The following is a 114442-nucleotide window of genomic DNA, read 5'->3' on the forward strand; positions in this document are numbered from 1 at the left end:
GCGAGTGGTCACGACACGCGGGTGCGCGGCGTCGGGGGCCGGCGTGTCGTGACCTTTCGTCGGGGCTCGTGGACCGGGGTCGGCGAGATGGCGTTCCGAGCGTCTGCTCGGGCGTGGGAGCGCAGGCGAGCCCTGCGATCTCAGCGGGGACTGTCGTCCGGGTAGGGCGGTGACGCGCACGCGTGGGTACGTGAGCGCACCCGGCTTCGGCCGATCTCGGACGTGCGCGCCCGCGCGGGTGTGATCGCGTGGCGAGTGGTCACGACACGCGGGTCCGCGGCGCAGCGGGCCAGCGTGTCGTGACCTCTCGTCGAAGCCCGACGACCCTGGGGCGCCGAGATGGCATCCTGCGCGTCTGCCCGGGTGTCGGCGCGCAGGCGAGCCCTGCGATCTCAGCGGGGACTGTCGTCCGGGTAGGGCGGTGACGCGCACGCGTGGGTACGTGAGCGCACCCGGCTTCGGCCGATCTCGGACGTGCGCGCCCGCGCGGGTGTGATCGCGTGGCGAGTGGTCACGACACGCGGGTGCGCGGCCTCGCGGGCCGGCATGTCGTGACCTCTCGTCGATGCCCGGGCCCTGGGGGGCCGAGATGGCAGTCCGGGTGTACGCAGGGATGCCGCGCCGGGGAAGCTCCGCCATCCCCGGGGGGCCGAGCAGTGCCGTGCGCGGGTGGGCGTGCAGGGGGTGGGGAAACACAAAGAGCCACCCCTTGCGGGGTGGCTCTTCGCGAAATGGTGTCCGGCGGCGTCCTACTCTCCCACACCCTGGCGAGTGCAGTACCATCGGCGCTGAAGGGCTTAGCTTCCGGGTTCGGAATGGGACCGGGCGTTTCCCCTTCGCTATGACCGCCGTAACTCGGTCGAACTAGCTGAGCAACGGGCGTCACCACACGGGTGTGGTGACGGTGCTCGCGGTTCGGGAACCGCACAGTGGACGCGTAGCAACAATGATGTTGTGGTGAAGTTATCGGCTTATTAGTACCGGTCAGCTGCGAGGGTCGTTAGTCCCCTCTTCCACATCCGGCCTATCTACCCGGTGGTCTAGCCGGGAGCCTCTCACCCCTCGAGGGGGCATGGAAACCTCATCTTGAAGCAGGCTTCCCGCTTAGATGCTTTCAGCGGTTATCCCTTCCGAACGTAGCCAACCAGCCGTGCTCCTGGCGGAACAACTGGCACACCAGAGGTTCGTCCGTCCCGGTCCTCTCGTACTAGGGACAGCCCTTCTCAAGTTTCCTGCGCGCGCAGCGGATAGGGACCGAACTGTCTCACGACGTTCTAAACCCAGCTCGCGTACCGCTTTAATGGGCGAACAGCCCAACCCTTGGGACCTACTCCAGCCCCAGGATGCGACGAGCCGACATCGAGGTGCCAAACCATGCCGTCGATATGGACTCTTGGGCAAGATCAGCCTGTTATCCCCGGGGTACCTTTTATCCGTTGAGCGACGGCGCTTCCACAAGCCACCGCCGGATCACTAGTTCCGACTTTCGTCCCTGCTCGACCTGTCAGTCTCACAGTCAAGCTCCCTTGTGCACTTGCACTCGCCACCTGATTGCCAACCAGGCTGAGGGAACCTTTGAGCGCCTCCGTTACATTTTAGGAGGCAACCGCCCCAGTTAAACTACCCACCAGGCACTGTCCCTGATCCGGATTACGGACCGAGGTTAGATATCCAGAGCGACCAGAGTGGTATTTCAACGTTGACTCCACCGACACTGGCGTGCCGGCTTCACAGTCTCCCACCTATCCTACACAAGCCGCACCGAACACCAATACCAAGCTATAGTAAAGGTCCCGGGGTCTTTCCGTCCTGCTGCGCGTAACGAGCATCTTTACTCGTAGTGCAATTTCGCCGAGTTCGCGGTTGAGACAGCGGGGAAGTCGTTACGCCATTCGTGCAGGTCGGAACTTACCCGACAAGGAATTTCGCTACCTTAGGATGGTTATAGTTACCACCGCCGTTTACTGGGGCTTAAATTCTGAGCTTCGCCTTGCGGCTGACCCGTCCTCTTAACCTTCCAGCACCGGGCAGGCGTCAGTCCGTATACATCGTCTTGCGACTTCGCACGGACCTGTGTTTTTAGTAAACAGTCGCTTCCCCCTGGTCTCTGCGGCCCTCCACGCTTCCCGGGCGAACCGGTACACGCTTCAGGCCCCCCTTCTCCCGAAGTTACGGGGGCATTTTGCCGAGTTCCTTAACCACGATTCTCTCGATCGCCTTAGTATTCTCTACCTGAACACCTGAGTCGGTTTGGGGTACGGGCGGCTAGAACCTCGCGTCGAAGCTTTTCTCGGCAGCATAGGATCACCCAATCATCCAGCATACGCTGTCACCATCGGTTCTCAGGCTTGATGAGTGGCGGATTTGCCTACCACTCGCCCTACGGCCTTGGACGTGGACAACCATCGCCACGCTGGGCTACCTTCCTGCGTCACTCCTGTTAATACGCTTACCTACTACCGGATCGGGTCGCGCGCTCCTCGTAGCGGTGACTCCCGAAGGAATCGGTGCTACGACTCGGGCGCTGAGCATCACCGGGCTCGGTATGGGCGGTTCTTCGCCGGTACGGGAATATCAACCCGTTGTCCATCGACTACGCCTGTCGGCCTCGCCTTAGGTCCCGACTTACCCAGGGCGGATTAGCCTGGCCCTGGAACCCTTGTTCATTCGGCGGACGGGTTTCTCACCCGTCTTTCGCTACTCATGCCTGCATTCTCACTCGTGTAGCGTCCACCACTGGGTTACCCCGCAGCTTCACCCGCCACACGACGCTCCCCTACCCATCCACACGCCTGGACCACGAAGGCCTAGCGCAAGTGTGAATGCCACAGCTTCGGCGGTATACTTGAGCCCCGCTACATTGTCGGCGCGGAATCACTTGACCAGTGAGCTATTACGCACTCTTTCAAGGGTGGCTGCTTCTAAGCCAACCTCCTGGTTGTCTGTGCAACTCCACATCCTTTCCCACTTAGCATACGCTTAGGGGCCTTAGCTGGTGGTCTGGGCTGTTTCCCTCTCGACTACGGAGCTTATCCCCCGCAGTCTCACTGCCACGCTCTCACTTACCGGCATTCGGAGTTTGGCTAACGTCAGTAACCTGGTGGGGCCCATCGGCTATCCAGTAGCTCTACCTCCGGCAAGAAACACGTGACGCTGCACCTAAATGCATTTCGGGGAGAACCAGCTATCACGAAGTTTGATTGGCCTTTCACCCCTAACCACAGGTCATCCCCCCGGTTTTCAACCCAGGTGGGTTCGGTCCTCCACGCGGTCTTACCCGCGCTTCAACCTGCCCATGGCTAGATCACTTCGCTTCGGGTCTAGAGCACGCGACTGTGTCGCCCTATTCGGACTCGCTTTCGCTACGGCTTCCCCACACGGGTTAACCTCGCCACGTACCACTAACTCGCAGGCTCATTCTTCAAAAGGCACGCCGTCACCCCTGCTAGGGAGGCTCCGACGGATTGTAGGCACACGGTTTCAGGTACTATTTCACTCCCCTCCCGGGGTACTTTTCACCTTTCCCTCACGGTACTTGTCCGCTATCGGTCACTAGGTAGTATTTAGGCTTAGCAAGTGGTCTTGCCAGATTCACACGGGATTTCTCGGGCCCCGTGCTACTTGGGATCCCCTTCGGGAGGCCACATGATTTCGTCTACGGGGGTACCACCCTCTGTGCCGGGCCTTTCAATGCCCTTCGACTATCACGCGACTTTCTGACTCCCTGACGACTCGGCAGAATCATCTGAAAGGTCCCACAACCCCGTACACGCAACGCCTGCCGGCTTGACACGCATACGGTTTGGCCTGATCCGCTTTCGCTCGCCACTACTCACGGAATATCTCTTCCTGCCGGTACTGAGATGTTTCACTTCCCGGCGTTCCCTCCACACACCCTATATATTCAGGTGCGGGTCACACGACATGACTCGTGCGGGGTTTCCCCATTCGGACATCCTCGGATCACGGTTCGTTTGCCAACTCCCCGAGGCTTATCGCAGGCTACAACGTCCTTCTTCGGCTCCTAGTGCCAAGGCATCCACCCTGTGCCCTTAAAAACTTGACCACAAAGACATACAATAAAAGATGCTCGCGTCCACTGTGCAGTTCTCAAACAACGAACGATCCCCGACCTCACGTCAGCGCCTACCACCCCCCAGCGCCCCGAAAGACACCCGACAGCAGCGGTTCGACCGACCGACCGGACCCGTCATGAAGCAACACCCCCAAAGCGGGCTGTTCCCTCAGGACCCAACAGCGTGCCTCAGCGACCCACACCCTGCCAGCACACGAGGTTCCACCCGCTCCCGAAGGAGACGAGGTACTGACGCGCACCAGCTGCATGAGCCGCCGTAGTTGATGTTCCACCCGTGAGCACCACCCCGGACGCGTTCGGTCCAGGCCTGGCCTCTGCACCCACCACGCTAAGCGGTGAGCATCAGATGCTCCTTAGAAAGGAGGTGATCCAGCCGCACCTTCCGGTACGGCTACCTTGTTACGACTTAGTCCCAATCGCCAGTCCCACCTTCGACGGCTCCCCCCACAAGGGTTGGGCCACCGGCTTCGGGTGTTACCGACTTTCGTGACTTGACGGGCGGTGTGTACAAGGCCCGGGAACGTATTCACCGCAGCGTTGCTGATCTGCGATTACTAGCGACTCCGACTTCATGGGGTCGAGTTGCAGACCCCAATCCGAACTGAGACCGGCTTTTTGGGATTCGCTCCACCTCGCGGTATCGCAGCCCTTTGTACCGGCCATTGTAGCATGCGTGAAGCCCAAGACATAAGGGGCATGATGATTTGACGTCATCCCCACCTTCCTCCGAGTTGACCCCGGCAGTCTCCTATGAGTCCCCGGCATGACCCGCTGGCAACATAGGACGAGGGTTGCGCTCGTTGCGGGACTTAACCCAACATCTCACGACACGAGCTGACGACAACCATGCACCACCTGTACACCGACCTTGCGGGGCAACCATCTCTGGAAGTTTCCGGTGTATGTCAAGCCTTGGTAAGGTTCTTCGCGTTGCATCGAATTAATCCGCATGCTCCGCCGCTTGTGCGGGCCCCCGTCAATTTCTTTGAGTTTTAGCCTTGCGGCCGTACTCCCCAGGCGGGGCACTTAATGCGTTTGCTGCGGCACGGAACTCGTGGAATGAGCCCCACACCTAGTGCCCAACGTTTACGGCATGGACTACCAGGGTATCTAATCCTGTTCGCTCCCCATGCTTTCGCTCCTCAGCGTCAGTTGCGGCCCAGAGACCTGCCTTCGCCATCGGTGTTCCTCCTGATATCTGCGCATTCCACCGCTACACCAGGAATTCCAGTCTCCCCTACCGCACTCTAGTCTGCCCGTACCCACTGCAAGCCCGAGGTTGAGCCTCGAGTTTTCACAGCAGACGCGACAAACCGCCTACGAGCTCTTTACGCCCAATAATTCCGGACAACGCTTGCGCCCTACGTATTACCGCGGCTGCTGGCACGTAGTTAGCCGGCGCTTCTTCTGCAGGTACCGTCACTTGCGCTTCTTCCCTGCTGAAAGAGGTTTACAACCCGAAGGCCTTCATCCCTCACGCGGCGTCGCTGCATCAGGCTTGCGCCCATTGTGCAATATTCCCCACTGCTGCCTCCCGTAGGAGTCTGGGCCGTGTCTCAGTCCCAGTGTGGCCGGTCGCCCTCTCAGGCCGGCTACCCGTCGTCGCCTTGGTGGGCCACTACCCCACCAACAAGCTGATAGGCCGCGAGTCCATCCCTGACCGATAAATCTTTCCAGACACTTCGGATGCCCGAGCGTCTCGTATCCGGTATTAGACCTCGTTTCCAAGGCTTATCCCAGAGTCAGGGGCAGGTTACTCACGTGTTACTCACCCGTTCGCCACTGATCCACCCAGCAAGCTGGGCTTCACCGTTCGACTTGCATGTGTTAAGCACGCCGCCAGCGTTCGTCCTGAGCCAGAATCAAACTCTCCGTAGATGTCTACATGGCAACCACCACCCGAAAGCAGCAGTCCACCGACACACGAACGACACCCCACTCGCTGGCGAGCAAGGCATCAGTTAAATTTGGCTTTGTGGTCCGACCCAGACGGAGCAGGGCCGATCCCACGTCAACCAAGACTCACCGATCTCACGCAACCACCCCGAACGAGGCGACCACCCGAGCCGATGAACCATCTTGGCATCAACTACTAGGCACACTGTTGAGTTCTCAAAGAACAGACGCGCATCCCTCACTCACCCTTGCGGGCTCCTGACCGGAGGCAACCGTTCAAACTTATCCGACCCGCTCCGGCCCGTCAAGTCCGTGCGGACCATCTGACCAGGCAGATCGATGCTCGGCGCGACGAGATCCGGGAACCGAAGTACCCGTACCGGTCGAGCTGAGGGGGTTGTCGTCCGCGGGACCAGCCACCGGATGCTCTCCGGTGTCCGTTCCTCCCTGCCGGGCGACGTCGTAGAACATTACGCAGGCCGGACCGGAGCGTCAACTTCGCAGGACGTGATCGCGGTCACCCGCGTGTTCACGCAGATCGGGGTGGCTCCGGAGCCCGGAGCCACCCCGACGGGAGGTGCGGTCAGCGACCGGGGGTGCGGTCAGTACAGCGCGCTGGCGAGCGCGCGACGAGCGGCGGCGACGCGCGGGTCGTCGTTGCCGACGACCTCGAACAGCTCCACGAGCCGCACCCGCACCCGCTCCCGCTCGGGGCCGGCGGTCACGCGCACCGTGTCGACGAGCCGGGCGAACGCGTCCTCGACCTGACCGCCCAGGACGTCCACGTCCGCGACGGCCAGCTGGGCGTCGACGTCGTGCGGCGCGTCGGCTGCCGCCTTGCGCACCTGGGCCAGGTCGGCATCGCGCGTCCGGGTGAGCAGACCCACCTGGGCGAGACCGGCCCGGGCCATGTCGTCGCGGGGGTTCTCCCGCAGGGCCTGCTCGTAGGCGGCGGCCGCAGCCGGGAGGTCGTCGGCCTCGATCGCGTCGTACGCCGCCTGGTGCAGCGGGGGCAGGGGCGGCTCCTCCGGCTCGGCCACCGCCTCGGGCGCGACGTCCCGCGGGGCGACCGTGCCGGTCACCCCGTTCGCGGCCGCCGCCTCCAGCACCTGGTCGAGCACGCCGCGGACCTGGTCCAGCTGCGGCGCACCCTGGAACAGGGGCAGCGGCTGACCGGCGAGCACCGCCAGCACCGCGGGGACGGACTGCGACTGGAACGCCTGCGCGATCTGCGGGTTGGCCTCCGAGTCGATCCGCGCGAGCAGCAGGCGCCCGGCGTACTCGTCCGCGAGGGTCCCGAGGTCACGGGCGAGGTTGATGCTCGTCTCGCTCCACGAGGCCCACAGCAGGACGATGACCGGGTGCTCGGTCGAGGACTGGACCATCGCGGCGAAGCCCTCGGTGTCGACGTCCACCACGTACGGGCCCGGCGTCGGCAGCCCGCCCGGGGTCCCGGGCGGCGGGGTGGCCGGACGGCCGAGCGCGGAGAGGTCCACCGCGCCGCGCGCGTCGAGGCGCGGCTGCGGTCCCGGGTTCTGGCTCATGCTCGTGTCGCTCCTGATCTCGCGTGGACTGTCGTGGTCACTCGCCGGACACCGCGGTGCGGGCGTGCTCCGCGGCCAGGACCTGCACCTGCGTCGCGGCGCCCGCCGGCGGGACGTACAGCGCCACGACGTCGGTCCAGGTGCGCACCAGGTTGCTGGTGACGCTCCCCTTGCCGGCGAGCGCGGCGTCGAACGGGTCGTTCAGGGTGATGCTGCCCTGGCTGAGGGTCACGGTCGTGACGGTGTTCAGCTGGCCCACCACGATCGCTCCCCCGTCCGCCGTGCGCAGCGCGGTCACCGCCCCCTCGACCGGGGCGACCGTCTCGGCGACCGTCGCGACCGCCTGGAGACTCGCCGCCGTCTGGTTCCGGGCCTCGCCGAGCGCGGTGCGGAAGAAGTCCGGCGGGAACGTGGCGGCGGCGGCCGAGGCGTCGCCGTTCGTCAGGACGTCGGCGTACTGCCCGAGCGCCTCCGCCGGGGTCAGCAGGAGCGTGTCGTCGTCCGCGGCGACGGGCTCGCTGCCGACCGAGAGGTCCGCCGTCGCCGGCATCTGGACCGACGGGCCCAGCCGCGCCCAGCTCCACAGCCGGTAGGGCTCGCGCGGTCCGTCCTGCTGCAGCACGAGCAGCAGCGGGGCCTGGAGGTCGGCGGGCTGCTCGGTCACGACCATCTGGGTGCGCGGCCACGTGTCCGTGTCGGGGACGATCGTCGTCTGCGCCGTCATGGGCAGCGTCACCGGGGGGCGCTCGCCGTTGGTGGCGACGGCGCGCACGTACTCGGCGCTCCGGATCGCCAGGGCCGGGCCGCTCAGGCGCGCCTCGAGCCCGGCCGGGTCCAGTGCGGCGTCGCGCTCGGCCAGCACCGCACCGACCTGGTCGAGCACCCGGGTCGACCGGGCGACGTCCATGACCGGCGGGGGGACCGCCGGGGCCGCGTCGGGGACGGGCTCCGGCACGGGGTTCGCGCAGGCGGCGAGCCCGAGCAGCGCGACGAGCGCGACGGCGGCACCGGCGGTGCGGCGACGAGGGGTGCGACCCCCGTGGATGCGTGCGGTCACCGGTCCTCCTCCGTCCCCTGCTGCGTGCTCGCGTCCTCGGCCTGCGGCTCTCCGTCCGCCGGGAAGCCCCACATGCGACGCCAGGCGTCGGCGCGCTGGGCGCGCGAGGCCTCCTCGTCGCCGGCGGCTCCCGGTCCGCCCGGGGCCGGCGCGGCGGCCGTGGCTCCCGGTGCCGCCGAGGGTGCCTCCGAGGGGGCGGGTCGACCGCCCGGGCGGGCGGGGGCGGCGCCCCCGGGCGCGGACTGGTCCGGCTGGGGGGTGGGGCGCCAGGACCCCGGCGAGGTCGCGGGTGCCGCACCGGGTGCGGGGGCCCACGCCCCTGCTGCCGACGCCGTGCCGGTGGCCGGAGCCGTCGGGGCGGGGGGCTCGCCGGGGGTGCCGGGCTGGTCCGGTCCGCGCGTGGCCGACCGGGGGGTGCGGCTCCACGGCATCCGGGCACCGAGTCCCCGGCGCCGTCCGGCGTCCGGGGTCTCGTCGGCCGGCACGGGCTGGTCCGTCGCCGACGGCGCACCGGGAGCGGCGACGGGGGCGACCGCCGGCACGACGCCGGTGGGGCGGTCGGCCGCCGACGTGGTCGGGCCGGGACCACCCTCGCGCGGGGCGGCGGGCGGGCGCTCGGCGGAGCCGCCGTCTGGCGTCGGCGTCGAACCAGGCACCGGCGTGGGACCGGGCACCGGCGTCGCACCGGTCACCACCGGCGTCGCACCGGTGAGGACCGGGGTCGCACCGGTCACCACCGGGATCGCACCGGTGCCGGGCCGACGGCCCTTGCGCTGCGCCGCCGCCGCGGCCTCGGCCTCGCGGATCTGACGCCGGGTGAGCGGGCCGGTGGTCGGCGTCACGGTGCCCAGCGGCACCGCACCCGACGCGCCCGTGCCCGCGCCCTCCCCACCCGCTGCACCGGCGCTCGACGGGGCCGTCGCGGCGTGGCCGCCGTCCGCGGTGCCGGGCGCCCCGGGACGCGCGGCCGCGGCCATGCTCCCCGGCGGCGCGGTGACGGTCGCGAAGGTCCCGGTGGCGACGGAGTGCCACTCGGCCTCGTCGCCGTCGTGGCGGTGCCGCACGATACGCACCAGGAGGATCGCCGCGACCGCGAGCAGGAGGACGCCGAGTGCCACGCCCGGCCAGAGCCAGGGCGTGGTGACGGTCTGGGGCCAGGAGAGGTCGAGCGTCGGGGCGGTGTCGCCGAGGCTGACCGCGATCAGCGACCAGCGGCCGTCCTGCGCGGGCCACTCGAGCGACGCCGAACCGTCGCCGGACGTCTCGACGACCCACATGTCCGAGCCGGTCGGGTCGGCGGCCGTCGCCGCGGAACCGTCGGCGGCCGGCGCCGAGGCGCTGGGCTCCGGCACCGGGGTCGCGGCGGCGGCGGCGTCGGCGCTGGGGTCGGTGGACGGTGCGTCGGTCGCGGGCTCCCCCGCGGTCGTCGCCAGCGTGTGCCAGTCGGACAGCCCGGTGACACGGGTGTACGGGTCGGAGCCGACCCAGCCGGTCACGTCGGTGTCCCGTCCGATCGCGAGCACGACGGGCGAGCCCTCGGCGCGGACGGTGACGGTGACCGGGTCCCCGGCGAGCTCGAGCACCCCGGGGTCGGTCACCAGGGTGCGGACGTCGCCCCCGGGCGCGGCGGTGGCGATCAGGGGGTCGTCGGCGCGCCAGGCGGTGGCCGACGCGACGCCGAGTCCCACCGAGGCGACGCCGAGCAGCCCGAGCAGGGCGGCGATCAGTCGCTGGAGCACACGGATTCCTCTCGAACGTGACGGCCCAGGATAGGCGAGGTGCCTGGCACACCCGGCACCGGGGCGGTCCCGGCGCCCCCGGACGACCTCGCGCAGGACGGTGTCCCGTGCCGGGTTCGTCCCGATACCCTGGACGGCGGACGCGGGCCGACCGACGCCCTGAGCCTCCCGCCCGGAGGCCGTCCTCACAAGCGCTCGCGCGCCCGCAGGAGGAACTTCGTGGCAGAAGACCGTTCGACCTTCCCGGTGGTCAACTTCCGTGGCTACGACCGCGCCCCGGTCGACGCCCGCATGGACGAGCTCGACCGCGCGCTCCAGGATGCCCGTGGACAGGTCGCCTCGCTCGACGAGCGCGTGCTGCAGATCTCCGGCGAGCTGTCGGAGGCGCACCGGCAGCTGCGCGAGGCCGAGCGTCCGACGTACTCGGGGCTGGGTTCGCGCATCGAGATGCTGATGCGGTCCGCGGAGGAGCAGTCGTCGGACGTCGTGCAGCAGGCCAACGCGCAGGCGTCGGACGCGCTGGCGCGGGCGCGGCTCGCCGCGGGCCAGCTGCGCGCACGGGCCGAGAACGAGGTCGCGGAGATGCTGGCGACCGCGAAGCGCGAGGCGACGGAGGAGCGCACGACCGCGCACGCCGAGGCGGAGAGCGCCCTCACCGGCGCGCAGCGCCGCGCCGAGGAGCTGGTCGGCTCCGCGGAGCGCGAGGCCGCCCGCATCCAGACCGCCATCGCGACCGAGGAGAGCGAGCGCCGCTCGGGCCTGGAGCGCGAGCTCGGCACCCTGCGCGCGACGGTCGAGCGCGAGACCACCGAGCTGCGGATCAGCACCGAGCAGGCCGCCGCCGCGCTGCGGTCCTCGACCGAGGCCGAGACGACCGCGATGCGGGCGGACGCCGAGCGCTACGACCAGGACCTGCGCCAGCAGGCGGACGCCGACACCACGGCGCTGCGGCAGCGCGTGACGGCGGAGCTCGCCGAGCTGCGCACCGAGGCCGAGCGCTGGGCGGCGTTGCAGCGCTCGCTGGCCGCGACCGAGATCGCCGAGGCGCGGCAGGCGGTGGGCGACGAGGTCACCACGCTGCGGGCGGACGCCCAGGCGTACGCGGACGGCGTGCGGTCCGCCGCCGAGCGCGCCGCGGCCGAGCTCCAGCAGCGGGTCGCCGTGGAGACGACCGCGCTGCGGACGGAGGCCGAGCAGTACTCCGGCTTCGTCCGCGCGACCGCCGACCGCGAGACCGGCGAGCTGCGGGCCGCGGTGGCCGACGAGGTCGCCGCCGCGCGGCAGGAGGCCGAGCAGGCGCTGACCGCCCTGCGGGCCGAGGCCGAGCAGTACGCGTCCGAGCTGCGCGCCGGCGCCGAGCGCGAGTCCGCCGAGCTGCGCGACCGCGCCCGGCACGAGACCACGACGCTGCGGGCCCTCGCCGAGCGCGAGACGACCGAGCTGCGCTCCACGACGGAGCGGGAGACGACCGAGCTGCGCGAGCGCACGGACCGCGAGGTGGCCGAGCTGCGCGAGGCGACCCGCCTGGACGTCGAGCGGCAGGTGACCGACGCGTCGCGGACCGCGGACGACCTGCGGGCCCGGGCCCGCACGGAGGCCGACGCACTGGTGGCGCAGGCGCGCCAGCAGCTGGCGGACGCGGAGCTCGCGATCGCCGCGCAGCGGGAGGCCGCCGAGCGCGCCGACGCCGAGCGGTACGCGACGGCCCGCGCCGAGACCGAGAAGCTGGTCCAGGACGCCGAGGCGCACGCCGCGGACGCGGAGCAGCGGGTCGCGAAGGCGCTGGAGCAGGCGGAGAAGATCCGCGTCGACTCCCAGGAGCAGAGCAAGTCGCTGCTGTCGAACGCCCGGCAGAACGCCGACCGCGTGGTGGCCGAGGCCCGCGAGCACGCCGAGAAGACGCTCTCGGAGGCGATGGCCGAGTCCGAGCGGGAGCGCACGACCGCCACGCGCCAGGTCGAGGACCTGAACCGGCAGCGCGAGTCGATCACCTCGTACCTGGACGAGCTCCGCAACCTCCTGGGCCACGACCCGGTCCCGAACAAGCAGACGCTGGAGCGGGCGGACGCGGCGCAGGCGCAGTTCGAGAAGCAGGCGGCCCGGCCGGCCGCTCGGCCGGCGAAGGGCGGCAAGGGCCGGCCCGCGCCGGTGTCCGCCGCGACGCCCGCGGTGGCCCAGCCGGCCGCCCCGGAGCCGGCGGCCGCGTCCGAGCCGAAGGCCGCGGAGCCGAAGGCCGCCGAGCCGAAGGCGGCGCAGCCGACAGCCGACGCCGCGCCCTCGGCCGACGCGGGCGACGGCGCCACGTCGCCCGCCCCGACGCCCGAGCGCGGCACCCCGGCCGCCCAGCAGCGCGCCGGTGCCGTCGGCCAGACCCCCACGGCCTCGGCCGCGAGCGGTCAGGGCGACGCCGGCGAGGGCGACGCGCCCGCCGACGAGGTGGCCGCGGCGTCGGCCGACAAGTGACGGACCACGAGTCCGTGGGCGCGGCGGACGACGCCGCGCCCTCGGACCCGGCCGCTGCGCCCACGGACCCGGCGGGCGACTGGCGCTCCCGGCGCCGCGAGGCGGCCGACGCGCACGAGGCGGCGCTGCGCGCCCGGCGGCAGGCGGAGTCCGCACGGGCCCGCGAGCTGATCGCGCGGTTCGTCGCGGACGCCGGGGCGCGGGGGGTCGCGCCCGAGCCGCTGCACGCGCAGGGCTACGGCGGGCGCGGTCGGTACCGCACGCCGCTGACCGGCTGGTACCTGCGCCGGGACCGCACCGTGGCGGTCGGCACCGACGGCGGCTTCTACGTGCTGACGGTGCCGCCGTCGCTCGCCGGCCGGCTGCGCGGCGTGCGTCCGGAGCCGCAGGACCCGCCGCTCGTGATCGGGGCGGGCGGCAAGGACGGCGAGTCGCTCGACCTCCCCGTCGCCCTGGCGCGCGCGCTCGGCGACGCGCCCGCCGCGGGCTGACACCGCCGGTCCAGCGCGGGCCGACGCCGCCGGTCAGGCCTGCGCGACCAGCACGCCCAGCGCCTCGGCGACCGCGGCCGGGTCCTCGACGGCCGTGAGGTGCCCGGCCCCGGGGACGACCACCGGTTCGACGCCGAGCGCGTCGGCGGTGCGGCGGGCCTCGGCCACCGGCGTCGGGCGGTCCTCCTCCCCCACGAGCACCAGCGCGGGCCGGCCGCGGAACGCCTCGAGCACCGCGAGCCGGTCCGGCCGGGCCGCCATCGCCCGCTGCGACCACGCGACCCCGGCGGGCGGCTGCGCGGCGATCCAGCCCTCGACGCGGGCGACGACGCCGACGCGGGTCCGTGCAGCCGCGCCGAGCAGGTCCGCGGCCATCGGCAGCACGGCGTCGACGGTGCCCGCGGCCTCCACGGCGTCGGCGACGCGCAACCGGTTGGCCCGCGCCTCGTCGGCGTCGGCCACGGCCTTGGTGTCGAGCAGCCCGAGGCCGACCACCAGGTCGGGGTGCCGCTCGGCGAGCGCGAGGGCGACGTAGCCGCCCATCGACAGCCCGGCGACGACCGCGCGCCGGTGCCCGGCCCGGGTCAGGGCCTCGGCGACGGCGTCGGCGGCCGCCTCGAGCGACGGCTCCGGCAGCGGGTGCGCGGCCGCGGCGCCGAGCCCGGGCAGGTCCACGGCGAGGACGGGCTCGTCGCCGGGCAGCAGCGCCACGACGTCCGCCCACATCCGGGCGTCGAGCGGGAACGCGTGCAGCAGCACCAGCGGCGTGCCGGTGCCGTCGCCGGGGCCGGTGCCGGGGCGCAGCTCGTGCAGGACGGCTGTGGCCGTCGGGGCGTGCGTCACGCGTCCTCCTCCGCCGAGCCGGCGAACCCGGTGTCCTCGGCCGACCGCGGCACGGCGGGCGGGTCGGCCTGCTCGCTGGGCCCGTCCCAGGTGGTCGGCAGCGGTGTCTCGACGTCGGGCCGGACGTGCCGGACGATCTCGTCGAGCACCCGCCGGACGTACGGCTCGCCGACCCACAGGTGCTTGGCGCCGTCGACCCCGATGACCTCGGCCTGGTGGACGCGCGCGAACCGCTCCCGCGCGGCGTCGGGCCGCAGGTAGTCGTCGTGCTCCGGGACGAGGACGACCAGCGGCTTGCCGTCGGCGTCCCACGCGTCGAGGTCCGCGTCGGTGGCGCGGTGCAGCGGCGGGGACAGCAGCACGGCGCCCTCGACGACCGGGTCGAGGCCGTGCATCAGCGCGAGCTCGGTGCCGAACGACCAGCCCACGAGCCACGGGTGCGGCAGGTCGCGGAACTCGGCGAGCTCGATGGCGGCGTGCACGTCGAGCTTCTCGGAGCGCCCCTCGTCGAACGCGCCGTCGCTGGTGCCGCGCGGGCTGCTGGTGCCCCGGGTGTTGAACCGGAGCACCGCGACGTCGGCCAGGGCGGGGAGCCGCCACGCGGCCTTGCGCAGCACGTGCGAGTCCATGTAGCCGCCGTGCGTGGGCAGCGGGTGCAGCGTGACCAGCGTCGCCGCGGGCGTCTTCGGCGTGCCGTCCGGGTGCACCGGGAGCGCGAGCTCGCCGACGAGCGTCAGGCCGTCGGCGGTGTGCAGCTCGACGTCCTCGCGGTGCGCGGGCAGGACGGTGAGGGAGCGGATGGGGGTGGCCGAGGTCGGCGCGGCGTCGGTGGTCATCGCCGTCGAGGGTAGTCCCGCGTCCCGCGGGACGGGTGGTCAGCGGCGGGTGGGTCCCCGCCGCGACCGGGCCGACCAGCACGCGCCGTGCCAGTGCCGCCGGTCGGCGAGCGCGGCGTCGGCGCCGAACAGCCCGTCGGCGGCCCAGGCGACGACGTGGGGCGTGCCGGGCAGGATCTCCTGGTCGCAGCCCGGGCAGCGGTAGGTGCGCTCGGAGCCGCCGACGCGCTGCACGGTCCAGCTGCCGTCCGGGCCCTCCTCGGAGGTCCGGCCGCCGCGGACCCGCTCGACGTCGAGGGGCACGTGCCCCGCGGCGTACGGGCGCTTGCTGGAGCGACGGGAGGACGGCACGCCCCCGATTCTCCCCCGGCCGGGTGGGTGCGGCAGGACCGGGACGCGCCGGAGGGCGGCCACCGGCGTGCGGCGGCCGCCCTCCGGCGGTGACGGGGAGTCAGGACAGCGTGGCCGCCGACTCCGCGGGCGCGATGGTGCGGGTGGCGATGAGCTCCCGGTACCAGAGCGCCGAGTCCTTCGGCGTGCGCTCCAGGGTGTCGTAGTCGACGCGGACGACGCCGAACCGGCGGTCGTAGCCGTAGGCCCACTCGAAGTTGTCCATCAGCGACCAGACGAAGTACCCGCGCACGTCGGCGCCGGCGTCCATCGCCGCACCCACCGCGTCGATGTGGTCGTGCAGGTACTCGACGCGGGGCACGTCGTGCACGCGGCCGTCGGCGGACACCTCGTCGTCGAACGCGGCACCGTTCTCGGTGACGGCGAGCGGCAGCGTCGGGTAGCGCTCGTGCAGCTCGACCAGGAAGCTCGGTGAGGCCGGCGGGCTCGATGTTCCAGCCCATCGCGGTGTGCGGGCCGGGCTGGGGCAGCCACTCGACGTCGTCGCAGCCGACCCAGGGGCTGACCTCGGACGACTTGTGGCCGTCGACGCCGGGGCTGCCGTCACCGACGACGGGCTCGCCGTGCAGGCGCTGCACCCGCCCGGTGGAGTAGTAGTTGACGCCGAGCAGGTCGATGGGGACCCGGATCAGCTCGAGGTCGCCGTCCTGGACGAACGACCAGTCCGAGACCGCGGCGGTCTGCGCCGCGACCTCGGCGGGGTAGCGGCCCTCGAGCAGCGGCTGCAGGAACACCTCGTTGGCGACGACGTCGACCTGGCGCTTGGCGGCGACGTCCTCGGGGGCGTCGGACGCGGCGCGGGTGACGTGCAGGTTGAGGGTGATGGAGATCTGCGCGGCGTCGCCGAGGACGTCGCGGATGGCGCGGGCGGCGAGGCCGTGCGCGAGGTTGAGGTGGTGCACCGCCGCGAGCGACGCGGCGGGCTCGGTGCGGCCGGGCGCGTGCACGCCGGACGCGTAGCCGAGGTACGCCGAGCACCACGGCTCGTTGAGGGTGGTCCAGACGGTGACCTTGTCGCCGAGCTCCTCGGCGAGCTTGCGGGCGTAGTCGGCGAACCGGTAGGCGGTGTCGCGGTTCGCCCAGCCGCCGGCGTCCTCGAGCGGCTGCGGGAGGTCCCAGTGGTAGAGCGTGACGACGGGCTTGATGCCGGCGGCGGTGAGGCGGTCGACGAGGTCGGCGTAGAACGCGATGCCCTCGGCGTTCCACTCCCCCGAGCCGGTCGGCTGGACGCGCGGCCAGGCGATCGACAACCGGTAGGCCTGCAGGCCGAGGCTCTGCATCAGCGCGACGTCCTCGGGGACGCGGTGGTAGTGGTCGGCGGCGACGGCGCCGGTGTCGCCGCCCAGGACGGCGCCGGGCTTCGCGGAGAACGTGTCCCAGATGGACGGTCCGCGACCGCCCTCGGTGGCCGCGCCCTCGATCTGGTACGACGCGGTGGCCGACCCCCAGAGGAAGTCGGCGGGGAACTGGCGTCCGGAGGGACGAGAGGTGGTCATCAGGGTTCCTCGGGGTGCTCGGGTCGGTCTGACGGCGGTGTCGAATCGATACGATACAGGACCGTGGAAGCGCTCCCGCTCCTCCTGCCGCACGGACGGCGGGCGGAGCGGGAGCGCGACGCTCACACGGCGGGCAGCTCCAGCGTGTCGCCGTCGGCCGCGACCGGCGAGCCGAGCCCGTGGGCGGCGGACCACGCGGACGGCACGGCACCGGTCACGGCGACCCGCACGGTCCCGCCGGAGCGGGTCACCCGGAACGCGGCCTCGCCGTCCGGACGCGCGACCGTCGTCGTCGAGTCGTGCCCGTCGGCCAGGCCGAACAGCCGCAGGGTGACGCCCTCGGCGTGGTCGTAGTCCGGCCGGTCCGTGCGCGCGCCGACCGGCAGGACGGTGCCGGGCCGCACGAGCAGCGGCAGCGACCCGAACCCGTGCTGCTGGCGGTGCCACCGCGGGCCGGACACCGTCGAGCCGTCGAGCAACGACGTCCACTCGCCCTCGGGCACGTAGACGTCGACGTCCCCGTCGGCGGTGAACACCGGCGCGACCAGCAGCGACTCCCCGAGCATGTACTGGGTGTCGACGGACGCCGCACCGGGCTCGTCGGGGAACTCCACGACCATCGGCCGCATCACCGGCAGACCGTCGGTGTGCGCCTCGCGACCCACCGCCGACAGGTACGGCATCAGCGACAGCTTCGAGCTCGGTGAACTGCTGCGTCACCTTCACCGACTCGTCGTCGAACGCCCAGGGCACCCGGTAGAGCTGGACCCGTGCAGCCGCGAGTGCGACGACAGCAGGCCGAACGCCAGCCAGCGCTTGAACACCGCGGCGTCGGGCGTGCCCTCGAACCCGCCGATGTCGTGCGACCAGTAGCCGAACCCGGACGCCGCGAGCGACAGCCCGCCGCGCAGCGACTCCGCCATCGACACGAACGTCGACTCGCAGTCGCCGCCCCAGTGCACCGGGAACTGCTGGCCGCCCGCGGTCGCGGACCGGGCGAACAGCACGGCCTCGCCCTCGCCCTTGACGTCCTCGAGCAGCTCGAAGACGGCCTTGTTGTAGAGCTGCGTGTAGTAGTTGTGCATCCGCTCGGGGTCGGAGCCGTCGTGCCAGACGACGTCGGTCGGGATCCGCTCGCCGAAGTCGGTCTTGAAGGCGTCGACGCCCATGTCGAGCAGCGCCCGCAGCTTGCCCTGGTACCAGGCGGTCGCGTCGGGGTTGGTGAAGTCGACCAGCGCCATGCCGGACTGCCACAGGTCCCACTGCCACACCGAGCCGTCGGCGCGCTGCACCAGGTAGCCGAGCTCGCGACCCTCCTCGAACAGGTGCGAGCGCTGCGCGATGTACGGGTTGATCCACACGCAGACCTGCAGGTCCCGGTCGTGCAGCCGCTTCAGCAGGCCCTCCGGGTCGGGGAACGTCGCGGGGTCCCACACGAAGTCGCACCAGTGGAACTGGCGCATCCAGAAGCAGTCGAAGTGGAACACCGACAGCGGGAGCCCGCGCTCGGCCATGCCGTCGATGAACGACATCACCGTCTCCTCGTCGTACGAGGTGGTGAACGAGGTCGACAGCCACAGCCCGTACGACCAGTCCGGCACCTTCGCCGGGCGCCCCGTCAGGGCGGTGTAGCGGCGGAGCACGTCCTTCGGCGTCGGGCCGGCGACGACGTAGTAGCGCAGCCGCTGCCCCGGCACGCTGAACTGGGTCCGGGACACGACCTCCGAGCCGACCTCGAACGACACGTGGCCGGGGTGGTCGACCAGCACGCCGTAGCCCGCGTCCGTCAGGTAGAACGGCACGTTCTTGTAGGCCTGCTCGGACGAGGTGCCGCCGTCGGCGTTCCACACGTCGACGGTCTGCCCGTTCTTGACGAACGCGGTGAACCGCTCGCCGAGCCCGTAGACGTGGTCGGCGACGCCCAGAGCGAGCTGCTCGCGGACGAACGGCCGGCCCTGCGCGTCGGTGACCACGCCGACGCCGCGCGACGAGGACCCGGTCACGACCCGGCCGTCGACCTCGATCTCCAGCGCCCACTCCCCCGACGTCGCGACGCGGGCGGTGAGGTTGCCGGTGGTGAGCGACGCACGGCCGTCTCCCGCGGTCGGACCGGCCACGGTCACGTCCGGGCGGGTGTCGTGCAGCTCGAACGCGGGGCCGGCGGGCGCCGCGCCCTGGTGGTGCTCCACGGTGACGCCGAGCACGCCCTCGGCCGGGGAGTCCAGCGTGATCGTGATGAGCGGGTGGTTGAGCGTGTCGCCCCGCGTCTCGAGCCGCCCGGTGCCCGCGTACGCGGTCAGGGACCGCTCGCCGAGCACCACCTCGTCGACCGCGCGCGGGCGCAGGACGGTGACGCCGGGGAGGTTCTGCCAGTAGCCGTCGGTGAACTTCATGGGTGGGGCTCCTACTTGACCGCACCCGCGGTGATGCCGCGGGTCAGCGTGCGCTGGAAGATGAGGAAGAAGACGATCGCCGGGATCATCGAGACGAGCGCGCCCGCGTTGGTCGTCGGGGCGTCCATCATCCGGTCGCCCTGCAACGACGCGAGGGCGACGGGGATCGTCTGGGTGGCGTTGGTCGTGAGCATGACCAGCGGGATGAAGAACTCGTTCCAGGTCCAGATGAAGAAGAAGATCACCAGGACCGACAGGGTCGGCCGGACCACGGGGAACACGACGCCCCACAGGGTCCGCCACCGGCCGGCGCCGTCCAGCGACGCGGCCTCGAGCAGGGCCTTCGGGAACGTCCCGAGCACCGACGACAGCAGGTAGGTGCCGAACGCCGCCTGGATGACGGTGAAGATGATGATGACCGACCACTGGTTGTTCGACAGGCCGACCTGCTGCGCCATCTGGAACAGCGGGTAGACCAGCACCTCCTGCGGCAGCATGTTCGCGAGCAGGAACAGCGTGACGACCGACATCCGGCCCTTGACCTTGCCGACGCCCAGCGCGTACGCGCTGAACAGCGACAGCGTCACGCCGAAGACGGCCACGGCCCCGGAGATCCAGATGGAGTTGACCAGCTTCTCCGGGAAGTTCACGCGGTCCCAGAACGTGCGCAGCCCGTCGGTGTAGAACTCCGCGGGAAACGACAGCGGGCCGTTCTGCGAGTAGTCCGCGGGTGCCTTGAACGCGTTGAGCACCATGATGACGAACGGCACCATCATGACGACGGCCACCAGCACCGCGCCGGCGAGCACGAACCAGCGGGCGACGCCGCGGCGGTGCCGGGCGTCGACGGCGGCGGTCCGCGGGCGGCGGGGACGGCGCGGGGCCCGGGGCGGGACGCCCGCCCCGACGGTGCTGGACGCCGGCAGCGTCTCGATCGGGGTGGCCATCAGCGACCCTCCTCCTCACGGCGGGCGCTGCGGGCCTGCAGCACCATGATGACGACGGCGATGAGGATGATCAGGACCGTCAGGACGTTCGCGATGGCGGCGCCGTAGCCGACCTTCGACTTGTCGAAGAAGTTCAGGTACGAGTAGTAGCTCGGCACCAGGGTCGAGGACTCGGGGCCGCCGCGGGTCAGCACGTAGATCGGGCCGAACACCTTCAGCGCGGCGACCGTGCAGGTCAGGGTGATGACGAAGGTCTCCGGCTTGATCTGCGGGATCGTGATCGCGCGGAACCGGTGCCACCAGCCCGCGCCGTCCAGCTCGGCGGCCTCGTACAGCTCGGGGTCCACCCGCTGGAGCGCGGACATGAAGATCACCACGGGGTAGCCGATCTGGATCCAGATCAGCACGAGCATCACCGTGGGCAGCGCGGTGTCCGTCGAGCCGAGCCAGTTCGGCGGGTTCGCGACCCCGATCTCCCGCAGCACCACGTTCACGGCGCCGGTCTGGGAGTTGAGGATCCAGTTCCACAGCACGCCGGCGACGGCGACCGGCAGGATCTGCGGCAGGTAGTAGGTGGCACGCAGCACCGAGGCCACGCGCGGCCCGAACCGCTTGCCGAGCACGTCGAACAGCGTGGTCGCGAGCAGCAGGCCGACCAGGGTCGGCACCACCACCATCGCCAGGATCATCGCGATCGAGTTCCGGAACGACGTCCAGAACTGCTCGTCGGCGAGCAGGTCGGTGTAGTTGCCCAGCCCGTACCAGCGCAGCGGCGCGTTGCCGCCCTTCCACTTGTGCAGGCTGTACCAGATGTTCATCCCGAACGGGATCAGGATGACGACGGCGAAGGCGATCAGCCCGGGCAGCAGGTAGGGCAGGTACCCGACCCAGTCGCGCGAGCGACGGCTGCGGCGCCGGGTGGGCGGCGCGGCGCGGTCGACGGTGGTCATACGGCTCCTCGAGGTGCGGTGCGGGTGTCCGGGCCCGGCCGGCGGCGTGCGGTCGCCGGCCGGGCCCGTCGGGCGGTCAGCCCTCGAGCAGGTCCGTCTTGCCGTCCTCGTACGCGGAGGACAGGCCGTCGAGCACCTCGGACGGGGTCTTCGACTGGTTGATCAGCGACTGGAGCTCGCTGACGATCACGTCGTAGAAGCCCGGCACCGGCCAGTCGGGGTAGTACGCCAGACCGTCCTCGGCGAGGATCGACTCGAAGTTCTCGGTCATCTCCTTGGTCTTCTCGTCCGTGATGGCGGACGAGTCACCCGCGACGGGCAGGCCACCGGCCTGGCCGAGGATCTCCTGCACCTCGGGGCGCAGCGTGATGTCGATGAACTCGTAGGCGAGGTCCTTGGCGGTGGCGTTCTCCGGGACGACCCACAGGTTGCCGGACGAGCCCGGGTGCATGGTGTTCTCCGGGAACAGCGCCTGGCTCCACGTGAACGGGATCTCCTCGGTCAGGCGGCCGAACCACCAGGAGCCGGAGACCATGATCGGGTAGGTGCCGTTGATGAAGGAGACGCCCATGTCCTCGGCGGTCAGCGCCGCGGAGTCGGAGGCCACGTAGCCGGCCTTGATCCACTCGTCGAGCTTCTCGGTGGCCTGGGTGAACGCCTCGTCCTGGAAGTCGACGTCCTCGGTGAACAGCTGGTACGCGTCGACCAGGTCGCGGTCCGCGTAGTGCAGCACGAGCTCGTACCAGAGCTGGCCCATCGGGTACTCGGCGCCGGCCTCGGCCAGCGGCGTGATGCCCGCGGCCTTGAACGTGGCGAGGGCGGCCTCGAACTCGTCGAACGTCGTGGGCTGGGTCAGGCCCTGCGCGTCGAGCATGTCCTGGTTGTAGTAGACGCCGACGAACTCGCCGTAGTTCGGCACCCCGTACCAGTCGCCGGAGCCCATCAGGCCCTGCTCGTCGTACATCGCGGTGGTCTGGATCGACGCCGGGAGGGTGTCGGTCCAGCCGCGGGACTCGGCCTCGTCGGTCAGCGGGGTGATGAGGCCCTGCGACGCGAGCTGGCCGGCGGTGGCGTTGCCCTTGTTGTACTCCATGACGTCCGGGACGTCGTCGCCGGTGAGGAAGATCTTGGCGTTCTTCTGGATCTGCTCGAAGGTCTGGTTCTCGACGACGACGTCGACGTCCGGGTTCTCCTCCTCGAAGATCTCGACGGCGCGCGCCCAGGCCTGGCCCATCGCCGAGTCGTCGTTCTCGTAGTGCCAGATGGTCAGGGTGTCGGCGTCGCCGCCGTCCCCGCCACCGCCGCCGCTGTCGCCGCCGCACGCCGTCAGGGCGAGCACGCCGGCGAGCACGAACGCTCCGGCCGCAGCCACCTTCCGCTTCCGCTGAACTGCCATCACACGTCCTCCTCGTCGAGTTCCTGCTGTGCTGTCCGGTGGGCGGTGCGCCGGTGCGCGCCGCCCCGTGGGTCCCGCTAGGGGGTCTGGGGGTGCCGGCCGGTGCCGGCGGGGGGCGCCGCGGTGCTGCCGCAGTCGACGAACCGGCACCGCTCGAGCGCGGGCAGCGGTGCGCTGCCGGTCTCGATCAGGGCGAGCAGCGCGTCCACGCCCGCGCGACCGAGCCGCGCGCCGGGGGCGTGCAGCGTGGTCAGGGGCGGCACGGTCTGGCCGGTCACGGCGGGCGACGACACGACGGCGAGCACCGACACCGCGCCGGGCACGTCGACCCGCCGGGCGGCGAGCTCGGCGACGACGCCGAAGGTCGCGTCCTCGTTCATGGTCACCACGGCGGTGGGCGCCGGGCCGGGGCCGTCGAGCAGCCGCGCGGTGGCCGTCCGGCCGCCGGCCACCGACTCGTCGGCGAACACCTGCGTGGACACCAGGTCGTGCAGGGCGGCCGTCCGCTCGAACGCGGCGGCGGCGCGCACGGTCGGGCCGTGGCCCTCGGCGAGCCGGTGCTCCGCGTGGTTGACGAACGCGATCCGGTGGTGGCCGAGCGCGACCAGGTGCTCGACCGCCTCGACGAGCGTCGCGTCGAAGTCCACGTCCACGCTCGGCAGCGCCGCGTCGTCGGGCGCGTCGGTGCGGCCGATCAGCGCGACCGGCACGCCCGCCTCACGCAGCCGGCGCACCCGCACGTCGTCGCGGTGCACCTCCATCACCAGCACGCCGTCCGCGAGGCCCTGGCGGGCGACCTCGAGGACGCCGTCGGCGTCGTCCGCGGCGAACGGCCACAGCACCAGCTGGTAGCCCCGCGCCTGGGCGACGGCCGCCGCGCTCAGCAGGAACTCGGCCGAGGTGCGGCTGAGGCCCGCCGGGCCGACCGGGTGGGTCAGCGCGAGCACGTGGCTGCGCCGGGTCGCCAGCCCGCGGGCGAGGGCGTTGCGGCGGTAGCCGAGCTCGTCCATCGCGGCCTCGACGCGGGCGCGGGTCGCGGCCGAGACGGGGCGGGAGGTGGTGAGGGTGGCCGACACCGTGGAGAGGGCGACGCCGGCGCGACGTGCGACGTCCTGCATGGTCACCACCACGTGCCCTCCTCCTCGACGGCTTCCCGACCCTCCGCGATGAGGTGTCGAAGCGCTTCGCGCGCCGCCAACCTAGACCGGGTCGCGGGGCGCTGTCCAGGGCCGCAGGTATCGAAACGATCACGGCTTAGGTCGAAGCGATTCGACCGCCTCGGGAGGTCGAATGTCCCGCTTGGTCCCGATCACGACGCCAGTTCGCGCATCGCACACCCCGGAATGCGGCGTGGCCTGCGCACTCACTATCGAAGCGCTTGCACACTATCGCGTGCCCGCTGGAGCGTGCGCACCGCCGCCGCGGGGGCCCGGCGCTCGCGCACGTCGACCCGGACCGCGGACCTGCACCCACCAGGGCGATCGCCCCACTACCCTGGGCCGATGGCGACGATCGGCGACGTGGCCCGCGCGGCGGGCGTCTCGGTGTCGACCGTCAGCTACGTGCTGAGCGGCAAGCGCACCATCTCCGCCCCCACCCGCGAGCGGGTGCAGCGGGCGATCGCCGACCTCGGGTACCGGCCGCACGCCGGCGCCCGCGCGCTCGCGTCCAGCCGGAGCAACGTGATCGCCCTGATGGTCCCGTTCCGGCCGGGGATCAACGTGCAGATCATCATGCAGTTCGTCGCCGGCGTGGTGACCACCGCCCGCGAGCACGACCACGACGTCCTCGTCCTCACCCAGGACGACCCCGCCGGCATGACCCGGGTCGCCGCGAGCTCCACCGCGGACGCGCTGATCGTCATGGACATCGAGGCGGACGACGCCCGGCTGCCCGCCCTGCGCGCGCTCGCGCTGCCCAGCATCCTCATCGGTGTCCCCGACGACACCACCGGCCTCAGCTGCGTCGACCTCGACTTCGCCGGCGCCGGCCGGCTCGCCGTCCGGGAGCTCGCGGCCCACGGGCACGAGCACCTGGTGCTCGTCGGCGCCTCGCAGGACCGCCTCGACCACCGCGCGAACTACGCGGTCCGGATGCGGCACGGCGTCCAGGAGCAGGCCGCGACCAGCGGGGTGTCCGCCGCCGTCGTGCCCGCCGAGCCCACGTTCACCGGCGGCGCCCAGGCCCTCGACCGGGTGCTCGCCGACCACCCCGGCACCACCGGTCTGGTCGTGCACAACGAGGCCGCGCTCGGCGGGCTGATGGCCCGCGCGGCCGAGCGCGGGCTCCGGGTGCCGCAGGATCTGTCGATCGTCGCGATCAGCCCCGCGGACCTCGCGGCCGCACTCCCCGTGCCGGTCTCGATCATCGAGGTCCCCGGCGCGCGCATCGGCCGGATCGCCGTCGAGATGGTGATGGCCCGCCTGGCGGGCGAGGACCTCGCCGAGACCCGCCTCGTCGCCCCCGCGTTTACCGACCACGGGAGCGTCGCGCGCGTGTAGGTGGCGCGGCCGCGCGGACCACCCTCGCACGGCACCGTACGTTCGACGAGTGCCGACCACCCGACGGACGTCGAACTGCAGCCTCGGCGTGCCCGTGGACCTCTACTGGCACGCGTGCGTGGAGCCCGAGGACCACGTCACCGCGGCGACCGCGGCGGTGTTCCGCGCCCTTGGACGCCCGGGGCGGCGTTGGAACCCGTTCGCGGAACGCATGGTGCTCGCCGAGATCCGCGGGCGGCTCCGAGCCGCGGCCCGGGGCGAGCTGCGACCGGTGGACCAGGTGAAGCCCATCGGCGAGGGAGACGCCCTGTTCGAAATCCGGTGGCTCGACATCCCGGTCACGGAGGTCGCCCCGGACGGGAGCTTCCCGGCACTCCACGACCGGCGCGCGCCTCCTGCACGCGGAACCCCTGGCGCTGTCGGTGTGCGCAGTCGGGCTGCACGCGCACGAGAAGCCGCACGGACAGGACGACGCGACGGCCCGCGCCCGGCAGGACGCGGAGATCAGGGTCGCGCTCGACCGCTACCACGCGGGTGTCGGGTCGCTCTGGGGCCTGCGTCGCTCGTCGGGGTTGCCTCAACCCCGACGCGGAGAATAGATTTCGATCTATGATTCCCGACCTGGACACGCTCGACCGTCGCGCCGATGCACTCGTCGACGGCCACGCACGCCTGCTGCGGGACCTCGTCGCGATGCGGGCTGCGCACGGCCTGACGCAGGCGGAGGTGGCCGAGCGGATGGGTGTGAGCCAGCCGACGGTGGCCGCGTTCGAGCGCTACGACGCGAACCCGACCCTGTCGACGCTGCGCCGCTACGCCCTGGCCGTCGAGGCGCGGATGGAGACCGCGGTGATCGACGAGTGCGCCGACGACGCGCCGTCCGCCGCTCCGGGCTCGACTAAGGATCAGCCCGTGACGAGCCGTCCCGCGCGGTAGACCGCCACGCACCCCAGGTCCCCGTCGGTCACCACGACGTCCGCGCGCCGCCCGACCGCCAGCGCGCCGAGGTCCGGGCGACCGAGCACCTCCGCGGGCGTCGTCGCCGCCGACCGCACCGCGGCGACCAGCCCGATCCCCGCGCCGACGACCGTGCGGACCACGTCGAGCAGGTGGGCCGTGCCGCCGGCGATCGCGCCCGCGGTGCCGTCCGGCTCGACGATCCGGGCGACGCCGTCGCCCACGCGGACGGCCATCGGCCCGAGCCGGTAGTCCCCGTCGGCCATGCCCGCCGCGGCCATCGCGTCGGTGACCAGGGCGATCGAGCCGGGCCCGACCAGGTCGAACACCGCACGCACCGTCCCGTCGGCGAGGTGCGTGCCGTCCGCGATCAGCTCGACCACCAGGTCGCCGCGTGCCGCGGCCGCGAGGCACGCCGCGACCGGCCCCGGGTCCCGGTGGTGCAGGGGGCGCATGCCGTTGAACAGGTGCGTCGCCGTGGGGCGCGCGGAACGGCCGCGCCCCGGGCCCCCGCCGGCGGCCGCCGCGCGCCGGCCGCCGCCCAGGAGCGCCCGGGTGCGCTGCACCGCCGCGTCGACCTGCTCCGCCGCGGCGTCGGTGTGCCCGACCGACGGCACGGCGCCCGACCGGACGAGCGCCGCCAGGGCGTCGTCGCGCCCGTCGCCGCCGTCGGCGACCCCGGGCACCTCCGGGGCGACGGTCATCGTCACCAGGTGCCCACGCGCCGCCGCGGCCAGGTCGGCCACCAGCGCCGGATCGCCGGCGAGCATGTCGGCGGGGTTCTGCGCGCCGCACCGGTCGGCGGACAGGAACGGCCCCTCCGCGTGGATGCCCACCAGGTCGCCGGACTCCACCAGGTCGGCCAGCAGCGCGGCGCGGGCCAGCAGCACCTCGCGCGGCGCCGTGACCAGCGACGCGACGAGGCTCGTCGTCCCGTGCCGCAGGTGCTCCGTCGCGGCGACCAGCGCCTCCTCGCGCGTCGTCGCGTCGGGGAAGCTCGACCCGCCGCCGCCGTGGTCGTGCAGGTCCACCAGCCCCGGCAGCAGCGTGGTGCCCGGGGTCGGGTCGCCGGGCACCTCGTCGGCCCAGCGCGCCGGCACCTGCGCCGCCGGTCCCACCCACACGATGCGGCCCTCGGCGAGGACGACGGCCCCGTCGGTCAGCACCTCGGTCGGGGTCACCACCTCCCCGCGCAGGACGACGGGCAGCGGCAGCTCGGCAGGAGAGGTCACGCGGCCATTCTGGCAGGGAGAGGTGGTGCCGCGGGGCCCGGTGTGGATCCACCCTGCACGACACGCACGGCGTGGCGCACAGGGATCTTCCACCCGCGCGGGGTGGATCCACCCCGGGGGGTCAGAACAGCCGCGAGTCCACGTCGTCGACCCCGCGCATCGCGTCGTAGTCGAGCACCAAGCAGGCGATCCCGCGGTCGGTCGCCAGGACGCGCGCCTGCGGCTTGATCTCCTGCGCGGCGAACACGCCGCGCACGGGAGCCAGCAGCGGGTCGCGGTTGAGCAGCTCGAGGTAGCGGGTCAGCTGCTCGACACCGTCGATGTCCCCGCGACGCTTGATCTCCACCGCGACCGTCGCACCGGCGGCGTCCTTCGCGAGGATGTCGACCGGCCCGATCGCGGTCGGGAACTCGCGGCGGACCAGCGTGTGGCCGGAGCCGAGCACCTCGATCTGCGCGGCCATCAGCTCCTGGAGGTGCGCCTCGACGCCGTCCTTGACGAGCCCGGGGTCGACGCCGAGGTCGTGGGCGGAGTCGTGCAGGACCTCGTGCACCTCGATGACCAGGCGGTCGTCGGACTTGGTGTGCTGGACGGTCCACACCTGGGCGACGCCGCGCTCGACGGCCTCGCCGGTCGCGTCCTGCGTCTTGAGGGTGCAGGGGGGCTCATCCAGTTCAGCGGCTTGTACGAGCCGCCGTCGGAGTGCAGCAGCACCGAGCCGTCCGCCTTCACCACGACCAGGCGGGTGGCGAGCGGCAGGTGCGCGTTCAGCCGGCCGCTGTACCGCGCGGAGCAGCGCGCGACGAGCAGGCGCATCGGGGGTCCTCCGGGACGGTCAGATGACGGTGCGCGCCACGGGCGGCGCGGCTTCCAGCCACGAGGTGAGGCCGGCGTAGGCCTCAGGGGTCATGAGCAGCTCGACCTCCTCACCGGGGGCGACCCGGCAGGTGACGAGCAGCGGGCCGCCGGGGGCCGCGCCCTCGACGGCGGACCGGCGCTCCAGCACGGCGATCTGGCCGCGCGGCCAGACCTGCTCCGGGCGCGGGGCGAGCGAGCGCAGCCGCCACCAGTAGAGGCTGGCGGGCGCCGTAGTGCGCGATGCCGCGGACCCACCGGCCCCCGACCCGCCGCGAGCAGCGGAACGAGCCGACCCGGCTGGTGAGCGAGTGCCAGCGGGAGAACGCGAGGCCCGCGACGACGAGCAGGGCGACGACGAGCAGCAGCGCGATCAGCACGACCTGCCCGCTCATCGCCGCCGCCGCTCCCGTCAGTGCGCGGACGTGCCGGCGGTCGCCGCCTCGGCGGAGTCCACCACGACCGTGACCTGGTCGCCGTCGACGGACAGGAAGCCGCCCTCGACGGTCCACCGGTGCACGGTGCCACCGGCCTCGAGCACCCGGACCTCCCCGTGCCGGAGCACGGAGAGGACCGGGGAGTGCCCGACCAGGATGCCGATCTCCCCGTCGGAGGCGGGCGCGCTCACCTGGCGCGCCTCACCGGACCAGATGGTGCCGTCGGTGTCGACGAGGTCGACCTCGAGCTGGGCCATGGGACGGGTACCTCCTGCGGGGGGACGGATCGAGACGGGCGGAGCGGACGTCGTCAGACGCCGTACTCCTTCTGGATGCGGGCCCAGTTGCGCTCGAGGTCCTCGAGGCCGCCGATGTTGAAGAAGGCCTGCTCGGCGATGTGGTCGAACTCGCCGTCGGCGATCTTCTGGAACGCCTCGACCGTCTCGGACACCGGGACTGTCGAGCCCACGACGCCGGTGAACTTCTCGGCCATGTAGGTGTTCTGCGACAGGAACTGCTGGATGCGACGCGCACGGCCGACGACCGTCTTGTCCTCCTCCGACAGCTCGTCCACACCGAGGATCGCGATGATGTCCTGGAGCTCCTTGTTGCGCTGCAGGATCGACTTCACGCGGGTGGCGACGTCGTAGTGCTCCTGGCCCACGTACCGCGGGTCGAGGATGCGCGACGTCGACGCCAGGGGGTCCACCGCGGGGTACAGACCGCGCGACGCGATCTCGCGGGAGAAGCTCCGTGGTGGCGTCCAGGTGCGCGAACGTCGTGGCCGGGGCCGGGTCGGTGTAGTCGTCCGCGGGGACGTAGATCGCCTGCAGCGAGGTGATCGAGTGACCGCGGGTCGAGGTGATGCGCTCCTGCAGGAGGCCCATCTCGTCGGCCAGGTTGGGCTGGTAGCCCACGGCGGACGGCATGCGGCCGAGCAGGGTCGACACCTCGGAGCCGGCCTGGGTGAACCGGAAGATGTTGTCGATGAACAGCAGCACGTCCTGCTTCTGCACGTCGCGGAAGTACTCCGCCATCGTCAGGGCGGACAGGGCGACGCGCAGACGCGTGCCCGGCGGCTCGTCCATCTGGCCGAAGACGAGGGCGGTCTTGTCGAAGACGCCCGCCTCCTCCATCTCGACGATGAGGTCGTTGCCCTCACGGGTGCGCTCGCCGACACCGGCGAACACCGACACACCGCCGTGGTCCTGCGCGACGCGCTGGATCATCTCCTGGATGAGGACCGTCTTGCCGACGCCCGCACCGCCGAACAGGCCGATCTTCCCGCCGAGCACGTACGGCGTGAGCAGGTCGATGACCTTGATGCCGGTCTCGAACATCTGGGTCTTCGACTCCAGCTGGTCGAAGGCCGGGGGCTTGCGGTGGATCGGCCAGCGCTCGGTGACCTCGAACTTCTCGCCCTCGGCGAGGTTCAGCACCTCACCGGTCACGTTGAAGACGTGGCCCTTGGTGATGTCGCCGACGGGCACGCTGATCGGCGCGCCGGTGTCCTGCACCTGGGCGCCGCGGACGAGGCCGTCGGTGGGCTTGAGCGCGATGGCGCGCACGAGCGAGTCGCCGAGGTGCTGGGCGACCTCGAGCGTCATGGTGAAGCCGCCCTCGGTCTCGCCCTCGCCCTGACCGGACATGTCGATGTGCACGGTCAGCGCGTTGTAGATGTCGGGGATCTGGTCCGCGGGGAACTCGATGTCCACGACGGGCCCGATCACACGGGCGACGCGGCCCACGCCCGGCGTGGCGGTGGTGTCCTTCGCGTCGACGGTGGTCGCGGTCATGTCTGCCTGCCTTCGGTCGTCCGCCGGGGAGCCGGCGGGCTGGTTCGGGTCGTGCGTGCGGGTCAGGAGGCGAGCGCGTCGGCGCCCGACACGATCTCGCTGATCTCCTGGGTGATCTCGGCCTGGCGGGCCTGGTTCGCCAGTCGCGTGTACATGCGGATCAGGTCCTCGGCGTTCTCCGTGGCCGTGTGCATGGCGCGCTGGCGGGAGGCGAGCTCCGACGCGGCGGCCTGCAGCAGGCAGGAGAAGATGCGGCTGCGGACGTACCGCGGCAGCAGGGCGTCCAGGACCTCGGCGGCGTTCGGCTCGAAGTCGTACAGCGGCAGGGCCTCGTGGTCACCGGCCGGTGCCACCCCCTCCACGACCTCGAGCGGCAGCATCCGGATGACCTGGGGGCGCTGGCTGACCATGTTCACGAACTGCGTGTACACGATGTGCAGCTCCCCACGCCACCGTCCTCGGGCGCCGCGTCGAAGGCCGCGAGCAGCGTGTCCGCGACCTCCTCCGCCAGGTCCGAGGTCGGGGCGTCGGACTGGCCGGTCCAGGCGGCCGCGAGCTCGCGGTTCCGGAACCGGTAGTACGACTCGGCACGGCGGCCGCTCACGTAGAGCGCGACCTCCTTGCCCTCCTGCTCGAGCTTCTCGACGAGCCGCTCGGTCTCGCGGATGACCGACGCCGAGTAGGCGCCGGCCATGCCGCGGTCGGAGGCGATGAGCAGCACCGCGACGCGGTTCGTGTCGTGACGCTCCGCGAGCAGCGGGTGCCGCACGTCGGAGTGCGTCGCCACGGCCGACACCGCGCGGGTGATCGCCCGGGCGTACGGCGCCGCGGAGGCCATCCGGGCGCGCGCACGACCGATGCGCGAGGCGGCGATCAGCTCCTGGGCGCGGAACATCTTCTTCAGCGCCTGGGTCGACCTGATCCGCTGCCGGTAGACCCGCTGCTGTCCGGCCATGCTCAGGCCTTCTTCTGGCGGACGATCTGCTCCTGCTCGACCACGGTCTCCTCGTCGTCCGACTCCCCGCCGATGAGCGGCGAGCCGTCGTGCTTGAGGAAGTTCGACCGGAACGCGTCGACCGCGGCGGCCAGCTCGGCCTCGAGGTCGTCGCCGAGCTTGCCGGTCTCCGCGATGGTCGTCAGGACCGAGGTGTTGCGGCGCAGGTGGTCGAGCAGCTCGGACTCGAACCGGCGGACGTCCTCCACCGGCACGTCGTCGAGCTTGCCCTTGGTGCCCGTCCAGATGGAGGCGACCTGGTCCTCGACCGCGAACGGCGAGTACTGGGGCTGCTTGAGCAGCTCCATCAGGCGCGCACCACGGGTCAGCTGGGCGCGGGACGCGGCGTCCAGGTCGGACGCGAACATCGCGAACGCCTCGAGCGACCGGTACTGCGCGAGGTCCAGCTTCAGCGTGCCGGAGACCTGCTTCATCGCCTTGACCTGCGCGGCACCACCGACGCGGGACACCGAGATGCCCACGTCGACGGCCGGGCGCTGGTCCGCGTTGAACAGGTCCGACTGCAGGAAGATCTGCCCGTCGGTGATGGAGATGACGTTGGTCGGGATGTACGCCGAGACGTCGTTGGCCTTGGTCTCGATGAACGGCAGACCGGTCATCGAACCGCCACCGAGCTCGTCGGACAGCTTCGCGCAACGCTCCAGCAGGCGGGAGTGCAGGTAGAACACGTCGCCCGGGTACGCCTCGCGGCCCGGCGGGCGGCGCAGCAGCAGCGACACGGCGCGGTAGGCCTCGGCCTGCTTCGACAGGTCGTCGAACACGATGAGGACGTGCTTGCCGCCGTACATCCAGTGCTGGCCGATGGCCGAGCCGGTGTAGGGCGCGAGGTACTTGAAGCCGGCCGGGTCGGACGCGGGGGACGCGACGATCGTCGTGTACTCCAGGGCGCCGGCCTCCTCGAGCGCGCCGCGGACGGCGGCGATCGTGGAGCCCTTCTGGCCGATGGCGACGTAGATGCAGCGGACCTGCTTGTCCGGGTCGCCCGTCTCCCAGTTGGCCTTCTGGTTGAGGATCGTGTCGATCGCGATCGCGGTCTTGCCGGTCTGGCGGTCGCCGATGACGAGCTGCCGCTGGCCGCGGCCGATCGGGATCATCGAGTCGATGGCCTTGATGCCGGTCTGCAGCGGCTCGTGGACCGACTTGCGGGCCATGACGCCGGGGGCCTGCAGCTCGAGGGCGCGGCGACCCTCCGCGACGATCTCGCCGAGGCCGTCGATCGGCTGGCCGAGCGGGTCGACCACACGACCGAGGAACGCGTCACCGATCGGCACGGACAGGACCTCGCCGGTCCGGCGGACCTCCTGGCCCTCCTCGATGCCGGTGAACTCGCCGAGCACGATCACGCCGATCTCGCGGACGTCGAGGTTGAGCGCGAGGCCCAGCGTCCCGTCCTCGAAGCGCAGCAGCTCGTTGGCCATCGCGCCGGGCAGGCCCTCGACCCGCGCGATCCCGTCGCCGGCCAGCGTGACGCGACCGACCTCCTCGGCGGCGGCGCCGGTCGGCTCGTACGTCGTGACGAAGCTGTCCAGCGCGGCGCGGATGTCCTCCGGCCGGATCTGCAGCTCGCTCATGGCATCTCTCCTGTCGTGTCGCACGCGTCCTGCGTGCGCTTCCCACGTGGTCTGGGTCAGTGCGCCGGCCCGGCGGGAGCCGTCAGCTGGCAAGTCGTCGGCGGGCGTCGGCCAGCCGGGCGAGCACCGTCGCGTCGATCACCTCGGGGCCGACCTGCACGCGCAGGCCGCCGAGCACGTGCGGGTCCACTAGGACCTGCACCTGCATGTCGCGCCCGTAGGCGCGGCCGAGGATCTCGGCGAGCCGCTGCTGCTGGGCGGCGTCGAGCTCCGCGGCGCTCGTCACGGTCGCGACCGTGCGGTTGCGCCGCTCGGCGATGAGGTCGTCGAGGTGACCCAGCGTCGCCACGTACCGGCGGCCGCGCGGCGCCACGGCGGCCCGGCGCGCGAGCACCTGGGTCGCTGCGGCCCCGGAGCCGTTCAGCAGCTTGTCGACGAGGACGCCCCGCGCGTCGGCGTGGACCGTGTCGGTGTAGAGCAGCCGACGGACCTCGCGCTGGCCGGCGAGCGCACGACCGAGCCGGAACAGCTCGACCTGGACCTGGTCCAGGTCGCCGTCCGCCTCCGCCGACGCGAGCACGGCCGAGAAGGCCAGCTGCTCGACGGCGTCCGCGAGGTCGGCCTCGGCGGACCACCGCGCGGCGACCAGGTCGCCCGCGGCGGCCACGACGCGGGGGTCCGCGCCGGTGAGCAGCCGCGTGACGAGCGCGGTCTTCGCGGCGGCCTGCGCCGACGGGTCGGTCAGGGTGCGTCGCAACGAGCCGGACGAGTCCAGCGCGTCGACCAGCGTGAACAGCTGCTCGCCGAGCAGCCGACCCTGCGTGCCGGCCTCGCGCAGCACCGGCTCGAACCGGCCCTCCGCGGCGACCAGCGACGCCCGGCTCGTCCCGCGCATCAGTTCCCCTTACCCGCGGTCGCCGTGGTCTGGGCGTCGAGGTCGTCGAGGAACCGCTCCACGACGCGCGACCGACGCGCCTCGTCCGCGAGCGACTCGCCGACGATCTTGGAGGCGAGCTCCGTGGCGAGCGAGCCGACGTCCGCGCGCAGCTGGACGGACGCCTGCTGGCGCTCGGCCTCGATCTGCGCACGCGCGGTCTCGGCGATGCGCGCCTGCTCGGTGGTCGCCTTGTCGCGGGCCTCCGCGACGATCGCCGTGGCCTCGGTGCGCGCGTCCTCGCGGATGCGTGCGGCCTCGGTGCGGGCGTCCTGGAGCTGCTGCTCGTACTCGGCCTTCGCCGCGGCAGCCTCCTCCTGGGCGTGGGCTGCCTGGGCGAGCCCGCCCTCGATCTTCTCCGTGCGCTCGTCGAGCACCGCCTGGAACTTCGGCAGCACGAGCTTGTAGAAGACGGCGGCGATGACGACGAGCACGACGAACGACCAGAAGAGGTCGTAGCTGGCCGGGACCAGCAGACGCCAGCCCTCGACCGTCTCGGTCTCCGCGGCCTGGATGCTCGCCGCGGGGAGCGCGGCGACGATCACGTGAAGAGGAAGCCGGTGATGAGGCCGAGGAGGCCGAGGACCTCGACGAAGGCCACACCGATGAACATGGTGGTCCGGAGCTGGCCGGCGACCTCGGGCTGGCGCGCCATGCCCTCGACGGTCTTGCCGATCAGGATGCCGAGGCCGATGCCCGGGCCGAGCACCGCGAGGCCGTAGCCGACGGTCGCGATGTTGCCCGAGATGGCGTTCTCGGCCGCAAGGATGACGCTGGGGTCCGCGAGAAGAGACACGCTGTGCTCGTTCCTTCCGTTTGGCCGCCGTCCGGTCGGGCGGCGGTCGTCTCAAGGGGCGCCGGGCCACGAGGGCCCTGCGCGGGGTGGTGCTGGGTCAGTGCTCCTCTTCGACCGACTGGCTGAGGTACACAGCCGTCAGGACGACGAAGATGTAGGCCTGCAGCGCGGCGACGAACACCTCGAACAGGGTGATGGCGAAGCCGCCGACGAGCGTGAGGGCACCGAACGGCATCAGCGCGCCGCTGCCCGAGTCGATCAGCAGGAACTGCGTGGCCGCGAAGCAGAGGACCAGCATCAGGTGGCCGGCGACCATGTTCGCCATGAGCCGGATGGCCAGCGTGGCGGGTCGCATCACGAACACCTGGAGGAACTCCACCGGCGTCAGCAGCACGTACAGCGGCCACGGGACGCCGGGCGGGAACAGCGAGCTCTTGAGGAACCCGCCGAGGCCGTGGGCGCGGACGCCGGCGCCGAGGTACATCGCGTAGACCCAGAGGGCCAGCATGATCGGCAGGCCGATCAGCGAGGTGCCCGCGATGTTCAGGCCCGGGATCACGCCGGTGATGTTGAACGCGAGGACCGCGAAGAACAGCGTCGTGAGGAAGGCGACGTACTTGTGCGCCTTCTCCTTGCCGATGATGTCCTCGGCGACGTTGACGCGGACGAAGTCGAGCAGCAGCTCGGCGACGTTCTGGCCGCGGCGCGGCACGAGCCGCGCGCGGCGGGCCGCGACGACCATGAGCACGAGCAGCACGGCCACGGCGACGAAGCGCACGACCTGGAGTCGGTTGATCTCGTAGAACGTGTCCTCGAACCAGATGGCCGGGGGGAAGAACTCCGCGATCGACGGCTGGTGGAACCCGGACTCGCCTTCGGCTGCGAGCGGCAGGATCGTCGCAAGGCTGGACAGAGCAGTCTCCTGTAGGTCGAAGGCTCCGGCGGGCGTTCCCAGGAAGGGTCACGCCACCGGGACCCGGCCGTCGTGGGTGGTTCGGCTGGAAGCCTAGCCTACGGAATCAGATGGTCCTGTCCGGGTCGTCCGTATTCGGGACCTCGGTCCCAGACCCGGCGGGCGTCACGTAGGGCACCCTGCCGCGCGCGACCGCCCGGTAGTCGAGCAGGGCGGAGCCGATCACGGCCACCGCCACGACGACGGCGAGCACGTACCGGTCGTAGAAGTCCATGCCCCGCAGCACCGCGAGCAGGACGATGACCACGGCCAGCTTGCCGAGCCAGGTGCCCATGATGACGGCCATCATCGTGCCCGGGGCGGTGCCCGACGTCTTCAGCATCGACAGCGTGGTCGCGCCGGAGAACACCAGCGCGATGCCCGCGCCGATCAGCGCGCCCCACACGCCGGGCAGGCCGGCGACGAGGTAGCCGACGAGGGAGCCGAGGACGGCGACGCCGACCACCAGCACGACCATGTCGCGCAGGGCCCGGCGGAACACCGCGGCGGCCTCGGGGCTGTCACCCGGTCGGGGGGTGGGCTCGGGGGTCGTCGTCATCGCAGGTCCGTCCTCGGTCCGTGGTCGGGCAGGGGGTGCGGCCCGGAGGCGTGCCGCGGGGTCTCGGGGGGTCCGGGCGTGCGCCCGCGCAGCGGGCCGAGCGTCAGCAGCAGCGCCGCGACGACGCCGAGGCCCAGGCCCACCAGCACGGCGGTGGTGGAGAACCACACGAGCGCGGTCGCGGCGCCGGTGAACACCGCGGTCCACACGTACAGGATGACGACCGCGCGCCGGTGGGAGTGGCCGAGGGCGAGCATCCGGTGGTGCAGGTGCATCCGGTCCGGGTGGAACGGCGACTTGCCCGACCCCACGCGGCGGATCACCGCGAGGCCCATGTCGAGCAGGGGCAGCAGCAGCACCGCCAGCGGCAGCAGGATCGGCAGGAACGCCGGGAACGACTGGCGCGTGTTCACCACGGCCAGGTCGATCTGCCCGGTGACCTGGATGCCCGCGGCGGCGATGACCAGGCCGATCAGCATCGACCCGGAGTCGCCCATGAAGATGCGCGCGGGGTTGAAGTTGTGAGGCAGGAACCCGAGGCACGCGCCCACCAGCAGCGCGATGATCAGCGTCGCCAGGCTCGAGTAGTCGCCGGGCGAGCCCTCGCGGGTCAGCTGGTAGGAGTAGAGGAAGAACCCGGTGCCGCCGATCGCGATCAGCCCGGCCGCGAGCCCGTCCAGCCCGTCGACGAAGTTCACCGCGTTCATCGCGACCACCACGGTCAGCACCGTGAGGCCGAGCCACACCCGGCTGGACCCGACGATCACGCCGTCGATCGGCAGCTGGTAGAGCGTCAGGCCCTGCCAGGCCATCACGAACGCGGCGAGCACCTGGCCGACCAGCTTGGTCATCCAGTCGAGGTCCCAGATGTCGTCCGCCACGCCGAGCGCGCACACCATCGTGGCGGCGGCGGCGATGCCGATGATCGGGCGCGGGTTGTCGAACACGTCCTGCAGGAACGGCAGCCGGCTGGCCATCAGCAGGCCCACCATGATCCCGGCCCACATCGCCAGCCCGCCGAGGCGCGGCGTCGGGATCGAGTGCACGTCCCGCGACCGCACCGCGGTGATGGCACCCCAGCGCAGGGCGCACCACCGGGCGACCGGCGTCATCAGGTAGGTGGCCGCCGCGGCGATGAGCAGCAGCAGCAGGTACGCCCTCACCGGCCGGGGTCACCCACCACCGACGGCACGACCTCACGGAGCCGCTCCAGGCTGATCGCGCCCTGGCGGACGACGCGGAGCCCGTCACCCGTCGCGTCCACGATCGTCGAGGCGACCTGCCCCGGCGTGCGGCCGCCGTCGAGGTACACCTGGACGCGGTCGCCGAGCTGCTCGCGGGCCTCCTCGACCTCCAGCGCCGACGGCTGGCCCGTCCGGTTCGCGCTGGACACGGCCATCGGGCCGGTCCGGCTCAGCAGCGCCAGCGCCGCGGGGTGGTCGGGCACGCGCAGCGCGACGGTGCCGTGCGTGTCGCCCAGGTCCCACATCAGCGAGGGCTGCGCGACGCAGATGATGGTCAGCCCGCCGGGCCAGAACGCCTCGGCGAGGTCGCGCGCGGCGGCGGGCACGCCCATCGCGAGGCCGTCCAGCGTCCGCACGTCCGGCATCAGCACCGGCGGGGGCATCTGGCGGCCGCGGCCCTTGGCGGCCAGCAGCGCGGCCACGGCCTCGGGCGTGAACGCGTCCGCCCCGATGCCGTAGACGGTGTCGGTCGGCAGCACGACGAGCCCACCGCGCGAGACGGTGTGCACGGCGGCGTCGAGGGCCGGGCCCCAGGTCGCGGGGTCGGTGGCGTCGAGCGCGGCGGCGGCAGTCACGGCTGCGAGTGTCCCACGCCCGGCTGGGCGGTCGGTCGCGGCTCGCCCGGGCCGGGGTCGGGGCGGGTCGTGGCGCGGCGGCGGGCGACGAGCATCCGGGGGCGGCCGGTCAGGTCCGGCCGCGACTCGACGGCCTCGAACGCCCCCGTCGCCTCGGCGGCCTCCCGGGCAGCGGCGTCCTGCACCTCCGCGTGCTCCATCACCAGCAGGCCGCCCGGCACGAGCAGCCGGGCCGCGGCGGCCAGCACGGCGCGCGGCACCGCCAGGCCGTCCGCTCCCCCGCCGTACAGCGCGAGGTCGGGATCGTGGTCGCGGACCTCGGGGTCCACCGGCACCGCGTCCGGCGGGATGTACGGCGGGTTCGACACGACCACGTCGACGGTGCCGTCCAGGTCGGCCAGCAGGGTCGGGTCGGTGACGTCGCCGAGCTCGACGCGCATCGTGAGCGAGCCGGAGGCGCCGCTGTTGTGCCGGGTCAGCGCGACGGCCTCCGGGGAGGCGTCCACGGCGACGACGCGCGCGCCGGGCACCTCCGTGTCCACCGACAGGGCGATGCCGCCGGCGCCGCAGCACAGGTCCACGACCAGCGGGGTGCGGCCCTCGGTGGCCAGGCGCGCGGCCTCGTCCACGGCGACCTGCGCGACGACCTCCGTCTCGGGCCGCGGGACGAACACCCCGGGCTCGACCCGCAGCGTCAGGTACCGGAACACGGTCGACCCGACGATGTGCTGCAGCGGCTCGCGCCGGCGACGCCGGTCCACGAGGTCCGCGAACTCCTCGGTGAACCCGTCCGGCACCGGGGGCGGCAGCACGAGGTCGACGCGGGGCAGCCCGAGCGCGTACGCCGCCAGCGCGGTCGCGTCGTGCCGCGGCGAGCCCACGCCGGCGTCCGCGAGCACCCGGGTCGCGCCCTCGACGAGCGCGCGCAGCGAGGGCGCGTCCGTCGCCGTCACGCCTGCTCCCCCGCCGCCGCGAGCTGCGCCGCCTCGTCCGCGTCGACGGCCGACTGGACGACCGGGCCGAGGTCGCCGTCCAGCACGGCGTCGAGGTTGTACGCCTTGTAGCCGGTGCGGTGGTCCGCGATCCGGTTCTCCGGGTAGTTGTACGTCCGGATCCGCTCGGAGCGGTCGACGGTGCGCACCTGCGACCGGCGGGCCTCGCTCGCGGCGGCCGCGGCCTCCTCCTGGCGGGCCGCCAGGATCCGGGCCCGCAGCACGCGCATCGCCTGCTCGCGGTTCTGCAGCTGGGACTTCTCGTTCTGCATCGACACGACGATGCCGGTCGGCAGGTGGGTGATCCGGACCGCGGAGTCGGTGGTGTTCACCGACTGGCCGCCCGGCCCGGACGACCGGTAGACGTCGATCCGCAGGTCGTTCGGGTCGATCTCGACCTCGCCCGGGTCGTCGACCTCGGGGAACACGAGCACACCCGCGGCCGAGGTGTGGATCCGGCCCTGGGACTCCGTCACGGGCACCCGCTGGACGCGGTGCACGCCGCCCTCGTACTTCAGGCTCGCCCAGACGCCGTCGGCGGGGTCGGTGACCGACCCGCGCGCCTTCACGGCGACCTGGACGTCCTTGAAGCCGCCGAGGTCGGACTCGGTCGCCTCGATCGTCTCGGTCCGCCACCCCCGGCGCTCGGCGTACCGCAGGTACATCCGCAGCAGGTCGCCGGCGAACAGCGCCGACTCCTCGCCGCCCTCGCCCGCCTTGATCTCCAGGATGACGTCGCGCGCGTCGTCGGGGTCGCGCGGCACCAGGACGCGGCGCAGCCGCTCGGCGGCCTGCTCCTCCGCGGCGGCGAGCGACGGCAGCTCGGCGGCGAACGCCTCGTCCTCCTGCGCGAGCTCGCGGGCGTCGGCCAGGTCGTCGGCGGCCGCCCGCCACGCCCCGTGCGCCTGCGCGACCCGGCCGAGCTCGGCGTACCGGCGGCCCAGGTTCCGGGCCAGCGCCTGGTCCGCGTGCACCGCCGGGTCCGCGAGCTGCTGCTCGATCCGGGCGTGCTCGTCCAGCAACGGACGTGCTGCGGCGAACGGGTCGCTCATCGCTGTCTCCTGTCGGGCGCCGCCGGCCGCAGCCGGGACGCACCCTCGACCCACCGGGGCGGGAAGGGCCCCGGACATGCGAAGACGCCGGTGACCGCGGTCCGCGAGGGACCGCCGGTCACCGGCGTCGAGGTCGCTAGTTGGCCGACTTCTTGCCGTAGCGCGCCTCGAACCGGGCCACGCGGCCACCGGTGTCGAGGATCTTCTGCTTGCCCGTGTAGAACGGGTGGCAGGCGCTGCACACGTCGGCCCGGATCTCACCGGAGGTCGAGGTGGAGCGCGTGGTGAACGTGTTGCCACAGGTGCAGGTCACCTGGGTCACCACGTACTCGGGGTGGATGTCAGTCTTCACAGGTGTTCTCCTCGGGGAAGGGCCTCCGGGTCGTGCACGTGAGCCGTGACACGTGAACCGCAGACCGACGGAACAGTCTGCCAGAACAGCGGCCGGGCGCGAAATCTTCCCGGCGGTCCGGAGTCCGCCGCCGACGCCCCTACGCTGGGCGCCATGCTCCGTATCGGCCTGGTGATCGACGACGGCCTCGACCGACCGGACGGGGTGCAGCAGATCGTGCTCACGCTCGGCCGGCGGCTGACCGCCCTGGGCCACGAGGTGCACTACCTGACCTCCGCCACCACCCGCACCGACCTGCCGCACCTGCACGTGCTCGGACGCACGGTGTCGGTGAAGTTCAACGGCAACCGGCTGGGCACCCCGCTGCCCGCGTCCCGCGCCCGGATCCGGCGCCTGCTCGCCGACGTCCCGTTCGACGTCCTGCACGTGACGATGCCGTACAGCCCGGTGCTCGCCGGCCGGGTGGTGTCCGCGGCCGGTCCGCGGACCGCGGTGGTCGGGTCGTTCGTCATCTACCCGCAGGACGCGGCGACCCGGTGGGGCATCCGCGTGCTCGGCCGCCTGGAGCGACGGCGGCTGCGGCGGTTCGACGCGATCAGCGCCCTGTCGGAGGCCGCGCGCGGCTCGGTGCGCGAGGCGTACGGCCGCGACGTGCCGGTGATCGGCGGCCCCGTCGAGCTCGGCGCCGGCACCGCACCCGCGCGCACGCCCGACCCGGACGCGCCCGTGCGGATCGTGTTCCTCGGCCGGCTGGTCGAGCGCAAGGGGCCGCGCGAGCTGCTCGACGCCGCCGCCGCGATGCCGCGCACCCGCCCCTGGACGCTGACGCTCGCCGGCCGCGGGCCGCTGCTGGCCGACCTGCGCGCGCGGGCCGCCGCCGCGGGGATCGCCGACCGGGTCGACTTCCCCGGGTTCGTCGCCGAGGAGGACAAGGCCGCGCTGCTCGCGGGGGCCGACGTGGTCGCGCTGCCGTCCACCGGCGGCGAGAGCTTCGGGATGTCGGTGGTCGAGGCGCTGGCCGACGCGGGCGGGGTGGTGCTCGCCGGCGACAACCCCGGCTACCGCACGCCGATGGCCGGGCTCGAGGACCAGCTCGTGGACCCGCGCGACACCGCGGCGTTCGCCCGCACGCTGGCGCGCTGGGTCGACGACGCGGACGCGCGGGTCGCGGCGGTGGCGCCGCAGCGCGCGGCGGCGCGGCGGTTCGACGCCGACGAGATCACCCGGCAGACGCTCACCTGGTACGACGAGGCGCTGGCGCGGCGCCGCGGCTGACCCGGGACCGGACGCGCCGCCGCTGACCGGGGCCCGGACGCGCCGCGGGGCGGCACCCCCGTGGAGGTACCGCCCCGCCGCGTCCGACTGCGTCAGTCGTCGTTCTTGCCGCCCGTGCCGGGCGAGGTCTTCTGGACCTGGAGCAGGAACTCGACGTTGCTCCGCGTGTCCCGCAGCTTGCCGAGCAGCAGCTCGATCGCCTGCTGCTGGTCGAGGCCGCCGAGGACCCGACGGAAGCTTCCAGACGATCTTGAGCTCGTCCGGGGCGATGAGGATCTCCTCGCGCCGGGTGCCGGACTGGTTGACGTCCACGGCCGGGAAGATCCGCTTGTCCGCCAGCGACCGGGACAGCCGCAGCTCCATGTTCCCGGTGCCCTTGAACTCCTCGAAGATGACCTCGTCCATCTTGGAGCCGGTCTCCACCAGCGCCGAGGCGAGGATCGTCAGCGAGCCGCCGTTCTCGATGTTGCGCGCCGCACCGAAGAACCGCTTCGGCGGGTACAGCGCGGACGCGTCCACGCCACCGGACAGGATCCGCCCGGAGGCCGGGGCCGCCAGGTTGTACGCGCGGGACAGCCGGGTCAGCGAGTCGAGCAGCACCACGACGTCCTGGCCGAGCTCGACCAGCCGCTTGGCCCGCTCGATCGCCAGCTCCGCGACCATCGTGTGGTCCGACGCGGGCCGGTCGAAGGTCGAGGCGATGACCTCGCCCTTCACGGTCCGCTCCATGTCGGTGACCTCCTCGGGGCGCTCGTCGACGAGCACGACCATGAGGTGGACCTCGGGGTTGTTCGCGGTGATCGCGTTGGCGATCTGCTGCATGATGATCGTCTTGCCGGCCTTCGGGGGCGCGACGATGAGGCCGCGCTGGCCCTTGCCGATCGGTGCGACGATGTCGATGACGCGCGGCGTCAGCTGGTGCGGGTCGTTCTCGAGGCGCAGCCGGTCCTGCGGGTACAGCGGCGTGAGCTTGGAGAACTCCGGGCGCTGACGCGCCTGGTCCGGCGACATGCCGTTCACCGTGTCGAGGCGCACGAGGGCGTTGGCCTTGTTCGGCCGTCCGCCCTGGCCCTGCGGCTGGGCCTCCCCCTCGCGCGGCGCGCGCACGGCACCGGTGATCGCGTCGCCGCGCCGCAGCCCGGCCTTGCGGACCTGGCCGAGCGGCAGGTAGACGTCCGTGGCACCGGGCAGGTAGCCGGTCGTGCGCACGAACGCGTACGACTCCAGGACGTCGAGGATGCCCGCGATCGGGACCAGGACGTCGTCCTCGTCGATCTCGATCTCCTCGTAGGCGCCCGCGTCACCCGCGAGCGTGCCGCGCTGGCCGCGACCGCGCTGCTTGCGGCCGTCCCGGTCGCGGTACCGGTCGCGGGAGCGCCGGCGACGACCGCCGCGCTCCTCGTCGTCCTGCTGGTCCTGGCCGCGCTGCTCCTGCGGCTGCTGGTCCTGCGGGCGCTGGTCGGGGGTGCGCTGGTCAGCTCGCTGGTCGGCGGTGCGCTGGTCCTGCGGGCGCTGCTCGGGACCGCGCTGCTGGCCGCCGTCGGCCTGCCCGCGGGACTGGTCCTGCGTGCGCTGCTGGCGCTGTCCGTCGCGCGCGCCGCGGCCCTCGCGGTCGCCGCCGGACGTCGGGCCCTCGGGGAGGGTGACGTCCACGGTCGGCGCCCCGGCGCCGCGACCGGCACGCCGGGAGCGGCGCTCGCCGGCGCCGTCCGACCCGCGGGCGGGCCGGTCCTCGGCGGGCTGGGCGTGCTGCCGGCTGTCGAGAGCGGCCTCCAGCCCGGCGAGCACGTCGACCGCGCGGCCGCGTGCCTCGGTGCCGCGCGCCTCGGTGCCACGGGCCTCGGTGCCACGGGCCTCGGCGGCGGGGGTCTCGGAGCCGGCTGCCTCGGAGCCGCGGGCCTCGGCGGGCGGCGCCGCGGACTCGGCGCGCGCGGAGCGGCGTCGACCCGCGCGCGGGGCGTCCTCGGCGGCGGGGACGGACGGGGCCGTCGCCGGCGCGGTGCTCGTCGAGGCCGAGGACGTCGGCGCGGCGGCGGGGGCGGCGTCGCCCTCGGGCCGGCCCGCGTCGCGGGTCGCGGAGCGGCGGGCGCGTCCGGTACCGGCGCCGTCCTTGGCCGTGATGGCCTCGACCAGGTCGCTCTTGCGCATCCGGGACGTCCCGGTCACGCCGAGCTGCGCGGCCAGGGCCTGGAAGCTCGGGCATCCGCATCGCCGCGATGGCGCCGCTCCGGCTGGAGCCGCCGGAGACGGTGCTCACGGCGGGCTCGATGGTTTCTGTCACGAAGGACCCTTCCCCCTCGTCAGGGACCGGCACCCGCGTTCGGGGCGCGATCCGTGTCCGGCCCTCGAACGGGTCCGGCACGTCTGGTGTGGCCGCACCGGTCGCGCAGGAGCGTCGACGTGGGTGGGCTGGACGTTCCCGGTCTCGGATCACGTGGGACCCGGGCCCTTTCCGCGGGGCGGGGCACCTGAGCGGCGCTGCACCGGAAGAAGGCTGAGCGGATATCAGGACGAGGTCCGGGGAACCCCCGCAGCATAGCACCGCGGGGGTTCAGGCCAGGCGGCGCCAGGTCGCCCCGGTGGGGTCGATCCCCAGGTGCACGATGCGCCAGCCGCCCATCGCCCCGCCGAACACCCGCTCCAGCGCGTCGTCCGCGTCCGTCGGGGTGGTGGCGGGGTCCGCGATCTCACCCGCTGCCCGCGCCAGCACGAGGACCGTGGGCCCCGCCCCGGACACGACCGCGGCCACGCCACGGGCGCGCAGCGCGTCCACGAGGGCCATGCTCTCGGCCATCACCGGTCGCCGGTACCCCTGGTGGAGCCGGTCCTCGGTCGCGGGCAGCAGCAGGTCGGGACGCCTGCCGAGCGCCTCGACGAGCAGCGCCGACCGGCCCGCCTGGAACGCCGCGTCGCCGTGCGGCACCTGGGCGGGGAGCACCCCGCGGGCGTGCGACGTCGCGAGGCGGGTGCCGGGGACCACCGCGATCGGCAGCACCGTCGGGTCGACCGGCAGCCGTGCCGCGTGCACGCCGGAGCCGGCCGGCTCCGTGTCCGACCAGGCCACCGTCGCGCCGCCGAGCAGCGCGGGGGCGGCGTTGTCGGGGTGCCCCTCGAGCTCCGTCGCCAGGCGCAGGACCACGTCGTCGTCGAGCGACTCCGGCTCGGAGACCAGCGCCCGCGCCGCGAGCAGCCCGGCGACGACCGCGGCCGCGGACGACCCCAGGCCCCGGCCGTGCGGGATGCGGTTGCGGCAGGTCAGGTGCAGGCCGGTCTGCGGGGCGCCGACGTGGTCGAGGGCGTGCCGCAGCGCCCGGACCACGAGGTGGTCCTCGCCGCCCGGCACCTCGTCCGCGCCCTCGCCGACGACGTCCACGACGACGTCCGCCGACCCGAGCGCCCGGACCTCGACGTCGTCGTACAGGGCGAGCGCCAGGCCGAGCGCGTCGAACCCCGGCCCGAGGTTGGCGCTCGTCGCGGGGACGCGGACGCGCGCCCGGTCGGATCCCAGTCGCATCGCGGGCTCAGCCCAGGCCGAGCGCGGCGGCGATCTCCACCACGTCCGGTCGGACGCGCGTCGTCTCGACGTCGGAGCCGTCGGCGGTGCGCAGCGCCCACTGCGGGTCCTTGAGCCCGTGGCCCGTGACGGTGACGACGATGCGCGCGCCCGCGTGCACCCGACCCTGCTCGGCGAGCTTGAGGATGCCCGCCACGCCCGCGGCGGACGCCGGCTCGACGAACACGCCGACCTGGGAGGACAGCACGCGGTGCGCCGCGAGGATCTCGTCGTCGGTCACGGCCTCGATCAGGCCGCCGGACAGGTCGCGCGCGGCCTCGGCCTGCGTCCACGACGCCGGGTTGCCGATCCGGATGGCCGTCGCGATGGTCTCCGGCTCGGTGATCGGGTAGCCCGCGACGATCGGCGCGGCCCCGGCCGCCTGGAAGCCCCACATGATCGGGGTGTGCGTGGCGACGGCGTCGTGCTCGGCGCCCGCGTCGAGGCCCGCGTACTCGCGGAATCCCTTCCAGTACGCGGTGATGTTGCCGGCGTTGCCGACGGGCAGCGCGTGGATGTCCGGGGCGTCGCCGAGGGCGTCGACGATCTCGAACGCGCCCGTCTTCTGGCCCTCGATGCGGTCGGGGTTGACGGAGTTCACGAGCTCCACCGGGTACGCCTCCGCGAGCTTGCGCGCGGCGACCAGGCAGTCGTCGAAGTTCCCGTCGACCTGGAGCAGGCGCGCGCCGTGCGCGACGGCCTGGCTGAGCTTGCCCATCGCGATCTTGCCGTCCGGCACGAGCACCGCGCAGACCATGCCCGCGGCGGTGGCGTACGCGGCGGCGGACGCCGACGTGTTGCCGGTGGACGCGCAGACGACGGCCTTCGCCCCGCGGCCGGCGGCCGCCGAGATCGCGGTGGTCATGCCGCGGTCCTTGAACGAGCCCGTCGGGTTCATCCCCTCGACCTTGACGAACACCTCCGCGCCGGTGAGGGCCGACAGCGCGGGCGCCTCGACGAGCGGCGTGCCGCCCTCCCCCAGCGTCACGACGTGCTGCTGCACGTGGGCGGGCAGCCGGTCGGCGTACTCGCGGATCACGCCGCGCCACTGGTGTGCCATCAGGCTCCCTCGACTCGCAGGACGGACACGACCGCGCGCACGGAGGCGAGGTCGTCGATCGCGGCGACGGTGGCGGCCAGCGCGGCCTCCGGCGCCTCGTGCGTGGTGATGACGAGGCGGGCGACGCCCGGGGCCTCGTCGGTGCTGGCGCCGTCGGCGGGCGACTGGCGCACCGCCTCGATCGACACGCCGTGCTCGGCGAGCACCGCGGACACCTGGGCGAGCACGCCCGGCCGGTCGTCGACGTCGAGCCGCACCTGGTAGCGGGTCCGCGCCGACTCGGCGGGCAGCACGGGCAGCGCCGCGTACCAGGACTCCGCGGGACCGCGGCCCCCGTGCACCCGGTGCCGCGCGGCGGACACGACGTCGCCGAGCACCGCGGACGCCGTCGGCGCACCACCGGCCCCGCGGCCGTAGAACATGAGCTCGCCGGCGGCCTCGGCCTCGACGAACACGGCGTTGAACGCGCCGCGCACGCCCGCGAGCGGGTGGGTCAGCGGCACGAGCGCCGGGTGGACCCGGACCTGGACGCCGTCCCGGCCGTCCTCGGCTGTGCGCCGGTCGGCGATGGCGAGCAGCTTGATGACGTGCCCGGTGCGCGCGGCCCACGCGACGTCGTCCGCGGTGACGGACATGATCCCCTGGCGGTCGACGTCGTCGATCGACACCCGGGTGTGGAACGCGAGCGAGGCGAGGATCGCGGCCTTCGCGGCGGCGTCGTAGCCCTCGACGTCGGCGGTCGGGTCGGCCTCCGCGTACCCGAGCGCCTGCGCCTCGGCCACCGCGTCCGCGAGCCTCCATGCCCTCGGTCGCCATGCGGTCGAGCACGTAGTTGGTGGTGCCGTTGACGATGCCGAGCACGCGGTGCACGCGGTCGCCCGTGAGCGACTCGCGGACCGGTCGGACCAGGGGGATGGCACCCGCGACCGCGGCCTCGAAGTAGAGGTCGACCCCGGCGGAGTCGGCCGCCTGGTAGAGCGTCGGGCCGTCCTCGGCGAGCAGGGCCTTGTTCGCGGTCACGACCGCCGCGCCGTGCTCGATCGCCCGGAGCAGCAGGGACCGGGCGGGCTCGATCCCGCCGACGACCTCGACGACGACGTCCGCGCGCGCCACCAGGCCGTCCGCGTCGGAGGTCAGCAGCGCCCGGTCGACGACGGGGTCGCGCGGGGCGTCCACGTCGCGGACGGCGACGCCGACGAGCTCCAGCGGCGCTCCCACGCGGGCCGCGAGGTCCTGCGCCTGCGTCGTGAGCAGCCGGACGACCTCGGTCCCGACGACGCCGCAGCCGAGCAGGGCCACGCGCACGGCGGGCCGGTCGCCGGAAGGCGTGGCGGGTCGGACGGTCTGGTCACGTGCGGTCACCGCGTGCACCTCTTCGCTCACACCCGGTCGCGCCGGGCCTGCTGGGGCGGGGTCCGGCGCGACAGCGCCCGACCGACCCACAGGATAGGGGGCGAGGGTCGCCCGGCCGTCGCACATCCACACCGTGGGCCGACGCGCTACCGGTGCCGGGTCACGACGCGGCCTCGAGGGACCTCCGGAAGCTCGCGGAGCCGCGCTTCGAACGGGGCGAGGTCGTGCGTCACGTGTCGCGGACCGCGTCACGATCAACGGAGAAGTACCCGTGGGCGATCCGGTTGCGCATCGCCCGGATCGACGAGCGCTCCTCGCCGCACACGGCGTCCTGGAGGTCCCTGGGCAACCGGACCACGCAGTCGATGGCGACCGAGAGCCGCAGACAGGTCGCGTCGAAGCCAGTCGGCTGGTCCATTCCGAGCTCGGCCACGTGGTCGTGCAGCACCTCGAGGTGCAGCAGGGCCTCGTCGACGAGCGCGAGCGACCTCGCGGCGCTCACAGCGCGACCGCCTGCACGGTTGCCGCCACGTGCGGCTTGATCATCCGCGCCGGGATGATGTCGACGGGGCGCCCTGACAGCTCGGCGAGCTCGACCTCCATACGACCTAGTGAGAGCAGCCCGGTCCCCGGGTCGAGGTCGACCAGCAGGTCGACGTCCGACTCCGGCCCGTCCTCCCCTCGCGCCACGGACCCGAACACCCGCACGTTCGTCCCGCCGTTGCGCGCGGCCGCGGCGACGATCGCGTCCCGGTGGCGTCCCAGGACCCGGCTGAGCATCGTCTCCGGGGCGGGTGCGTCGGTGGGCGCGTGCGGACCACCGTGCGCGAGCGCGACGTCGCCGGGCGCGTGGACGAGGTCCACCCGGTGCAGCAGCCGACCGACCTCGGGCTGGCTGCGGCCGAGCGCGGCGGCGATCCGGCGCTGGCTCCAGCCCAGTCCGGCCGCCTGCCGCGCGGCGGTCACGAGCGACCGCGACGCCTCGGCCCGCAGCCGGTCCGCGCGTGCGGCCGTGTCCGCCAGGTAGGCGCCGAACGCCTGCTCGACCGGGGAACCGGGGGCCGTCCCGCCCGGCGTCCGCCCGTCGCTCCCCCGGTCGCCCGGCCCGCCACCGCCCGTCTCGACCCCGTCCGACCCGTCACCGTCCGCCATGTCGACCTCCGTCCCGTCACGACCGGCCAGCCCGCGTCGTGAGAGCACATGCTGTCACCGCAGTTCACCGCGCGGAACCCCCACTTTCGAGCCTGGGGAGGGACGGGGCGCCGGGGCACGTCGTCGCGCGCCGCGTCAGCCGAGGTCGAGCGCCAGCAGGTCGTCCTCGGTCTCGCGGCGCACCAGCACGCGCGTCGACCCGTCGCGCACGGCCACGACCGGCGGGCGCGGCACGTGGTTGTAGGTCGAGGCCATCGACCGCCCGTAGGCGCCGGTCGCCGCGACGGCCAGCAGGTCGCCGGGCGCGACGTCGGCGGGCAGCTGCACCTCGTGCACGACGACGTCGCCGCTCTCGCAGTGCTTGCCGACGACCCGGGCGAGCACGGTCCGCTCCGCGCCCGGTCGGCCGACGAGGGCCGCGTGGTAGTGCGCGCCGTAGAGCGCGGGCCGGATGTTGTCGCTCATGCCGCCGTCCACCGCGACGTACAGCCGGGTCCGGCCGTCCTCGGTGGTGACCGGCTTGACGGTACCGACGGTGTAGAGGGTCAGCGTGGTCGGGCCGACGACCGCGCGGCCGGGCTCGAACGACAGCCGCGGCACGGGCGTGCCGAGCGTCGCGCACGCCTCGTCGACGGCCGCGGCGAGGTCCTTCGCGACGCGCTCGGGGTCGAGCGGCACCTCCCCCGGCAGGTACGCGATGCCGAAGCCGCCGCCCAGGTCGACCTCGGGCACGAGGTACCCGGTGCGCGCGGCGAGGTCGGCGCGCAGGCCGAGGACGCTGCGGGCGGCGACGGCGAACCCGGCGGGGTCGAGGATCTGCGACCCGATGTGCGAGTGGATGCCGAGCAGACGCAGCTCGGGGTGGTCGAGCACGGCCGTGAGCGCGGTCATCGCGGGGCTGTCCCCGCCGGCGGCCGGTGCGGCGACGGACAGGCCGAACTTCTGGTCCTCGTGCGCCGTGGAGATGTACTCGTGCCCGCCGGCGTGCACGCCCGTGGTCACGCGGACCATCACGGGTGCGGGGGGCGCGCCGTCCCCGCGGGCGCGGACGGCCGCGACGACGCGGTCGACCTCGCCGAGCGAGTCGACGATCAGCCGCCCGACTCCGGCGTCGAGCGCGCGGGCGATCTCGGCGTCCGACTTGTTGTTGCCGTGCAGGCCGATGTCGGCGCCGGGGACCCCGGCGCGCAGCGCGACGGCGAGCTCCCCGCCGGTGGCCGTGTCGACGCGCAGCCCCTCCTCGTGCGCCCAGCGGGCGACCGCGACGGACAGGAACGCCTTGCCGGCGTAGTAGACGTCGGTCTCGGCCCCGATCCCCGCGAAGGCGCCCGCCAGCGCGGTGCGCCAGGCGCGCGCCCGTGCCCGGAAGTCGGCCTCGTCCAGCACGTAGGCCGGGGTCCCCTGCGCCGAGGCGAGGTCGCGGACGTCCACGCCCGCGACCCGCACGGCCCCGTCGGCGCCCCGGACCGCGTGCGCGGGCCACGGGCTCCCGAGCGGCGAGGCGACGGTCACTTCCGCTCCGGCGCGCTGACCCCGAGCATCGCGAGACCGTTGGCGAGCACCTGCCGGGTGGCGTCGTTCAGCCACAGGCGCGTGCGGTGCACGTCCGAGACCTCCTCGTCGCCGAACGGCATGACGCGGCGCTGCTCGTACCACTTCTGGTAGGCACCGGCGAGCTCCTCGAGGTACCGGGCGACGCGGTGCGGCTCGCGCAGCTCCGCGGCCTGGGCCACGATCCGCGGCAGCTCGGCGATGTGCCCGAGCAGCGCGGCCTCGGTCGGGTGGTCGAGCAGCGACGCGTCGAACCCGTCCTCGCGGCGCACCCCGGCCTCGGCGGCGTTGCGCGCGACCGAGCAGGTCCGGGCGTGCGCGTACTGCACGTAGTGGACCGGGTTCTCGTTGGTGGCGCTGGCCAGCAGGTCGAGGTCCAGGTCGATGGACGAGTCCGCCGAGGACCGCGCCAGGGCGTACCGCGCGGCGTCGACGCCCACGGCGTCCACCAGGTCCTCGAGGGTGACGACCGTGCCCGCGCGCTTGCTCATCCGCATCGGCTGGCCGTCGCGGACCAGGTTGACCATCTGGCCGATCAGGATCTCGAGGTTGACGCCCGGGGTGTCGCCGAACGCGGCGCACATCGCCATCATCCGGCCGATGTACCCGTGGTGGTCGGCGCCGAGCATGATGATGACGCGGTCGAACCCGCGCTCGCGCTTGTCCAGGTAGTAGGCCAGGTCGCCCGCGATGTACGCGGCCTCGCCGTCGGACTTGACGATGACGCGGTCCTTGTCGTCGCCGAAGTCGGTGGTCCGCAGCCAGGTCGCGCCGTCGGCCTCGAAGATGTGGCCGTTCTCGCGCAGGCGGGCGACCGCGCGGTCGACGGCGCCGGTCTCGTGCAGCGTGTCCTCGTGGAAGTAGACGTCGAAGTCGACGCCGAACTCGTGCAGCGCCTGCTTGATCTCGCCGAACATCAGCTCGACGCCGCGGGCGCGGAACGCCTCCTGCGCCTCGGCGTCGGGCAGCGTGCGGGGGTCGGGCTCGCCGGCGGCGACGGCCTGCTCGATCACGGCGTCGGCGATGTCGGCGATGTACTGGCCGCCGTAGCCGTCCTCCGGCGCCTCCTCGCCCTTCGCGCGGGCGAGCAGGGAGCGGGCGAACCGGTCGATCTGCGCGCCGTGGTCGTTGAAGTAGTACTCGCGGCCGACCCGGGCGCCGGACGCCTCGAGCACGCGCGCGAGGCTGTCGCCGACCGCGGCCCAGCGGACGCCGCCGATGTGGATCGGGCCGGTGGGGTTCGCGGACACGAACTCGAGGTTGATGCTCTGGCCCGCGAGCGACGTGCCGTGGCCGTACGTGGCGCCGGCCTCGACGACGGAGCGCGCGAGCTCGCCCGCGGCGGCCGCGTCGAGCGTGATGTTGAGGAACCCGGGGCCGGCGACGTCGACCTTCGCGACGCCCGGGGCGTCGGCGAGGCGGCGCGCGAGCTCCTCGGCGAAGGCCCGCGGGTTGGTGCCGGCCTTCTTGGCGAGCTGCAGCGCGACGTTGGTGGCCCAGTCGCCGTGCTCGCGCTGCCGGGGTCGCTCCACGTGCACGGTGGCGGGCAGGTCGGCGGCGTCCAGGGCGAAGGTCCCGTCGGCGACGGCGCCCGCGAGGGCGGCGCGCAGGGACTCGGAGAAGCTCAGCGGGGGTCACCGGACAAGCGTAGCGAGACCGCGCCCGTGCCTCAGACCTCGCGCGGGGCCCGCGGACCCCAGGTGTCCTCGAGCATCACCGGCCGGCAGGCCACGGTCGCCGCGCCCAGGAGCACCACGAGCGTGCCGAGCAGGAACAGCAGGGCCGCGGTCCAGCCGCCGGTCGCGTCGTACAGGACGCCGATCAGCAGCGGGCCGGTGCCGGCGATCGCGTACCCGACGCCCTGCGTGAACCCGGACAGCGAGGCCGCGCCGGCCGCGGTGCGGGTGCGCAAGTTGATGAGGGCGAGCAGCACGGGGAACGCGCCGGGCCCGAACCCGCCGAGCAGGATCCACAGCCACACCGGGCCGCCCGGCGCGAGCAGCAGACCGACGTAGGACGCCGCGAAGCACGCGACGAAGAACACGACGAGCCCGATCGGGTTGCGCATCCGGGCCGCCGCGATCGGCGCCACCAGCGCGGGCGGCAGCCCGAGGATCGCGAACACCGACAGCCAGATCCCGGCGTCGTGCGGCGACGTGCCGCCGTCGATGAGGATCTGCGGCAGCCACGCGAACATCGCGTACGAGTCGAGCGAGTTCATCGCGAAGGTCACCGCCATCCCCCACGCCAGCGGGCTGCGCCACACCCGGCCGCCGGCGCGGTGCCGGGACGTCAGCGCGGGCGTGGTCGCCGGCGCCCGGCGCAGCAGGCCGGACAGCTGCGTGCGCGCCGCCGCGGACCGCACCACGACGACCAGCCACGGCGCCGCCGCCAGGACGCCGACGACGGCCCAGATCGACAGCGACGTCCGCCACCCCAGCCGCTCGGCGACCGGGACGGCGAGCAGGGCGGGCAGCGCGGTGCTGAACGACATCGTCACCGAGTAGATCGACGTGACCACGCCGATCCGGTCCGGGAAGTACCGCTTCACCACCGGCGGCAGCAGCACGTTGCCCATGCCCATCCCGGCCAGCGCGATCACCGACCAGCCGAGGAACCCCACGGCGGTCGACGTGCCGGAGCGCACGATCTCGCCCGTGACGGACAGCAGCATCGCCGCGATCAGCAGCGGCTCCAGGCCCACCCGCCGCGCGAGCACCGGCGTCAGCGACCCGAACACCGCGAACGAGACGACCGGGATGGTCCCCAGCAGCCCGGCCTCGGTCGCGGACAGCGCCACGTCCGCCCGCACCAGGTCGAGGATCGGTGACACCGACGCGACCGCGATCCGCAGGTTCAGCGCGACCAGCACCACCCCGAGCAGGACGACGCGGCGGCCCCGCCACGGTGCGGGCAGGGCGGCGGACGGGGATGCAGACGACATGCGACCTCGGGGACGGGGGTGGCGAGGGCGCGCGGCGGTGGGCGCTGGCGGACGGGTGCCGGGTTCGTGTTGAATCGCGGCACAACTGACCAGGGAGACTACTCCGCATGACGCGACGCACCGGCCTCATCGACGCGACGGTGGCGCAGCTCCGCACGCGCATCACGTCCGGGGAGTGGCCCGTCGGCACCCGCATCCCGCCGGAGCCCCGGCTGGTCGAGCTGCTCGGCGTCGGCCGCAACACCGTGCGCGAGGCCGTGCAGTCCCTGGTGCACGCGGGTCTGGTCGAGCGGCGGCAGGGCTCCGGCACCTACGTGCTGTCCGCGTCCGAGCTCGCGGTGAGCATGGGCCGGCAGATCGCCGACGCCCGGCAGCGCGACGTCATCGAGGTCCGCCGCAGCCTGGAGGTCGAGGCCGCCCGGCTCGCCGCCCGGCGCCGCACCACGAGCGACGTGGCGACGATCACGACGCTGCGCGACGAGCGCGCCGAGGCGTACCGCTCCGGGGCGCTGGACCGGATGGTCGCCGCCGACCTGGCGCTGCACCGCGCCATCGCGCGCGCCGCCCGCAACCCCGTGCTGCTGTCGATGTACGAGAACCTGGTCGGCGCGATCACCGACAACATCCGGTTCAACTTCGCGCAGATCCTGCAGGACGGCGACAACCACGACGCGCTCGTGGAGGCCATCGTCGCCGGCGACGACCGCCGCGCGGTCGAGGAGACGACGTCGTACCTGTCCGGGCTGCTCGGGGAGGACTGAAGGGCTGGTAGTCTCGTGCCTCGCGCCGATCGGTCACGGTCGAGCGGTGCGGTCCGCCCTCGTCAGCCAGTGGATAGAGCGTCTGCCTCCGGAGCAGAAGGTCGTAGGTTCGAATCCTATCGAGGGCACGTACGCACGAAGGCCCGGCACCCACGAGGTGCCGGGCCTTCGTCGTCCTCCGCGAGGGCGTCTGCCGCTACCAGCCCGCGACGTTCCGCAGCCCGTGCGACGGCGTGAGCCGCACCAGGGTCGACCCGAGCGCGTCGGACAGCTCGACGCCCACCGAGGCGCTCCGCCCGCGCTGGTGGCGGGCGACCCACTCGAACACCTCGAGCGCGTCGTCCACGTCGACCAGCCGCCACCGCTCGGCGGCGGCGCCGCGTCCGGCGGCGAACTCGACGAGGTAGGTCGGGGCGTCGACCTGCACCCCCGTGTACCGCGTGCCCACGTCGCGCACCGTCTGCATGGTCGTCCTCCTCGTCGTGGCGGTGGACGCGAGTCTGCGCGGGCCCGGTGAACGCGGGGCGACCGCGCGGCGACGACGACCGGGCCGCCGGCTGTCGACCAGCGCCGCCCGGCCGTCGGGTAGCGTCGGCGCGTGCCCCGTCGACGCCCTCCCGCGGTGCCTGGCCTGGTCACCCGCGTCGAGCCCCTCGCCCGGGGCGAGGCCCACGTGGACCCGGCCGACCCGCGCGGGCTGCGCCGGGGCGCGGACGCCTCTGGTGCGTGGGGCTGGCGGGCCCGCGCGGTCGCCCCGGTCGCCGGCGCGCTGGCGGTCCTCGCCGTGGTCGTGGCCGTCGACCGGGGGTCCTGGTGGCCGCTCGGGGCGGCCGCCCTGTCGCTGCTGGCCGCGTTCGCGGCGTCCGACACGCTCGCGCGGTTCGACCGCTCGGCCCGCGGCCGACGGGCATCGGCCCGGGTGGCCGGCGGCCTGGGCGTCGCGCTCGTGCTGCTGCTCGCCAGCACCGTCTTCTACGCCCGTTGACCGCCGGCCGACGGACCGGTCAGCGGCTCGCGAGGGCCCGACCGGCAGCGGCGGCGGCCTCCTCGGCCTCCTTCTTCATCAGCGCGGCCGGCTCGGCGAACGCGTCCAGGGCCGGGTTGACGCCGACGAGCGTCAGCTCCCGCTCGATGACCGTGAGGTCGGCCTGCCAGACGTCGCCGACGATGCGGCGCAGGTAGCCGATGCCGTGGTCCCAGCCCTCCTTGGGGGTGCCGGGGGCGTACGAGCCGCCGCGGGTGGTGATGAGGACGACCGGCTTGCCCGCGAGCACGGGCTCGCCGGGGGTGCCGCCGGCGACGACCAGGTCGATCCAGGTCTTCACGTGCTGGGAGACGCCCCAGTTGTACAGGGGCAGGGCCAGGACGGCGGCGTCGGCGGTGCGCAGCTCGTCGGCGACGCGCCCGGCCAGGGCGAGGGCCTCGACCTGTGCGGGAGTGCGGTCACCCTCCGGGGTGAACCCCGCGCCGACCGCCGTCGCCCAGACGTCGGCGGGCAGCGGGTCGGCGCCGAGGTGCCGGTGCACGACGGTCTCCCCGGGGCGGGCGGCGGTGAGCTCGGCGGTGACGAGGTCGGCGAGCGCGGCGCTCGCGGACCGGTCGCCCTGGATGGTGGCGTCGACGCGCAGCACGGTCATGGGAAGTCCTCCAGCGAAGTCGGGTGTTGAATGTTCAACACGGACAGTAGAGGACGCGTGTTGAACATTCAACACCGGTAGGCTGAGCTCATGGACGCGCCCCCGCAGGTCCCCGTGCCGTGGCTCGACGCCGCGCAGATCGAGGACTGGAAGGCGCTCGTCGGCCTGCTCGGGACGCTGCCCGCCGCCCTCGACGCCCAGCTCAAGCGGGACGCCGGGATGAACCTGTACGAGTACCAGGTGCTGGTCGCGCTGTCCGAGCACGACCAGGGCGCGCTGCCGATGTCGGACCTCGCGCGCATGACGCAGGGCTCGCCGTCCCGGCTGTCCCACGCCGTGGCCCGGCTGGAGCGGGCCGGCTGGGTCGCGCGGGCCGAGTGCACGGAGGCGGGCAAGCGCACGGGCGCGCACCTGACGCCGGACGGGTGGGACCGGCTGCGCACCGCCGCGCCCGGGCACGTCCGCGAGGTGCGTCGGCTGGTGGTGGACGCGCTCGGCCCGGCCGGGTTCGCCGCCCTCGGCGACGCCGCCCGGACCGTGGTGGCGCAGGCGTCGTCCGACGTCGCCGGGATCCTGTGCACCGAGGCGCACGGCGCGGGCTGACACCCGCGACGCAGGACCGGCCCCACCGACGCCCGTGTCCCCTCCAGGCACGGGCGCCGGTGCGCCGTCAGGTCAGCGGGGAACGCGTCCGCGCGTCTGGAGGAACCGCTGCACCAGGTCGCCCAGGCCCACGACGACGATCACGGCCGTGAGGCCGGCGACGACGATCAGCACCTGCGACGACATCTGCTGCTCCTGGCTGTTCCCGGGCCGGTGTCCGACCCTCATCCGCTGACAGGTTCCATCCTGCTCGACAGGACCCCCGCAGCGGATCGGCCGGGCGTCGTATCTTCCGGTACCGCCCAGGGGGTACGCCGTCGTCCTCCAGACGGACGACCGTCCCCCTGACGGGGGAGGTCAGCCGACGACGGCGGGCGGCTCCGCCACGGAGAAGTTGTGCCGGAACACGTCCTGCGGGTCGTACCGCCGCTTCAGCCCGCGCAGCCGCTCCAGCGTCGCGCCGGGGTACGCGTCGGCGACCCGCTCCGGCCGGCGGTCCGTCTCGAACGACACGTAGAGCCCGTCGAAGTGCTCCGCCATCGCGTCCCACACCGCGTCCAGCCGCCGCCGGCTGCTGCCCATCGCCAGCACGCTGAAGTGCGCGGACCGGTGGGCGTAGGCCGTGGCGTCCGCGGGCACGTCGTGCACCGCTCCCCCGGCGGCCCGGATCTGGAAGAACGGCGTGACGCCGCTGCGGACCAGCCGGGCGAGGTCGGCCGCGAGCGCCGGGGTGAGGTGCTCGGCCATCGCCGTCCGGGTCACGGGCTCGCCGTCCGAGGTGTGCTGCACCGCGGGCGCCTGCACGACCGCCGGGTACGGCAGCACCTGGACCTGCTGCTGGACCAGCGGCGCGATCCGCGCGAACGGCTGCAGGCGGTCGATGATCGTGTCCGGGTCGTCGGAGTCGACCATCGCCATCACGTGGGCGGTGACCGCCCCGCCGCGCGGCGGACCCATGATGAGGAACGCCGTGGTGTCCCGCGGTGCGGCCTCGACGGTCGCACCCCAGTCCTCGAGGAACTGCGCGGTGTCGGACGCGTCGAACACGAGCTGCGCGAAGCCGACGTCGCCGACCTCGTCGGCCTCGAGCTCGAAGGACGTGACGATCCCGAGGTTGGCCCCGGCGCCGCGCACGCCCCAGAACAGGTCCGGGTTCTCGTCCGCGGACGCGCGCAGTACGGTGCCGTCCGCGAGCACGACCTCGGCCGCGCGCAGGTGGTCGATGGTGAGCCCGTGCTGCCGCACCAGGAAGCCGATGCCCCCGGCCGTCGCGAGCCCGCCGACCCCCACGCCCCCGGAGTCGCCGGAGGTGATCGCCCACCCGTACGGGTGCAGCGCCTGGGCCACGTCACCCCAGCGCGCGCCGGGCTCGACCCGGACCCGGCGGGTGGCGACGTCCAGCACCTCGACGGCGGCCATCCGCCCCAGGTCGATGACGATCCCGCCGTCGTTCGTGGACCGGCCGCTGATGCCGTGGCCGCCGCTGCGGACCGCGAGCGGGACGTCCTGCGCCCGGGCGAAGGCCAGCGCCTCGACGACCTCGGCGGTGCTGGACGGCCGCAGCACCAGACCGGGCCGGCCGCCGCGCATGTAGGTCGAGCGCACGGAGGCGTACGCCGCGTCACCCGGCTCGACGGCGCTGCCCACCAGGGACGCCGGGACGCCCGCGTAGTCGATGCCCGGGCGCCGCGCCGCGAGCACCGCCGCGGGCCGGACCGTGCCGACGACGGTCCCGCGCTCCGCCCGGACCGCGGCGACCTGCGCGCGCACCTCCGGGAGCAGTGCGACGAACGCCGCCAGGTCGTCGTCACCCGCGTCCGCGGCGAGCACGAGCGTGGCGACGCCGGCCGCCACGACGAGCTCGACGAGCGCGCCCGGGTCCATTGCGGTCCCCGGGTCGAGCACGACGCCGCGCCGGACCTCGCGCGGGTCCCGCCCGACGGCGGCCAGCGCGGCGTCCAGCGCCGCCTGCTCGGCCCGCACCCGCCCGAGGTCGGCGGACGGCGCGGCGAGCCACCAGCCGTCGGCGACCCTGGCCGCGAGCGCGAGCGCGTCGTCGCTCCCGGCGCCCGTGCCCGCGCCGGCCTCAGCCCCCGCGCCGCCCGCCCCGCCCAGCCAGAGGACGAGGTCGTGCCGCGGCGCCGGGCCGCGCTGCGCGCCGAGCGCCCGGTGGTGCCGGCCGTCGAGCACCAGCGGGCCGGGGTCGGTCGCGGACCACATCCCGCGGACCACGGCGACGCCCTCCGCGAGCGCATCCACCCCGTCGTCGTCGGCGGCGTCCGGGGCCAGCCCCAGCTGCACGCGGCCGTCGGTCAGGTGGTCGAGCCCGGCCACGGCCCGGCCGAGCACCGCCGCCGGCCCCGCGAGCCGCAGCCCGCGGGTGGTGAGCGCGACCCGGTCGGTGCTGCCGGCGGCCCAGGTGAGAGCGGTCCACGGGTCGAGCGCGTCGGCGCCGCGGTCGCCGGGGACCACCACGAGGTCCAGCCCGAGCGCCTCGGCCGCGGCGGCACGGTCCGGTCCGGCGTCGGGGGCGGCGGCGTCGACGGGGAGCTCGACGCCGATCTGCAGCGGGTGCCCGAGGTCCACGGTCACTCCCCCGCCGTCGTCGGGTCCACCGGTGCCGTGCCGCGGCGCGCGCGCTCCGCGGCCACCACCTCGCGGACGGCGGGCGCGATCTCCTGCCCGACCACGGCGAGCAGCGTCGGGTCGTCGCCGCTGACGATGAACGCGCTGGTCCCGTGGTCGAGCGCGAGGGCGGCCAGCTGCTCGACCCACTGCTCCGGCGGCCCGGACAGCAGCGCGTCGCCGCGCCGCGCGTCGAGACGCCCACCGACGTTGAGCAGGCGGCGGACGGCGGCGGGTGCGCGGCCGGCCGCGTGCGCCGCGTCGTCGATCCGCGCGTTGCCCGCGTCGAGGTCCGCCGGACCGGACAGGTACGACAGCGAGGGCAGCCACCCGTCGGCCTTCGCCCCGGTGAGGCGCAGCATCCGTGGCTTGTAGGCGCCGACCCAGATGCCGACCGGGTGAGCGGGGGCCGGGCCGCGCTTCGCGCCGACGGCGGACCAGTGCCGGCCGCGGACGTCCACGCGGCTGCGGTCCGTGGTGTCCCAGAGCGCGCGGATCACGTCGATGCCCTCGGCCAGCGCGTCGACGCCCTGCCCCGGCGTGAGGCGGGTGCCGCCCATCGCCTCGATGCCGTCCCAGAACGCGCCGGAGCCGAGCCCGAGCTCCACCCGGCCGCCGGAGAGCAGGTCGAGGCTGGCCACGGCCCGGGCCAGCACCGCCGGCGGTCGCAGCGGCAGGTTGGCGACGTTCGGCGCGAGCCGGATGCGCTCGGTGCGCGCGGCGACCCACGACAGCAGCGTCCAGGTGTCCAGGAACGACGGCTGGTAGGGGTGGTCCTGGAACGTCGCGAGGTCGAGCCCGGCCCGCTCGGACACCTGGGCGAGCCCGACGACACGCTCCGGGTCCGCGTGCGTCGGCGTGATGAACGACCCGAACAGCAGGTCGTGGCCGTAGTCCGTCATGGTGCGCCTCTCGCGAAGACCGGTGGTGCCACCGATCGTATGTTGTGCAGATGATTGGCTCAACCCCGGGTCCGGGGTTAGCATTCCGCGCATGAGCGCGACCACCGAGCAGCACGACTCCGACCTGGGCTGGTCGCTCGGCGTGCTGCTGCGGGCCTACGAGCGGGCGCTCACCTCGGCGCTCGGCGACCTGCCGCACGGCTACCGCGGGTACCAGGTGCTCCGCGAGGTCGTGCGCGGCAGCCAGCCCAGCCAGCTCGCGCTCGCCGGGCACCTCGGCATCGACCGCACCGTGATGACCTACCTGATCGACGACCTGGTCGCCGCGGGCCTGGTCGAGCGCCGGGTCGCCGAGGCCGACCGCCGGCAGCGCCGCGTGGTCCCGACGGCCGACGGGACGGCCCGGCTCGGGGACCTGGAGCACCGTGTCGAAGCCGCGGAGGACGTGGTGCTCGCCGCCCTCGCCCCCGACGACCGCCGCACCGTCGGCCTCCTGCTGCGCCGCGCCGCGTGCGAGTACCGCGACGCCGACCCCGGCGACCCGTGCACGGTCGTCGAGCACGCGCTCGGCCGCTGACCCGGCCCCTCCCCGAGGTCGAGGTCGAGGTCGAGGTCGAGGGTTCCACGCGAGGTCGAGGGTTCCGGCGCCCCTCGCGGTGACGAACCCTCGACCTCGGCGTCAGGAGGCGGTGCTGCGCGTGCAGGCCGCCAGGAGGAGGTCGGCGGCGTCGCGGATCGTGGCCGCCTGGTCGGTGGTGAGGGCCAGGCCGTCGAGCATCGCCGCGGGCACGCCGACCGCCCGGGCACGCAGCGCGCGACCCGCGGGGGTGACCCGGATGGCCAGCGCGCGCTCGTCGTCGCCGCGGCGGGCACGGTCCACGTAGCCGAGCTGCTCCAGGCGCCGGACCAGCGGCGAGGTGGTCGCCGGCTCCAGGTGCAGCAGGCCGGCGAGCGCCTTGAGGGTCAGGTCGCCGTGCTGCCAGAGCGCGAGCATGGCGAGGTACTGCGGGTGCGTGAGCCCGAGCGGCTCCAGCAGCGGCCGGTAGAACGCGACGAGTGCCCGCGAGGCCGCCGACATCGCGAGGCAGACCTGCGCCTCGAGCGCGAGCGGGTCGACGGCGCCCGGGTCGGCAGCGGGCTCGTCGCGAGCCGGGTCGGCAGCGGGGACGGTGGGATCGGGCACGTCCGCGATGGTACCGACGATCGGTTCGTGCGCATACGATGAGGGCACTCATTGACCACGGGAGCGGGACATGGCCAGGATCGGCAGGGCGCACGACCGGCGCGAGGCGGCGCTGCTCAGCGTGTTCGGACCCGCGCAGGTCGGCGACCCCCTCGCCCCCGACCGCGAGGTCGCCGACGCCGACCGGGAGCGCGACCGCGCCCTGCGCACCGAGTTCGTCCGCGTGGTCGGGCCGGACGGGTCGTCCTACCTGGTCGAGCGCACCGTCGAGGGCTGACCGCACGGCACCGCCGCCGGTCCCGGACGTCCCGGGGCCGGCGGCGGTGCCGTGCGCGACGAGCGGGCGGTCAGCGGCGAGCCGCCCCCGCACGCCGCCACGCCAGCACGGCCAGCACGAGCGCCACGAGGCCCGCCACCAGGCCGGCGCCGCCGAGCACCACCGGCAGGGCGCGGTCGTCCGACGCCTCCGGGGTGGCACCGGGCGTCGCGGCCCCGGCATCGGCCGCCGCGTCGGTCCCGTGCGCGGCGTCGGGCTCGGCGGCCGTCGTGGTGAACGCCGGCGCGGGGCTCTCCGGCTCGGCGTCGCCCTGCGCGACCTCGTCCCAGTCGACGACCGTGCCGTCCGAGTAGGTCTGGTGCGCCGGCAGCACCAGGTCGGTGCCGGCCTCGGGCAGCGGCCCGGCGGAGACGACGAACCGCTGGAACGTGCCGTCGCCGATGCCGACGCCGTCGTCCGCGGTCCACACCACCCGCACCGGTGCGCGGGTGATCGTGGCGCCGTCGACCTCGACGGGCTGGGGGAGGTCGCCCTCCTCGACGGTCGCGGTCCAGCCCGGCACGGGCTCGACGCCGACGTAGGTCAGCGGGTGGTCGGTGGGCAGGTCGACCGCCACCGCGGTGGTGCTGGCGGTGGTGGACTCGTTCGGGACGCGGAACGTCAGCAGGGCGTACGCGCCGGCGGCCGTGGTCTCGGGGACGACGCGGACGTGCGCGGACGCCGCCGCGGCGGTGCCGAGCGCGAGGGCGCCGGCGAGGACCGCGCCGGTCGCGAGACGGACGAGCGGGCGGACAGGGGTCGTGGACACAGGGGTACCTCCGGGGGTGCATCGGGAGCACCGCGCGGCGCGTCCGACGTGCGGCCCGGCAGGGGCAGGCACGGCGGGACGGCGCGGGGCGGCGCAGGACGGCACGACCGGGGCCGTCCGAGCACCCGGGTGGGGCGTCGGTCAGGCGGCGGCCGCGCGGGGGCGCGGCACGGCCGGTGGCCCGCGCCGTGCGGCACCGCCCCGGTGGGCGACCAGCCGGCGCAGCGGCGGCACCAGGTCGAGCACCCGGCGGGGACGTCCGGGACCGACGACCGGGGCGGGCCCGGCGAGCGCGGGCAGCAGGGTGGACCAGCGCCGGACGAGGCCGAGCACGCCCCGCTCCGTCGCGACCAGCAGCAGCACGGTGGCGACCATCGCGACGACGTGGGCGGCGAGCATCGGCCCGGCCCCCGGGTGCGCGTGGCCGAGCACGCCGACCGGGTCCACCGCGCCACCGGACACCAGGACCCCGGCGGGCAGCGCGGGCAGCGCACCGTGGTGGCCCTCGACGACCGGCCCGGCCCCGGCACCCGACCCCAGCCACGTCAGCGCGACGTGCACGCCGAGCTGACCCAGCAGGGCCACGGGCAGCAGCACGCGCACGGACAGCGGACGCCGGGCGAGGGCCGCAGCGCCCAGCAGCACGAGCGCGCCCAGCAGGGCCGCGACGGCGGGGCTCGGGGCGTGCCCGCCGCCCAGCACGTGCGCGCCGGAACCCAGCGCGAGCACGGTGGTCGCCACGGCGAGCACCCGCCACGCGGCGAGCGCGCGCAGCAGCGGGGCCGTGTCCATGAGGTCGACGGTACCGGCCACCCGGGACGAAGGTCCCGGCGAGCGCACCGGATCACCCGCTGGTCACCCGGTCCGACCGCGCGGCCTGCGCCCCCCGGCCTTGCCCCGTAGCCTGCAAGGACGACCGACGGTGACAGGAGGCGTGCGGTGACGGCAGGACCGCAGACCACGGGGGCCCCGACGCCCCCGGGCCCGCTCGCCCCGACGACCCCGCCGGTCCCCCCGACCCCGCCCCGGTCGGTGCGCCGCCGACGCCCCGGCGTCCGCGACGTCCGCCTGGTCGTCGCCTACGCCGCGCTGTACGCCGCAGCGTGCTTCTTCGGGCGCAGCACGGTCGTCGAGGGCGGCACCGTGAGCCTCGTCTGGCCCGCCGCGGGCGTGTCCGTGCTGTGGCTCGTGGCCCGCGCGCAGCGGCCCTGGCCCTGGCTCGACGCGGTGGTGCTGGCCGCCGTCACGGCGGTCGTGGTGCGGCTGACCGGCGGGTCCGGGACCGTCGCCGTGCTCGGCGGCGTGGCCGCCACCGTGCAGGCGGTCGCCGGGGCGGTCGTGCTCGCGCGGTGGGTCCCCGAAGTCTGGGCGGCCCGCGGGACCCGGCAGCTACGCCGGGTCACGGACCTGTGGTGGTTCGTGCTCGGCGCGGTCGGGGGCTCGGTCGTCTCCGCCCCGGTCGTGACGCTGGCGCTCCGGCTCGACGGCGGCACCTGGGCGTGGCAGCCCGCCGTGCTGTGGGCGGTCCGGAACACCGTCGCCGTGCTCGGCGTCGTCACGATGGGCCTCGCGCTGGGCGCGTGGTGGCGCGGGCGCCGGGCCCGCGGCACGCACGAGCGGCTGGCCTGGTGGACCGAGGACCACGGCGCGGCCTACCTCGCCGCGCTGGTGCTCGCGCCGCTGCTGTACCTGGTGTGGTTCGTGGGGCTGTCCGAGATCGCCGTCGTTTTCCCGCTGATCGGCCTGACCGTGTGGGCCGGCTCGCGCCTGCCGACCCCCTCGGTCGTGCTGCACACCCTGATCTGCGGGACGCTCGTCATCCAGCTGACGCTCGCCGGCATCGGGCCGTTCGTCGACCTCCCCGGCGTCGCCGCCCAGGTCGTGATCGCCCAGCTGTACGTGGGGCTGGTGACCGTGATCGGGCTGGCGCTCGCGCTGGCCCGCGACGAGCGCGCGGTGCTGGTGGCCGAGCTCGCCGCCGCGCGCGACCGGGCGGTCGCCCAGGCCGCGCTGCTGGGCACCGTGGTCGACACGATGAGCGAGGGCCTGCGGGTGGTCGACGCGCGCGGCCGCGTCGTCGTGCGCAACCCGCGGGCGTCGCTGCTGCTCACCGGGACCCCGCACCTGCCGCTCGGCGACAGCACCTCGGACCTCGACGGGCTGACCCGCCTGGACGGCTCGCCGCTGCCGCCCGACGAGCTGCCGTTCCGCCGGGCGCTCAGCGGGGAGGACGTCGAGGACCAGGACCTGCTGGTCCGGGTGCCGGGCTCCCCCGAACCCCGGATCGTGACGTTCTCCGCGCGCCCGATCCCCGTCGCGTCCGGGGGCGGGGTGGTCACCGTCCTGCGGGACGTCACCGCCGAGCGCACCGAGCTGCGCCGCGCCGCGCAGGTCCAGGCCAGCCTGCTGCCGTCCCGCGGGCTCGACGTCCCCGGGTTCGACCTGGCGGCGCGGTTCGTCCCGGCCGGGTCGGTCGGCGGCGACTTCTACGACTGGGAGCTCGTCCCCGACGGGCTCGTGCTCACGCTCGCCGACGTGATGGGCAAGGGTCCGGCCGCGGCCATCCTCGCGGCGACCACGCGGTCCGTCCTGCACGCCCAGATCGGCCTGCACGACGTCGCGGGCACCCTGTCGGCCACCGAGCTCGCGATGGACGCCGACCTGGTGAACGCCGGTGCGTTCGTCACGATGTTCCGCGCGTTCGTGGACGCCTCGGACGGCAGCATCCAGTACACGGACGCGGGGCACGGCCTGTCGCTGATCATCGGCCAGGACGGCACCTCCCGGCGGCTGGGTGCCACCGGGCTGCCGCTCGGCATCGCCACGGGTCCGGCGCGGACGTCGGCGCGCGACCGGCTGGCGCCCGGGGACCTGCTGGTGACGTTCAGCGACGGGGTGCTCGACGCCCTGGGCGGCTCCATGCGGGACCTGGACCGGGTGCAGGACGCGATCCGGGGCACCGACACCGCCGACGAGGCGGCCCAGGCGGTGGTGTCCCTGGTGCAGGACACCCGGCACCTCGACGACGACCTCACGGTCGTGACGCTGCGCCGGGCGGCCTGAGCCCCCGGGTGGTCGGCGCCACCCGGTCCGGCATCCCGCCCGTCAGCCGTCCCGGCGGACCGCCACCACCGTCAGGTCGTCCGGCCGGTCGGCCACGCCGACCGACAGCCGCAGCACGGCCTCCACGGCCGCGTCGGCGGAGGGGGCGCCGCGCAGGGCGTCGACCACCCGCGGCACCGCGCCGAGCGTGCCGTCCACCAGGTCCAGGACCCCGTCGCTGAACGTCACCAGCAGGTCCTCCGGGCCGAGGTGCACGGTGCGCTGCTCGCGCGCCGGCTCGTCGAGCACGCCGAGCGGCAGGCCGGTCGCCTCGAGCCGCTCGTCGGTGCCGTCGGCCCGGACCAGCACGGTCAGGCCGTGCCCGGCGTCCGCGTACCGGACCTCGCCGGTGCCGGGGTCGAGCGCGGCGTGGAACGCGGTGGCGAACACCCCCGCGCCCGACAGGTCGGAGTGCAGGATCGCGCCGGCGTGCAGCAGCGACTGCGCCACGTCGGCCCCGTACGCGGACCCACGCAGCACCGCTCGGATCGCCGCCGCGAGGATGCCCGCCGCCGCGCCCTTGCCCATCACGTCGACCAGGCTCAGCACCAGCCCGCCGTCGGGCGTCGTCGCCCAGTCGTAGAAGTCCCCGCCGACGGCGAGGCTCGGCAGGCAGGCACCCGACACCTGGTAACCCGGGACCGCGGGGGCGGAGCGCGGCAGCAGCCCGGCCTGGACCTCGGCGGCGCGCGCGAGCTCGGAGTCGATCACGAGCTCCTTCTCGACCCAGGACGCGAGGTCGCGCAGCAGCGACGCGCTCTCCGCCTCGAACGCCCGCGGCGTCTCGTCGGCGATGCACAGCGTCCCCACCCGGAACCCGCCCGGGGCGACGAGCGGCTGGCCCGCGTAGAACCGGATCCCGTCGACCGGGGTCACGAACGGGCTCGCGGAGAACCGCGGGTCGACCGACGCGTCCTCGACGACGAACGTCCCGGCGCCCTGGATCGCTGAGCTGCAGAACGAGTCCTCGCGCCGCACCACCCGCTCGTCGAACCCGGCCATCGCCTTGTGCACCACGACCTCGCGGTCCACGAGCGACACCATCGCCGTGGACACGCCGAACAGCTGGCGGGCCAGGCGGACGACCCGGTCGAAGCGGTCCTCCGCGGGGGTGTCGAGCACCCCGAGCCGGTGGAGCGCCGCGAGGCGGTCCTGCTCGCGGGGTGCTGGTGCCGTCGTCGTCGTTCCCATCACCTCCGACCCTAAGCCAGGCGGGAGCGCGACTCCCGGCACCGGCGTGTCACCCGGGCAGCACCCGCGTCAGCCGCCAGGTGTTCCGGTCGTCCACCCGCCGGAGCTCGAGGGTGTCGACCGCGCGCTGCACCAGGGCGATGCCGCGGCCGCTCTCGGCCAGGTCGTCCACGGGCGCGGGGTCGAGGTCGACCTCCACCTCGGCACCGTCGTCGGACAGCACGGCCTCGACCAGGCCCGGGACGGCCCGCAGCACGGCGGTCGCGCGGACGACCGCGGGGGTCGTCGAACCGGGCGTCGCCGCGCCGGGAACCGTGTGCCGGACGATGTTCGTGGCGATCTCGATCACCGCCGTCTCGAACCGCAGCCGGTCGAGCTCCGGCACGTCGGGCGCGGCCGACCACAGGCGCGCGAGGGCGCCGTGCACGTCGTCGAGCCACGCCGGCTCCGCGGTCCCGTCGACCCGGAAGCTCGACGGCCCCGTCAGCGGCCGTCACCGACCGCGTCCTCGACGGTGGCGTAGGGCCGGAGCACCCGGTCCATCGTGGTGAGCTCGAGGACCGTGCGGACCTGGGGCCCGACGTGCGCGATCCGCAGGTCGCCGCCGGCCGCGCGGGCGGCCCGCAGCCCGCCGACCAGGGCGCCCAGCCCGGACGAGTCCAGGAACGTCGTCCCGGCGAGGTCGACCACGACGAGCGGGCGGCCCGCCGCGATCTCGGCGTCGACCGCGGCCTTGAGCTCCCCGGCCGCGGCCATCGTCAGCCGGCCCTGCACCCGCAGCACCCCCGCGGTCCCGACCTGCTCCGTCACCAGCTCCATGCGTCGTCCTCTCAGTTCCCGCGGCGCGTGCGCGCCGCGTTCTCGCTCAGGTCGGGGGGCGTGGCGCCCGCGCCGGTGTAGCCGCGGTACCGCAGCGCCTGGACCACCACGCTGAGCACGACCAGGTCGTACACCACCCAGACCAGGTTCACGGCCGTGCCGACCCACCAGGACAGCCCGAGCGAGGCCCGGACGACCCCGACGACCGCGGCGACGACCAGCAGCACCATCGCGAGCAGCTGCGGCCACACCAGCCGCCACGAGGCGGTGGCCCCGGAGGGCCGCACCTTCGGGGTGACCGCGAAGCCCAGGGGCCGACCGAACCACACGTTCGCCGCGGCCGTCCACACCGCCTTGATCCACACCGGGAACAGGGCCAGCGCGTACTGCTGCCCGCGCCAGGTGCGCACGCCGCGCGCCGCCACCAGGAACAGCACCTGGCTCGCGAGGAAGAACGGGATGAACCGCACGAAGAAGTCGACCGTCCACGCCGTCACCGGCAGCACGCCGAAGCACAGGAAGATGATCGGCGCCGCCAGGTACACCAGCGCGGCGAACCCCGACAGGTACGACCACATCGTCGCGAAGTACATGAGCTTCTGGCCGACCTTGAGGCCGCGGACGCCCAGGGGGTTCTCCTTGAGCATCACCTGCATGGTCCCCTGGGCCCACCGGAGCCGCTGGGTCATCATCGTGCCCAGGTCCTCGGGCGCGAGGCCGTGCGCGAGCGACTCGTGGTGGTAGACGGTCCGCCAGCCGAGGGCGTGCAGCCGCATCGCGGTCGCCATGTCCTCGGTGACCGACAGCGTCGCCACCGGCATCACGGCCTGCGCCTCGCCGGACCGGTCGACGTCGACCGCCCGCACCAGCGCCTGCACCGACTCGATCGCGCCGATCGGCGACCACTCGCGGTCCGCGAGCCGGGCCAGCGCGGGCTCGTCCACCACGACGGCGCCGATCTGGTCGTCCCGGGCGATCGGCAGCGCCGCGATGGCCGCGAGGTCCGCCTCGATGCTCGCGACGTCCTGGGCGACGACCGAGGCGGAGATCGCGTCCACCCGACGCTGGAACCCGTAGGTCACGTCCGACAGCGGCTCGCCGGCGTCCAGCGCGCCGAGCGCCTGCGCCGCGGCCTCCTGGACCTCGTGCAGGACCGCGGCCTGGGTCGCGTCCGGGGCGGTCCTCTGCGCCTGCGCGAGCAGCCGGCGCGACGCGTGCAGCGCCTCACGGACCGACCGCTCCGTCTCGCGGACGTAGCCGACCAGGCCGAGCTGCATGAGGGCGTCCCGGCGCAGCACGGCGTTGGACCCGCAGAAGAACGCGGCGTTCCAGCCGTCCTTGCCCTGCTGGATCGGGCCGTAGAACAGCGGCGCCTGGCTGCCGAGCGGGTCGGCCTCGGTGACGTTGGTGAAGAACTGGGGGGTCTGGACGAGCGCGACCCGGTCGTCCTCGAAGTAGCCGAGCGTGCGGTCGAGGATCGCGGGGTCGGGGATCTGGTCGGCGTCGAGGATGAGCAGGAACTCGCCCTCGGTGACGAACAGCGCGTTGTTGAGGTTGCCGGCCTTCGCGTGCCGGGGACGGTCGACCCAGTCCTCGGAGCGCTCGATGTAGCCGACCCCCGCGGCGCGCGCGGCCGCGGCCAGCTCCGGCCGGCCGCCGTCGTCCAGCACCCACGTGCGGTGCGGGTAGCGGATGTCCCGGGCCGCGACGGCCGTGGCCATCACCAGGTCCACGGGCTCGTCGTACGTGGTGACGAACACGTCGACGGTCAGGTCCTCGGGCGGGGCGGGCGGGGCCTCGCGCCGGCGGGCCCGCCACATCGTCATGCCGAACAGGCCGACGTCGATGAACGAGTAGGTCTCGGCGATCACGAGCGGCACGGCGATCCACCAGGCCGACCAGTTGACCGAGTCCAGCCAGCGCCAGACCACGTAGTTCAGCCCGAGGACCAGCGTCACCGTGACGACGACCCGCAGCACGAGCTCGCTGCCTCATGCGTTCTCCTCCCCCGGCGCCGCGGCGGGGTCCCGCGACGTCGTCCCCCGCGCGACCCTACCGACGGGTCGGGTCCGCAGCGCGTCGGCGCGCGCCGGGGGCGCCCGGGCTGCCCACCGAGCCTGGGCATTAGTAGATTCTTCAAGTAATCTCTGCGGACCGACCGGCGCGACCGCGCCGCGCCGCCCCACCCGAGGAGTTCCCATGCCCGACCGCAAGCCCTCCGCGGCCGAGCGCCAGGCCCGCCTGGCCGCCGTCCGCGCCGAGCAGCGTCGGTCCGAGCGCCGCCGCACGATCGTGATCGGCTCCGTCGCCGGGGTGCTCGTGCTCGCCCTCGTCGGGATCGCCGGCTTCGTCCTGGTGGGTGCCGCGCGCGACCGCGCCGCGGTGCAGGCGCAGGCGGACGCGGACATCGAGGGCGTCGAGCAGTTCGACGGCCTCACGTTCAACCACGTGACCACCACGGTCGACTACCCGCAGACGCCGCCCGTCGGCGGGGACCACGCCGCGGCGTGGCTGAACTGCGGCGTCTACACCGAGCCGGTGCCGAACGAGAACGCCGTGCACTCCCTCGAGCACGGCGCGGTGTGGATCACCTACGACCCGTCGTTGCCCGCCGACCAGGTCGCCACCCTCGAGGCCCTGGCCGCGAACCAGTCCTACGTCCTGGTGTCCCCGTACGAGGGCCTCGGCTCGCCCGTCGCGGTGAGCGCCTGGGGCTACCAGCTGCAGCTCGACTCCGCCGACGACGAGCGCCTGCCGGTGTTCGTCCAGAAGTACCTGCTGAACCCCGAGCTCGCCGAGGTCGGCGCGCCCTGCTCGAACGGCGTGGGCGTCCCGGCGTGACCGACCGCACCGGCACCGGCCTCCCCGGGCGCGGCGTGCTCGTGGTCGTCGCCGTGGCGGCCCTCGTGCTCGGCGGTCTGGGCGGGGCGGTGCTCGCGCGGCAGCCCGCACTGACCGCCGCGTCCGAGGCCTCCGTCGACGCCGGGTTCGCCCGGGACATGCAGGCGCACCACGCGCAGGCCGTCGAGCTCGCCGTGCTGGTCCGCGACCGGAGCACCGACGAGGAGGTGCGCACCGTCGCCCTCGACATCCTGCTCACCCAGCAGAACCAGATCGGCCAGATGGCCGGCTGGCTCGCGACCTGGGGGCTGCCCGCGGCCTCGTCCGCGCCCGTGATGGCCTGGATGGACGGGGAGCACGGGCACGCCGACGGGTCCGCCACCCCCGGGGCGGGCGACGCCGGCTACGCCGCGATGCCCGGGTGGGTGTCCCGCGCGGACCTGGCCCGGCTCACTGCCGCGACCGGCACCGACGCCGACCGGCTGTTCCTCGAGCTGATGATCCCGCACCACGAGGGCGGCGTGGAGATGGCGCAGTACGCCGTCGACCACGCGCAGCGACCGCAGGTGGTCGCGCTCGCCCGCGGCATCGTGACCGCGCAGGAGCGCGAGCTGCGGGTGCTGCACGACATGCTCGACGCGCGGGGCGGGCCGCTGGCGTGACCCGCGGCGCGCAGGCACCCGGCGTCAGTCGCGGGTGCGCAGCTCCAGGCTGATCTGGTCGGCGTCCAGCACCTTCAGCGCCTCGGTCAGCGCCCCGGAGCTCGCGGTGCCGAGGTCGCGCACCCGCAGCAGGGCCGCGCGCTGCGCCTCGAGCACCGCGAGCCGCAGTTCCCGGTACTGCGCGGCCACCGACGTGCGGTCCGCCTCGGCGTCGGCGTCCTCGTCGACCTCGGCGCCCTGGCGGGCCGTCAGGCGGCGGGCCTTGTCCAGCACGTCCGGGGAGTACGGGGTGCCGTCGGGCCGGCGCAGGTCCGCGCTGCCGAGCAGGTCGCCCGCGGCCTGCGCCATCTCCCCCACCAGGCGGTCCAGGTCCGCGCGGTCCTCGGCGCCGTCGCGCGCGAGCCCGAGCCGGCGCACCAGCCAGCCCAGCGTCCCGCCCTGCACCAGCAGCGTGCCCGCCGCGACCACGAACGCCACCAGCACGAGCAGTGCCCGGTGCGGGGTGTCGGACGGCAGCGACTGCGCGGCGGCCAGGGTGACGACGCCCCGCATCCCCGCCCACACCAGCACCGCGCCCTCGCGCGGACCCAGCGGCTCGGCCCGCAGGTAGTCGAGGTCCGCGATCCGGCGGGTGATCCGGGTGCGCAGGCGCTCGGTGCGCCCCGCGGCGCGCGGGCCCCGCCCGCCCTCGTCGCCCGGCGGCCGTCCCGGGAGGCGCAGCGCCGCCAGGTCCTCGCGCCGCAGGTCGCCGATCGCGTCCACCCGGTCGTTCATCGCGGTGAGGAACCCGCGGGCCGACTCGCCGCGCCGCGCCCGCCGGGACAGCGTCGCGAGCAGGAACGCGACGTACCCGGTCCGCACCAGCAGCACCACCGTGGCCGCCAGCGCCCCGAGCCCGAGGGCCACCCACAGGCTGCCGTGGTCGTCGCGGACCTCGACGACCAGTCCGTACAGCTCGAGTCCCATCAGCAGGAACACCGCCCCCTCGAGCAGCAGCTCCAGCGTGCGCCAGTTCGCCGCCTCCGCGATGCGGTCCTGCGGCCGCAGCCGGACGCTGCCGGTGCCCGCGACCAGCCCGGCGGCGACGGTCGCGACCAGCCCGGACGCGTCCAGGTGCTCGGCAGGGATGTACGCGACGAACGGCACGATGAACGAGATCGCGGTGGTCAGGTGCGGGTCGGCCACCCGGGCCCGGACCCACAGGCTGACCTTGCCGACGACGGCGCCGATCAGCACCGCGACCGCCACCGCGAACACGAAGTCCGTGGCGACCTCCCACAGGGTCACGGACGCCGCGGTGGCGACGATCGCGGACCGCAGCAGCACGAGGGCGGAGGCGTCGTTGAGCAGGCTCTCGCCCTCGAGCACGGTGACCACCCGGGGACTGACCCCGGACCGGCGGACGATCGACGTCGCGACCGCGTCCGTCGGGCTGATGACGGCGCCGAGCGCGATGCCGGTCGCCAGCGAGACGCCGGGGATCAACCAGGAGAACAGCAGGCCGAGGGCCACCGACGTCACGACGACCAGCAGCACCGACAGCCCGCTGATCGCCGTCAGGTCGCGGCGGAAGTCCATCGTCGGCATCGACACCGAGGTCGCGTACAGCAGCGGCGGCAGCACCACGCCGAGGATCCACTCGGGCTCGATCTCGACCGCGGGCACCGCCGGCACCAGGCTGATGAGCACGCCGAGCACCACGAGCAGCAGCGGCGCCGACACCCCGACCCGCGGCGCGAGCGCCGTCACCGTCACCACCGCGACGGCGGCGATCACCCCGATCATCAGCAGGTCCATCGCCCGCGCTCCTGTCGTCGCCGCTGCGTCCGACGGCGCCGCGGGCGCCGCCTCCTCCGGGTCGAGGCTACGTGCTCCGGGCCCGCCACCAGCGACCTCACCCCGGTCCGCTGTGCGGATCGCTTACTGAGACTGAGAATCAGTTGTGCTAGCGTCACCGCCATGAACGCCACCACCCGCCCCCGACCCCGCGTCGCCGCGGCCCTCGGCCTCGGGCTGTCCGTCACCCTCCTCGCCGCGTGCGCCCAGAACGGCACGTCCGCCGCGCCGTCCGCCACCGCCGACGAGACCGCCGCCGCCCCCGCCGCGACCGAGGTCGCCACCGCCAAGCCGCGCCTCGCGCTCACCTACGACGGCGGCATCCAGGTGCTCGACGCGTCCACCCTCGAGCTCGTCGCGGACATCCCGCTCGACGGCTTCAACCGGCTGAACGGCGTCGGCGACAACCGGCACGTCGCCGTGTCGACCACCGGCGGCTTCCAGATCCTCGACGCGGGCACCTGGACCGAGCCGCACGGCGACCACACGCACTCGTACACCAGCGACCCGGTGCTCACCGACGTCACCTGGGCCGCCGAGAAGCCCGGCCACGTCGTCGTGCACGAGGGCCGCACCGCGCTGTTCGACGACGGCACCGGCACGGTCACCGTCCTCGACTCCGGCGACCTCGCCGACCCGGACGCCGACACCCGCGACGTCACGCTGCCCGCCGCGCACCACGGCGTCGCGGTCGAGCTCACCGACGGCACGCTCGTCGTCTCCGAGGGCACCGAGGACGCCCGCACCGGCATCCGCGTCCTCGACGCCGAGGGCACCGAGATCGCCGCGAACGACACCTGCCCCGGCGTGCACGGCGAGGCCGTCGCCGCCGACGAGGCCGTCGTCATCGGCTGCGAGGACGGCGCCGTCGTCTACGCCGGCGGCACCATCGCCAAGGTCGCCGCGCCCGACGCCTACGGCCGCATCGGCAACCAGGCCGGCACCGAGTCCTCCCCGATCGTGCTCGGCGACTACAAGTCCGACCCCGACGCCGACCTCGAGCGTCCGACCCGCGTGTCCCTGATCGACACCCGCGACGCGTCCCTGCGGCTCGTCGACCTGCCGTCGTCGTACACGTTCCGCTCGCTCGCCCGCGGCGACGCCGGCGAGGCGCTGGTGCTCGGCACCGACGGCGCCCTGCACGTCATCGACCCCGAGTCCGGCACCCTCGTCCGCTCGATCCCCGTGATCGACGCGTGGGAGGAGTCCGAGACGTGGCAGGACCCGCGCCCGGCGATCACCGTGCTCGACGGCTCCGCCTACATCACCGACCCCGCCACGGCGTCCGTGCACGCGGTCGACATCGCGACCGGCGAGGTCTGGCTGTCCACCACCCTCGAGGTCACCCCGAACGAGCTCACCAGCGTCTCCGGCGCGGCCCCCGAGCACGGCACCCACACCCACTGACGCTCCACCCCCCTTCGCCCCCTCCCCCTCTCAGCCCCGGGTGGATCCACCCGGTCGGACACGCCCATGCGTGTCGGGCCGGTGGATCCACCCGGGGCGTCGTCCCACCCCGGAAGGACCTCCCGTGCCCCGCACCGCCCGCATCGCCGCCGCAGCGCTGACCGCCCTCGTCGTCACCGGAGTCGCGGCCTGCTCTCCCGGCAGCAGCGGCGACGACGGCACCCACGACGTCGTCGCCGCGTTCTACCCCCTCCAGTTCGTCGCCGAGCGGGTCGGCGGCGAGCACGTCGACGTCCGCTCGCTGACCCCGCCCGGCGGCGAGTCCCACGACCTCGAGCTGTCCCTGAGCGCGGTCGCGGGCCTCGGCGACGCGGACCTCGTCGTCTACCTCTCGGGGTTCCAGGCCGCGACCGACGAGGCCGTCGCGTCCACCGGGCCGGAGCACGTCGTCGACGCCGCGGAGGCCGCCGCGCTCGAGGCCGGCCCCGACGGCGTGGACCCGGGCGCTGGCGGCTCCGACGCCCTCGACCCGCACTTCTGGCTGGACCCCACCCGCCTGGCCGCCGTCGCGCACCAGGTCGCGGACGCGCTCGCCGAGGTCGACCCGGAGCACGCCGCGGAGTTCGCCGCGTCCGCCGACGACCTCGCCGCCGACCTGGACGTGCTCGACGCCGAGCTCGCCGACGGCCTCGCGGCCTGCGCGGGCGCCACTCTGGTGGCGTCGCACGAGGCGTTCGGCTACCTCGCGCAGCGCTACGGCCTGCACCAGGTCGGGATCAGCGGCATCGACCCCGAGGTCGAACCGTCCCCCGCCCGCCTGCGCGACGTCGCCGTCACCGTCGAGGCCGAGGGTGTGCGGACCCTGTTCTTCGAGGTGCTCGCCAGCCCGAAGGTCACCCGGACCCTCGCCGACGAGCTCGGCGTCGCCACCGCCGTCCTCGACCCCCTCGAGGGCCTGGCCGAGGACGACGACCGCGACTACCTCACGATCATGCGCGCGAACCTCGACGCCCTCACCACCGGCCTCGCCTGCACCCCCTGATCCCTGCGGGGTGAAGCGTCGGCGTCAGTGGTTCCGGAGCGCGTCGATCAGGGCGGCCTTGCGCATCGTCGACCGGCCCGAGACTCCGATCTCGGCGGCCCGGCGGCGCAGGTCCGCGACGGTCCAGTCCTCGTACGACCCGGACTCCCCGCCCGCGCGCCCGACCGCCGACCGACCGCGCGCCGCCGCCGCGTTGGCGATCCGCGCGGACTTCTCCTTGCTGTTGCCCTCATCGCGGAGCTCCTCGTAGAGCTCCGCGTCCTTCACGCTGGGACCGGGGTCTCGCTGCGGCACGACGCCCTCCTCGTCTCGACACGCCCGTCCCCTCGAGGTTGCCCGCACCGCTCGGCCCGCGCACCCCGAACCACCGCCGGGGTGGATCCACCCGGGGCCGCCGTGGCACGAGGCTGCCGCCACGCTTCGGCGCGCCGCACCGGATGGATCCACCCCGGGAGGGGAACGGACGCGGTCAGGCCGCGCGGTCGCCGAGCCAGGGGGCCAGGGCGTCCGGTGCGCCGAGCCACGGGGCGAGGCCGCGGGCGTGCTCCTGGGGCGTGAGCAGCAGGTCCTCGAACGCCGCGAGCAGGTCGGTCCGGACGTCCTCGACCCCGGTGAGCACGAGCCGGGTGCCCGGCGTCCGCCGACCCCAGGTGCCGAGCGCGCCGACGCTGCAGCTGCCCGCCCGCGCCGTCCCAGACGCAGACCGAGTCCGGGCGGCTCGGCACCCAGAAGTGCCCCCGGCTGCGGTAGGCGCCCTGGCCGAGCCTGGCGACGTCCTCGACCAGCCGCTCGGGGTGCATCGGCCGGTCGGCGGCGAGCTCGAGGGTCCACACGCCGTTGCCGGTCGGGGCGCCGGGCACGGGGGCGACGTGCAGGGGGTCGAGCCGGCGGTCGCCCGCGCGGACGTCGTGCGCGGCGGCGAACAGCACGTCGGCGTCGGCGGCGTAGATGCCGTCGACGCGGGCGCCGTCGGCGGCACGGACGTGGTCGAGCAGGTCGGACGCGACCGGGTGCTCCGCGGGGTCGCCCGCGACCAGCACGACGTCGGCGTGCCCGACCTGGGCCGCGAGCGCCTCGCCGACCGCGCGACCGTCGTCCTGGGTGAGCGCGAGCCCTCGCTCGTCGAGCAGGTCGTCGCCGAGCAGGTCGTCGGCGAAGGTCGCGAGGTCCAGCGCGGCCACCACCCGGGAGAGCCGCAGGCTGCGCAACCCGCCGCCGCGCCGCGTGGCCCACCCGAGCGCGCGCGTGACCGGCAGCGACTCGGCCGACACCGGGAGCGCCAGGACCACGGCGTCCCACCGGGGGTCGCGGGCGAGCCGCTCGAGCGTCGGCACCGCGTCCTCGCGCACCGAGCAGCTGAGGCAGGCGTGCTCCAGCGGGACGAGCACGTCCTCGATGACGCCACCGGCGTCGGCGACGACGCGGCGGATCCCGCCGCCCTCGGGGCCGTCCACGATGTCGTGCCGCAGGACGACGGTCCGGGGCCGGTCCATCACGACGCCGAAGGCGACGGCGTCGCGCAGCAGGGGGTCGACGGTGGCGAGCACCACCAGGGGCTTGGGGTCACGGAGCACGCGCATGGCGGCACTCTAGCGCTTGTCGGGACTGATTCTCATTACGTATAGTCCTCGCATGTCCGCTCACTGCCAGGTCCTGGGCACCTCCCCCGGGTTCGGCCACTCCATCTCCCACTCCCACCGCCGGACCAAGCGCCGGTTCGACCCGAACATCCAGCACAAGCGCTACTGGGTGCCCTCGCTCGGCCGGCACGTCCGGCTGACCGTCAGCGCCCGCGGCATCAAGACGATCGACCGGCTCGGCATCGAGGTCGTCGTCGCCCGGATCCTCGCCCGCGGGGAGAAGGTCTGATGGCCCGCACCGCCGACCTGCGCCCGGTCATCAAGCTCCGCTCGACCGCCGGGACCGGATCCACCTACGTCACCCGCAAGAACCGCCGCAACGACCCCGAGCGCCTCGTGCTGAAGAAGTACGACCCGGTCGTCCGCCGGCACGTCGACTTCCGCGAGGAGCGCTGAGAGATGGCCAAGAAGAGCAAGATCGCCCGCAACGAGCAGCGCAAGGAGGTCGTCGCCCGGTACGCCGCACGCCGCCTCGAGCTCAAGGCCGCGTCCGTCGACCCGCACCGGAGCGAGGCGGAGCGCGTCGCCGCCCGCACCGCGCTGCAGGCCCTGCCCCGCGACGCCTCGCCCACCCGCGTGCGCAACCGCGACGTCGCCGACGGCCGACCCCGCGGCTACGTGGGGAAGTTCGGCCTGTCCCGCGTCCGGATGCGCGCGATGGCCCACCGCGGCGAGCTGCCCGGTGTCACGAAGTCGAGCTGGTGAGGAGCACCCCATGAAGCCCGGCATCCACCCCGAGTACCACCCCGTCGTGTTCCGCGACGCCTCCGCGGACTTCGCGTTCCTCACCCGCTCGACCGTGACGTCCGACGCGACCGTCGTCTGGACCGACGGGAACACCTACCCCGTCGTCGACGTCGAGGTCTCTTCGGCGAGCCACCCGTTCTACACGGGCCGGTCGCGCGTCCTGGACACCGCCGGCCGCGTCGAGAAGTTCCGCCGCCGCTACGGCCAGACCACCCCCGAGGAGCCCCGATGAAGGTCCGCGCGTCCCTGCGCTCGCTGAAGCAGAAGGAGGGCTCGATCGTAGTGCGCCGCCACGGGAAGACCTTCGTCATCAACAAGAAGAACCCGCGCTGGAAGGCGAGGCAGGGCTGATGGCCGTCCCGAAGCGGAAGCTCTCCCGCAGCAACACCCGGTCGCGCCGCAGCCGGTGGAAGGCGACGCCCGTCCCGCTGACCCCGGTCCGCACCCCCGACGGCCGCGTCGTCGAGGCCCCCCGCCGCCTGGCCCGCGCGATCGAGCGCGGCCTCGTCACCCCCACCTGACCCATCCCACCCACCCGCTCCCGCCGCGCCGCTGCCCGCGAGGGCGCAACCGACACCACGAGGGCGCAACCCACGGGTTGCGCCCTCGTGGTGTCTCCACCGCCCTCGGCGAACGGCGCCGCGCGGGTGGGTGGGTAGCGTGGCGCGGGTGACGGAGGAGCTGGCCGTGCCGGACCGCGTGGTCGACGTCGAGACGCCGCAGGGGCTCGCCCGCGGGCACCTGTTCCTGCCCGCCGGCGTCGCGCCCGGCCGCGACTCACCCCGCCACGACCCACCCTGCCCCGACTCGCCCGGCCCGGACGCCCGCGTCTCGGTCCCGGGCGCGCTGGTGCTCGGGCACGGCGCGGGGGGCGGCATCGGCGCCCCGGACCTCGTCGCGGTGACCGCCGCGGCGACGGAGCTGGGCCTGGCGGTCGTGCTGGTCGAGCAGCCCTACCGGGTCGCGGGGCGCCGCGTCGGGCCCCGCGGACCGGCGCTCGACTCCGCGTGGGCGGCGGTCGTGGCGCACCTGCGGGCGCACGTGCTCGACGGACCACTGGTCACCGGCGGCCGGTCGGCGGGCGCGCGGACCGCCTGCCGCACCGCGTCCGACACCGGAGCGGCGGGGGTGCTGTGCCTGGCGTTCCCGACGCGGCCGCCGGGCCGCCCGGACGCGCCGAGCCGGCTCCCCGAGCTCGACGCTGTCGACGTGCCGGTCCTGGTCGTCCAGGGCGACCGCGACCCCTACGGCACCCCGCCGCCGACCCCGGGCCGCACGGTGGTCACGGTCCCCGGCGACCACGCCCTGCGCCGCGACCTCGCCGCGGTGACGGCCGCCGTCCTCCCCTGGCTCCGCGCCACGCTCCCCCAGCCCTCACCCCCCGGCCGCTGAGGTCGAGGGTTTCGCCGCCCGGCGGCCTCGCAAACCCTCGACCTCGCGGCAAACCCTCGACCTCGTCGGCGGCGGGCGCGGGGACGGCGGCGAGGGCGGGTCAGCCGGCGAGGAACGTGCGGATCGCCTCGGTGACGAGCGCGTGGTCGTCGGCCTGGGGCAGGCCGGAGACGGTGACGACGCCGACGACCCCGACGCCGTCGACGTGCACCGGGAACGCCCCGCCGTGCGCGGCGTACTGCTGGAGCGGCAGGTCGTGCACCTCGGCGAACGTCGTGCCCTTCGCACGGGCGCGCAGCCCCTGCAGGAACGACGACGTCCCGAACCGCTCGACGACCCGGACCTTGCGCTCCACCCACGTGTCGTTGTCGGCGACGGTGCCCGGGCGCGCGGCGTGGAACAGCTGCTGCGTGCCGCGGCGGATGTCGACCGTCACGGGCAGGTCGCGCTCGACCGCGAGGCGCACCAGCAGGGTGCCGAGCTCCCAGGCGTCGTCGTGGGTGAACGTGGCGAACCGGAGCTCGCGCTCCTGCCGCTCCACCGCGGTGATCTGGGCCGTGAGGTCGAGGTCGTCGCTCATGCCTGAGCATCCTGCCACCGGCCCGGCCCGGCCCAGCCGTGCCACCGGCCCGGCCCGGCCCGGCTCAGCCGTGCCGGCGGGCCCGCACGACCGTGTCCCGGATGGTGATCTCGTTCCCGTCGGGGTCGGTCGCGGTGCGGGGCCGGGCCTCCGCGACCAGCACGTCCCAGCCGGCGGGGTCGAGGGCGGCGACGACGTCCGCCGGCTCGAAGAACAGGTCGGGCAGGTCCGGGCGTCCGATGGTCGTGGCGAGGTCGCTCGCGTGGTGGGCGACGACCAGCAGCGTCCCCCCGGGCGCGACCGCCGCGGCCATCCGCCGGAACCCGGCGGCACGCGCCGCGGGCGGCAGGTGCAGGAAGTGCGACGTCACCAGGTCGTAGCGCTCGGCGCCCGGGTCCCAGTCGCCGAGGTCCGCGCGCACGGTGCGCACCCGGGCGGCGACCTCGGGTCCGGCCTGGGTCGCCGCGTCCGCGAGCCGGTCCAGCGCCGTCTGCGCCAGGTCCACCCCGGTGACCGTCCACCCGCGGCCGGCCAGCCAGAGGGCGTCCCCGCCCTCGCCGCACGCGATGTCGACCGCGGTACCGGGCGGCAGGTCGGCGACCTCGTCGACCAGCTGGGGGTTCGGCCGGCCGCTCCAGATCTGCGGCCGCGCGCGGTAGCGCTCCTCCCAGAACTCCCGGTCGTGCCGCTCCTCGCCCACCGGCGGGTGCCCGTGCGGACCGTGCGCCAGCGTGTGGTCGGCGCCGTGCTCGTGCCGGGCAGCGGTCGCGACCAGCTCGGCGACCTCCCGCTCCGCCCGGGCGGAGAACGGCGCGGCCTCCTCGGCCCGACGGCGCGCGACCGCGGCGGCCAGGTCCTCCGCCGCGAGCTCGCCCACCAGAGCCGCCCCCGCGGCGAGCCCGGCGGCCGCGGCGACCTGCACCTGGGCCCGCAGGTCGGTCGCGTTGCCGGCCACCCGCACCCCGGGCACCTCCGTGACCCCGTCCGCGCCGGCGACCACCCGGTGCCCGACCACGTGCCCGGCCATCTCGACGGGCTCGACCGCCAGACCGAGCCCCCCCAGACCGTCCAGCCGCGCCTCGAGCCCGGTCGCGACCACGACCGCGGCGCACGGCAGCTCGACCCCCGACGCGAGCCGGACGCCCGTGACCGCGTCGTCGCGGACCAGCAGCCCGCCGACCCGCCCGTCGACGACCCGGACGTCCCGTGCCGCGAGCTGCTCCCACTCGTCGTCGGTCGGCTCGGGGGCGGTGTGCAGCAGCAGCGTCACGTCGTCGGTCCACCCGCGCCACATCAGCGCCTGGTGCACGGCGAGCGGCCCGGTGCCGAGCACGGCGACCGGCCGGTCCCGCACCTCCCAGCCGTGGCAGAACGGGCAGTGCAGCACGTCCCGGCCCCAGCGCTCGGCGACGCCCTCGACGTCGGGCCGCACGTCGACGAGGCCGGTGGCGACCAGCACCCGGCGGGCGTGCACGACGCGGCCGTCCGCGAGCGCCGCCCGGAACCCCTCGTCGGCGCGCCGGACGTCCGCGACCCGACCCTCGACGACCTCGGCGCCGTAGCCGGTGACCTCGGCGCGGCCGCGGGCGAGCAGCTCGGCGGGGGGCAGGCCGTCGAGGCCGAGGTACGCGTGCATGTGCGCCGCGGGGGCGTTGCGGGGCGCACCGTCGTGGACGACGAGCACCCGCTTGCGGGCCCGGGCGAGCGTGAGGGCGCCGCTGAGGCCCGCGGCCCCGCCGCCGATCACCAGCACGTCGTAGCGGTCCTGCGCGTCCATCGGGGCTCTCCTGTCGTCGGGGTGACACCACTTTCCGCCGTCGACCCCGGGTTGACAAACCTTGTTGCCGGACCGGCAAACTGGCCCGGTGACCGACCAGCCGGACCTCGACCCCGTGCTCGATGCCGTCGGCCCCCGGCTGCGCGACCTGCGCCAGCGCCGGGGGGCGACGCTCGCCGACCTGTCCCGCAGCACCGGCATCTCGGTGAGCACCCTGTCCCGGCTCGAGTCGGGCGGCCGCCGCCCCACGCTGGAGCTGCTGCTCCCCCTGGCCCGGGCCCACCAGGTCCCGCTGGACGAGCTGGTCGGCGCCCCGGAGACGGGCGACCCGCGCGTGCACCTGTCCTCGTTCGAGCGGCACGGCGTCACGTACGTCCCGCTGACCCGGCGCCCGGGCGGCCTCCAGGCGTACAAGCAGGTGTTCCCCGCGGGCTACCACGCGGGCCCGCCCGACCCCCGCACGCACGAGGGCTACGAGTGGATCTACGTGCTGTCCGGGCGCGTCCGGCTGCTGCTCGGGGAGCACGACGTCGTCCTCGAGGCCGGTGAGGTCGCGGAGTTCGACACCCGGGTGCCGCACTGGATCACCAACGCCGGGCCGGGTCCGGCGGAGGCGCTGAGCCTGTTCGGGCCCCAGGGCGAGCGGATGCACGTCCGCGCCCGGCCGACCCGCCGCGGCACCCCGGAGTAGCCCTCAGGCGACGGCGACGAGCGCGAGCACGGCCGCCCCGACCGCCAGGGGCGTCAGCCACAGCCCCTGCACGACGAACGCCCGCACCGGCACGTGCACCAGCGCCTGCCGGCACCGCTGCCACCACAGGACCGTCGCCAGGGACGCCCACGGCGTGAGCAGCGGCCCGACGCCCGTCCCGATCAGCACCGCCGCGAGCCGCAGCGGGTCGCCGCCCGCGACCGGCTCCAGCACCAGGTAAGCGGGCAGGTTGTTCACCACGTTCGCGGCACCCGCGGACAGCCCGGCGACCCCCAGCAGCGCGGCCGTCGACCCGCCGGCCGGCGCGACGTCGACCAGCCAGTCCCCCAGGCCGCGCACGTGCAGGGTCTCCACCCCGACGAACAGCGCGCCGACGATCAGCAGCATCCGCCACGGCACGAGGTCGCGCGCCCGCCCCGGCAGGGCCCGTCGGCGCACCCCGAAGGCCACGAGCAGCAGCACCGCGGCCGCGAGCGCCACCGCCCAGACCGGCAGCCCCACGACGAACCCGACCGCCATCACCGCGGTCACGGCCCCGGTCGCGAGCAGCAGCACCCGGTCCGGCGCGACGTACCGCGGGCCCGGCTCGAACCGCCCGCGCAGGGCCGCGCGGCCCCGCACACCCAGCACCAGCACCGTCGCCAGCACCGCCGCCAGCGCGGGCGCCCACATCAGGGCGACGTACCCGACGTCCTGCTCGCCGAACCGGTGGTCGGCCAGGAGGTTGGTCAGGTTGGACACCGGCAGCAGCAACGACGCGGTGTTCGCGAGGGCCACCACGGTCAGCACCAGCAGCAGCGGCGACGTCCCGGTGCGCCGGGCGAGCGCGATCGCGAGCGGGGTCAGCAGCACCGCGGTCGTGTCCAGCGAGAGGAGCACCGTCGAGGCGACCGCGATCAGCACCAGCAGCAGCCACAGCACCCAGCGGCGCCCGCCGGCGGCCCGGGCGGCGGCGTCGGTCGCCGCGTCGAACAGGCCCGCGGCGCCGCAGAGCTCGGCGACGACGGTCAGCGCGGCGACGAACAGCAGCACCGGCCCGACCCGCTCGGCCAGGGCCGCCGCGTCGTCGCCGGGCAGGGCCCCGGACAGCACCAGACCGGCGCCCGCCACGACGGCGACCGCCCACCACGGAACAGCACGTCGACGCCGGGACACGGCGGCACTCTAGGACCGCCGCGTCCCCGGCGCCCGGCAGGACCGCCCGGCAGTCAGTCCAGCATCCCCGCCGCCAGGGCGGGGGCGAGGACGGGCGTCAGCGGCAGCCGCGGGATCAGCGTCGCCTGCACCACGTGGTAGAGGTCGGCCTTGCCCTCCCAGACGGTCCGGGACACGGTGTTGTCCGTGCCGAGCTCGTGCCACCACGAGCCGCCGTCCCGGTCGACCAGGTGCTCCTGCGCGTAGTCCCACCAGGTCGCGTACCAGTCGTCGAACCGCTGGTCCCCGGTGGCGGCGTGCAGCGTCGCGGCCGCGGCGATCCCCTCGGCGGCGACCCAGTGCATCCGCTCGCGGACCACGGGCGCGCCGGACCAGTCGACGGTGTAGACGAACCCGGGTGCGCCGTCGACGTCCCAGCCCTCGCGCACGGCGGCGTCGAACAGCGCGACCGCGTCCTCGAGCATCCAGGCGGGCGCGACGTCCCCGGCGGCGGTCAGCGCGGCCCGGGCGTGCAGCGTCAGGCGCGCCCACTCCAACCAGTGGCCGATCGTCGCGCCGTAGGGACGGAACGGGTGCGCCGGGGTGTCGACGTTGTACTCCAGGTCCGCGACCCAGTCGGCGTCGAAGTGCTCGGGGATCCGCCAGGCGTTGTCCTTCGCGAAGCCGTCGACCACGCGCGTCAGCACGCGGACCGCCCGGTCGAGCCACACGCGCTCCCCGGTGACCCCGTGCGCCGCGAGGTACGCCTCGACCGTGTGCATGTTGGCGTTCACCCCGCGGTAGCCGTCGAGGTGCGTGAAGGTGCGGTCCCAGGACTCGACGGCCATGCCGGCCTCGTCGTCCCAGAAGCGCCGCTCGGAGACCTCGAGGGCCTCGCGGAGCAGCGCCTGCGCACCGGGCCGGCCCGCGGCCGCCGCCGACGAGGTCGCCAGCACCACGAACGCGTGCGGGTAGGCGGCCTTGTCGGCGTCGCGCGGGGTGCCGTCGGCGTTCACCTCGGCGAACCAGCCGCCGTGCTCGGCGTCCCGGAACAGCCCGTCGAGCGCGGCGAGCCCGTGGTCGACCAGGGCGGCGCTGCCCGGGCGGCCGAGCAGGTGCGCGAGCGCGTACACGTGCGTCATCCGGCAGGTGATCCACAGCTCGGCGGGACCCGGCAGCGGGCGGCCCACGTCGTCCAGCCGGAGGAACCCGCCGGTGGGCACCGCGGAGGCCCTCCCGAAGGCGAGCAGGCGGTCGGTCTCGGTCTCCAGCCAGCGGGCGTGCGCGGGCGTCGTCAGCCACGTCATGGGTGTCACCCTAGTCACACCCGACCCCCCTCCGGCACCCGTGAACGCCCTGGCCGGACGGGGTCTGCCGGGTTCGTCCGACTCGTCCAGCACCTTTGACACCGCCACCCGCGCGGCGGGAGGATCGACCACGGTCCGGTCGAACGACGCGGCTCTGCCCGGCCGGTGCACACCCCCGTCCCGACGGACCTCCCGCTGCCCCGTGCTCCACCCCCGCCCTCCGCGACGTGGTGCGCGACGACGGGCGCGATCCGGCCACCCCCGGGCGCGCCGGACTGGCGAGCCGGGCAGGAGCGACCAGACTGGGTGCGAAGGCGCTGGTCGCGGCACGGACCAGCCTGTCGTCCGCCGACCGCCTGCCCGCCCGAGCCCGACACCGACACGCACCTGGAGCAGCTCCCGTGGCACCCGCCCCCGACCGTCCCGCCGCGGTCCTCGACGGCCTCGACGCCGTCCTGTTCGACCTCGACGGCGTCCTCACGCCGACCGCCGTCGTCCACATGCACGCGTGGGCGCGCCTGTTCGCCCCGCTGCTCGACGCCCGCGGGGTCGAGCCGTACGCCGACGCCGACTACTTCGCGCACATCGACGGCAAGCCCCGGTACGACGGCGTGGCCTCGCTGCTCGCCTCCCGGGGGATCGAGCTGCCGTGGGGCGACCCCGCCGACTCCCCGGACACCGAGACCGTGTGCGGCCTCGGCAACCGGAAGAACGCCGTGTTCACCCAGGTGCTCGAGACCGAGGGCGTGACGCCCTACCCGGGGTCCGTGCGCCTGGTGGACGCGCTGATCGCCGCCGGCCGGAAGGTCGCCGTCGTGTCGAGCAGCCGCAACGCCGTCCCGGTGCTCGCGGCGGCCGGCCTGACCGACCGGTTCCCCGTGGTGGTCGACGGCCTCGTCGCCGCCGCGCGCGGGCTGCGGGGCAAGCCCGACCCCGCGACGTACCTCGACGCCGCCGCGCAGCTGGGCGTGCCCCGCGAGCGCGCGGTCGTCGTGGAGGACGCCGAGTCCGGCGTCGCCTCCGGCCGTGCCGGGGACTTCGGGCTCGTCGTCGGCGTGGACCGCGGTGCGGGCGCCGACGTGCTGATGGAGCAGGGGGCCGACCTGGTGGTGGAGGACCTCGCCGAGCTCCTCGCCGCCCCCGACGACGCGGAGAGCACCCTGCCGTGAACGCGACCTCCCTGTTCACCCCCGACCCCCTCGACCGGCACCGCTGGGGCCGCGACCCGTGGGCCCTGCGCGAGACGCAGCACGACGCGTCCGACCTGGGTCGCACCGAGACGCTGTTCGCCGTCGGCAACGGCTACCTCGGCATGCGCGGCAACGTCGAGGAGGGTCGCGACAGCCACAGCCACGGGACCTTCATCAACGGGTTCCACGAGACCTGGCCGATCCGGCACGCCGAGGAGGCGTACGGCTTCGCCCGCGTCGGGCAGACCATCGTCAACGTCCCGGACGCGAAGATCCTGCGGCTGTACGTCGACGACGAGCCGCTGCTGCTCACCGTCGCCGACCTGCACGAGTACGAGCGCAGCCTCGACTTCCGCGACGGCGTGCTCAAGCGCGACCTGGTGTGGCAGACCCCGTCCGGCAAGAAGGTCCGGGTCCGGTCGCGCCGCATGGTGTCGTTCGCGGAGCGGCACCTGGCGGTCATGACCTACGAGGTCACGATGCTCGACGCCGACGCGCCGGTCGTGGTCAGCAGCCAGATCCTCAACCGCCAGGACGGCCAGGACGAGTACCACGTGCGCTCGGCCGCGATGGGCGAGGGCTTCGACCCCCGCAAGTCGGAGACGCTGACCGACCGCGTGCTGGAGCCCCGCAGCCACTGGGGCGCCGACGGCCGGTACGTGCTGTCGTACCGGGCCGCGGACTCGGGCATGACGCTGTCCGTCGCCGCGGACCACGCGATCGAGACCGAGAACTCCTACGAGGAGCTCTCGGCCGTCGAGCCGGACCTCGCCAAGCACGTGTACCGGGTGGACGCCAAGCGCGGCCGGCCGGTGCTCATCACCAAGGTCGTCACCTACCACTCGTCGCGGGGCGTGCCGGCGCGCGAGCTCGCGGACCGCTGCCGCCGGACCCTGGACCGGGTGCAGGCGACGGGCGTCGAGCAGCAGCTCACCGAGCAGCGCGCGTGGCTCGACGACTTCTGGGCCCGCAGCGACGTCGAGGTGCACGGCCAGCCCGAGCTGCAGCAGGCCGTCCGGTGGAACCTGTTCCAGATCGCGCAGGCCACGGCCCGCGCCGAGGGCAACGGCATCGCCGCGAAGGGCCTGACCGGTTCCGGGTACAGCGGGCACTACTTCTGGGACACCGAGATCTACGTCCTGCCGTTCCTGACCTACACGTCGCCGCGGGTCGCCCGGAACGCCCTGCGGTTCCGGTACACGATGCTCGACCACGCCCGCGCGCGGGCCGCCGAGCTCAACCAGCACGGCGCCCTGTTCCCGTGGCGGACCATCAACGGCGAGGAGGCCTCGGCCTACTACGCCGCCGGCACCGCGCAGTACCACATCGACGCGGACATCGCCCACGCCGTGCGGCAGTACGTGGCGGCGACCGGGGACGACGGGTTCCTCGCCCGCGAGGCCGTCGACATCCTGGTGGAGACGGCGCGCATGTGGGCGGACCTGGGGTTCTGGCGCGGGACGAACGGCGACTCGTCGTTCCACATCCACGGCGTCACCGGGCCCGACGAGTACACGACCGTCGTGAACGACAACCTGTTCACCAACGTCATGGCCCGCGCGAACCTGCGCGGCGCCGTCGAGGCCGTCGACCGCCTCGCCCGCGAGCGCCCCGCCGACCACGCCGCGCTGCTGGCCCGGCTGCACCTCACGCAGACCGAGCTCGACGAGTGGGCGCACGCCGCCGAGCGGATGCACATCCCGTTCGACGAGCGGCTCGGCATCCACCCGCAGGACGCGCAGTTCCTCGAGAAGGAGCTGTGGGACCTGGCGAACACCGACCCGAGCAAGCGCCCGCTGCTGCTCTACTACCACCCGCTGGTGATCTACCGGTTCCAGGTGCTCAAGCAGGCCGACGTGGTGCTCGCGCTGTTCCTGCAGGGCGACCAGTTCACGCCGGAGGAGAAGCTCGCGGACTTCGACTACTACGACCCGCTGACCACCGGGGACTCCACCCTGTCGGCCGTCGTGCAGTCGATCGTCGCGTCCGAGGTCGGGTACCAGGAGCTCGCGCTGCGGTACTTCACGTCCGCGCTGTACGTGGACCTGGCGGACCTGCACCACAACACCGCGGACGGCGTGCACGTCGCGTCGGCGGGCGGCGTGTGGAGCGCGCTGGCCTGCGGGTTCGGCGGCATGCGCGACCACGAGGGCGTCGTGTCCCTCGACCCGCGGCTGCCGGAGGTCTGGGACGGGCTGACGTTCCGCCTCACCCTGCGGGGCACCCGCGTCCGGGTGGACGTGCGGCACACCGAGCTGCGGCTCACGGTCGAGGAGGGCGACTCCGCCCGGCTGGTCGTGCGCGGCGAGCCGGTGACGGTCACCGCCGGCGAGCCCGTCGTCGTGGCCCTGGCGCCCGCGCCGCGGCTGATCGGCACCCCGACGGTCCGCGACATCGAGGGCACCCGGCGCGCCGACGGCACGCTGATGACCGCGACCGTGCCGGACCACCCCACGGTGCTGACGCCCCCGCCGGGCGCGCACGACTGACCCCGCCGGACCGACCCGTTCGGACCGCACGACCGAGGCCCGCCACCCCGTCCGGGGTGGCGGGCCTCGGTCGTGCGGGACCTCAGGTGACCTGGACCAGGTACCGCAGCGAGATCGTGCCGGGCAGGTCGGCCGGGGGCGCGTCGGGGTCGTCCGGGCGCTCGCCCGCGGTGCCGGGACTCGCGTCGGGCACGGCTCCGGCGGCCCGGACCGCGCGCCGGTGCCGGGTGGGCGCCGGCCGGTCGGCGACGAACGCGGCGAGCGCGGGCTCGACCCCCCGGCGCAGCAGCGCCACGTTGCTGTCCGGCCGCAGGTCGACCGCCAGGATCCCGTCCTCACCGAGGCCCCAGACCAGCAGGGTGCGGTCGGCGGTCTCGAGGAGCAGCCGCGCCCGGCCGTCGGGCGCGACGCCGTCCGCGCGACGCAGCATCTGCGCGAGCCCGGGCAGCAGGTCGGCGACCGGGGCGGGGAGCCGCGCGCCTGCCGTCGCGTGCCCGTCCGCCGGGACCCAGGCGACGCGCGCGTCCAGCGGCAGCACGCCGTCCAGCGCGCGGAGCAGGCCGTCGACGCCGGACACGGCCCGGGTCACAGCTCGACGTCGGCCGCCGCGGCGCGCAGCCGGTGCCGGGCGAGCGCGAGGTTGCCCCGCTCCCGGTCGAGCACGAGGTAGGAGAACAGCCCGGCGAAGCGGGGGTCGCGGCTCATCACGACGAGGTGCAGCTGGCCGGACAGGGTGATGAGGATGTCGTCCACGAGCTGCTCACCCCCGAGCTGGTCGATCGCGCGCATCTGGGCCCGGACGACCTCGGTCGCGACCGCGGCGGCGAGCTCGATGTCGAACGGCACGGCATTCACGGTGGTGAGCGTCATGCCGCTGGTGTGGTCGACGACGGCGAAGGCGACGGCGCCGTCCAGGGACATGAGGCTCTGCGCGGACTCCTGCAGGCTGGGCACGGGTTCCTCCTGGTCACGGGCGGGGACCCGAGCACCCTAGCGGCATTCCGGGGCATTCCCGCAATGCGCCGGATGACCATGTTCACCAATGCCGCAAAAGCCACGGACGTGCCATTTCATCTCACAAGCGGACGATCCGGCACGCCGGCCGTCGGGCGTCGGGCGACCGGTCGCGCGACCCCGCGGGCCCGACCGCACCCCGGGACCTACGTCCGCAGGACTCCGGTCCCAGACTTTGTGAAAAGTTTCTCGATACGGTCTTCTCGTGAGGTCGACGGAGCCCTCCACCCCACCCCATCGGAACCCTCGGGAGAGCCCCCGTGAGCACCACGAGCACCGACACCGGCACAGCCGCCGCCATCGACCAGCTGGTCGCCGGCGCCACCAAGGCGCTGGCGGAGTACGCGCACTTCACCCAGGAGGACGTCGACCGCCTGGTCAAGAAGGCCGCCGTCGCCGCCCTGGACCAGCACGGCCACCTGGCCGAGCTCGCCGTCGAGGAGACCGGTCGCGGTGTCTTCGAGGACAAGGCCGTCAAGAACATCTTCGCCTGCGAGCACGTCACCAACTCGATGGCCGCCCTCAAGACGGTCGGCGTCATCAGCCGCGACGAGATCAACGGCATCACCGAGATCGCCGAGCCCGTCGGCGTCATCTGCGCGATGACCCCGGTGACCAACCCGACGTCCACCGCGATCTTCAAGTCGCTCATCGCGCTGAAGACCCGCAACCCGATCATCTTCGCGTTCCACCCGAACGCGCAGCAGTCGTCCGTCGCCGCCGCCCGCGTCGTGCGCGACGCCGCGGTCGCCGCCGGCGCCCCCGAGCACTGCATCCAGTGGGTCGAGACCCCGTCGATGGAGGCCACCGGCCTCCTCATGAACCACCCCGGCGTCTCCACCATCCTCGCGACCGGCGGCAACGCGATGGTCCGCGCGGCCTACTCCTGCGGCAAGCCCGCCCTCGGCGTCGGCGCCGGCAACGTCCCCGCCTACATCGAGAAGTCGGCCAAGCTCAAGCGCGCGGTCAACGACGTGGTGCTGTCCAAGTCGTTCGACAACGGCATGATCTGCGCCTCCGAGCAGGCCGTCATCATCGACGACGTCATCTACGACACCGCGCTCGACGAGTTCGCGGTCCTGCACGCGTACCGCGCGTCCAAGAAGGAGAAGGCGCTCCTCGAGAAGTTCATCTTCGGCGTCGAGGCCAAGGGCAAGAACTGCGCCGACGCCAAGCTGAACCCCACCGTCGTCGGCAAGTCGCCGCAGTGGATCGCCGAGCAGGCCGGCTTCACCGTCCCCGCCGACACCTCGATCATCCTGGCCGAGGTCTCCGGCGTCGGCCCCGCCGAGCCGCTCACCCGCGAGAAGCTCTGCCCGGTCCTCGCGGTGCTGCGCGCCACGTCCACCGAGCACGGCATCCAGCTCGCCGAGCAGATGGTGGAGTTCGACGGCCTCGGCCACTCCGCCGCCATCCACACCCAGGACGACGCGCTGACCGAGGAGTACGGCAACCGCGTCAAGGCCATCCGCGTCATCGCGAACGCCCCGTCCTCGCTCGGCGGCATCGGCGACATCTACAACGCCTTCATCCCGTCCCTCACCCTCGGCTGCGGCTCCTACGGCCACAACTCGGTGTCGAACAACGTGTCGGCGATCAACCTCGTCAACATCAAGCGCGTGGGCCGGAGGAACAACAACTTGCAGTGGTTCAAGGTCCCGGCCAAGACGTACTTCGAGCCGAACGCCATCCGCTACCTGTCCGACATGGCCGACGTCGAGCGCGTCACCATCGTCACCGACGCCACGATGACCACGCTGGGCTTCGTCGACAAGATCATCGACGTGCTCGGCCGGCGCACCAACAAGGTCGCGCTGCAGATCATCGACCAGGTCGAGCCCGAGCCCTCCGTGAAGACCGTCCAGGCCGGTGCCGCGCAGATGCGCCACTTCCGTCCCGACACGATCATCGCGCTCGGCGGCGGCTCGCCGATGGACGCCGCCAAGGTCATGTGGCTGCTGTACGAGCACCCCGAGATCGTGTTCTCGGACCTCAAGCAGAAGTTCTTCGACGTCCGCAAGCGCGCCTTCAAGTTCCCGACGCTGGGCGAGCTCGCCAAGCTCGTCTGCATCCCGACCACCTCGGGCACCGGCGCCGAGGTCACGCCGTTCGCGGTCATCTCCGACCCCGACGCCGGCAAGAAGTACCCGCTGGCCGACTACGCCCTGACGCCGACCGTCGCGATCATCGACCCGGTGCTCACCGCGAAGATGCCCCGCTCGCTCGCCGCCGACTCGGGCTTCGACGCCCTGACCCACGCCACCGAGGCGTTCGTCGCGGTCTACGCGAACGACTTCACCGACGGCATGGCGCTCCAGGCGATCCGCCTGATCTTCGACAACCTGGCGCAGTCGGTGAACGGCGACCCGGCCGACCCGGCCACCAAGGACGCCCGCGAGAAGATGCACAACGCGGGCACCATCGCCGGCATGGCGTTCGGGAACGCGTTCCTGGGCATCGTGCACGCGATGGCGCACGTCATCGGCTCGACGTTCCACCTGGTCCACGGCCGGACGAACGCCACGCTGCTGCCGCACGTCATCCGGTACAACGGCAAGATCCCGACCAAGCTCACCAGCTGGCCGAAGTACGAGCACTACGTCGCCCCGGAGCGGTTCCAGCAGATCGCCCAGATGCTGGGCCTGCCGGCCGAGACCCCGGAGCAGGGCGTCGAGTCCTACGCCCTGGCCATCGAGGCGCTGCGCGCGAAGGTCGGCATCCCGTCGTCCTTCCAGGCGCAGGGCGTCGACGAGCAGGACTTCCTGTCCCGGCTCGACGAGGTCGCGATGGGCGCGTACGAGGACCAGTGCGCTCCCGCGAACCCCCGCATGCCGATGCGTGCGGACATGAAGGACATCATGACTGCGGCCTACTACGGCACCTCCGTCACCGAGGTCCGGGGCCGCCGCGAGCAGCAGGGCGCGGTCGCCGCGCCCGCCGGGGCGGGGGCCCCGGCCGAGGACGGCGCCACCAGCGCCTCCTGACCCCCTGAGGGTCGCTGCTCGCCGAGCGCCCCGCCCGCGGACCACCGCGGGCGGGGCGCTCTTCTGCGTGCTCCCAGGTGCACCTGCCACACTGACCGTCCCCGACGAGGAGGCCTGGAGATGACCACCCGCCGCACCGCCCTGCCGACCCGCGCCCCGCACGCCCGGACGTCGCCGTCCCGCCGCGCCCGCGCCGCCCTGGCCGTCCCCGCGCTGCTCGCCGCCACCGCCCTCCTCGGCGCGTGTGCCGAGGTCCAGGAGGCGACGTCCCAGGCGCAGTCCGCCGTCGACTCGGCCCGCGACGCCGCCGACCGGCTGGGCGAGCTCGCCGACTCCGCCCGCGCGAGCGTCGAGAGCGCCCGCGCCACCGTCGACGACGTCTCCGCCCGCCTCGGCGAGCTGGACGCCACCGCCCGCACGGCGACCCAGGGCGCCCTCGACCAGGCGAGCACCGCGATGACCGACGCCACCGCGGCCCTCGAGCAGGCCCGCACCGAGGGCGGCGCCGCCACCCAGGAGCAGCTCGACGCCGCCCGCAGCTCGCTCGACTCCGCGCGCGCGGCCCTCGACCAGGCGTCCGGGCAGGTCGACGCGACCACCGCCGAGGGGCTCGACCGCCTCGCGCAGCAGGTCCAGGAGCTGTCCGACCAGGTGCAGCAGGCCGAGCAGGGCTGACCGGGGCCGCGCACCGACCAGGCGGGCGAGTCGGGCGCGGGCGAGTCAGGCGCGGTCGCCCGGCGCAGACGTCACCCGCAGGAGCGACCCCGGCAGGGTTCAAGCCGCGCGACGTGCTGCCGATCACACAAGCATGACCACGCAGCACCCGCGCACCCGCACCCGGCACCACGTGCCGTGGTGGATCGCGTGCGCGTGGGGCTCGCTGGTGCTCCTGGTCCTCGGCGGCCTCGCCGCGGCCTCCGGCGCCCTCTGACCCACCCCTCCCCGCGCGCCGCACCCACCGCGCCGCGCACCCACCGCGCGCACCCACCCCGCCCTCTCCCCCGCCCCCCGACGAGTGGTCACGACACGCGAGCCCGGGACTTCGCGCTCCAGCGTGTCGTGACCTCTCGTCGGACGGGACCGGGCGGGGTGCGGGGCGGGGTGCGGGGGGCGGAGCGGGTGGGTGGGTAGGCTCCTCGGGTCTCCTGGAGAACGGACCGCGATGAGCAGCACCAGCCCCCACGCCCCCGCCCCGGCCGCGCCCGCGGGGCGGTGGCGGGACGCCGCCCGGGCCACCGGGCTGCTCGGCGCGGACGGCGTGCCGCGGCCGACGATCTTCGCCGAGATGTCCGCGCTCGCCGCGCACACCGGGGCCGTGAACCTCGGCCAGGGCTTCCCCGACGTCGACGGCCCGGAGTCCGTCAAGCGCGTGGCCGCCGAGGCGATCGCCGCGGGCGTCAACCAGTACCCGCCGGGGCCGGGGGCGCCGGAGCTGCGTGCCGCCGTGGCCGCCCACCAGCTGCGGCACTACGGCCTCGCCGTCGACCCGGGCACGGAGGTGCTGGTCACCACCGGGGCGACGGAGGCCGTCGCCGCCGCGCTCCTGGCACTGACCGAGCCGGGCGACGAGGTGCTGACCCTGGAGCCGTTCTACGACTCGTACGCCGCCGTGATCGCGCTGGCCGGCGCGCGGCACACCACCGCGCCGCTGGTCGCCACCGCAGGCGGGTTCCGGCTGGACACCGACGCGCTGCGGGCCGCCGTCACCGACCGCACCCGCGTGATCCTGCTGAACACCCCGCACAACCCGACCGGCGCGGTGCTGACCCGCGAGGAGCTGGCGGCCGTGGCCGAGGTCGCCGAGCGGCACGACGTGCTGGTGGTCACCGACGAGGTCTACGAGCACCTCACCTACGACGGCGCCGAGCACGTGCCGTTCGCGACGCTGCCGGGCGCCGCCGGGCGCACGCTGACGATCTCGTCCGCGGGCAAGACGTTCTCGTTCACCGGCTGGAAGATCGGCTGGGTGACGGGGCCCGCGCCGCTGGTCGACGCCGTGCGCGCGGTCAAGCAGTTCCTGACCTACACCTCGGGCGCCCCCTTCCAGCCGGCCGTCGCGCACGCGCTGGACCTGGAGACCACCGACGGTCCCGACGCGGGCTACGTGCGCGGGCTGCGCGACTCGCTCGCACGGCGGCGCGACCTGCTGAGCGCGGGACTGTCCGCGGCGGGGTTCACCGTGGTGCGGCCGCAGGGCACGTACTTCGTCGTGGCGGACGCCGCGGCGCTGCTGTCCGGGCCGCTCGCCGGGCACGGGCTGCGGGACGCCGCGGACCTCTGCCGGGCGCTGCCCGGGCTCGCGGGCGTGGTCGGCGTGCCGGTCGGGGCGTTCACGCACCCCGGCTCCGCCGCCGACGCGGCCCTGCGCACCGCGGTGCGGTTCACCTACGTCAAGCAGGAGCCGGTGCTGCGCGCGGCCGTGGACCGGCTGGCGGCGCTCACCGTCTGACCGCAGGCCCGCCCGCCCGCGCCGGTCAACGCCGGTGGGCACCGGTCAGCGCCGGGTGTGCTCCGCCTGGGTCCAGCCGCCGCGGCGGTACGCGGGGGTCGCCAGCGCCAGCACCAGCAGCGCACCGGCGGCCGCGCCGGCCATCACGGTCGACATCGCCACCGCGTCCTCGCCGAGCACCCCGACCAGCGGGCTGACCACGCCCGCGACGCCGGCCTGCAGCGACCCGATGAACGCCGCCGCGGTGCCCGCGCGCTCGCCGTGCCGGGACAGGGCGATCGCCGAGGCGTTCGGCGGCGTGAAGCTGACCAGCGACATGATGAGGAACAGCGCGACCAGCAGCGCCGGCAGCCCGCCCGCGCCGGTCACCGCGAGCACCAGCAGCAGGACGGTGCACGCGAACGACACGGGCAGGGCGGTGCGGATGATCTGGATGGGCGCGAACTTCCGCACCAGGGCGGCGTTGACCTGCGCGCCCCCGACCAGCCCGATGCCGTTCACCGCGAACACCAGCGCGAACTGGTTGGCACTCAGCCCGAACCCCTCGCGCAGCACGAACGGCGACCCGACGACGTAGCTCATCAGCACCGCCTGGCCGAGGCCGGGCAGCACCGCCAGCGCCACGAAGTGCCGGTCCCGCAGCAGCACCCGGTACCCGCGCCACGCGCCGCCGGTCGAGGCGATCCGCCGGCTCGCGGGCAGCGTCTCGGGCAGCCGGAAGAACACGACCACCCAGAGCGCCGCGCCGTACAGCGCCAGGGCGACGAACACCCCGCGCCAGCCGAACTCGCCCGCGATCAGCCCGCCGACGCTCGGGGCGAACAGCGGCGCGACGCCGATGACCAGCATCAGCCGGGACAGCAGCCGGGACGCGTCGGGGCCGACGAACCGGTCCCGGATCACCGCCATCGCGATCACCGACGCGGACGCGTTGAAGAACCCCTGCAGGGTGCGCAGCGCGATCAGCGGGACGATCGCCGGGGCGATCGCGCACAGCAGCGAGGTCACGACGTGCAGGGCGACGCCCACGAGCACGGGCTTGCGCCGGCCGAACCGGTCCGACAGCGGCCCGATCACGAGCTGCCCGACGGCGCCGCCGATCAGCATGGCGGTCATCGTGAGCTGCGCGGCCGCAGGACTCGTGTCGAGCTCGCGCGCGACGTCGGGCAGCGACGGCAGGTAGATGTCGGTGGTCACCGCGGGCAGCGCGGTCATCACGCCGAGCAGCAGGACGTACTTCGCGTTCGGGCGGAAGACCGGCTCGGTGGTGCTGGGGGTACCCGGGGTGGGCGGCTCGCCGGTGCTCATGTTGTCCGATGTTCCCACGCGACCCGCGCAGCCAGCGAATCGATTCGACCCCGCCCCCGCCCCGCTCCCGCCCCGCCCCGCCCCCGCTCCCGCCCCCGCGCCGAGGGCGCACGAGACACCACGAGGGCGTACGCCACGCACTACGCCCTCGTGGTGTCTCGTGCGCCCTCGCGGAACGCGCGGAACGCGCGGGGGTGGGAGGTGGGGGTGAGGTGGGAGGTAGGGGGGGTGGGTCAGGTGGTGCGGAGGCGGACCGGGGCCAGGATGCCGATGCCCTCGAGCTCGCGGGCCGGGAGCGGCTCGAGGAGCAGCCCGGGGGTGTCGACGAGCAGCCGGGCGGTCGCGGGGTCGGTCAGGACCGTGCTCGGGTCCGCGACGTCGGTGAGCCGCGCGGCGACGTTCACCGACGGCCCGAACACGTCGCCGAACCGGGACAGCACCCGGCCCCAGACCACCCCGACCCGGACCGGCGTGACGCCGCGAGCGCCCTCGGCGATCCCGCCCGCGCCCTTCTCCCGCTCCACGTCGAGGTCACCGCCGAGCACCCGCGCGAGCTCCAGGGCCACCCGGGCGCCGGTCCGCACGTCGTCGGCGACGAAGAGGACCGCGTCGCCGATCGTCTTCACCACCCGGCCGCCGCCCTGGGTGACGACGTCGCGCGCGGCCGTCTCGAACCGCTGCACGAAGTCCGACAGGTCCGTCGAGCCGAGGCCCGCGGTGCGGCGGGTGAACGACACCATGTCCGCGAACCCGACGGCGCGCGCGAGCGGCAGCGCGGCCGGGTCCCCGCCGACGTCCTGCCCGGCGGCGAACTCGACCGAGTACCGCGACGCGATCGCGGCCAGGTGCCGGCGGTAGGCGTGCAGCAGCTGGGCCTCGAGCACAGGGGCGAGGCCGGGGAGCTCGTCCAGCACCGCGCGGCGGGCGGCCGGGTCGTCGAGGTGGTGCCGGGTGGCCATGTCCTCCACGAGGGCCTCGACCTGCCACAGGGCGAGGCGGTCGCTGGTGTGCCCGAGCGCGCGGGTCAGCGAGATCATCGTGCGGCTGCCCAGGTGGTCCTCGTGCAGCAGCCCGGCGACGCGCTCGACGGCCTCGGCGTCCCGGCAGGTGAACGCGACGTCGTCGGCGTCCGGGTGCGGCAGCCCGAGCGTCCGCCAGTACAGCCGGACGAGCTCCAGGTCGAGCCCGGCGCGGTCGGCGAGGTCGCGCAGCGACAGGGTGCGGGGACCGCCGAGCAGCAGCGCGTCCAGCGCCTGCGCCCCGTCGTGCTGCTCGTCCTGCACCGCGTCCGTCACGCCTGCGACCCTAGTTCACCGACGGGCCGCACGTGACGCACATCACCGGCCAGCAGCACGTGCGCGACCCCCGCGGCGTCGCGCACCACGAGCGCGCCGTCGGCCGCGATCCGCTCGGCCGTCCCCCGCAGCTCGGCGCCGTCGGGCAGCGTCGCGCGGACGACCTCGCCCAGCGTCAGGCAGACCGCCGCGACCTCGGCGTCGAGCCCCGCGAGCGCCGCGTCACCGGCCGCCGCGCGCCACCGGTCCACCAGGTCCGTGAGCTCGCGCACGACCGCGACCAGCACGGTCGTCCGGTCCGCGTGCGGGGCGCCGGCCGCGCGCAGCGACGTGGCGCTCGGGACCGGCAGCTCCTCCGGCGCCTGGCCGACGTTGACGCCGATGCCGAGCACGACGGCGGCTCCCGCCGTACCCGCCCCGACCCCGGGCGCGACCTCCGCCAGCACGCCGACCGCCTTGCGGTACCGGCCCCACCCGGGCAGGTCGGCGCCGTCGGCCGCCGGGACCAGCACGTCGTTCGGCCACTTCACCCCGGCCGCCAGGCCCGTGGTCGACCGGAGGGCGCGGGCGACCGCGAGCCCCGCGAGCAGCGGCAGCCAGCCCCAGTGCGTCGGAGGCACGCCGGGGCGCAGCGCCAGCGAGAACGTCAGCGCCGAGCCGGGCGGCGTCGTCCAGGTGTGGCCCGCGCGGCCGCGCCCGGCGTCCTGGTGCTCGGCGGCGAGCAGACCCCCGTCGGCCCACGCGGGGTCGGCGGCGAGCAGCGCGAGCAGGTCGGTGCTGGTCGAGCCCGCCCGCGGCACCACGGCGCACCGCGCGAGGGGGCCGGCGGGTGCGAGCAGGGCCGAGCGCACCTCGTCGGCGCGCAGCGGGGCCCGGGGGTCGTGCGTCGTGTCGTCCACGGGCCCATCCTCCCCGGACGCCGCGCGCGGGCGGTTGTGGCATCCGCACGACGCGGCGCGCCGAGGTCCGTGCCCGTCGACCAGGGCCGTCAGGGGGCCGGGAGCACTAGCCTTCACCGGGTGACTGATGACTCGACCACGACGCCCGCGGCGCCCGGGCTCCCCGCCGGCACCGCCGCCAAGGTCGCCGACCTCGCCGACCGGTACCGCCGCGCGGTGACCGAGCCCGAGCTCGCCGCGCAGGACAAGCAGCACGCCCGCGGCAAGCGCACCGCCCGCGAGCGCATCGAGGCGCTCCTCGACCCGGGCTCGTTCACCGAGCTCGACGCGTTCGTCCGGCACCGCTCGCAGAACTTCGGCCTGGACCGCAAGCGGGTGCCCGGCGACGGCGTCGTGGTCGGCCACGGCACGGTCGACGGCCGGCCGGTCGCCGTCTACTCCCAGGACTTCACGGTGTTCGGCGGCAGCCTGGGCGAGGTGCACGGCCAGAAGATCACCAAGGTGATGGACCTCGCGCTGCGCACCGGGATGCCCCTGGTCGGGATCAGCGACGGCGGCGGCGCGCGGATCCAGGAGGGCGTCGCCGGGCTCACGCAGTTCGCGGAGATCTTCCGCCGGAACGTCGCGGCCTCGGGCGTCATCCCGCAGATCAGCCTGATCCTCGGCCCGTCGGCCGGCGGCGCGGTGTACTCCCCCGCGCTGACCGACTTCATCGTCATGGCCGACGGCACCTCCAACATGTTCATCACCGGCCCGGACGTGATCCGCGCGGTGACCGGCGAGGACGTCGGCTTCGAGGAGCTCGGCGGCGCGACGACGCACAACACCCGCTCGGGAGTCGCGCACTACCTGGCCTCCGACGAGGACGACGCGCTGGACTACGTGCGTCAGCTGCTGTCCTACCTGCCGCAGAACAACCTCACCGACCCGCCGGCGTACCCGCACGAGGCGGAGCTCGACGTCACCGACGAGGACCTCGAGCTCGACACGCTCGTCCCGGACTCCGACAACCAGCCGTACGACATGCGCACCGTCGTGGAGCACGTGCTCGACGACGGCGAGCTGCTCGAGGTGCAGCCGCTGTTCGCGCGCAACGTCCTGGTCGGGTTCGGCCGCGTCGAGGGACGGCCGGTCGGCGTCGTCGCGAACCAGCCGCTGACGATGGCCGGCACGCTGGACATCGACGCCGCCGAGAAGGCCGCGCGGTTCGTGCGGACCTGCGACGCGTTCGGGCTGCCGGTGCTGACGTTCGTGGACGTGCCCGGGTTCCTGCCCGGCACCGACCAGGAGTGGAACGGCATCATCCGCCGCGGCGCGAAGCTCATCTACGCGTACGCGGAGGCGACCGTCCCGCTCGTCACCGTCATCACCCGCAAGGCGTACGGTGGCGCGTACATCGTCATGGGGTCCAAGCAGCTGGGTGCCGACGTGAACCTCGCGTGGCCGACCGCCCAGATCGCGGTCATGGGCGCCGGGGGCGCGGTGAACATCCTGCAGCGCGGGGCCCTCAAGCAGGTCGCCGACGCGGGCGGGGACGTCGACGCCGAGCGCGCCCGCCTGACCAGCGAGTACGAGGAGGCCATCGTGAACCCCTGGGACGCCGCCGACCGCGGCTACGTGGACGCGGTCATCGCGCCCGCGCAGACCCGGTCGCAGATCGTGCGGGCGCTGCGCGTGCTGCGCACCAAGCGCGCCGCGCTGCCGCCCAAGAAGCACGGGAACATCCCGCTGTGACCGGCGACCCGACCGTGCCCGGCGACGGCCACGACCACGACGCGCACGACGGCCACGGGCACGACGGACACGACCACGGCGACGGCGCCCACGGCCCCGACCCGCTGCCCGACGTCGACACGTCCGCGATGCACGCGACCGTGGACGCGCTCGCCGCGGCGCTGCACGACTACGTCGACACCGCCGCGGGCGTCCGGGCGGAGTTCGGTGCCTCCGAGGCCGACGAGGACCCTCGCGTGCTGGCCCTGGAGACCCGCGTCTCCGGCCTGAACGCGCGCCTGTACGACCTGCTGCACGCGCACCTCGGGATGCACTCCGAGCTCACCGGCATGACCTGGGAGGACGAGCCGCGCCCCGCGACGGAGCCGCTCGCCGACGAGGACACCGACGAGTTCCACCTGGGATTCGTCGTGAGCGTCCCCGGGGACCCGAGCGACCAGACCATCGACGCCGTGCTGGGCATCGTCGACAACGGCGGCGCCGAGATCGTCGAGCGGCTGCTGAGCAGCGGGTTCACCGTCGAGGGCTGGGGCGCGTCCCGCGGCGGCCCGGTCTCGTTCGACGACGACGACGCCGACGACGGCACCGACGAGGAGCAGGCGTGACCGGGCGCGACGGGTCCGCGGTGCCCGTCGCCGCCCCGCACGTCCAGGTGGTGCGGGGCACGCCCGACGACGTGGAGCTCGCCGCGCTCGTGGCGGGGCTGGTCGCCGCGTCCGGCCCCGCGGACGACGACGCCGCGGACGACGCGGAGCCGCGCGCGGCGTGGTCCGACCGCGCCCGCACCGTCCCCGGCGCGGGCGCCACCTGGCGTCCCGGGCCCGACGCGTGGCGCAGCAGCCTGCGCGGCTGACCGGGCGTGCCCGGGGGCGCCGGGCCGCCGGGGGCCTTGGGTAAGGTCGACCGGGTGACCACTGCACCCACCCCCGACGGCGGCGCGCCCGAGCGTCCCGCGACCCCGATCGACGCGATCGCCGACTCCTACGTCGCCACGCTGGCGACCCTGGACCCGATGGACGCCACCGTCCTCGGCATCCCGGGCCACGACCACGAGATGACGGACTTCTCCCCCGTGGGCCACGACGCCCGGGCCGACGCCGCGCGCGCGACGCTGCTCGCGCTCGACGGCACCGCCCCCGCCGACGAGGTCGACGAGGTCACGCTGGCCGCGATGCGCGAGCGGCTCGGCCTGCAGGTCGAGCTGCACGACGCCGGCGAGACGCTGGCCGACCTCAACGTGATCGCCTCGCCGCTGCAGAGCATGCGCGACGTGTTCGACCTGATGGCCACCGACGGCCCCGACGCCTGGTCGACGATCGCCCAGCGGCTGAACGCGCTCCCCGAGGCCGGCGCCGGCTACGCGGAGTCGCTGCGGCTCGCCGCCTCGCGCGGCCGCACCCCCGCGATCCGCCAGGTCCGCGAGGCCCTGGTCCAGGCGAAGGAGCTCGCCGACCCGGCCTCCTCGTTCTTCACCTCGTTCGTCGACGGCCCCGAGGCCCGCGCCGCCGTCGCGGCCGGTGGCGGCGACGCGCTGCGCGCCGACCTCGAGCGCGGCGCCGAGGCCGCCCGCGCGACGTACGCCGGCCTGGTGACGTTCCTCCAGGACGAGCTCGCCCCGCAGGCCCCGCAGGCCGACGCCGCCGGGCGCGACCGCTACGCCCTGTGGTCCCGGTACTTCCTCGGCGCGACGGTCGACCTCGACGAGACCTACCAGTGGGGCCTCGAGGAGCTCGACCGCGTCGTCGCCGAGCAGGAGCGCGTGGCCGCCGAGATCGCCGGCCCCGGCGCGACGGTCGAGCAGGCCGTGGCCGCGCTCGACGCCGACCCGGGCCGCCGCCTCGAGGGCACCGCCGCCCTGCAGGAGTGGATGCAGGCGACCTCGGACGCCGCGATCACCGCGCTCGACGGCGTGCACTTCAGCATCCCGGACGCCATCCGCACCCTCGAGTGCAAGATCGCCCCGACCCAGAACGGCGGCATCTACTACACGGGCCCGTCCGACGACTTCAGCCGCCCGGGCCGCATGTGGTGGTCCGTGCCGCCGGAGGTCACCACGTTCAACACCTGGCGCGAGAAGACGACCGTCTACCACGAGGGCGTCCCGGGCCACCACCTGCAGATCGGCCAGGCCGTCTACCAGCGGGCGACCCTCAACTCGTGGCGCCGGCTGGCTTGCTGGGTCTCCGGGCACGGCGAGGGCTGGGCCCTGTACGCCGAGCGCCTGATGGCCGACCTCGGCTTCATGGACGACCCGGGCGACCGGCTCGGCATGCTCGACGGGCAGCGGATGCGCGCCGCCCGCGTCGTGCTGGACCTGGGCGTGCACCTGGGCCTGCCCGCCCCCGCGCGCTGGGGCGGCGGCACCTGGGACGCGGACAAGGCGTGGGAGTTCCTGCGCGCCAACGTGAACATGCCGGAGCAGTTCATCCGGTTCGAGCTGAACCGCTACCTGGGCTGGCCGGGCCAGGCGCCGTCGTACAAGATCGGCCAGCGCATCTGGGAGCAGGTGCGCGACGGCGCGTCGGCCTCTGCCCAGGCCCGCGGCGAGGCGTTCGACCTGCGGGAGTTCCACGCCCGCGCGCTCGGCATGGGCGCGCTGCCCCTGGACGTCCTGCGCGGCGCCCTGTCCTGACGGGCAGAGCCCGCACGACGACGGCCCCGGACCACCAGGTCCGGGGCCGTCGTCGTCGGCGCGGGGTGGAGTCAGGCGGGCAGGAGCGACGGGCCGTACTTCAGCAGCACCGCCGCGGCGAGCAGGACCAGCCAGGCGACGGTGATGTACCAGTCGGTCCCGGCGGCCACGAAGTCGCGCGCCCACGGCCCTGCCCGACCCGGCAGCCGCAGGTGGCCGTCGCGGACGTTCCACCGGGTGAGCCCGGCCCACACCAGCGTGGTGGTGACGGTGATGAGCAGGCACCAGGGGCACAGGGCGCCGATGTCGACGTACGACTGGTGGAACAGCCAGTAGGCGAACAGCAGCGCGACCGTGTAGAGCGCCTGGGTGCCGAGCATGAACCAGCGCGGGAACCGGACGCCGCCGATCGCGGCGACGGAGATCGTGATGACCACGACCTCGAACGCGATGCCGAGGAACGCGTTCGGGAACCCCAGCAGCTGCGCCTGCCACGACCGCGCCACCGTGCCGCACGAGACCACGGAGCTGAGGTCGCAGCTGAACGTCGCCTGCGGGTCCGCCGCGAGGTGCCACGCCTCGATCGACAGCACGAACGACGTGTACAGCCCCAGCACCCCCGAGACGACCATCTCGATCGCGGTGCGGCGCCGCCAGGCCCGCCGGGGCGGGGAGTCCGGGTCGTCCGCCGCTGCGGCGGTGGGGTCGGCGTCGAGCAGGTCGTCCGGGCCGTCGTGGTCGTCGAGGTCACCGGCCGCGCGGGCGTCCGGGGCGCTGTGCTGCGTCACGCCTGTCATCGTCGCATCCTCCCCTGGGAAGCTTCCCGGACATCATCGGCAGGGCGACCGCCCGGAGCCCGGGACGCAGGTCCCGACCGACCGGTCCGCCGACCCCTGCGCCGCCCGGCCCGCCTAGGCTCGCGGCGTGACCACCCTCGTCCTCGCCTCCGCCTCCCCCGCCCGGCTCGCCACGCTCCGCTCCGCGGGCATCGAGCCCCGCGTCGCGGTGTCCGCCGTCGACGAGCCCGCGGTGCTGCGCGCGGCCGGCGCCGTGCCGCCCGCGCAGGCCGTGCTGCTGCTGGCCCAGGCCAAGGCCCGGGACGTCGCGCCCGGCCACCCGGGCACCCTCGTGCTCGGCTGCGACTCGATGCTCGAGCTGGACGGCGAGGTGCTGGGCAAGCCCGCCGACGCCGCCGAGGCCGCCGACCGGTGGCGCGCGATGCGCGGGCGGTCGGGCCGGCTGCACACCGGGCACTGGCTGGTGGACGCGCGCGACGACGGCCTGGACGTCGGCGGCGAGCCCGTCGAGGTCGGTGCGACGTCCACGACCGTCGTGCACTTCGCGGACGTCACCGACGCCGAGATCGACGCCTACGTCGCGACCGGAGAGCCGCTGTGGGTCGCGGGGGCGTTCACGATCGACGGGCTCGGCGGGTCGTTCGTCCGCGGCGTCGAGGGCGACCACCACGGCGTCGTCGGCCTCAGCCTGCCGCTGCTGCGCGACCTCCTAGCCCGGCGCGACGTGACGGTCACGGCGCTGTGGACCCTGCTGCCCTCCTGACCGCGGCGCCGCGGGGGTTGTCCGCTCCGGACAAGGGCGCGCCCGCCTTGCGGGACCTCGTGCCGGTATGGGTTGACGAAACCTCCAACGCACCACGCGCTGGTTGAGCCGGTTCCGCAGTCTTCGCGGCGCACACCCCCGCGAGCGTGTCCCGCGGGGGACCCTCGCGTTACCGTGAGCCGTGCCCCGCATCTCGAAGGTCCTCGTCGCCAACCGCGGCGAGATCGCCGTCCGCATCGCCCGAGCCTGCCGGGACGCCGGTCTCGGCTCCGTCGCCGTCTACGCCGACCCCGACCGCGAGGCGCTGCACGTGCGCGTCGCGGACGAGGCGTACGCCCTGGACGGCGCCCGCGCCGCCGAGACGTACCTCGACATCGCGAAGCTGCTCGACGTCGCCCGCCGGTCCGGCGCCGACGCCGTGCACCCCGGCTACGGGTTCCTGTCCGAGAACGCCGAGTTCGCGCAGGCCGTGCTGGACGCCGGCCTGGTGTGGGTCGGCCCGCCGCCGTCCGCGATCCGCGGGCTGGGCGACAAGGTCAGCGCCCGGCACATCGCCCAGCGCGCCGGCGCGCCGCTCGTCGCCGGCACCCCCGACCCGGTCGCCGGCCCCGAGGAGGTGCACGCGTTCGTCGCCGAGCACGGCCTCCCCGTCGCCATCAAGGCGGCCTTCGGCGGCGGCGGCCGCGGCCTCAAGGTCGCGCGCACGTCGGAGGAGATCGACGAGCTGTACGACTCCGCGGTCCGCGAGGCCACGGCGGCGTTCGGGCGCGGCGAGTGCTTCGTCGAGCGCTACCTCGACCGCCCGCGGCACGTCGAGACCCAGTGCCTCGCCGACGAGCACGGCACCGTCGTCGTCGTCTCCACCCGCGACTGCTCGCTGCAGCGCCGGCACCAGAAGCTCGTCGAGGAGGCCCCCGCGCCGTTCCTCTCCGACGCGCAGCGCGCGCAGCTGGTCGACGCGTCGATCGCGATCCTGAAGGAGGCCGGCTACGTCGGCGCCGGGACCTGCGAGTTCCTGGTCGCGGCGGACGGCACCATCTCGTTCCTCGAGGTGAACACCCGCCTGCAGGTCGAGCACCCGGTCTCCGAGGAGATCAGCGGCATCGACCTGGTCCGGGAGCAGCTGCGCATCGCCGACGGCGAGCCGCTGGGCTACGACCACGTCGAGACCCGCGGCCACTCCCTGGAGTTCCGCCTCAACGGCGAGGACCCGGCCGCCGGGTTCCTGCCCGCGCCCGGCCGCATCTCGACCCTGCGCTTCCCGGCGGGCCCGGGTGTGCGCGTCGACTCGGGCGTCGTGGAGGGCGACACCGTCTCCGGCGCGTTCGACTCGATGATCGCGAAGCTGGTCGTCACCGGCGCCACGCGCACCCAGGCCGTCGAGCGCGCCCGCCGCGCGCTCGCCGAGCTCGAGATCGCCGGCATCCCGACGGTCGTCCCGTTCCACCGGGCCGTCCTCGAGGCGCCCGCGTTCGTGCCCGCCGACCCCGAGCAGCCGTTCACCGTGCACACCCGGTGGATCGAGACGGAGTTCGCGGACGTGCTCCCCACGCTGACCGGCGCCCCCGCCGTCACCACGCAGACCTCCGACGACGACCCCGAGCCGACCGAGCTGGAGCGCGTCGTCGTCGAGGTCGGCGGCAAGCGGCTCGAGGTCGTGCTGCCGGCCGCGCTGGCCCTGCGCGCGGGACGCGGGCGCTCGGCGGGCCCGCGACGCCCTGCCCCCCGCCGCAACGGCGGCCGCAGCGGCGCCGTCGCCCCGTCGGGGACCACGCTCACGTCCCCGATGCAGGGCACGATCGTCAAGGTCGCCGTCGGCGAGGGCGACCAGGTGGCCGAGGGCGACCTGGTGGTCGTGCTCGAGGCGATGAAGATGGAGCAGCCGCTCGTCGCGCACCGCGCCGGGACCGTCGCGTCCCTGTCCGCCGGGGTCGGCGGGATGGTCGCGGCCGGCTCGGCCATCTGCGAGATCGTCGACTGACCCGGTGACCGACCAGCCCGCCGTCGGGGGCGCCTCGGCCGACCGCCTGCGGCACCGCCCCCGGCACCCCGGCGACGGCTGGGTCGAGTGCCGCTGCGGCCGTCGGCACTGGGGCACCGCCGGCGCCGCCGGGCTGCTGCTCGCCCGACCCGCGACGGGCGACGCCCCCGCGGCCGTCGTCCTGCAGCACCGCGCCCTGTGGAGCGACCAGGGCGGCACCTGGGCGCTGCCGGGCGGCGCGCGGCACACCGGGGAGTCCGCGGTCGACGGCGCGCTCCGGGAGTCCGCGGAGGAGGCCGGCATCGAGCCCGCGTCCGTGCGGGTCGTCGGCGAGCACGTGCTGGACCACACCGACTGGTCGTACACCACGGTGGTCGCCGTGGCCGACGGGCCGGTGGACGCGCGACCGACCGACGACGAGAGCCTCGCGGTCGACTGGGTGCCGCTCGACGACGTCGCCGACCTGCCGCTGCTGCCGGCGTTCGCCGAGGCCTGGCCCGTGCTGCGCGCCGGGCTCCCGCCGGAGGTCGAGGACCCCGCGGGGCGCTGAGCCGCCCGAGGGCGGGTTCGCCCCCGCGGTGCGCCGGGTCGTAGGTTGACCGGATGAGCGTCCCCGCGTCCGCGCCGCCCGCCACGCCGCCCACGGGGAGCCCCCTCCCCCCGGACGCGGGCGTCGCCACCCGCGTCTCGCTGCTCGCGCTGGTCACCGTGCTCGCCGTGGACGCCGTGCGCGCCGCCGGCCCGGTGCTCGACCGGGCGTTCACCGTCGGCACGGTCACCGTCGCGCTGACCGCGCTCGTGACGTTCGCCGCCGCCGGGCTGGTCACCGCGGTCGCCCTGCTCGCGACCGGCCGGCGGGTCCCCGGGAGCGCGTCCGGCCGCACCGTGCTCGCGGTCGTCGTCGCCCTGGGCCTCGCCCGCCTGGTCACGCAGGCCGTGCACGACGGCGCCCGGTTCGCCGCGGGGCTGGTCACCGCCTCGCTCGCGGTCGCCGCGCTGGTGCTGGCGACCACCCTGGTCGCGGGCCGAGCCACCGGCGGGCGGCAGGCCGCGCTCGGGCTGACGCTCGGCACCGGGCTGTCCGCGGCGCTGCAGCTCGCGCTCGGCACCTGGGACCCGCTGTGGCGCGGCGGCGTCGTCGGGACCGCCGTGGCCGTCGCGCTCGTCGGGGTCGCGGTCGCGCTGGCGGCGGTCGCCCGCCGTCAGGAGCCCACGGGCCGCGCCCGCCGCACCTGGGTGCTCGGGCCGGCGCTCGCGCTGGTCGTCATGGTGCTCGCCAACCCCGCGTTCGCCGCCTCCCAGTCCGGGCTCCCGCTGCCCGTCGCCGGCACCGCCGTGGTGCTGGCCTCGGCGCTCACGGCGTGGCTGCTGCTGCTGCCGGGGGCGCTCGGGCGCCCCGCGCGCTGGACGTCGGCGGCGGTGCTGCCCGTCGCCGTGGCGGTCACGATGCTCACCTCCGGCGTCGTCGCGCTGGTCGCGCTCGTGCTCGCCGAGGCCGCCGCGGGGGTCGTGCTGGCCGTCGCGCTGAAGACCCGGCGCCCGGCACCCCCCGGCGTCCCGCGCACCGCCCTCGCCACCGCCGGCGTGGGGCTGAGCCTCATCGGGGTGCTGCTGGTCTACCTGCTCGACTACGACGTCCCCCTCGGGGTCGACAACGCCTGGGTCGTCGTGGTCGCGGCCGCGCTGGTCACCGCCGGCGGCCTGCGCTGGTGGAGCCCCGCCGCGCCGCCCGCGCACGAGCCCGCCCCGCCCCTGCGCGCCAACGCGCTCCGGTTCCTGGTGCTGCCGTCCGTCGCGCTGCTCGCGGTCGGCTGGTGGCAGGGCGTGGTGCTCACCCCCGCGCCCGCGGTGGACCGGGACGCCGGCACGTTCGTCGTCCTCGACTGGAACCTGCACTACGGCGTCGCCGCGGACACCGCCGTCGACCTCGAGCAGATCGCGCGGACCATCGAGGCCGAGCAGCCCGACGTCGTCGCCCTCCAGGAGGTCGCGCGCGGCTGGGTGCTGGGCGGCGGGGCCGACATGGCGACCTGGCTCGGCGACCGGCTCGGCATGCACGTGGCGTTCGCGCCCGCCGCGGACCGGCAGTTCGGCAACGCGCTGCTGTCCCGCGAGCCGCTGACCGACGTCCGGGTCGTCGACCTGCCCTACGGGGCCGGACCGCAGCAGCGCTCGGCGCTCACCGCGCTCGCCGTCGGCCCGGACGGCACCCCGGTGCGGGTCACGTCCGTGCACCTCCAGCACCGGGAGTCGAACACCCCGACCCGACTCGACCAGCTCGCCGCGCTGGACGCCGCCGTGCCGGACGACGGCCCGTCGGTGCTCGCCGGGGACCTCAACGCCGAGCCCGGCTCCCCCGAGCTCGACGCCCTCGACGCCGCCGGGTGGTCCAGCGCCGTCGACACCGCGGGCGACCCGGACGTGCGCACCCACCCGAGCGACGCGCCCGACGTCCGGATCGACTGGGTGCTCGGGCGCGGCGTGACGTTCGGCGAGGCGCGGGTGCTGGACGACACGTCCTCGGACCACCGCGCGGTGGTCACCACCGTGCGCCTCGGGGACTGACCTCCCGCCCCGGGACCCGACCCGCCCGCCCGGCTACTCGGTCTGGTGCAGCACCCGGGCGACCTCGGCGATGCTGCCCGACAGCGACGGGTAGACCGTGAACGCGCTCGCCACGTCGTCGACCGTCAGGCTGTGCGACACCGCCAGGGTGATCGGGAAGATCAGCTCCGAGGCCCGCGGCGCCACCACGACCCCGCCGAGCACCGTCCCGGCCGTCGAGTGCGCGAACAGCTTCACGAAACCGTCGCGGACGCCCAGCATCTTCGCCCGCGGGTTCCGGGCCAGCGGCAGGGTGTGCGTGACGAAGTGCGCGCTGCGCTCGATCAGCGCCTGCTCGGACAGCCCGACCGTCGCGATCTCCGGGGCGGTGAAGATGTTCGCCGCGACGCCCTTGACCTTCAGCGGTGCGACCGCGTCGCCCAGCGCGTGCGACATCGCGATCCGGCCCTGCATCGCCGCGACCGACGCCAGCGGCAGCACGCCCGTGACGTCCCCCGCGGCGTAGACCCCGCGGGCCGACGTCCGCGACACCCGGTCGACCTCGATGTGCCCCGACGGCGTCGTCCGCACGCCGGACTCGGCCAGCCCCAGGTCGCCCGTGCTCGGCACCGACCCGACGGCCATCAGCACGTGCGAGCCCTCGATCTCCCGGCCGTCCGCGAGGGTGACGACCACGCCGTCCGGCGTCCGTCGTGCCGCCACCGCCCGCGAGCGCCCGACGACCTCCATCCCGCGGGACCGGAACACCTCCTCCAGCATCGTCGCGGCGTCGGCGTCCTCCCCCGGCAGAACCCGGTCCCGGCTCGAGACCAGCACCACCTGCGAGCCCAGCGACACGTACGCGCCCGCGAACTCCGCGCCCGTCACGCCCGAGCCGACCACGATCAGCCGCTCGGGGAGCTCGTCCAGGTGGTACAGCTGCGTCCAGGTGAGGATGCGCTCGCCGTCCGGCGGGGCGTCCGGCAGCGTGCGCGGGGTCGCGCCGGTGGCGAGCAGGACGACGTCGGCCTCGAGCGCCTCCGTGCCGTCGTCGCCGGTCACCACGACCCGCTCCGGACCGTCCAGCCGGCCGTGGCCGATGACCGTGCGCACGCCCTCCCGCTCCAGGCGGCCGCGGATGTCCTGCGACTGCGCGAGCGCGAGGTCCCGGACCCGGGCGTTCACCACCGCCATGTCGATGCTGTGCCGGCGGCGCCGCCCCCCGTCGCCGTCGGGGCCGGGGGTCTCCTCCTCCGTCGGGCCGGCCGGGACGTCCAGGCGGATGCCCAGGTCCGGCGCGCGCTCGGCGATGGTCATCCACTCCGCGGTCGCGATCAGCGTCTTGGACGGCACCACGTCGGTCAGCACCGCGGCGCCGCCGAGACCCGCCCGCTCCACGACCGTGACCTGCGCTCCGAGGCGGCGGGCCACCAGCGCGGCCTCGTAGCCACCCGGACCGCCGCCGACGACGACCACCCGCGGGGCGGTCCGGCCGGGCAGGCCGCCGACGGGGGTCGAGGGCGCGACGGCGGGGGCCGTGGGGCCGGCGGCGGGCCCGGCGGCTGGGGTGGCGGGGGCCTCGGCACCGGAGGCGACGGTCTCGGCCGCGGTGGCGTCGGGGTCGGCGGGCGCGGGCGTGGGGGTCGGCTGCGTCACGCCTCCCATCCTCCCCGTTCCCCGCGCCGTCGCACCCCCACCACGCCGCGCGGCGCCGCCCGTCCGCGCGTGCCCGGCCTCGGTTCGCCGAAATGGCAGTCCTCGCGTCTGGTGCCGCGGGTCGCCACAGGCGCGGACTGCCATCTCGGCGGACGCGCCGCGGCGGGGGGCGCGGGCGGGCGGAGGGCGCGGGCGGGCGGCGCGGACGGCGGCGCGGGCGCGGGCGGGACCTCCGGGGGAGGTGGGCGCGGGGCGCGGGCCGGTAGGCTCGACTGCTGCGCCCGCACGCACCCTCGTGCCCCGGGTGCAGGCTCGACACCGCAGCAGCCGCCCCCAGGAGGAGCACCCGCATGGCCGACGACGCCCGCCTCGACGACCTCACCACCGACCCGCTGGCCGTCGCCGCCGACGCCGCCGCGTACCTCGCGCAGGCCACCGGTGTCGCGCAGCACGACGTCGCGCTCGTGCTCGGCTCCGGCTGGGGCGGCGCCGCCGACCTGCTGGGCGAGACCGTCGCGGAGATCGCCGCGACCGACGTCCCCGGCTTCGCGGCCCCCGCGGTCGTCGGCCACGTCGGCACGATCCGGTCCGTGCGGATCGCCGCGACCGGCAAGCACGCGCTGGTGCTCGGCTCGCGCACCCACCTGTACGAGGGCAAGGGCGTGCGCCGCGTCGTGCACGGCGTCCGCACCGCCGCCGCCGCGGGCTGCTCGACCGTCGTGCTGACCAACGGCTGCGGCGGCCTGAACCCGTCGTGGGGCCCGGGCACGCCGGTCCTCATCAACGACCACATCAACCTGACGACCGTGTCCCCGCTGGAGGGCGCCACGTTCGTCGACCTGACCGACCTGTACTCCGCGCGGCTGCGCGGCGTGGCCCGCGAGGTCGACGCCAGCCTGGACGAGGGCGTCTACGTGCAGTTCCGCGGCCCGCACTACGAGACCCCGGCCGAGGTGAAGATGGCCGGCGTGCTCGGCGGCGACCTGGTCGGCATGTCCACCACGATCGAGGCCATCGCCGCGCGCCACGTCGGCATGGAGGTGCTCGGCATCTCCCTGGTGACGAACCTCGCCGCCGGCGTCGGCGACGAGCCGCTGTCCCACGCCGAGGTGATCGAGGCCGGCAAGGCCGCCGGCCCGCGGATCAGCCGTCTGCTCGCGGACATCGTCGGCCGCATCTGACCGTCGCCGCGGCCCCGCCCACCCGCGGGGCCGCGGCAGCCGCACCACCCGAACGCCGCACCACAGGTCGGGGCCGCCGCGCCCCGGAGGGAGACCCGATCCGATGAGCCAGTCCACCGAGCAGGACGCCTGGGCCGCGCTGGCCGCGCAGGTCCGGACCTGGATCGCCGACGACCCCGACCCCCGCACCGCGGCCGAGCTGACCGCGCTCCTGCAGCGCGCCGAGGCCGAGCCGGTCCCCGACGACCCGGGCGACAGCCTCGCGGACCAGTACGTCGCCACCGAGGTGCAGGCCGCGCGCGACGAGCTCGCCGACCGGTTCCAGGGGCTGCTGCAGTTCGGCACCGCGGGCCTGCGCGGCGCCGTCGGCGGCGGTCCGCACCGGATGAACCGCGCCGTGGTGATCCGCGCGGCGTCCGGTCTGGGCGCCTACCTGCTGGGCGAGCTCGAGGGCGTCACGCCCGCGCCCCGCGTGGTCGTCGGGCACGACGCCCGGCACGGCTCGGTCGACTTCGCCCGGGACACCGCCGCGGTGCTCACCGCCGTCGGCATCGACGTCGTCATGCTGCCGCCGTACCTGCCGACCCCGGTCCTCGCGTTCGCCGTGCGGCACCTCGACGCCGACGCGGGCGTCATGGTCACCGCGAGCCACAACCCGCCGCAGGACAACGGCTACAAGGTCTACCTCGGCGGCCGCGTGGTGTCCGACTCCGGCCAGGGCGCGCAGATCGTCCCGCCGATGGACGGCGCCATCGCCGCCGAGATCGCCCGCGTGCCGTCGGTCGCCGCGGTCCCGCGCGCCACCGACGGCTGGACCACGGCCGGTCCCGAGATCGTCGACGCGTACGTCGCCCAGGTCGGCGCCCTCGCGGACACCTCGGACGCGGCCCGTGCCGCCGCCGCCGGCCTGCGGATCGTCCTGACCCCGATGCACGGCGTCGGCGGCGCGACCGCGCAGCGCGTCCTCGCGGAGGCCGGCTTCACCGACGTGCACGTGGTCGCCGAGCAGGCCGAGCCGGACCCCGACTTCCCGACCGTCGCGTTCCCGAACCCCGAGGAGCCCGGCGCGATCGACCTCGCCGTCGCGCTCGCCGCGCAGGTCCGGGCCGACCTGGTCATCGCGCTCGACCCCGACGCGGACCGCTGCGGCGCCGCGATCATCGACCTGCGCGCCCGCACCCACACCGGCACGGAGTCCGCGGCGTCGGACGGCTGGCGGATGCTGCACGGCGACGAGACCGGCGCCCTGCTCGGCAGCGTCGTCGCGGAGAAGTTCGGCACCCCCGGCGCCCCGGTCGCGGACGACGCCCCCGTGCTGGCGAACTCGATCGTGTCGTCCCGCCTGCTCGGCCGGATCGCTGCGCACGCCGGCCTGCGGCACGCGCAGACCCTCACCGGTTTCAAGTGGATCTCGCGCGTCGACGGCCTGGTGTTCGGCTACGAGGAGGCGCTCGGCTACTGCGTCGACCCCGCGTTCGTCCGCGACAAGGACGGCATCTCCGCCGCCCTCACGCTCGCCGGGCTCGCCGCGCGGCTCAAGGTCGAGGGCCGCACCACGACGGACGTCCTCGACGACCTGGCCCGCCGGCACGGCCTGCACCTGACCGACCAGCTGTCGGCCCGGTTCACGGACCTGTCGCAGATCCCCGTGACGATGCAGCGCCTGCGCGAGCACCCGCCGGTGCTGCTGGCCGGGTCGCCCGTGATGCAGGTCGTCGACCTCGCCGCCGGCTCCGACGCGGACCGCGACGGACTGCCGCCCACCGACGGCATCCGGCTGCTGACCCAGGACGACACCCGCGTCATCGTGCGCCCCTCCGGCACCGAGCCGAAGGTGAAGTGCTACCTCGAGGTCGTGATCCCGGTCGAGGAGCACGCGTCGCCGGAGACGGTCGGCGAGGCCCGCCGCGCGGCTCGCGCGCGCCTGAACCAGGTCCGCGCGGACGTCGCGGCGGCGCTGGGGCTCTGACTGCCCCGCAGACGCCGCACGACGACGGCCCGCCCCCCGCAGCGAGCGGGAGGCGGGCCGTCGTCGTGTGCGGGCCGGTCGGCTCAGTACCCGCCGTCGGCCTCGAAGCCACCGAGGACGGCGGCGGTGCCGGACAGGCCCAGGCGCGTCGCGCCGGCCTCGATCATCGCCAGCGCGTCGGCCGTCGACCGGATCGCGCCGGACGCCTTGACGCCCAGGCGGCCGCCGACGGTCGCGGCCATGATCTCGACGGCGTGCACGGACGCCCCGCCGGCGGGGTGGAAGCCCGTGGAGGTCTTGACGAAGTCGGCGCCCGCGGCCTCGGCGGCCTTGCAGACCTCGACGATCTCGTGGTCCGTCAGCGCGGCGGACTCGATGATGACCTTGAGGACGGTCGGGGCGGGCGCGGCGGCCCGGACGGCGGCGATGTCCGCCTGCACGGCCTCGAACCGGCCCGCCTTCGCGGCGCCGACGTCGATGACCATGTCGACCTCGTCCGCGCCGTCGGCGACGGAGCGCGCGGCCTCGGCGGCCTTGACGTCGCTGTGGTGCTTGCCCGACGGGAACCCGCAGACCGTGGCGACCTTGAGGCCCTTCGCGTCCAGCGGCAGGAACGACGGCGAGACGCACACGGAGTAGACGCCGAGCTCGACGCCCTCCGCGATCAGCGCCTCGACGTCCGCGACGGTCGCCTCCGGCTTGAGCAGCGTGTGGTCGACGAACTTCGCGAGTCCTGCGGCGTCCAACGAGGCGGTCATGCGCGGTGCCTTCCTGTTCCGTGCGGGGCGTGGCCGGGCAGGATGACCCGGTCGACGAGGTCGGTGCGCGCGTCCTCGTGGAGGAACGCGTGCTTCGCGGCGGTCAGGGTGACCGTCCGGAGGTCGTCCGCGGTCCAGCCGGCCTCGGTGACGAGCAGGTGCAGCTCGCGGCTCAGGCTGGTGCGGGACTGCAGGCGGTTGTCGGTGTTTACGGTGACCGCGAACCCGAGCCGCAGCAGGGTCGTGACGGGGTGGTCGGCGACGGACGTCGCGCCGCCGGTCTGGATGTTCGACGAGGGGCAGACCTCGAGCGGGATCCGCCGGTCCCGCACCCAGTGGGCGAGGCGGCCGAGGCGGGGCTCGCCGTCCTCGCCGGTGCGGATGTCGTCCATCAACCGGATGCCGTGCCCGAGTCGCAGCGCGCCGACGTCGACGGCCTGCTCGACGGACTCGGCGCCCGCGGCCTCCCCCGCGTGCACGGTCACGGGGAACCGAGCGCCCCGCAGCTGGGCGAACGCCGCGCCCATGCCGCTGGCGGGGAAGCCGGC

Annotated in this window: 98 protein-coding genes, 1 tRNA gene, 3 rRNA genes and 7 pseudogenes (1 of these 109 cut by a window edge); 40 read left to right on the forward strand and 69 right to left on the reverse strand. The window is 74.4% G+C overall.

Annotation, left to right across the window (positions count from 1 at the left end; translation table 11 throughout):
- Nucleotides 1–736: 736 nt before the first annotated feature.
- From rrf to AC1VL8_RS00030, 6 genes are all read right to left on the reverse strand, one after another.
- Nucleotides 737–853, reverse strand: a 5S ribosomal RNA gene (gene rrf, locus AC1VL8_RS00005).
- 101 nt (nt 854–954) lie between these two features.
- Nucleotides 955–4066, reverse strand: a 23S ribosomal RNA gene (locus AC1VL8_RS00010).
- A 387-nt stretch (nt 4067–4453) separates the two neighbouring features.
- A 16S ribosomal RNA gene (locus AC1VL8_RS00015) occupies nt 4454–5974 on the reverse strand.
- Together the 16S, 23S and 5S rRNA genes form the textbook arrangement of a ribosomal RNA operon.
- Before the next feature lie 620 nt (nt 5975–6594).
- Entirely contained in the window at nt 6595–7536 is a 942-nt protein-coding gene (locus tag AC1VL8_RS00020) for a co-chaperone YbbN (protein WP_483073660.1), read from the reverse strand.
- Nucleotides 7537–7573: 37 nt separating this feature from the next.
- On the reverse strand, nt 7574–8593 hold the full coding sequence (locus AC1VL8_RS00025) for a DUF8094 domain-containing protein (protein WP_483073661.1): 1020 nt from the start codon (nt 8591–8593) through the stop codon (nt 7574–7576).
- On the reverse strand, nt 8590–10332 hold the full coding sequence (locus tag AC1VL8_RS00030; protein ID WP_483073662.1) for a hypothetical protein: 1743 nt from the start codon (nt 10330–10332) through the stop codon (nt 8590–8592). The genes AC1VL8_RS00025 and AC1VL8_RS00030 overlap by 4 nt, the downstream gene beginning before the upstream one ends.
- A 219-nt stretch (nt 10333–10551) precedes the next feature.
- On the opposite strand from AC1VL8_RS00030, the gene AC1VL8_RS00035 reads away from it, so the two are divergent.
- Complete coding sequence (locus AC1VL8_RS00035; protein ID WP_483073663.1) at nt 10552–12795, forward strand: coiled-coil domain-containing protein; 2244 nt, start codon at nt 10552–10554, stop codon at nt 12793–12795.
- The gene (locus AC1VL8_RS00040; protein ID WP_389230560.1) at nt 12792–13286 is read left to right on the forward strand and encodes a hypothetical protein; all 495 of its coding nucleotides are present in this window, start codon (nt 12792–12794) and stop codon (nt 13284–13286) included. Before AC1VL8_RS00035 ends, AC1VL8_RS00040 begins: the two co-directional genes overlap by 4 nt.
- 33 nt (nt 13287–13319) lie before the next feature.
- Here the strand turns inward: AC1VL8_RS00040 and AC1VL8_RS00045 are convergent, their stop codons facing one another.
- The 9 genes and pseudogenes from AC1VL8_RS00045 to AC1VL8_RS00085 form a co-directional block, all read right to left on the reverse strand.
- Nucleotides 13320–14129, reverse strand: a complete 810-nt coding sequence (locus AC1VL8_RS00045; protein ID WP_483073664.1) for an alpha/beta fold hydrolase — start codon at nt 14127–14129, stop codon at nt 13320–13322.
- Nucleotides 14126–14965, reverse strand: a complete 840-nt coding sequence (locus AC1VL8_RS00050) for an alpha/beta hydrolase (protein WP_483073665.1) — start codon at nt 14963–14965, stop codon at nt 14126–14128. Before AC1VL8_RS00050 ends, AC1VL8_RS00045 begins: the two co-directional genes overlap by 4 nt.
- Before the next feature lie 39 nt (nt 14966–15004).
- Nucleotides 15005–15316: a hypothetical protein gene (locus AC1VL8_RS00055; RefSeq protein WP_483073666.1), complete on the reverse strand. Its 312-nt coding sequence runs from the start codon at nt 15314–15316 to the stop codon at nt 15005–15007.
- A gap of 100 nt (nt 15317–15416) precedes the next feature.
- Nucleotides 15417–16872, reverse strand: a pseudogene (locus AC1VL8_RS00060) (glycoside hydrolase family 1 protein).
- Nucleotides 16873–16994: 122 nt separating this feature from the next.
- Nucleotides 16995–19265 (reverse strand): annotated as a pseudogene (gene yicI / locus AC1VL8_RS00065) (alpha-xylosidase).
- 11 nt (nt 19266–19276) lie between these two features.
- Nucleotides 19277–20212, reverse strand: a complete 936-nt coding sequence (locus AC1VL8_RS00070; RefSeq protein WP_483073667.1) for a carbohydrate ABC transporter permease — start codon at nt 20210–20212, stop codon at nt 19277–19279.
- On the reverse strand, nt 20212–21162 hold the full coding sequence (locus AC1VL8_RS00075) for a carbohydrate ABC transporter permease (protein WP_389230580.1): 951 nt from the start codon (nt 21160–21162) through the stop codon (nt 20212–20214). The genes AC1VL8_RS00070 and AC1VL8_RS00075 overlap by 1 nt, the downstream gene beginning before the upstream one ends.
- 76 nt (nt 21163–21238) lie before the next feature.
- Entirely contained in the window at nt 21239–22534 is a 1296-nt protein-coding gene (locus tag AC1VL8_RS00080; protein ID WP_483073668.1) for an ABC transporter substrate-binding protein, read from the reverse strand.
- Between the two features lie 101 nt (nt 22535–22635).
- The gene (locus tag AC1VL8_RS00085; protein ID WP_483076159.1) at nt 22636–23676 is read right to left on the reverse strand and encodes a LacI family DNA-binding transcriptional regulator; all 1041 of its coding nucleotides are present in this window, start codon (nt 23674–23676) and stop codon (nt 22636–22638) included.
- A gap of 384 nt (nt 23677–24060) precedes the next feature.
- On the opposite strand from AC1VL8_RS00085, the gene AC1VL8_RS00090 reads away from it, so the two are divergent.
- A complete protein-coding gene (locus AC1VL8_RS00090) occupies nt 24061–25059 on the forward strand; it encodes a LacI family DNA-binding transcriptional regulator (protein WP_483073669.1) in 999 nt (332 codons plus the stop codon).
- 609 nt (nt 25060–25668) lie between these two features.
- Nucleotides 25669–25995 carry a helix-turn-helix domain-containing protein gene (locus AC1VL8_RS00095; protein ID WP_483073670.1) on the forward strand — a complete coding sequence of 109 codons (327 nt, stop codon included), beginning with the start codon at nt 25669–25671 and terminating at the stop codon, nt 25993–25995.
- On the opposite strand, the gene AC1VL8_RS00100 is transcribed toward AC1VL8_RS00095, so the two are convergent.
- The 17 genes and pseudogenes from AC1VL8_RS00100 to rpmE form a co-directional block, all read right to left on the reverse strand.
- A complete protein-coding gene (locus AC1VL8_RS00100) occupies nt 25965–27248 on the reverse strand; it encodes an N-acetylglucosamine-6-phosphate deacetylase (protein WP_483073671.1) in 1284 nt (427 codons plus the stop codon). The genes AC1VL8_RS00095 and AC1VL8_RS00100 overlap by 31 nt on opposite strands.
- Nucleotides 27249–27369: 121 nt before the next feature.
- A pseudogene (nucS, locus tag AC1VL8_RS00105) lies at nt 27370–28064 on the reverse strand (endonuclease NucS).
- A 19-nt stretch (nt 28065–28083) separates the two neighbouring features.
- The gene (locus AC1VL8_RS00110) at nt 28084–28308 is read right to left on the reverse strand and encodes a DUF2550 family protein (RefSeq protein ID WP_483076160.1); all 225 of its coding nucleotides are present in this window, start codon (nt 28306–28308) and stop codon (nt 28084–28086) included.
- A gap of 207 nt (nt 28309–28515) precedes the next feature.
- Nucleotides 28516–28797 (reverse strand): F0F1 ATP synthase subunit epsilon, encoded by a 282-nt coding sequence (locus tag AC1VL8_RS00115; RefSeq protein WP_389230607.1) that lies wholly within the window; start codon nt 28795–28797, stop codon nt 28516–28518.
- A 53-nt stretch (nt 28798–28850) separates the two neighbouring features.
- Nucleotides 28851–30336: pseudogene (gene atpD, locus AC1VL8_RS00120) on the reverse strand (F0F1 ATP synthase subunit beta).
- A 62-nt stretch (nt 30337–30398) separates the two neighbouring features.
- Nucleotides 30399–31291: pseudogene (locus AC1VL8_RS00125) on the reverse strand (F0F1 ATP synthase subunit gamma).
- A 2-nt stretch (nt 31292–31293) separates the two neighbouring features.
- Nucleotides 31294–32922, reverse strand: coding sequence for a F0F1 ATP synthase subunit alpha (gene atpA / locus AC1VL8_RS00130; RefSeq protein WP_389230616.1), 1629 nt, complete (start codon nt 32920–32922; stop codon nt 31294–31296).
- A gap of 82 nt (nt 32923–33004) precedes the next feature.
- Nucleotides 33005–33817 (reverse strand): F0F1 ATP synthase subunit delta, encoded by an 813-nt coding sequence (locus tag AC1VL8_RS00135; RefSeq protein ID WP_389230619.1) that lies wholly within the window; start codon nt 33815–33817, stop codon nt 33005–33007.
- Entirely contained in the window at nt 33817–34401 is a 585-nt protein-coding gene (locus AC1VL8_RS00140) for a F0F1 ATP synthase subunit B (protein WP_389230622.1), read from the reverse strand. The genes AC1VL8_RS00135 and AC1VL8_RS00140 overlap by 1 nt, the downstream gene beginning before the upstream one ends.
- A complete protein-coding gene (gene atpE, locus AC1VL8_RS00145; protein WP_275406264.1) occupies nt 34398–34652 on the reverse strand; it encodes an ATP synthase F0 subunit C in 255 nt (84 codons plus the stop codon). The genes AC1VL8_RS00140 and atpE overlap by 4 nt, the downstream gene beginning before the upstream one ends.
- A gap of 97 nt (nt 34653–34749) precedes the next feature.
- The gene (gene atpB, locus AC1VL8_RS00150; RefSeq protein ID WP_389232556.1) at nt 34750–35607 is read right to left on the reverse strand and encodes a F0F1 ATP synthase subunit A; all 858 of its coding nucleotides are present in this window, start codon (nt 35605–35607) and stop codon (nt 34750–34752) included.
- 64 nt (nt 35608–35671) lie between these two features.
- On the reverse strand, nt 35672–36163 hold the full coding sequence (locus tag AC1VL8_RS00155; RefSeq protein ID WP_389230625.1) for a Cg1360 family ATP-synthase-associated protein: 492 nt from the start codon (nt 36161–36163) through the stop codon (nt 35672–35674).
- Nucleotides 36160–37326: an MraY family glycosyltransferase gene (locus tag AC1VL8_RS00160; RefSeq protein ID WP_483073672.1), complete on the reverse strand. Its 1167-nt coding sequence runs from the start codon at nt 37324–37326 to the stop codon at nt 36160–36162. Before AC1VL8_RS00160 ends, AC1VL8_RS00155 begins: the two co-directional genes overlap by 4 nt.
- Complete coding sequence (locus AC1VL8_RS00165; protein WP_389230631.1) at nt 37323–37982, reverse strand: L-threonylcarbamoyladenylate synthase; 660 nt, start codon at nt 37980–37982, stop codon at nt 37323–37325. Before AC1VL8_RS00165 ends, AC1VL8_RS00160 begins: the two co-directional genes overlap by 4 nt.
- Nucleotides 37979–38935 (reverse strand): peptide chain release factor N(5)-glutamine methyltransferase, encoded by a 957-nt coding sequence (gene prmC / locus AC1VL8_RS00170; protein WP_389230634.1) that lies wholly within the window; start codon nt 38933–38935, stop codon nt 37979–37981. Before prmC ends, AC1VL8_RS00165 begins: the two co-directional genes overlap by 4 nt.
- Nucleotides 38932–40026 carry a peptide chain release factor 1 gene (prfA, locus tag AC1VL8_RS00175; RefSeq protein WP_483073673.1) on the reverse strand — a complete coding sequence of 365 codons (1095 nt, stop codon included), beginning with the start codon at nt 40024–40026 and terminating at the stop codon, nt 38932–38934. The genes prmC and prfA overlap by 4 nt, the downstream gene beginning before the upstream one ends.
- Before the next feature lie 136 nt (nt 40027–40162).
- The gene (rpmE, locus tag AC1VL8_RS00180) at nt 40163–40378 is read right to left on the reverse strand and encodes a 50S ribosomal protein L31 (RefSeq protein ID WP_389230640.1); all 216 of its coding nucleotides are present in this window, start codon (nt 40376–40378) and stop codon (nt 40163–40165) included.
- 153 nt (nt 40379–40531) lie between these two features.
- On the opposite strand from rpmE, the gene AC1VL8_RS00185 reads away from it, so the two are divergent.
- A complete protein-coding gene (locus AC1VL8_RS00185) occupies nt 40532–41653 on the forward strand; it encodes a glycosyltransferase family 4 protein (protein WP_389230643.1) in 1122 nt (373 codons plus the stop codon).
- 92 nt (nt 41654–41745) lie between these two features.
- Here the strand turns inward: AC1VL8_RS00185 and rho are convergent.
- The 9 genes and pseudogenes from rho to AC1VL8_RS00230 form a co-directional block, all read right to left on the reverse strand.
- Nucleotides 41746–43837 (reverse strand): annotated as a pseudogene (gene rho / locus AC1VL8_RS00190) (transcription termination factor Rho).
- A gap of 367 nt (nt 43838–44204) precedes the next feature.
- On the reverse strand, nt 44205–45167 hold the full coding sequence (gene thrB, locus AC1VL8_RS00195) for a homoserine kinase (RefSeq protein WP_389230649.1): 963 nt from the start codon (nt 45165–45167) through the stop codon (nt 44205–44207).
- 7 nt (nt 45168–45174) lie between these two features.
- On the reverse strand, nt 45175–46266 hold the full coding sequence (thrC, locus tag AC1VL8_RS00200; protein WP_483073674.1) for a threonine synthase: 1092 nt from the start codon (nt 46264–46266) through the stop codon (nt 45175–45177).
- Nucleotides 46266–47628: pseudogene (locus AC1VL8_RS00205) on the reverse strand (homoserine dehydrogenase). Before AC1VL8_RS00205 ends, thrC begins: the two are co-directional and overlap by 1 nt.
- Nucleotides 47629–47848: 220 nt before the next feature.
- Nucleotides 47849–48121 carry a HepT-like ribonuclease domain-containing protein gene (locus tag AC1VL8_RS00210; protein WP_483073675.1) on the reverse strand — a complete coding sequence of 91 codons (273 nt, stop codon included), beginning with the start codon at nt 48119–48121 and terminating at the stop codon, nt 47849–47851.
- Nucleotides 48118–48771 (reverse strand): nucleotidyltransferase domain-containing protein, encoded by a 654-nt coding sequence (locus AC1VL8_RS00215; protein ID WP_483073676.1) that lies wholly within the window; start codon nt 48769–48771, stop codon nt 48118–48120. Before AC1VL8_RS00215 ends, AC1VL8_RS00210 begins: the two co-directional genes overlap by 4 nt.
- Nucleotides 48772–48906: 135 nt before the next feature.
- Nucleotides 48907–50283, reverse strand: a complete 1377-nt coding sequence (lysA, locus tag AC1VL8_RS00220; protein WP_483073677.1) for a diaminopimelate decarboxylase — start codon at nt 50281–50283, stop codon at nt 48907–48909.
- Entirely contained in the window at nt 50280–51950 is a 1671-nt protein-coding gene (gene argS / locus AC1VL8_RS00225) for an arginine--tRNA ligase (RefSeq protein WP_483076161.1), read from the reverse strand. Before argS ends, lysA begins: the two co-directional genes overlap by 4 nt.
- A gap of 41 nt (nt 51951–51991) precedes the next feature.
- Nucleotides 51992–53266, reverse strand: a complete 1275-nt coding sequence (locus AC1VL8_RS00230) for a CynX/NimT family MFS transporter (RefSeq protein ID WP_483073678.1) — start codon at nt 53264–53266, stop codon at nt 51992–51994.
- A 107-nt stretch (nt 53267–53373) separates the two neighbouring features.
- Here AC1VL8_RS00230 and AC1VL8_RS00235 point away from each other — a divergent pair, with 107 nt between their 5' ends.
- Both AC1VL8_RS00235 and AC1VL8_RS00240 read left to right on the forward strand, forming a co-directional pair.
- Nucleotides 53374–54027: a FadR/GntR family transcriptional regulator gene (locus AC1VL8_RS00235; RefSeq protein WP_389230675.1), complete on the forward strand. Its 654-nt coding sequence runs from the start codon at nt 53374–53376 to the stop codon at nt 54025–54027.
- A gap of 55 nt (nt 54028–54082) precedes the next feature.
- A tRNA-Arg gene (locus tag AC1VL8_RS00240) sits at nt 54083–54155 on the forward strand.
- 68 nt (nt 54156–54223) lie between these two features.
- Here the strand turns inward: AC1VL8_RS00240 and AC1VL8_RS00245 are convergent.
- Nucleotides 54224–54493 carry a hypothetical protein gene (locus AC1VL8_RS00245; RefSeq protein WP_483073679.1) on the reverse strand — a complete coding sequence of 90 codons (270 nt, stop codon included), beginning with the start codon at nt 54491–54493 and terminating at the stop codon, nt 54224–54226.
- A 132-nt stretch (nt 54494–54625) separates the two neighbouring features.
- Between AC1VL8_RS00245 and AC1VL8_RS00250 the strand changes: the two genes are divergently transcribed.
- Entirely contained in the window at nt 54626–55012 is a 387-nt protein-coding gene (locus AC1VL8_RS00250; protein WP_483073680.1) for a hypothetical protein, read from the forward strand.
- 19 nt (nt 55013–55031) lie between these two features.
- Here AC1VL8_RS00250 and AC1VL8_RS00255 read toward each other — a convergent pair whose 3' ends face one another.
- Nucleotides 55032–55664 (reverse strand): FMN-dependent NADH-azoreductase, encoded by a 633-nt coding sequence (locus AC1VL8_RS00255; RefSeq protein ID WP_483073681.1) that lies wholly within the window; start codon nt 55662–55664, stop codon nt 55032–55034.
- A gap of 90 nt (nt 55665–55754) precedes the next feature.
- On the opposite strand from AC1VL8_RS00255, the gene AC1VL8_RS00260 reads away from it, so the two are divergent.
- Entirely contained in the window at nt 55755–56267 is a 513-nt protein-coding gene (locus tag AC1VL8_RS00260) for a MarR family winged helix-turn-helix transcriptional regulator (protein WP_483073682.1), read from the forward strand.
- Nucleotides 56268–56339: 72 nt separating this feature from the next.
- On the opposite strand, the gene AC1VL8_RS00265 is transcribed toward AC1VL8_RS00260, so the two are convergent.
- The 3 genes from AC1VL8_RS00265 to AC1VL8_RS00275 form a co-directional block, all read right to left on the reverse strand.
- Nucleotides 56340–56495, reverse strand: coding sequence for a hypothetical protein (locus AC1VL8_RS00265; protein WP_389230690.1), 156 nt, complete (start codon nt 56493–56495; stop codon nt 56340–56342).
- A gap of 129 nt (nt 56496–56624) precedes the next feature.
- On the reverse strand, nt 56625–58853 hold the full coding sequence (locus tag AC1VL8_RS00270) for an LLM class flavin-dependent oxidoreductase (RefSeq protein ID WP_483073683.1): 2229 nt from the start codon (nt 58851–58853) through the stop codon (nt 56625–56627).
- 2 nt (nt 58854–58855) lie between these two features.
- Nucleotides 58856–59794, reverse strand: coding sequence for an LLM class flavin-dependent oxidoreductase (locus tag AC1VL8_RS00275; RefSeq protein ID WP_483073684.1), 939 nt, complete (start codon nt 59792–59794; stop codon nt 58856–58858).
- Between the two features lie 91 nt (nt 59795–59885).
- Here AC1VL8_RS00275 and AC1VL8_RS00280 point away from each other — a divergent pair, with 91 nt between their 5' ends.
- The gene (locus tag AC1VL8_RS00280) at nt 59886–60371 is read left to right on the forward strand and encodes a MarR family winged helix-turn-helix transcriptional regulator (RefSeq protein ID WP_483073685.1); all 486 of its coding nucleotides are present in this window, start codon (nt 59886–59888) and stop codon (nt 60369–60371) included.
- A gap of 102 nt (nt 60372–60473) precedes the next feature.
- Here the strand turns inward: AC1VL8_RS00280 and AC1VL8_RS00285 are convergent, their stop codons facing one another.
- The gene (locus AC1VL8_RS00285) at nt 60474–60977 is read right to left on the reverse strand and encodes a MarR family winged helix-turn-helix transcriptional regulator (RefSeq protein WP_483073686.1); all 504 of its coding nucleotides are present in this window, start codon (nt 60975–60977) and stop codon (nt 60474–60476) included.
- 70 nt (nt 60978–61047) lie between these two features.
- On the opposite strand from AC1VL8_RS00285, the gene AC1VL8_RS00290 reads away from it, so the two are divergent.
- Nucleotides 61048–61254, forward strand: a complete 207-nt coding sequence (locus AC1VL8_RS00290; protein WP_389230705.1) for a hypothetical protein — start codon at nt 61048–61050, stop codon at nt 61252–61254.
- Between the two features lie 70 nt (nt 61255–61324).
- Here the strand turns inward: AC1VL8_RS00290 and AC1VL8_RS00295 are convergent, their stop codons facing one another.
- Both AC1VL8_RS00295 and AC1VL8_RS00300 read right to left on the reverse strand, forming a co-directional pair.
- The gene (locus AC1VL8_RS00295; RefSeq protein ID WP_483073687.1) at nt 61325–62062 is read right to left on the reverse strand and encodes a YcnI family copper-binding membrane protein; all 738 of its coding nucleotides are present in this window, start codon (nt 62060–62062) and stop codon (nt 61325–61327) included.
- A gap of 141 nt (nt 62063–62203) precedes the next feature.
- On the reverse strand, nt 62204–62854 hold the full coding sequence (locus tag AC1VL8_RS00300; protein ID WP_483073688.1) for a hypothetical protein: 651 nt from the start codon (nt 62852–62854) through the stop codon (nt 62204–62206).
- Between the two features lie 147 nt (nt 62855–63001).
- On the opposite strand from AC1VL8_RS00300, the gene AC1VL8_RS00305 reads away from it, so the two are divergent.
- Nucleotides 63002–65125, forward strand: coding sequence for a SpoIIE family protein phosphatase (locus AC1VL8_RS00305; RefSeq protein WP_483073689.1), 2124 nt, complete (start codon nt 63002–63004; stop codon nt 65123–65125).
- Nucleotides 65126–65167: 42 nt separating this feature from the next.
- Here AC1VL8_RS00305 and AC1VL8_RS00310 read toward each other — a convergent pair whose 3' ends face one another.
- Genes AC1VL8_RS00310 through AC1VL8_RS00325 form a run of 4 tightly spaced genes read right to left on the reverse strand, consistent with a single transcriptional unit; the run spans nt 65168 to nt 69153 of the window.
- Complete coding sequence (locus tag AC1VL8_RS00310) at nt 65168–66355, reverse strand: PP2C family protein-serine/threonine phosphatase (RefSeq protein WP_483073690.1); 1188 nt, start codon at nt 66353–66355, stop codon at nt 65168–65170.
- Nucleotides 66356–66404: 49 nt separating this feature from the next.
- A complete protein-coding gene (locus AC1VL8_RS00315; RefSeq protein ID WP_483076162.1) occupies nt 66405–66842 on the reverse strand; it encodes an ATP-binding protein in 438 nt (145 codons plus the stop codon).
- Nucleotides 66839–67174, reverse strand: coding sequence for an STAS domain-containing protein (locus tag AC1VL8_RS00320; RefSeq protein WP_483073691.1), 336 nt, complete (start codon nt 67172–67174; stop codon nt 66839–66841). The genes AC1VL8_RS00315 and AC1VL8_RS00320 overlap by 4 nt, the downstream gene beginning before the upstream one ends.
- A gap of 11 nt (nt 67175–67185) precedes the next feature.
- Nucleotides 67186–69153: a glycosyltransferase family 2 protein gene (locus AC1VL8_RS00325; RefSeq protein WP_483073692.1), complete on the reverse strand. Its 1968-nt coding sequence runs from the start codon at nt 69151–69153 to the stop codon at nt 67186–67188.
- Between the two features lie 220 nt (nt 69154–69373).
- Between AC1VL8_RS00325 and AC1VL8_RS00330 the strand changes: the two genes are divergently transcribed.
- Both AC1VL8_RS00330 and AC1VL8_RS00335 read left to right on the forward strand, forming a co-directional pair.
- Complete coding sequence (locus AC1VL8_RS00330) at nt 69374–70015, forward strand: DUF3105 domain-containing protein (RefSeq protein WP_389230729.1); 642 nt, start codon at nt 69374–69376, stop codon at nt 70013–70015.
- Nucleotides 70012–70677, forward strand: coding sequence for a DUF305 domain-containing protein (locus AC1VL8_RS00335; RefSeq protein ID WP_483073693.1), 666 nt, complete (start codon nt 70012–70014; stop codon nt 70675–70677). The genes AC1VL8_RS00330 and AC1VL8_RS00335 overlap by 4 nt, the downstream gene beginning before the upstream one ends.
- Nucleotides 70678–70701: 24 nt before the next feature.
- Here the strand turns inward: AC1VL8_RS00335 and AC1VL8_RS00340 are convergent, their stop codons facing one another.
- A complete protein-coding gene (locus tag AC1VL8_RS00340) occupies nt 70702–72474 on the reverse strand; it encodes a cation:proton antiporter (RefSeq protein ID WP_483073694.1) in 1773 nt (590 codons plus the stop codon).
- Nucleotides 72475–72636: 162 nt separating this feature from the next.
- Between AC1VL8_RS00340 and aztD the strand changes: the two genes are divergently transcribed.
- Together aztD and AC1VL8_RS00350 are read left to right on the forward strand one after the other, a co-directional pair.
- Nucleotides 72637–73920, forward strand: coding sequence for a zinc metallochaperone AztD (aztD, locus tag AC1VL8_RS00345; RefSeq protein WP_483073695.1), 1284 nt, complete (start codon nt 72637–72639; stop codon nt 73918–73920).
- Nucleotides 73921–74044: 124 nt separating this feature from the next.
- On the forward strand, nt 74045–74962 hold the full coding sequence (locus AC1VL8_RS00350) for a metal ABC transporter substrate-binding protein (protein ID WP_483073696.1): 918 nt from the start codon (nt 74045–74047) through the stop codon (nt 74960–74962).
- Nucleotides 74963–74986: 24 nt separating this feature from the next.
- Here AC1VL8_RS00350 and AC1VL8_RS00355 read toward each other — a convergent pair whose 3' ends face one another.
- Together AC1VL8_RS00355 and AC1VL8_RS00360 are read right to left on the reverse strand one after the other, a co-directional pair.
- A complete protein-coding gene (locus tag AC1VL8_RS00355; RefSeq protein WP_483073697.1) occupies nt 74987–75256 on the reverse strand; it encodes a DUF7218 family protein in 270 nt (89 codons plus the stop codon).
- Nucleotides 75226–76542 carry a GTP-binding protein gene (locus AC1VL8_RS00360; protein WP_483073698.1) on the reverse strand — a complete coding sequence of 439 codons (1317 nt, stop codon included), beginning with the start codon at nt 76540–76542 and terminating at the stop codon, nt 75226–75228. The genes AC1VL8_RS00355 and AC1VL8_RS00360 overlap by 31 nt, the downstream gene beginning before the upstream one ends.
- Nucleotides 76543–76594: 52 nt before the next feature.
- Here AC1VL8_RS00360 and rpmB point away from each other — a divergent pair, with 52 nt between their 5' ends.
- From rpmB to AC1VL8_RS00395, 7 genes are all read left to right on the forward strand, one after another.
- On the forward strand, nt 76595–76831 hold the full coding sequence (gene rpmB, locus AC1VL8_RS00365; protein WP_389230750.1) for a 50S ribosomal protein L28: 237 nt from the start codon (nt 76595–76597) through the stop codon (nt 76829–76831).
- Nucleotides 76831–76998 (forward strand): 50S ribosomal protein L33, encoded by a 168-nt coding sequence (gene rpmG / locus AC1VL8_RS00370; protein WP_389230753.1) that lies wholly within the window; start codon nt 76831–76833, stop codon nt 76996–76998. Before rpmB ends, rpmG begins: the two co-directional genes overlap by 1 nt.
- Before the next feature lie 3 nt (nt 76999–77001).
- Nucleotides 77002–77307: a 30S ribosomal protein S14 gene (rpsN, locus tag AC1VL8_RS00375; RefSeq protein WP_483073699.1), complete on the forward strand. Its 306-nt coding sequence runs from the start codon at nt 77002–77004 to the stop codon at nt 77305–77307.
- Between the two features lie 10 nt (nt 77308–77317).
- Nucleotides 77318–77581, forward strand: a complete 264-nt coding sequence (locus tag AC1VL8_RS00380; protein ID WP_483073700.1) for a type B 50S ribosomal protein L31 — start codon at nt 77318–77320, stop codon at nt 77579–77581.
- Nucleotides 77578–77700, forward strand: a complete 123-nt coding sequence (gene ykgO / locus AC1VL8_RS00385; protein WP_389230762.1) for a type B 50S ribosomal protein L36 — start codon at nt 77578–77580, stop codon at nt 77698–77700. The genes AC1VL8_RS00380 and ykgO overlap by 4 nt, the downstream gene beginning before the upstream one ends.
- A complete protein-coding gene (rpmF, locus tag AC1VL8_RS00390) occupies nt 77700–77870 on the forward strand; it encodes a 50S ribosomal protein L32 (RefSeq protein WP_483073701.1) in 171 nt (56 codons plus the stop codon). Before ykgO ends, rpmF begins: the two co-directional genes overlap by 1 nt.
- Before the next feature lie 148 nt (nt 77871–78018).
- Nucleotides 78019–78741, forward strand: a complete 723-nt coding sequence (locus AC1VL8_RS00395; RefSeq protein ID WP_483073702.1) for an alpha/beta hydrolase family protein — start codon at nt 78019–78021, stop codon at nt 78739–78741.
- 100 nt (nt 78742–78841) lie between these two features.
- Here the strand turns inward: AC1VL8_RS00395 and AC1VL8_RS00400 are convergent, their stop codons facing one another.
- Both AC1VL8_RS00400 and AC1VL8_RS00405 read right to left on the reverse strand, forming a co-directional pair.
- Complete coding sequence (locus tag AC1VL8_RS00400; protein WP_389230771.1) at nt 78842–79321, reverse strand: heme-degrading domain-containing protein; 480 nt, start codon at nt 79319–79321, stop codon at nt 78842–78844.
- Between the two features lie 64 nt (nt 79322–79385).
- On the reverse strand, nt 79386–81098 hold the full coding sequence (locus AC1VL8_RS00405) for an FAD-dependent oxidoreductase (protein WP_483073703.1): 1713 nt from the start codon (nt 81096–81098) through the stop codon (nt 79386–79388).
- Between the two features lie 88 nt (nt 81099–81186).
- On the opposite strand from AC1VL8_RS00405, the gene AC1VL8_RS00410 reads away from it, so the two are divergent.
- Nucleotides 81187–81789 carry a helix-turn-helix domain-containing protein gene (locus AC1VL8_RS00410; protein WP_389230777.1) on the forward strand — a complete coding sequence of 201 codons (603 nt, stop codon included), beginning with the start codon at nt 81187–81189 and terminating at the stop codon, nt 81787–81789.
- Between the two features lie 3 nt (nt 81790–81792).
- Here AC1VL8_RS00410 and AC1VL8_RS00415 read toward each other — a convergent pair whose 3' ends face one another.
- Both AC1VL8_RS00415 and AC1VL8_RS00420 read right to left on the reverse strand, forming a co-directional pair.
- Nucleotides 81793–82965, reverse strand: coding sequence for an SLC13 family permease (locus AC1VL8_RS00415; RefSeq protein WP_483073704.1), 1173 nt, complete (start codon nt 82963–82965; stop codon nt 81793–81795).
- 53 nt (nt 82966–83018) lie between these two features.
- A complete protein-coding gene (locus AC1VL8_RS00420) occupies nt 83019–84251 on the reverse strand; it encodes an AGE family epimerase/isomerase (RefSeq protein WP_483073705.1) in 1233 nt (410 codons plus the stop codon).
- A gap of 401 nt (nt 84252–84652) precedes the next feature.
- Here AC1VL8_RS00420 and AC1VL8_RS00425 point away from each other — a divergent pair, with 401 nt between their 5' ends.
- Together AC1VL8_RS00425 and AC1VL8_RS00430 are read left to right on the forward strand one after the other, a co-directional pair.
- Nucleotides 84653–85420, forward strand: a complete 768-nt coding sequence (locus AC1VL8_RS00425; RefSeq protein ID WP_483073706.1) for an HAD family hydrolase — start codon at nt 84653–84655, stop codon at nt 85418–85420.
- A complete protein-coding gene (locus tag AC1VL8_RS00430) occupies nt 85417–87930 on the forward strand; it encodes a glycoside hydrolase family 65 protein (protein WP_389230789.1) in 2514 nt (837 codons plus the stop codon). The genes AC1VL8_RS00425 and AC1VL8_RS00430 overlap by 4 nt, the downstream gene beginning before the upstream one ends.
- Before the next feature lie 82 nt (nt 87931–88012).
- On the opposite strand, the gene AC1VL8_RS00435 is transcribed toward AC1VL8_RS00430, so the two are convergent.
- Nucleotides 88013–88519, reverse strand: a complete 507-nt coding sequence (locus tag AC1VL8_RS00435; protein WP_389230792.1) for a hypothetical protein — start codon at nt 88517–88519, stop codon at nt 88013–88015.
- Nucleotides 88516–88884, reverse strand: a complete 369-nt coding sequence (locus tag AC1VL8_RS00440) for a hypothetical protein (RefSeq protein ID WP_389230795.1) — start codon at nt 88882–88884, stop codon at nt 88516–88518. Before AC1VL8_RS00440 ends, AC1VL8_RS00435 begins: the two co-directional genes overlap by 4 nt.
- 320 nt (nt 88885–89204) lie before the next feature.
- On the opposite strand from AC1VL8_RS00440, the gene adhE reads away from it, so the two are divergent.
- The 4 genes from adhE (at nt 89205) to AC1VL8_RS00460 (ending at nt 94377) form a co-directional block, all read left to right on the forward strand.
- Entirely contained in the window at nt 89205–91928 is a 2724-nt protein-coding gene (adhE, locus tag AC1VL8_RS00445) for a bifunctional acetaldehyde-CoA/alcohol dehydrogenase (protein ID WP_389230798.1), read from the forward strand.
- A 120-nt stretch (nt 91929–92048) separates the two neighbouring features.
- Nucleotides 92049–92603, forward strand: coding sequence for a hypothetical protein (locus tag AC1VL8_RS00450; RefSeq protein WP_483073707.1), 555 nt, complete (start codon nt 92049–92051; stop codon nt 92601–92603).
- 133 nt (nt 92604–92736) lie between these two features.
- Nucleotides 92737–92859: a molybdopterin oxidoreductase gene (locus AC1VL8_RS00455; RefSeq protein ID WP_483073708.1), complete on the forward strand. Its 123-nt coding sequence runs from the start codon at nt 92737–92739 to the stop codon at nt 92857–92859.
- A gap of 231 nt (nt 92860–93090) precedes the next feature.
- Complete coding sequence (locus AC1VL8_RS00460) at nt 93091–94377, forward strand: pyridoxal phosphate-dependent aminotransferase (protein WP_483073709.1); 1287 nt, start codon at nt 93091–93093, stop codon at nt 94375–94377.
- A gap of 45 nt (nt 94378–94422) precedes the next feature.
- Here the strand turns inward: AC1VL8_RS00460 and AC1VL8_RS00465 are convergent, their stop codons facing one another.
- The 3 genes from AC1VL8_RS00465 to AC1VL8_RS00475 all read right to left on the reverse strand — a co-directional run bounded on the left by AC1VL8_RS00465 (nt 94423) and on the right by AC1VL8_RS00475 (nt 97879).
- Nucleotides 94423–95685 (reverse strand): multidrug effflux MFS transporter, encoded by a 1263-nt coding sequence (locus tag AC1VL8_RS00465; protein ID WP_483073710.1) that lies wholly within the window; start codon nt 95683–95685, stop codon nt 94423–94425.
- Between the two features lie 233 nt (nt 95686–95918).
- Entirely contained in the window at nt 95919–96980 is a 1062-nt protein-coding gene (locus AC1VL8_RS00470; protein ID WP_483073711.1) for an adenylate/guanylate cyclase domain-containing protein, read from the reverse strand.
- Nucleotides 96977–97879 carry a biotin--[acetyl-CoA-carboxylase] ligase gene (locus AC1VL8_RS00475; protein ID WP_483073712.1) on the reverse strand — a complete coding sequence of 301 codons (903 nt, stop codon included), beginning with the start codon at nt 97877–97879 and terminating at the stop codon, nt 96977–96979. The genes AC1VL8_RS00470 and AC1VL8_RS00475 overlap by 4 nt, the downstream gene beginning before the upstream one ends.
- Before the next feature lie 120 nt (nt 97880–97999).
- On the opposite strand from AC1VL8_RS00475, the gene AC1VL8_RS00480 reads away from it, so the two are divergent.
- From AC1VL8_RS00480 to AC1VL8_RS00495, 4 genes are read left to right on the forward strand one after another with little or no spacing between them, the layout of a single operon-like run.
- Complete coding sequence (locus tag AC1VL8_RS00480) at nt 98000–99613, forward strand: acyl-CoA carboxylase subunit beta (protein WP_389230819.1); 1614 nt, start codon at nt 98000–98002, stop codon at nt 99611–99613.
- Entirely contained in the window at nt 99610–100218 is a 609-nt protein-coding gene (locus AC1VL8_RS00485; RefSeq protein WP_389230823.1) for a hypothetical protein, read from the forward strand. The genes AC1VL8_RS00480 and AC1VL8_RS00485 overlap by 4 nt, the downstream gene beginning before the upstream one ends.
- A complete protein-coding gene (locus tag AC1VL8_RS00490) occupies nt 100215–100466 on the forward strand; it encodes an acyl-CoA carboxylase epsilon subunit (protein WP_389230826.1) in 252 nt (83 codons plus the stop codon). The genes AC1VL8_RS00485 and AC1VL8_RS00490 overlap by 4 nt, the downstream gene beginning before the upstream one ends.
- A gap of 54 nt (nt 100467–100520) precedes the next feature.
- On the forward strand, nt 100521–102245 hold the full coding sequence (locus AC1VL8_RS00495) for a DUF885 domain-containing protein (protein ID WP_389230829.1): 1725 nt from the start codon (nt 100521–100523) through the stop codon (nt 102243–102245).
- Between the two features lie 71 nt (nt 102246–102316).
- Here AC1VL8_RS00495 and AC1VL8_RS00500 read toward each other — a convergent pair whose 3' ends face one another.
- Nucleotides 102317–103042, reverse strand: a complete 726-nt coding sequence (locus AC1VL8_RS00500; protein WP_483073713.1) for a vitamin K epoxide reductase family protein — start codon at nt 103040–103042, stop codon at nt 102317–102319.
- 127 nt (nt 103043–103169) lie between these two features.
- Here AC1VL8_RS00500 and AC1VL8_RS00505 point away from each other — a divergent pair, with 127 nt between their 5' ends.
- The 4 genes from AC1VL8_RS00505 to AC1VL8_RS00520 all read left to right on the forward strand — a co-directional run bounded on the left by AC1VL8_RS00505 (nt 103170) and on the right by AC1VL8_RS00520 (nt 108351).
- Entirely contained in the window at nt 103170–103805 is a 636-nt protein-coding gene (locus AC1VL8_RS00505) for a Maf family protein (protein ID WP_483073714.1), read from the forward strand.
- Nucleotides 103806–103986: 181 nt separating this feature from the next.
- Nucleotides 103987–105786 (forward strand): acetyl/propionyl/methylcrotonyl-CoA carboxylase subunit alpha, encoded by a 1800-nt coding sequence (locus AC1VL8_RS00510; RefSeq protein WP_389230838.1) that lies wholly within the window; start codon nt 103987–103989, stop codon nt 105784–105786.
- 4 nt (nt 105787–105790) lie between these two features.
- Complete coding sequence (locus tag AC1VL8_RS00515) at nt 105791–106336, forward strand: NUDIX hydrolase (RefSeq protein ID WP_389230841.1); 546 nt, start codon at nt 105791–105793, stop codon at nt 106334–106336.
- A 53-nt stretch (nt 106337–106389) separates the two neighbouring features.
- Nucleotides 106390–108351, forward strand: a complete 1962-nt coding sequence (locus tag AC1VL8_RS00520; RefSeq protein ID WP_389230844.1) for an endonuclease/exonuclease/phosphatase family protein — start codon at nt 106390–106392, stop codon at nt 108349–108351.
- A 33-nt stretch (nt 108352–108384) separates the two neighbouring features.
- Here the strand turns inward: AC1VL8_RS00520 and AC1VL8_RS00525 are convergent, their stop codons facing one another.
- Nucleotides 108385–109986 (reverse strand): NAD(P)H-quinone dehydrogenase, encoded by a 1602-nt coding sequence (locus tag AC1VL8_RS00525; protein WP_483073715.1) that lies wholly within the window; start codon nt 109984–109986, stop codon nt 108385–108387.
- Between the two features lie 350 nt (nt 109987–110336).
- Between AC1VL8_RS00525 and AC1VL8_RS00530 the strand changes: the two genes are divergently transcribed.
- Nucleotides 110337–111167, forward strand: a complete 831-nt coding sequence (locus tag AC1VL8_RS00530) for a purine-nucleoside phosphorylase (RefSeq protein WP_483073716.1) — start codon at nt 110337–110339, stop codon at nt 111165–111167.
- Between the two features lie 103 nt (nt 111168–111270).
- Nucleotides 111271–113136: a phospho-sugar mutase gene (locus AC1VL8_RS00535; RefSeq protein WP_483073717.1), complete on the forward strand. Its 1866-nt coding sequence runs from the start codon at nt 111271–111273 to the stop codon at nt 113134–113136.
- 83 nt (nt 113137–113219) lie between these two features.
- On the opposite strand, the gene deoC is transcribed toward AC1VL8_RS00535, so the two are convergent.
- Complete coding sequence (deoC, locus tag AC1VL8_RS00540) at nt 113220–113894, reverse strand: deoxyribose-phosphate aldolase (protein WP_389230853.1); 675 nt, start codon at nt 113892–113894, stop codon at nt 113220–113222.
- A protein-coding gene (locus AC1VL8_RS00545) for an adenosine deaminase (RefSeq protein ID WP_483073718.1) crosses the window boundary here: on the reverse strand, nt 113891–114442 show its 3' portion. Its footprint extends 540 nt past the window's final position; the window shows 552 of its 1092 coding nt (coding positions 541–1092); its start codon lies beyond the right edge, outside the window; its stop codon occupies nt 113891–113893. The genes deoC and AC1VL8_RS00545 overlap by 4 nt, the downstream gene beginning before the upstream one ends.

This window comes from Cellulomonas sp. KU4C, from assembly GCF_056868065.1.

Excerpts from the sequence above, each read along its gene's own strand:
- AC1VL8_RS00020 (WP_483073660.1), bottom strand. The coding sequence starts at position 7,536 with ATGAGCCAGAACCCGGGACCGCAGCCGCGCCTCGACGCGCGCGGCGCG.
- AC1VL8_RS00050 (WP_483073665.1), bottom strand. The coding sequence starts at position 14,965 with ATGACCACCGACGCCGCGCCGACCTCGGCCACCCCCATCCGCTCCCTC.
- AC1VL8_RS00070 (WP_483073667.1), bottom strand. The coding sequence starts at position 20,212 with ATGGCCACCCCGATCGAGACGCTGCCGGCGTCCAGCACCGTCGGGGCG.
- AC1VL8_RS00075 (WP_389230580.1), bottom strand. The coding sequence starts at position 21,162 with ATGACCACCGTCGACCGCGCCGCGCCGCCCACCCGGCGCCGCAGCCGT.
- AC1VL8_RS00085 (WP_483076159.1), bottom strand. The coding sequence starts at position 23,676 with ATGCAGGACGTCGCACGTCGCGCCGGCGTCGCCCTCTCCACGGTGTCG.
- AC1VL8_RS00090 (WP_483073669.1), top strand. The coding sequence starts at position 24,061 with ATGGCGACGATCGGCGACGTGGCCCGCGCGGCGGGCGTCTCGGTGTCG.
- AC1VL8_RS00095 (WP_483073670.1), top strand. The coding sequence starts at position 25,669 with ATGATTCCCGACCTGGACACGCTCGACCGTCGCGCCGATGCACTCGTC.
- AC1VL8_RS00115 (WP_389230607.1), bottom strand. The coding sequence starts at position 28,797 with ATGGCCCAGCTCGAGGTCGACCTCGTCGACACCGACGGCACCATCTGG.
- atpA (WP_389230616.1), bottom strand. The coding sequence starts at position 32,922 with ATGAGCGAGCTGCAGATCCGGCCGGAGGACATCCGCGCCGCGCTGGAC.
- AC1VL8_RS00135 (WP_389230619.1), bottom strand. The coding sequence starts at position 33,817 with ATGCGCGGGACGAGCCGGGCGTCGCTGGTCGCCGCGGAGGGCCGGTTC.
- AC1VL8_RS00155 (WP_389230625.1), bottom strand. The coding sequence starts at position 36,163 with ATGACGACGACCCCCGAGCCCACCCCCCGACCGGGTGACAGCCCCGAG.
- prfA (WP_483073673.1), bottom strand. The coding sequence starts at position 40,026 with ATGAGCGACCCGTTCGCCGCAGCACGTCCGTTGCTGGACGAGCACGCC.
- AC1VL8_RS00185 (WP_389230643.1), top strand. The coding sequence starts at position 40,532 with ATGCTCCGTATCGGCCTGGTGATCGACGACGGCCTCGACCGACCGGAC.
- thrB (WP_389230649.1), bottom strand. The coding sequence starts at position 45,167 with ATGCGACTGGGATCCGACCGGGCGCGCGTCCGCGTCCCCGCGACGAGC.
- thrC (WP_483073674.1), bottom strand. The coding sequence starts at position 46,266 with ATGGCACACCAGTGGCGCGGCGTGATCCGCGAGTACGCCGACCGGCTG.
- AC1VL8_RS00215 (WP_483073676.1), bottom strand. The coding sequence starts at position 48,771 with ATGGCGGACGGTGACGGGTCGGACGGGGTCGAGACGGGCGGTGGCGGG.
- AC1VL8_RS00230 (WP_483073678.1), bottom strand. The coding sequence starts at position 53,266 with ATGTCGTCTGCATCCCCGTCCGCCGCCCTGCCCGCACCGTGGCGGGGC.
- AC1VL8_RS00235 (WP_389230675.1), top strand. The coding sequence starts at position 53,374 with ATGACGCGACGCACCGGCCTCATCGACGCGACGGTGGCGCAGCTCCGC.
- AC1VL8_RS00245 (WP_483073679.1), bottom strand. The coding sequence starts at position 54,493 with ATGCAGACGGTGCGCGACGTGGGCACGCGGTACACGGGGGTGCAGGTC.
- AC1VL8_RS00255 (WP_483073681.1), bottom strand. The coding sequence starts at position 55,664 with ATGACCGTGCTGCGCGTCGACGCCACCATCCAGGGCGACCGGTCCGCG.
- AC1VL8_RS00260 (WP_483073682.1), top strand. The coding sequence starts at position 55,755 with ATGGACGCGCCCCCGCAGGTCCCCGTGCCGTGGCTCGACGCCGCGCAG.
- AC1VL8_RS00265 (WP_389230690.1), bottom strand. The coding sequence starts at position 56,495 with ATGAGGGTCGGACACCGGCCCGGGAACAGCCAGGAGCAGCAGATGTCG.
- AC1VL8_RS00275 (WP_483073684.1), bottom strand. The coding sequence starts at position 59,794 with ATGACGGACTACGGCCACGACCTGCTGTTCGGGTCGTTCATCACGCCG.
- AC1VL8_RS00280 (WP_483073685.1), top strand. The coding sequence starts at position 59,886 with ATGAGCGCGACCACCGAGCAGCACGACTCCGACCTGGGCTGGTCGCTC.
- AC1VL8_RS00290 (WP_389230705.1), top strand. The coding sequence starts at position 61,048 with ATGGCCAGGATCGGCAGGGCGCACGACCGGCGCGAGGCGGCGCTGCTC.
- AC1VL8_RS00300 (WP_483073688.1), bottom strand. The coding sequence starts at position 62,854 with ATGGACACGGCCCCGCTGCTGCGCGCGCTCGCCGCGTGGCGGGTGCTC.
- AC1VL8_RS00310 (WP_483073690.1), bottom strand. The coding sequence starts at position 66,355 with ATGGGAACGACGACGACGGCACCAGCACCCCGCGAGCAGGACCGCCTC.
- AC1VL8_RS00320 (WP_483073691.1), bottom strand. The coding sequence starts at position 67,174 with ATGGAGCTGGTGACGGAGCAGGTCGGGACCGCGGGGGTGCTGCGGGTG.
- AC1VL8_RS00330 (WP_389230729.1), top strand. The coding sequence starts at position 69,374 with ATGCCCGACCGCAAGCCCTCCGCGGCCGAGCGCCAGGCCCGCCTGGCC.
- AC1VL8_RS00340 (WP_483073694.1), bottom strand. The coding sequence starts at position 72,474 with ATGGACCTGCTGATGATCGGGGTGATCGCCGCCGTCGCGGTGGTGACG.
- aztD (WP_483073695.1), top strand. The coding sequence starts at position 72,637 with ATGAACGCCACCACCCGCCCCCGACCCCGCGTCGCCGCGGCCCTCGGC.
- AC1VL8_RS00360 (WP_483073698.1), bottom strand. The coding sequence starts at position 76,542 with ATGCGCGTGCTCCGTGACCCCAAGCCCCTGGTGGTGCTCGCCACCGTC.
- rpmB (WP_389230750.1), top strand. The coding sequence starts at position 76,595 with ATGTCCGCTCACTGCCAGGTCCTGGGCACCTCCCCCGGGTTCGGCCAC.
- rpmG (WP_389230753.1), top strand. The coding sequence starts at position 76,831 with ATGGCCCGCACCGCCGACCTGCGCCCGGTCATCAAGCTCCGCTCGACC.
- rpsN (WP_483073699.1), top strand. The coding sequence starts at position 77,002 with ATGGCCAAGAAGAGCAAGATCGCCCGCAACGAGCAGCGCAAGGAGGTC.
- AC1VL8_RS00380 (WP_483073700.1), top strand. The coding sequence starts at position 77,318 with ATGAAGCCCGGCATCCACCCCGAGTACCACCCCGTCGTGTTCCGCGAC.
- ykgO (WP_389230762.1), top strand. The coding sequence starts at position 77,578 with ATGAAGGTCCGCGCGTCCCTGCGCTCGCTGAAGCAGAAGGAGGGCTCG.
- rpmF (WP_483073701.1), top strand. The coding sequence starts at position 77,700 with ATGGCCGTCCCGAAGCGGAAGCTCTCCCGCAGCAACACCCGGTCGCGC.
- AC1VL8_RS00400 (WP_389230771.1), bottom strand. The coding sequence starts at position 79,321 with ATGAGCGACGACCTCGACCTCACGGCCCAGATCACCGCGGTGGAGCGG.
- AC1VL8_RS00405 (WP_483073703.1), bottom strand. The coding sequence starts at position 81,098 with ATGGACGCGCAGGACCGCTACGACGTGCTGGTGATCGGCGGCGGGGCC.
- AC1VL8_RS00420 (WP_483073705.1), bottom strand. The coding sequence starts at position 84,251 with ATGACGTGGCTGACGACGCCCGCGCACGCCCGCTGGCTGGAGACCGAG.
- AC1VL8_RS00450 (WP_483073707.1), top strand. The coding sequence starts at position 92,049 with ATGACCACCCGCCGCACCGCCCTGCCGACCCGCGCCCCGCACGCCCGG.
- AC1VL8_RS00455 (WP_483073708.1), top strand. The coding sequence starts at position 92,737 with ATGACCACGCAGCACCCGCGCACCCGCACCCGGCACCACGTGCCGTGG.
- AC1VL8_RS00460 (WP_483073709.1), top strand. The coding sequence starts at position 93,091 with ATGAGCAGCACCAGCCCCCACGCCCCCGCCCCGGCCGCGCCCGCGGGG.
- AC1VL8_RS00465 (WP_483073710.1), bottom strand. The coding sequence starts at position 95,685 with ATGAGCACCGGCGAGCCGCCCACCCCGGGTACCCCCAGCACCACCGAG.
- AC1VL8_RS00500 (WP_483073713.1), bottom strand. The coding sequence starts at position 103,042 with ATGACAGGCGTGACGCAGCACAGCGCCCCGGACGCCCGCGCGGCCGGT.
- AC1VL8_RS00520 (WP_389230844.1), top strand. The coding sequence starts at position 106,390 with ATGAGCGTCCCCGCGTCCGCGCCGCCCGCCACGCCGCCCACGGGGAGC.
- AC1VL8_RS00530 (WP_483073716.1), top strand. The coding sequence starts at position 110,337 with ATGGCCGACGACGCCCGCCTCGACGACCTCACCACCGACCCGCTGGCC.
- AC1VL8_RS00535 (WP_483073717.1), top strand. The coding sequence starts at position 111,271 with ATGAGCCAGTCCACCGAGCAGGACGCCTGGGCCGCGCTGGCCGCGCAG.
- deoC (WP_389230853.1), bottom strand. The coding sequence starts at position 113,894 with ATGACCGCCTCGTTGGACGCCGCAGGACTCGCGAAGTTCGTCGACCAC.